Consider the following 114,255-nt stretch of genomic DNA (forward strand, 5'->3'; position numbering starts at 1 on the left):
ACGGCCGTCGCCAGCTGCCCCGGACGGAGGCAGCGGGCGACGGCGGTCTGCACGTCAGGCTACGAAGCGCACGTGAACTTCGCATCACCCCAAACACCATGAGCGCCGTTGATGGATCCGGAGGGGTCCACCACCAATTCCACGTATGCAGCACCCGTGAGGTCCACGGATACGGCCTCAGGGGCGAATCCTGGAGTGTACGTCCGCGACTGGTACTTGTTCACGCCGTCGGCATTGACCTTGAAGATGATGTTGCCGCCGAAGCCGCTCTCAAGGCCCACCTGGGAGGTGAATGAGGTGCACTTCCCTCCAAGGTAGTAGGTGATCTTGGATGCCGCGTGGACGCCCAGGCCTTTGCTGAACACAGGCTGCTGACCGGTTGCAGGATCGGTGTAGTTGATGGCCAGCGGCTTGTCCGGCGATGACGCCGAGTCCTTGTTGGCTACGTTCTTTCCGATCACGCCGTAGCCGTTCAATGCTTGGACCCACGGCGTTTCAGAGGCGTACACCGAACCAAGCGGTACGGCAGGCAGCGGCTGCGATGTCACCTTCCAGTCGAAGAACTTCACTCGAGTGTCGGTGGGCAAGGTGACGGAGGCCAGCTCTTTGGTGGGGTTGAGCCGGACCGTGTTGGAGAACGCCTGGTACTTGTACTGTGTGTACTCCGGCGACGGCCCGTTGGCGTTGTTCCTACCCTGTTCGGAAACGGCCACCACTGCCCCGTTGAGGACGGACGGCTGCAACCAGTTGGGGAAGAAGATGGATTGCTGCTCGGTGGTCCCGTCCGCGTACGTAAGCGTCAACACCGGGCTGGTTCCGTTGCCCACCGCGGCCGATCCGAGCACTGCCAAATGCGTGCCCTTGCCCTTGACTGCAATGGTTTGCGCCGACAGCGCCACCGAGTTGGGGACATCGGGTCCGACGGCCGGCCACGTGTAGTCAACCTGCGTGGGCTTTCCGGCGTCCACCGTCACCGTGCTGCCCGGTTGGACTCCACCGGCAGGAACCGTAGCGGCCGCCAGCTGTTCGGCAGCGAAGGTGGCCCCTCCGCCGTCGAAGTTTCCTAGTGCCTTGCCCGCCACGGTGGTGATCGAGACGGTGTTGTAGGCGGCTGCCAAGGAACCGTAGGCGACATAGATCTGGTTGCCGCCGGTTACAGACTGGTTGGATCCGGAAGAAGCGTACGACGCCGATACCCGCACGGTCTGTTGGCCCGCCTTCGCGCTGGTCCCCGGCTTGATAACGAACGTGGCGGTTGCAGTAGCACCGCCTTCCACCTTGGCGGCGGTTGCCCCGGAGGAAGAGACCACAGTCCAGCCCTCAGGGAGCACCGGAGTCAGCACCACGTTGCTCTTTGCCTTGGTTCCAGTGTTCACGAAAGCCGCGGTGACGGTGGTTTCCTGATCCTGGAAGACCTGCTGGCCGGTGGTCACACGAACCTCGGCTGCGGTGTCCTCCTGGCTCTTGCCGCCCAGCGGACCGGCCTGCTGGAGCTGGACTGTGGCGGACTGGTTGGAAGCGATGGACCCTGTCTTCACCCAGATGGTGCCGTTGTTGGCCTCGTCGAAGAACCAGCCGGTGGTTGCTGCAGCATAAGCGGCCTGGGTGGAGTGCTGGGCCAGCTTGGTGCCGCCGATCTTGACGTCCTTGGGTGCTGCTCCGGCGTGGACCTTCAGTTCGTATGGACGTGCCTCCGCCTTGCCGGTGTACTCGCCCTTCCGCTCACCGATGGTCACTTTGACACTGCTGTTGCCGGTACCCGGAGCGTCCACCGAGAAGAGCTGGCTGGAAGATTTGCCATCCTTGAATTCGCGGGTCACCTTGTCGTCCTCGTACAGAGTGAAGGTGTCCTGGCCCTTGGCGTAGACGTCCAGAGTGATCATGGAATCTTCAGGAACCAAAGACGCGTTACGGGCAACAATTCCTTGCGGGATCACAGCACCTGCACGAACGAAAACCGGAAGCTTGTCCAGCGGTGCGTTGTAGCCGTTGAGGATCTGGCCGCCCTGGTAGAGCTTGCCGGTCCAGTAATCCACCCATTGCTGGCCTGCCGGGAGGAAGATGCCGTTGCGCACGTCGGTCTGGGTGAAGACCGGGGCTACCAGGAAGTCGGAACCGAGCATGAACTGGTTGTTTGCCTCGGCGCCGTAAGACCATTCCTGGTCAGGGAACTCAAGAGCCATGGAGCGCATCATGGAAACGCCGCTTGTGGATGACTCCTGAGCCAGCGTGTAAATGAAGGGCATGAGCTGCTGGCGGAGCTGGAGGTACTGGCGGTTGATGGCTGTAGCCTCGTCGCCGTAGAGCCACGGACGCTTGTCAGTGGCTGCCCAGCCGGACATGGAGTACAGCGCCGGGGCGAAGGCCTTCCATTGGAGGTCGCGGACGTAGGACTCAGCGGAACCGCCGAAGATGCCGTCAACATCGCCCGTGGTGAATGCCAAACCCGAGTTGCCGGCGCCGGTGAGGGCCGAAACCTGCCAGCGGACGGCGTCGAGGTTTCCTGAATGGTCACCCGTCCACTGCATGCCGCAGCGCTGGGAGCCGGCCCAACCTTCCACCATCAGCGAGGTGCCGCGGGCATTTGAATACTGTTCGATGCCGCCGTGCGCCGCTTCGCAACCGGTGAGTGCCTGGCGGTAGCCCTGGCCTACCCACGCGACGTCCAGCTTGCGGAGCCGGACGCCGGCCTCGCCCACTTCGTACTCCTGGTTGGTCAGGGAACGCTGCGTCCAGAGGCCAACCTTGAGGTCGGTTTCTTCCTCGATGTTGCTCACGGTTTCCGGGAGTTGCTGGTACTCGCAGCCGTAGCCGTCGTTGACCAGCATCCAGCCGGCGGGCATGTCGTTCTCCACGAACTTCCGGGCCGTCTTGATGGCGTCGGGCGTGCGCTGCTTGGCGCCGTCGGGATCACCGTAGCCCGAGGAGGAGTACCCCGGGTTGGAGCGGTTGTAGCAGTCGGCGTCGCCGTATTCCAAGGCGTAGACCGGGGGCATCATGGGCTTGCCGGTCAGCGTGGTGTACGCGCCAAGGGACTGCTTGTAGTCGCCCACGAAATAGTAGGCATCGAAGCGCTTTTCCTCATGCGTGGTGGTGGGCTGGCCGCCGAAGTTGTAGGAGCCGCGGGCGAAGGTGTCGCGAAGGACGCCGTAGCCCTTGGAGGACATGTAGTACGGCACGGCGTTGGGGTAGCCGTCGTCGTCCCAGTCGAAGTTCTTGGCAATGTTGATGAGTGCGCCGGTGTGCACGGAGCGGCCGTTCTGCATGCCGCCGCCGATGAACTGCTCGCCGTCCTGCTGGGCGAGGTGCTGCGTAGCTGAGTTGGCGCCGAAGGTGATGGGGGCGGACTCCTCCAGAACCAACGAGCCGTCAGTCCTGAGAACCCGAAGCTGTGTGGTGGCTTTGTTGATCTCAACGCTGATCTTTGGGGTCTTCAGGACCAGCCAGTCGCCGTCGGTCACGGTTGGGGTGGCGCCGGGGAACTTATCCTTACCCACCACAATGTTGGCGGTCCGGGCGGGATCACCTTGGTCAGTGTTGGCGGGATCGGTGAATTTTCCGCTGGGGTCAGCTTCCAGGCGGAAATTGCCGTCGTCCAGGAACGTGACGCGGATGGCGCCCTTCTCCGCGGAAAGGTTGACGACGTTGCCGGACTGGGTAAACCCGGTCACCGCTCCGAGGGGTACTCCGGCGGCATCGACAGGTACCTCTGGGGTAACGGTTTTGATGGCCGCGGGATCACCTGGAGCGGCATTGGCGGCCGCGGCAAAGGTGAGTGCGGGGATGGTTCCTGCGAGGAGCAGCGAGGCTAGGCCGAGGGAGGCGGCCTTCCTGACTAGCTTTTTGGTGCGTCCGGAGCTGCCTGGGGCAGTGCCGGATAAGCCCAATGTGGGTGCGGACATGTGAGGCCAACTTTCGACGAGTGACTTTTTGTGATCTAACTCATAGCGAAACGTGCACTAATCGTCACCGCAAAAAGATCAAAGGTCAACCGTTTAACCAAAATTCGAACCCGACTGAGTCGCATTTGTGCGCGTTTTGGGCGCTCAAAACGCGCACAAATGCGACTCAGTGGGGAAGAGTCAGCGCGAGCGGATAATCCTGCGTTGCGTCGCCACGGCTATGGCAGCGGTCCGGTTGTCCACGCCGAGCTTCGAGTAAATGTGCACCAAGTGGGTCTTCACCGTGGCCTCGGAAATGAAGAGTTGCTTGGCCATGGCACGGTTGCTCATACCCGTTGCCAAGAGCTCCAAAAGTTGTACTTCCCGGGCGCTCAAAGCCGGGGAAGGATTCCGGATCCGGCCCATGAGCCGCGCCGCAACCTCCGGTGCCAACGCGGTTTGCCCGGCCGCCGCGGACAACACGGCCTGCCGGATCTGCTCCGGCGGGGCGTCCTTCAGCATGTAGCCACTCGCACCAGCCTCCACGGCGGCGAGGATGTCGGCGTCGGTATCGTACGTGGTCAGAATCAGCACCGGCGGCGGGGGAGTCCCGGCCTCGCCCGCCTTGATCTTCTCCGTGGCCGTCACGCCGTCCATGCCGCTGCCCATCTGCAGGTCCATGAGCACCAGGTCCACGGGCTCACCCAAAGTATTGAGCTTGCTGAGTTCCACCAGCGCGGCATCACCGTCAGCTGCCTCCGCAACCACGGTCACCCCCGGGAAGTCGGCGAGCATGGCCCGCAGTCCTGCCCGAACAACCGGGTGGTCATCCACCAACAACACCCGAATCTCACTCACGCGGCACCCCCATCCGCCGGCAACGGCACCCGGATCGCAACCACGGTCCCCTCACCGGGCGCCGACTCAATCTCCAGGCTGCCGTTCAATGCGGCCAGCCGCTCACGCAAACTCTGAAGCCCGACGCCGGTTCCGTCGCCACGCGCCGTACCGGCCGCCGTCGAGGGCTCGAATCCAATCCCGTCGTCGAAAACGTCCAAGGTCACCTCAGCGCCCAGGAAAGACAGGGTCACGACGGCGGTGCGCGCGTGGGCGTGCGCCCATACGTTGGCGAGGGAAGCCTGCGCGGCCCGGAGCAGGGTGGTCTGGTACGTATTCGGCAGTTCCATGGGCGTACCCACCAGCTCGAAGCGGCAGCGCAGCGTGGACCCCCGGGCAGCCGCCTCAGTCTCCGTTTTCTCACAGAGGCGGCTGAGGGTATCCACGAGTCCCGAGCGCTCAAGATCCGGCGAACGCAGGCCGCGCACAAAGCTCCGCGCCTCGGCAAGATTGGCAGACGCCGTGTCCTGAACCGTTCGTAGCCGCTCCCGTGCAGCACTGGCGTCGCCATCGTCCAACGCTTTCTCGGCGGACCTGCCCATCAGGACAATGCTTGAAAAGCCCTGCGCCAAGGTGTCGTGGATTTCCCGGGCAAGCCGTTCGCGTTCGGCCAGCATTCCGGCGTCGTGCTGTGTCTGTGCGAGTTCGGCGCGGGTTCTGCGAAGCTCGTCGGCAACAGCGCGCTGATTCTCGGCTTCGACGAACAAAGCGCGATAGGCCAAGCCCGTGACCACCGCGAATGCTGCCCCGAACACCGGTCCAAGGACCATCGCAAGCTGCAGGCCGCCGTCGGACGAACCCCGGCTATGGAACCACAGCGTGCCCACCAGAAGCGCAGTGCTCACAGCAATCGCGGGCAAAGCAAGCGCGCGGGGGAGCAGGTGCAGTTGCAGGAAGAACAAGGGGAAGGCAACCCATGCGAAGTCGCTGCTGACTAGGAGGAGCAGCAGCCATAGGAGCATCACCGCGCCAAGCCACCAGCGTGCGTAGGGTGTGGGATTGAACCGGGTGGGATGGCTTGCATGGCGTTTTTCCAAGAGAGTCCCGCTGAGGTACACCAATGCCAGCAGGGCCGAAAGACTTAGTCCGGCAATCACAGCAACAGCCGACGCCGGACCGTTGGTTCCCATTCCCGTCACCAAGCGGACAACGGCCACCAGCAGCAGAACCGCGAAACCCAGATGAAGGCTCACGCGCAGCACGCGGAGGATTGTGGCGGCGCCAGCGGGAGACTGCATGCTTCACAGCGTATCCCCGGCGCTCCCTCCATAAACCAAATTTCGCGCCCCAGGGCCTGAATCAACCATTCGGATGATCGCCGGTTCAACCCCACGATGCCAGCCGATCCATCCGGCTCCCGATGCCCCTGCGGCCTATCGCCGGAAGAGTTGAGATAGCCGGGATCAAGCCCGCATTGAATCGAAGGAATCCGATGTTTCTTGCCATCCGCGACATCCGCTTCGCCAAGGGTCGTTTTGCGCTCATGGGCAGCGTGGTCGCCCTGATCACGTTGCTGCTGGTCATGCTCTCCGGGCTGACTGCAGGCCTGGGCAACCAGTCGACGTCCGCGCTGGGGGCCCTGCCTGTGCAGCAGATTGTTTTTGGTGCACCCGCCGGAGGTGATCCAAAGGCCTCGTACACCGAATCCGAAGTTTCCCCTGTTCAGCTCGGAGCCTGGCGGGACCAGCCGGGTGTGACGTCCGCGGAGGCGCTGGGAATCAGCCAGACCCGTTTCCAGTCGTTGGGTGGCGGGGGGACCCCGACCGGAACCGCGAACGTCGCAGTCTTTGGCGGCGCGATTGCTCCATCGGCTGTGGAGGACGGGACGGTGGTGGTGGGTGAGTCGCTGGCCAAAGAGCTGACGCTGGAAGTTGGCAGCCGGGTTCGTGCGGGCGGGACAGACCTGACGGTTTCAGCCGTTGTGGAGGACCAGTGGTACTCGCACACCGGCGTGGTGTGGACAACGCTGGAGACCTGGCGGACCATCGCCCACGCAGCACCTGGCACCGCAACGGTCATCACCGCAACCTTCGACGCCGGAGCTTCCGTGGACCTCGACGCCGCCAACGCGTCGGCCGGCACGGTCAGTACGGACCCCGTGGGTTCGTTCCAGGCACTTGCCTCGTACAAGAGCGAGAACGGCTCACTCATGCTGATGCAGGCATTCCTCTACGGCATTTCGGCCTTGGTGATCGTCGCGTTCCTCACAGTGTGGACAGTGCAGCGCACACGCGACATCGCCGTCCTCAAGGCGTTGGGGGCTTCGTCCGGCTATGTGTTGCGGGACGCCCTCACCCAGGCGGCCATGGTGCTGCTGGCAGGAGCGGCTGTGGGCGGTCTTCTGGGCTTGACCGGCGGAACGTTCGCGGCCCAGGCCGCACCTTTTCTGATCACACCTATGACCACGCTGCTGCCTATTGCAGGAATCATCCTCCTGGGCCTGGCGGGCGCAGTCCTGGCGGTAAGAAGCGTCACCAAAGTGGATCCGCTGTTGGCACTCGGCGGCAACTAAAACATTCCTAGAAAGGCATGCATCGTGAGTACAGCATTGAACCTGGTCAACGTTTCCCTCGAATACCCGGACGGCACCTCAACCCTCAAGGCGCTGGACGCCGTCAACCTGAGCGTGCATAAAAGTGAGTTCCTCTCCCTTGTAGGACCCTCCGGTTCCGGCAAGTCCTCACTTCTCGCCGTCGCGGCGACCCTCGTGAAGCCCACAGCCGGGCTGGTGATCATCGACGAAGAGGACGTCACCGCCTTTTCGGACGCCGAACGCACGGCCCTTCGCCGGGACAAGGTGGGCATCATCTTCCAGCAACCCAACCTGCTACCGGCACTGACCGCCGTCGAGCAGTTGCTGATACGTGAGCACCTCCGGGGCAGGCGTGTGCGCGGAGAACGGGAGAAAGCAGCTGAGCTGCTGGAGGTCGTTGGCCTGTCCGACGCTGCGCATAAGCGCCCACACCAATTATCCGGCGGCCAGCGCCAGCGGGTGAATATTGCCAGGGCCCTCATGGGGAGCCCCACTGTTCTTCTGGTCGACGAGCCAACGGCCGCGCTTGATCACGAACGCAGCGAGTCGATCGTCCGGCTACTCCGGCGGGTCACTAACGAGTTCCGCACCGCCACCGTCATGGTCACTCACGACACCGAGTTCCTTCCCCTCACCGACGCCGTCGCGACTATGAGGGACGGACGCATCAGCCGCGCCTTGGTTCCGTCGGCGCAACCCAACTAACTAGCAGCAGAGCGCGTTTTGAGCCGTCAAAACGCGCACTGCTGCGACCTAGTTGGGTGAGGCGGCGTAGTCAGGGGTAGTTACAGTCCTACGCCTAGCCCAGGTACGCGCATTCTAAATATGTCCTTGAGGGCATATCTTGCCGCGTGATACCCGGCCATTCCCGTCACTCCGGGCCCCGGCGGAGTAGACGAGGAACACAGGTACACGCCGGAAATGGGGGTTCGCCACGGCACGTTGGAGACCACCGGCCGTTGCACCAGGCCCCGCAGGTCCAACAGACCTGCACTGAAGTCTCCCCCAACATAGTTCTCGTTATATGCGGACAGTTCCGCCGCCGTCGTGGTCTTCGATGCCACCACGACGTCGCGGAAGCCAGGCGCGTAACGCTCAATGCGAGCCATGACGGCTTCGGCCATATCCACGGTGGAGTTCGCAGGTACGTGGCAATAGGACCACAGAACGTGGCGGCCCTCCGGCGCCCGGGTGGAATCAACCACCGATGGCTGGGACACCAGAACGTACGGCTCCGTTGGGTGTTTGCCCATGTCCACCAGATTCTCCGACTCGGCCATCGCCAGCCTCGAACCACCAACGTGGACAGTCCCGGCCTTGGCCAATCCAGGGTCGCGCCACGGAACGGGTTCGGACAGGATGAAGTCCACTTTGCACGCTGCATTCCCGAATCGGAATGTTTCCAACGCCCGGCGGTAGCGGTCTGGAACTTCCGCACCACCCACGCGCGCCAGAGTTGGCGGGGCAACATCCAGCAGTATCGCCTTAGCGGGCCGGACCTGGTCCAAGGAGTCCACACGCTCACCCACGTGGATTGTGCCACCGTGGGCCCTGAGGTCGTCAGCCATTGCTGTGGCGATGGACATCGAACCGCCAACAGGTACCACCCAACCACCTGCGTGGGCCAGCACGCTGAGCAACAGTCCGGCACCCGTTGAACTGAGGGACGGTTGCGAGCCAAGGGCGTGGGACATCACACCCGTCAACAGGGCCGGTGCGGCATCCTCGCGGAAACGTCGCATCCAGAGCGGCGTCCCTTGATCCAGAGTGGCCAAACCGAACCTGACAGCCGCCATGGGATCCTTTGGAATGCGCAGGAGTTGGTTGGACGTAAACTCCACCACCCCGTCCACGCGCTCCAGCAGGGGCTGCAGCAGCCGACGGTACGCCTGCCCATCGACACCCAGCTCCTCAACCGTCCGGTCCAGGGATTGGTAGGCCAGGGCCGCCCCTCCACTGTCCAGCGGTGTGCCGTGCTGGACCTCCGGCAGCCGCAATTCCACGCGCTTCGACAACTCAAAATCGCGGAAGAAGGGGGACGCCACCGCCATGGGGTGCACCGCTGAGCAGATGTCGTACAGGTAGCCGGGTTCAATCAGCTCGCTGGTCCTCGATCCACCGCCGATCGCATCAGCTGCCTCGTAAAGGTGGACACTCAGGCCGGCGCGGGCCATCACCACTGCGGCGGCCAGGCCGTTAGGACCGGCACCGACGACGGCGACATCAACCATCGCTGTTTACCTCCGTACGCTGGGGTGCTTTGGGATCGGTAGTCTCCACCGTAGCCCGGGGACGCCACGGCAGGACTGACCGTGACGGGCGGAACACATCGAGCCGCAACCAGTCCCGGGCACCGTCGAATGGTCCCCCATGCGGATCATCCTCGCCATGGGCGCGGAGTGGGTCTTGGGCGGGATCCCAGATATCCATCACCACCCGCGCCATGAGATATGCGGTGGCAACCATGTGCAATCCCACGGCCAGCACGTAGTAGGACATGTCGATGTTGTGCTGGACGGAGCCGCCGCTGGTCGTTTGGCCCAAGTACATCCAGACGGCCGCCCAGTGCAGCCCCTCGGCCGCTTGCCAGATGAGGAAGTCGCGCCAGCGGGGCCGGGCCAGGGCAAGCAGCGGTATGAGCCATATGACGAACTGCGGGGAGTACACCTTGTTGGTCAGAATGAAGGCGGCAACCAGAAGGAACATCAGTTGGGCCAACCGGGGTCGCCGTGGGGAGCAGAGGGCCAAAGCACCAATAAGGACGCACGCGAGGACGAACAGGGACAGGGCCAGCGCGTTGACGGTTGCGCCGTCAATCTGAACCCAGCGAACCCGGTCAGCCACGAGGTTGTAAGCGAACCACGGTGAGCTGTACCCGGCAGGGCGGTTTTGGCTGAATTCGAAGAAGTATCCCCATCCCGATGGATTCAGTGCTGCTATGGGCAGATTCACTGCCAGCCAGGATGCCAAGGCTGTACCAGCAGTAATGAAGAATGCGCGCAGCTTGCCGGTGCGCAAAGCCAGCACCAGCACTGCACCAAGTAGGAGGACCGGATACATCTTGGTGGCCGCTCCTAAGCCGATGAACACACCGGCCAGGATCAGCTTGTCCCGCGAGAAGAAGTACATGGCCAGGGCCAGCAGTCCCACGGCCCACATGTCCCAGTTGATGAATCCGGCCAGAATGATCCCCGGGGCCACTGCCACCATGGCGGCGTCCCAGGGGCGGAGCCTGTTGATCCTTGCGGTCAGGAGCACCGTGACGATCCAAACGGCGACTATCAGTGTTGCGTTGATGTCGAAGTAGCCCAGCACGCGCTCGTTTCCAGCGCCTTGGCCGGGCACGAGCAGGGCCGTGATGCCGGCGATGACGCCCATCAGCACCGGGTATTCGAACAGGCTGCCTTGGGTGAAGAACGGAAAGGCACCGTCACCCAGGCCGCGGTTCCGGAAAAGCTCCGGAAAATCCGAATAGCACGTCGCATAAAACTGGCCGGGAGTCTCCCAGCCACGGACTCGGCAGTAGTCCTTGGCGAGCACAGCCAGCAGTGCAGCGAATACGGTGAGGATGATCAGGACGCGTTCCACAGTGAACGGACCGGACGCCACCTTCCCGGGGGAGGAGTGTTTCCCCAAGGGCCCGCCCACAAGTTCAGTGAAATTTCGAAGCAGGGAGTCACTGCGGCTTGGAACCACAAAGCGGGCACGTTTTTGCAGCCGGTGAGGCTTCGTATCCTGCATGGGATCGAGCTTACAGTCCTCCGGGGTTCCACAAGATGAGGAGTTCAGGGTTCCCCACGTTAAAAGGGGAGGAGCCCACGCGTAGCCGCGTGGGCTCCTTGAGGTTCAGCATGAATGTGTGGCATCTGAACTCCTTCGGGCTCAGCCGTTGGGCATCAGCGGATGAGTCCCATCTGGTGCAGGACAACGTAGACGTCTTCACGGCGCTGGTCAAGCAACTGGCCGTTGAACAGGGTGCGGTCCTTGGGAGCATTGGTGCTCTTGACGAACCGCATTTCTTCAGGGCGTTTTCGCATGGTTCACCTCCTTTCGGGAGATATGTAGTCGGAATTTAGACGCACCAATGAGAGCCATATGAATTCACAAGAAATCCAGGCTAAAAGGGCATAAATAACCGAGGCTAATAAAGGGGATTCGCGGACTGAACCCAAAAGGGATTCGTCGTGCAATAGCGCGTGCTTCCGGCAGCCGACCCAACAAGAAGCTGGTTCCGAACTATGGGGAAACTGCACCCGCGGCATGCTGCGTGGGTCCGCGCCTACAACTGACTACTCAGCCATCCAAAGATAGGAGGGCCTTAAGGAATACCGCCGGCAACAGGCCGGTCCGGTAATTCAGGAGTGGGTCAGAGAGCAAAAATGGCGCATGTCATCAGCAGAGGCCGGGGTAGCAGTGACGGTCAACTTCCGTCCGCTAGTCAAAGTAATCATTTTTCCCAACCTCCTTCCGGCCTTTACAGCCTGCTGTGGCATTGTCCCGGTTGACTGTACCGGTGAATGCGCGCCTTGTTCCCGGCGGGTCGCTCTGGGAACAAGATATAAGCTACCCCATGTAGATGGAGTTTGACCAGCGAAATTAGCTAATTCGCCTAAATTTTCTTTAAATACGAGTTTTATAGTCCCCAACGCACAATTGCAGGCGTCCGCTTATCCCAGCCGAGGGTGCACACTTTGGCCGTTCCCAGAATGAAGTGTCGGCCTTCGCTTGCATCCATTTCGAGCCAGCGGGCGGTAAGTATGCGGGAGAAATGACCGTGGGCCACTATCAGAACGTTGTCCATTCCTGATTCCAGGACTCGTCCAATGATCTTGTCGGCCCGGGCAGCAACCTCATCCAGGGTTTCCCCGTTGGGGACGCCATCTGTCCAGATGAGGTAGTCCGGGTTGTCCTTGCGGATCAGGTCCGAGCTGATGCCTTCATAGTCGCCGTAGTTCCATTCCACTGCCAGCGGCTCATGGACGGCCTCCGGGTAGCCTGCGAGTTCTGCCGTGCGGCGGGCGCGGCGCAGCGGCGAGGTCAGGACGAGGTCGAAGTCGATGCCTTCCAGGACCTTGCGCGCCTCAACAGCCTGCTGCTCGCCCTCAACAGTGAGGGGAAGGTCAGTCAGACCGGTGTACTGGCCGCTTTTGGACCATTCGGTCTCGCCGTGGCGAAGGATCCAGAGTTGCGGACGCGGTGAAGTCGCAGCGTTCATGAGGGCTCCTCAGTTTCGGTCAATGGCTCGACGACGGCGGACTCGGGTTGCGCTTCCCACCACGCCAGGAGTTTCTGCTCGGCTTCCTCGGGGGACAGTGGTCCGTGTTCCATCCGCTCTTCCAGAAGGAACTTATAGGCCCTCCCCACCACGGGGCCAGGCTTCAGTCCCAGAAGCGCCATGATCTGCGCTCCGTCCAAGTCAGGCCGGACAGCCGCCAGTGATTCCTGTTCCAGCAGCTTCGAGATGCGGTGCTCAAGGTCATCGTAGGCGAAGGACAAGCGGTCGGCCTTGCGTTGGTTACGCGTGGTGACGTCGGACCGTGTGAGGCGGTGGAGGCGTTCCAGCAAGGGACCGGCGTCGGTCACGTAGCGGCGGACTGCGGAGTCACTCCAGCCGGCATCGCCGTAGCCATAGAAGCGCATGTGGAGTTCCACCAGGCGAGACACAGCTTTGATCGACTCATTGTCGAAACGCAGTGCCTTCATTCTCTTCGCAGTCAGCTTGGACCCCACAACATCGTGGTGGCGGAAGCTGACCGCGCCGCCCGGTTCAAAGCGGCGCGTAGCCGGCTTGCCGACGTCGTGCATCAACGCGGCGAACCGCAACACAAAGTCGGGGCCGGGAACCGGGCCGTCAGGACCCGTTTCCAAGGCAGCAGCCTGCTCCAACACCTGCAGCGAGTGCTGGTACACGTCCTTGTGCCGGTGGTGCTCGTCGGCTTCGAGGCGCAGCGCGGAAACTTCGGGGAGCACGAACTCAGCCAGCCCGGTGTCCACCAGGAGATCAATGCCCACACGGGGGTGCGCTCCATTGATGAGCTTGACCAGTTCTTCCCGGACACGCTCGGCGGAGATGATCTTGATGCGGTCGGCCATTTGGGACATGGCCAGCCGGACGTCGTCGTGGACCGACACGCCGAGCTGGGAAGCGAAACGGGCCGCGCGCATCATGCGCAAGGGATCGTCGGAGAATGATGACTCCGGGGCACCCGGCGTGGCGAGCTCCGAGGCGTGGAGGTCGCGGACGCCGCCGAACGGATCCACGAGTTCAAGGCTGGGCAGCCGCAGCGCCATGGCGTTGATGGTGAAGTCGCGGCGCAGGAGGTCGTCCTTCAGGGAGTTGCCGAACGCCACCACGGGCTTCCGCGAATCGGGATCATAAGCTTCTGCACGGTACGTGGTGATTTCGATCTGGAAACCACTCTTCTTCATCCCGATCGTGCCGAAAGCACGGCCGATTTCCCAGAAGTTGTCCGCCCACTTCTTGATGACGCCAATGGTCTGGTCCGGCGTTGCGTCGGTGGTGAAATCGAGGTCCGGGGATGTCCTTCCCAGGAAGAGGTCGCGCACAGGTCCACCCACCAGCGACAGCTCGAAGCCGGCATCGACAAAGCGCTGCCCGAGGTCGAGCACCACCGGGTCGATGGTGAAGTTAACTGAAGAGCTGTCCAATACGTGCGCCATAGTCCCTTAAGCTTGGCAGATTTTTACTCGGCAGTGGGCCACTGTTCCATGCGAAATCAGGCATGTGTCCACAGACCATCGCCCGTAGTCCATCTTGTGGCCATGTCCCGGTCATCACTCCGGGGCAAGAGTCGTTAGAGTGGACCTCATGGCCAACCCGATCCCGAGCGCTCCTGGCAGGAGGACAAACGCACCGTTGCCGTCGGCAATCGGTGCACACGTCGCGCCTGCCCAGCAGCACCCGGTGCAGGCCTCGCTTCCCACTGTGGAGGAAGTGTCAGCCGGCGGTGTAGTAGTAGACACGTCCGACGGCGAACTCCGGGTTGCGATCATCGCCCGCCTTAACAGGGGCGGCCGGCTTGAGTGGTGCCTCCCGAAGGGCCACCCGGAAGGTCGCGAGAACAACGAGGAAGCCGCTGTACGCGAGATCGCCGAGGAAACCGGCATCGAAGGCAGCATCCTGGCGCCCCTGGGCAGCATCGACTACTGGTTCACCGTGAGCGGCCACCGCGTCCATAAGACCGTGCACCATTTTCTTCTGCGGGCAACGGGTGGAGAGCTGACTATCGAGAATGATCCGGACCAGGAAGCCGTTGACGCCGCCTGGGTTCCCATCCAGGAACTGGCCCGAAAATTGTCCTTCCCGAATGAACGCCGCATCGCCGATTTGGCACGGGAAGTGCTGCCCGAACATCTCTGACCCGGGTACATGGGACGATAAAGGCGATGTCTGAAGCCAAAACCACCCAGTCCGTTCAGTCCGGAGAAGCACGTTCCAGCGCCATCATGGCCGCAGGAACGCTCGTTTCCCGGTTCCTTGGCTTCGCCAAAACGTGGATGCTCGGCGCCGCCCTCGGCCTGGGTTCCACCATCAATGACACGTTCATTAACGCGAACAACCTGCCGAACCTGATCTTCCTGCTGGTTGCCGGCGGCGTGTTTAACGCCGTCCTGGTCCCACAGATCATTAAGGCCAGCAAAGCCCCGGACCGCGGCGCGGACTACATCAGCCGCCTGCTGACACTGGCAGTACTGGTGCTTTTGGCGTTGACGGCGCTGGTGACACTGGCGGCACCCTTAGTCATCGACCTCACCACCCAGGGCTACTCCGAACAACAAAAAGCCCTGGCAGTGACCTTCGCTTTCTGGTGCCTACCCCAGATCTTCTTCTACGGGCTCTACGCCCTTCTCACGCAGGTGCTGAACGCCCACGGAGCGTTCGGCCCAGCCATGTGGGCCCCCATTCTCAACAACCTTGTGGCAATCGCAGGCCTGGGCATGTTCATTTGGCTTCTGGGCGAGAACGTCTACAACCCCCACACCCTGGACAATTGGGGACCCACGCAGACGCTCCTGATTGCCGGCTTCTCCACTTTCGGTGTGGTCGCGCAGACTGCCATTCTCCTCATCCCCGTCTTCCGTCTGCGCCTCGGCCTGCGTCCGCGGTTCGGCTGGCGCGGCGTTGGACTCGGCCAGGCAGCAAAGCTGAGCGTCTGGACGCTGGCGACCGCCGCCGTCGGACAGTTGGCGTTCCTGTACGTCATGAGGATCGCCACCATTCCCGGTGCCGAGCGCCTCCGTCTGAGCAACGCGGGCAATACCGTGGCCGCGGCGGTTCTGCCCGGCAACGCCGTCCTGGAAGTCGCGAGCCAGCTCTACCTGTTGCCGCACTCGATCATCGCTTTGTCCTTGGCTACCGTTCTCTTCAACCGCATGACACGTGCATCGCAGGACGGCAACAAGGCCGAACTGCGGGATGCCCTGTCCCATGGCCTCCGCACTATGGCCGTTGCCACCGTTTTCGGTGCCTTGGCGCTGTTCGCGTTGGCCGGCCCGCTGGGAATGTTCTTCTCCGGTGGCGAGCCGCAGGACGGCGTCATGCTGGCGCAGACGCTCACCATCCTCGCGCTGAGCACACCGTTCCTGAGCGCCAACTTCATGATGTCGCGGGTGTTCTACGCCAACGAGGACGCCCGCACGCCCCTATACGTCCAGTTGTGGCTGGCTGTGATTTACGTGGTGGGCGCGTTCTTCATCCAGTTCCTTCCCGTGGGACAGATCATCTACGCGATCGCCATCCTCTACACACTGGGCAACATTCTCTCCGTGGTGATCAGCGTGGTGTTCCTGCGCCGCCTGCTCGGTCACCTCGACGGTCCCCGGATCGCCAATTCGTACATCCGCATGGGCTACGCAGGCTTGGGTTCCGCGCTTGCCGGCGCAGGGGCTCTGTGGCTTCTGGGAAGCTACCGTGCCGACGGCTTCGCATGGAGCAGCCGCCCGGCCGCCCTGGTGACCGTAGTCGTCGTCGGGCCAGTCATGCTGCTCGCATACCTGGTCCTCCTGCGCGTCTTCCACGTCACCGAACTGCGCGACCTCCTGCGTCCGCTCATGGGTCGTCTGGGTCGCGGTGTTCCCGCGCCCGTTGGCGCCCCCGCGGAACCCACGACGCCGGCACGCGCCACTGTCTCGGACGATACCGGTTTGATTCCGCGCATCTCCGGTGAGTTCGATGCCGCTTCCTTCAGGGCAGGGCCGGCGCTTGCACCCCAGCGCGCCGCCGAACCCACCGAAGACTCGCCCGAGGCGCCCAAGACGTATCTTCCTGAGGAGGACACGCCCAGCACAGCCCGTGGCGGCAGGTTCAAACCACAGGTCCCGCTGCCGGGTCGACGCACCTACCAGGGCGACGCCGGACAGAATCCTTACTTCCCCGCGCGTGGAAACCACAAGAAGTAAGCCGGTGCCGCCAACGTGGGCGGCGGACCTCAATCCGCTAGGCTAGAAACGAATATAGGTAGTTGCAGAAGTGGCACAACCGGTCAGCCGGGTGCGCCATGCGCAGGACCGCAGCTCCCGGACAGCCTAGGAGGAACACGTGTCCCACCCGATCGACGTCGGATCAGTACTTGGCGGCCGCTATAAGGTCACGGCCAATGTACTGACCTCGCATGACCAAGATCAGGTGCTCGACGGCGTGGACCAGGTCCTCAACCGTCCCGTGAGCATCCTTGTTGCCGGTCCTGGAAATGCTGAGCAGGTGGCCCAGAGCGCCCGCGAAGTGGCCACAGGGGAGCGGCCGGGCCACGTTCAAATCCTGGACCTGGGAATCAGCGAAAACACCACCTACCTGATCACCAACCACAGCACCGCCCCGGACCTCCTGGACCTGGTGGTTGCCACCAACCCGCCTTACATCGAGCCCTTCTTCACGGAGACGCTCGGTAGCGAAATCTTCGGGCAGCCGCGGACCTATGAGCCTGAGACGTACGACGGCCTGTACGAGGATGACGAGCACGAAGCCGAATACATCCAGTACGACGAAAACGGATACCCCATCCCGTCGGAGTATGACGAGCCGGAGTCTGAGCCTGCCGCGCCAACACGAGCAGCGCCGCACGTGCCGCCCATGCCTTCGTCCAGCCCGTCCTCGCCCAAGAGCGGCATCGCGGGCAAGCTCGCTGCGGCTGCAGCCGGAGCCGGGGCAGCGGGCGTTGCCGCAGCTGCGGCGCTGAAGCACGCGGGTTCCAAGAACAACGACGCCGGTGCTGCCGCGAACGGTTCTGCCGGTGCTTCCGGCGTTGGTCCTGCCAACGCTGGTTCTGCCGGAGCTGGGAACGGAGCGTCGCCTGCTACCGCGTCGCAGCCTCCCACCCAAGCCGTTTCCTCGCAAGCTGCCAGCCCTGAGCCTGCTACACGTGAGCCTGTCAGCCGCGATTCGCGTACGGAACCCAAGGTTTCGCTATGGTCCGAAGAGGACTACGGGTTTAGCGACCGAGGAGCTGCAGCTGGCTCTGCCGGTGCAGCTGCTGGTGGTTTCGGAAGCCGCGGCAACGACTCCGGCTACGATCGGACGGCAAACACTTTCCCAGCATCCTCCGCTGTAACCGATGACTACGCGGACGAGGAAGTTTACGAGGATGATGCTCCTGAGAAGGAGCCGCGTTCCCTTCGCTGGCTGGTAGGTGGCCTCCTTGCCGCCGTTTTGGTGGTGGGACTCGTCCTTGCTGTCACCAACCTTGGCAGCCTCCTGCCGAGCGGGGCACCGGCTGCAACGCAAAGCACACCCGCGCCTCAGACCTCCGCCCCGGAGACTGAGGAGCCTGAGCCAACCGAGGCCCCGGCGCCTGCGGCGCCGCCGGCCATCGAAGGGATCACCCGCCTGGGCGACTTCCCCTTCGCTGCCACCTATGACAAGGACCTTGCCAGGGCCTTTGACGGCAACGCCGCCAGCTACTGGTCAGATATGGAATTTGCGTCGGCCAACTGGGGCGGGCTCTTCGAAGATATGCCGCTGGTGGTCAAGCTCAAGGAACCCACAGAGGTGAAATCCGTTGTCCTCAACCAGTTGGGTGGCTCCGGCGGTAGCATCAGCGTCTACACCAACGATCGTCCTGCCATGGATGGTGCCAAGCTGGTGGGAACCAACAGCTTCACCTCACCTGAACTGACCATGCCGCTTGCGGCACCGACGCAGACCCAGTACGTCATTGTGGTCATCAGCGCCCTTCCCAAGCTAGCCGCCCCGAAGACGCGCTTCGGATTCGGTCTGCGCCTGGCAGAGGTCACCGTTCAGTAGCAGCACCCAACTAAGTAGCAGTTGAGGCCGTTTTGACTTATCAAAACGGCCTCTACTGCTACTCAGTTCAGTGTCACCGCTTAGATTCGCTACGCGTGCAGACGGTACCCTGAGTGATGGTGGCCTTCACGGTCCTCAACTCCAACGGAATATTTGGAACGCAACAGGGGTTGAGTCAGATGGCTGCCCCGAAAGCCGCAGCATCGACTAAGGAAGAGGTTCACGCCAAGTGAGCATTGCAGAAAACAGCGCATCGCAGGTGCGTGACGTCATCATCGTAGGTTCAGGCCCTGCCGGCTACACAGCCGCTGTTTACACCGCCCGTGCCAACATGAAGCCTCTGCTCATTGCCGGTTCGGTCACTGCTGGTGGCGAGCTGATGAACACCACAGACGTTGAGAACTACCCGGGTTTCCCCGAGGGCATCATGGGTCCGGACCTCATGGAGAACTTCGAGAAGCAGGCCGCTCGCTTCGGTACCGAGATCCTCTTCGAGGACGTCACCGAGCTGGACCTCGACGGCGACATCAAGACCGTGACCATCGGGACGGGGGAGACCTTCCAGGCGAAGGCCATCATCCTGTCCACGGGTTCGGCATACCGTGAGCTCGGTCTGGCCAATGAAAAACGCCTTTCCGGCCACGGCGTTAGCTGGTGTGCAACCTGCGACGGTTTCTTCTTCAAAGATCAGGACATTGCCGTGATCGGTGGCGGAGACTCTGCCATGGAGGAAGCACTGTTCCTTACCAAGTTCGCGAAGTCCGTTACGGTTGTCCACCGCCGCGATACCCTCAAGGCATCGAAGATCATGGGTGACCGTGCCCAGGCTCACGAGAAGATCAACTTCGTCTGGAACACGGCCGTTGAGGATGTGCTCGGCGAGGACAAGGTCACCGGCCTGAAGCTGAAGAACCTGCTCGATGGTACCGAGTCCGAGCTCGCAGTCACCGGCGTCTTCGTGGCCATCGGCAACGATCCCCGCACGGACCTAATCAAGGGCACGGTGGATCTGACTCCTGAGGGAACCATTGCTGTGGAGGGCCGTAGCTCCCGGACCAACATCAAGGGTGTCTTCGCCGCGGGCGATGTCATCGATCCCACCTACCGCCAGGCCATTACGGCTTCGGGCTCCGGTTGCGTGGCGGCCCTCGATGTTGAGCACTACCTCGCAGACCTGCACTCCTAAAGCTGCATCCAAGCAACCATACGAAGGGAAAAGTTATGAGCAACGCAAAAGACGTAACTGACGCAAGCTTCAGCACGGATGTCCTGGCTTCCGAGAAGCCGGTCATCGTGGACTTCTGGGCAGAGTGGTGTGGCCCCTGCCGCAAGCTCGGCCCGATCCTCGATGAGATCTCCGTTGAGTACAGCGACAAGGTTGACGTCGTGAAACTCAACGTCGACGACAACCCCGCCATCGCCGCAGAGTATGGCATCACCTCCATCCCTGCCGTGTACCTGTTCAGCGGGGGAGAAGTTAAGAGCACTGTCATCGGCGCCAAGCCGAAGCAGTTCTTTGAAAAGGAATTTGCGGACGTCCTGTCCTAACCATCGGACTAGCTGAGTCCGACGAGAACCGGCGGTTCCTGCTCCAGAAGGAGTGGGATCCGCCGGTTTTTTGCTGTTCTCAGAGGAATGAACCAAAATGGGTCGCTTTCGCAATGTTCTTTCGCTGAGAGGCTTCCAACGCTCAGGGGAATTCGCGAGAAACTTCTCCTGACCTGGGGTAGGGAGAACTTCCTTACCTTCCCAGCAGTGATAGCCTCCCAGCCACACCGCGCACCCACATGGCCACTCGGAAGTCCATTTTCTCGTCAAAGGCGGCTTGCCCCGGCCCTCTCGCGGACCCGATCCTCCCAAGCCCTATCCTCGAGTTCGAACGAAACCATGTGGTCCCTTGTTCATCTATTGGGGGTCCGCAGAGAGTGTTGGGTGGGGCTCTTCTGATAGAAGCTGAGCCCAATTTTTCTATTACTGTCGATTCGCCGGGAGAGGTGTGACCAGGGGAGGGCTGAGTAGCCCGCAGAAAGCCCAGCGCTGCCGTTGATCTCTAAGGAGCACAAGCAAAGTTGTGTTGGGGGGTCGCGCCATTGACCTGCTCGTGAGCACGGGTAGTTCCAGGAAGCCTGAAGACGGGGATCAATTCACGGAGCACCTGCCTACTCAAGCGGAACATATGTTTCACGTGAAACAGCGAGGTGTCCGATCAACAAGCTTCCGACAAACCCGGCGATATCTCCTGCGGTCGACTATGAAATCGCGCCCGTTTCACGTGAAACAATGTCACCTGGTTACGACGTCAGGGACCTCATAGCGAGTCTTAGCCAACAGGGTCCTTGGGCCAGGAGCCGTACGACGATATCCAGATAGTGGTGCGCCTTCCAGTCGTCAAAGCAACGTGCATTCTTCCCCTTTTCCAATCTCCGCTTGAAGATCAATTCGGCGCACTAGAGCATGAGCTACAGCAGATCTGGCAACGCAAAGCATGACTTCTCATCGATAAAAGCCCAAAATGCAGGCAACAACGACAGTGAGAAATCTAGTTGTCCACAGCAGTGTCGGGTACCTCGGCATCCTCAACCACCCACAATTACACAGCGCTTCGATTCCGGAGCGCTCCAGAGCTCTAGACGGGGATGCGGCCGGCTAGGGTGCTCTAACGCGCCTTGACGATGACCCTCTTCGCCGTCCACGCCGCCTTCTACAGCCTCGTTTAGGCTCAAGCACCCTGAATGCCTAGGACAGCTTGTAGAGCAAGGGAGGATCGTGCACAAGCGCCCTGTGGCTGCCATGCGGGGTGCAGGGGCCCTGGGCCACACGGCGCTGCAAGGGGCACTACAGCGCCTAGGGACCCTGCGTAACCATGGGGCACCCCAAGGGATGACAGAGCTGCTAAACGGATTGCCTCCGCCTATCCTTTCCTCACCCCGCCCAATTCCCGGCTTATCCCTGGCTTATCGTTGCGAAGGACAGGCTTATCACCTACCCAAGGCAGTGAGTACCAGAGGGCCTTACTGACTCTCTGTTGCTAGGGACGCATGGTCCGCACCGCTCCCGTGTCGCGCTTAACGTAGAGACCCCGCCCCAGCCCACCAGCTTTACACCGCCAGAACAACACCAGTTCGCTCCTAACGACTAAAGGAGAGGCAGTACCGTGGGGCGTGATGGGACCGCACGCATTCTTGTTTGGCAGAAGGCAGCTGTTGCCGCGTCATTCACAGAACCAGCACGAGAACTGCCTTGAATCGGGCAAACCTTCTGGATTCGGTCCTCTTGCCCATCCGAACGGGCGACTAGTGCATGCCTGGAAAGTGCCGATGCGGGACAGTGTTTCACGTGAAACACAACATGAATCCAACTCCGCACCCCCAAGCTAGCCCCGAAGCTGAACTATCAGAGGAGTTCAGCGATCAGCAGACTTAGACGACCAGTTAGTTGGTGTGACCTTCTCACCAATCTGGGCATCAACCGACCCACTCCACCCATGGCACCGAATTGCCAGGAGATGAACGCTAAGTTCACAGGATGCAGAGCACACTCTGCCCGATATCGCGATGGCGGTGGTATCCACATCTTGATTCAACCCCGCAGGCAATCCGATACCAGCGAAGCACTACGGATCTCTCCATCAGACTTCTATATGCCCTTTCTAACACCGATGTCAGAGATTCGCCCCAACCCTCCGTCAGGGACCCCGTCCTTCGACTTCAGCCTCACTCATGCAGAGTCATTCGTTGGCCGACCCGAACGGCTGTCGTTCCTTCTGGTCCTCCGCTACTGCTCCACAGGGAAGGCTGTCTGCAAGCAGAGAGGACGCGGTCAAAGGCAGAGTCCAGTAGCCTTCTTCCAGAATGCACGGCCATCGTAGATGAGATGACAGTGCCCCAAAGCATTCAAGCTTCCAGCCTAGCTACTCGTTTTGGCGAACTCAGAGCATGCCCCCAGCGCCGCCCGTTCGCCGAAAGTGGTCAGCGACGAGTCGAATGTTTCACGTGAAACGAAGCGCCCAAGTAGGTTACTGTTTCACGTGAAACGGGATGGGATGAATCGCAGGGTACGCCGACGTCATACGCGGGATTACTCCTAAACGCGGCTGTGGCGCAGGCCGTCGCTGGCCCCTTGGGGCGCGGCTGTAACGCTTGGCCGAAGCACGATGCCTTGCTGGCCGGCATGCGTCCCACGCGCCGGCAGGTGCCCAAGGGGGTCTCCAGGCTATGTATCAGTTGCGGAGTGGCATCGATGAGTCCTGGGCTCTGCAGGGCACGACGCTCCGATCACGTAGTGCAATGCCACCCCTACGCCAACATCATGAGCCCAAAATTTCATCGATACATCGGATGTATTTCACTATGCATTCGGAGGCTGGAGTATAGGACTAGACGAACGCATGGACCTGGGCGACTCTGCGTTCGACTCCTCATATCCAGCCGCAATTCAAGCGAGCACCAGAATTCTCAGAGGGGCAAGTGGACGGGCCTCGGTACAGCACGCGTAGCGTCACGGATACCCGCCAGCCAGCATGAACTCGCATCATGTAGTGCTCGTCAGCAGCAACATCCCACCTCATCTTTGAACAACTTATACACAGCGTTATCCACAGGCTTATCCACCGCGCATGACGCACCCCACATCGCCTCCCCTCGGAGCATGGTCACCTCGAAAGTGCGGCATGGTGCCGTCCCCCGTGGGGTGAATGCATTGCGCCCGGAAGCGCAGCGGGTAGGCCGCATTCGGGCCTGCAAATGCAATAGAAAGAGGGCTATTCCGGCAATATTGCGATCGAAAACACCATGGCCAATTCGGTTGCCAGTTGTTGGTCCTCAGTGTCGACCGTGACTCGATGATTCACATGAAGGCCTTGTTCGTCGTGGGGGATGGGCCCGACGAGAATGCACATCCTTCCACATAGATATCCCCATAGTTATCCACAACGATATCCACCGGGATATCCACCGTCGGCAGAGGGTCTGCGAGGCCTCCAAGACCACCCTGCAGAACCGTTCGCGAAGTGTTTCACGTGAAACACTTTTGACGTGCCCGCGCGAGCAGTCCTGATGGCCACGCGATGCCATGGCGGTTCTGTCAAAGCACGGGAATGACCAGCGCCTCCATCACCTCCATCACCTCCATAGGCAGTCGACGGCGTGACGCCACGTCACGTGAATCCACTGGGCAACGTCGGACCTATTGTGGGAACAATCACTACGTTGCCTTGTGCTCGCTCAAGCATTTGACCGAGGCCTGGCAGGCTCTCAGTACGCTACGTCCCCCCAAGTCGTCAGCCGTGACACTGGTGTGGCCCAGATATAGTCAACTGAGAGCTCTAAGAAAGACTCGGTATGCTTCTTGTAGTCACCCGACCATGATCTAGGGCCGTCGTCCACGTTGCCCTGAGGAGATCGACGGATACCTCGACGGCCCTCCAGACCGACATACCCGCATGGGCGCATGGCCGCATGGCCGCATGGCCCATGTGTAGCCCTCGCACATCGCTTCTCATAGCTATGCCAACCCACGCCTCGAAGTATGGGCTTGAACGCCCACATAAGCCCTGGCCCGGGGGAGCATTCCGTCCACCACGCTTCGTACGCCGGCGCTTGCGTTTTCTACCAGGCATAGGGCAGTTTGACAATGTGGCGCACCTGGCATCACGGCATCCGAGAGAAGCCATACTGATCCAACAGGCACCAGGGGGAACCGGTTCTCCGTCACTGTGAAATCTGAGGCAGCTTGGTCGAAGCCCACAATCGCGCCATCTCGGTTTCCGGGAGAGTGGTCGCGCCGGGCGGGGCATCTTCTGTCGCTCTTTCTCCACGAACTGGCCCCCTACGCGTCATGCCTTTGGTTCCTAGCCAGTCATAGGCACAGTAGTTGGCCGCAACACGAGACGAAGTCCATGGCAGCCTCCTCCAGTAAGGCCTCCTTACACGAATGGATGTCCACATCACGAGCTCGGACCCTCTCACTAGAGGTGTCAGAACCTCCGCGCCCGCATTAGGTCACGACGCTCCACCTTGACTGCTACCGATCAACTAGAGTTTAGGTAAAACCAGATGACCCCAGATTGTTTCACGTGAAACGGTGTGCTGATCTGCACCGGACGGGCTTCCGTTTAACTCGAAGCGCTGGCGCCTGCGGGGGATTCAGCCATCTTTGGCATCCACCGAATCAAGGAATGCGTACTACGAGCTCTCAGAGTCGGATTTCCTCAACGTACGTCGCCAGGACGGTCGCATCTCTGGGCCATTTGCCGACGCCCGCGTTTCACGTGAAACATCCCGGTGTAACTCATCTCCTAGATTCCTTCGCCCACTACCCAACGACGCGGCATAATGGGGCTAAGTCGAAACTCCGGATCGACCGCCTACACCTACTCCGGGGAGCCCGGGGCACGTGGACGGGGCACGCCACTGATGGACTCGTTATCAGCGTTGATACCCAAAACGCCACCATAAGTTCAGAGCCGATAGTTCTCGGCACCGGACATGGCGAAGTGTCCCAGTCGTCTCCTCCTGTGTTGGTACTGGGTAGCAACACAGAGAGACCTGCTCTCCGAGGGATTGTCACCTCTTTCCAAAGCTAGATTCGATTCCCTGAAACCCAATGAGGTCCGGAGAGCCATTCGAAGAATCCTCACTGATTTCGTCGAATAGTAGCCATCTCCTCCTAGGAACCGTTGTGATGTTTCACGTGAAACAGGAGAAGAGAGGGCTGACGCGCGGCCTCGCTCGCGTCCATCTGACCTTAGAACCTGCACCACACCCGAAATGTACCCACAAGCCCATCTAAACCCGACAGGAAGCGAGCATTCCGGCCTCAGCCACCCATCAATCCTTCGTACCAATGAAGGCAACTAGCGAACCGCGGGGCACTGTCCCATCGATGACATGGCCGAACAGAGCCGAACTCCTGTAGGTTCGGTGCCAGGCCGGACTACCACAAGACCCCTGATAGCTCGTTCAGTACACAGTCCCACCTCGGCGCGCATAGAGCCTGTACGGGGGCTAAGCCCTACTAGTGGCGCTCAGGTGTCCGCCTAGGGCGCCTGGGGCCTTCTGACATCCACTGGGCGCTGGTGCTGGTCCAGGAGAATGCGTGCAGCCAAATGACTCCCGCCTGCCTGCCTCGTTCCCCCTGGACCTCATGCACCAGCTTGAACTATTCTCGAAATGCGCCATACGCCAGCCACATTTCGCACATAATGCCTACGCTGGCGGCAATCCGTCCGCGTAGGCGTATTTACCAGCGGTCCATAACCGCAGGGGACACATAGTTTCACGTGAAACACTCAACCCATGAGTCGGGCGGAAAGTACCCGAGCAGAGCAATTATCGACGTTGCCCACTTAACAAGAACGGGGCCCACACCGTAGGTGAGCCCCATTCAGTTGAACTGCTAGGAATTAGTCCTCGGCTCCCGGCCCAAGAACGTCCATAATCCGGTTAAGATCTTCCACGCTGGCGAACTCAATACTGACCCGCCCTTTTCGCGCACCCAAAGTGATCTTCACGTTAGTATCCAAACGGTCTGACAGTGACGATGCCAGGTAGTCCAGACGCTCGTGCCGGGCATTAGGCTTGGGGATGCTGCTCTTGGCCGGCGCGGTGGGATCCTGGTAGAGAGCAACCGACTCTTCGGTAGCGCGGACGGACATGCCCTCGGCCACGATCTTCTGTGCCATTCTTTCCATGGCTGCAGCATCAGGGAGCGATAGCAAAGCGCGTGCATGCCCAGCAGACAGCACGCCGGCAGCCACGCGGCGCTGAACCAACGGCGGGAGCTTGAGCAGACGGAGTGTGTTGGACACCTGAGGACGGGAGCGGCCAATTCGGTCGGCCAACTGCTCGTGCGTGGTTCCGAAGTCCTCCAGAAGTTGCTGGTAAGCCGCAGCCTCTTCGAGTGGGTTCAGCTGGCTACGGTGGAGGTTCTCAAGGAGAGCATCGCGAAGGAGGTCATCATCCGTGGTGTCACGGACAATTGCAGGGATCGTGTCGAGTCCTGCAGCCTGGACGGCACGCCACCGACGCTCACCCATGACCAGCTCGTACGGTTCTCCACCCTTTTCGGTTGAAGTACGTACAACAATTGGCTGGAGGACGCCGATTTCGCGCACGGAGTGCACGAGCTCGGCCATGTCGTCTTCATCGAAGACTGAACGGGGCTGTTTGCGGTTCGGATGAATGTCACCCACGGGGATCTCGGCAAATCGAGCCCCGGGAACTTCCACCAGTTCTACCTGAGGAGCTGACTGTGCCGGGGCAGTGGAAGGTGCGGCTGACGCCGTCGAGCCTTCTGAGTCGGCGGCCGTCTTATTGGCGGCTGACCGTGAACCGGAAGCTTTGCCGGCAGTTTTGGAAGGTGAAGTAGTTTTGGCGCGGGAAGACTTTGTCGCCGCGGCTTTGGTGCGTGATGTTGCAGCTGCGCCCTCATCCGCTGCGGATGCGGCCGACGTCTTCTCAGCAGCCGGCTTGGAATCAACAGCACTCGAATCCTCGAGTAAGGTCTCTACGGTGGTCTCCGCAGTCTTTCTCGCCTCCGGGAAGAACAGATCCACCGGACGGGAGGGTGCGGCACCATTTCCCTGGGCCGAGGCCGAGCTAGGAATGAGAGCCCCAAGACCCCTGCCGAGGCCCCTTCGCTTTTCGCTCATTGATTCATCCCTCCGATGGAATAGCTGAGCACGGAACGGCCCAAGCTGTTGCAGTGTTTCAAGAATTCTAGCGTTCGGCTATTTCGGCTGCGGCTTCCATGTAGGAAAGCGCGCCGCTCGAAGAAGGATCGTACGTCATGACGGTCTGCTGGTAGCTGGGAGCCTCAGAGATACGTACCGACCTCGGAACGACAGCACCCAGGACTTGGTCCGGGAAGTGCTGGCGAACCTCGGAGGCTACCTGCGCAGCCAGGTTGGTGCGACCGTCGTACATGGTCAAGAGGATAGTAGAAACCACCAGGTCAGCATTAAGGTGCTTCTGAATCATCTCAATATTCTTGAGGAGCTGGCTCAGGCCTTCGAGTGCGTAGTACTCGCATTGAATGGGAATAAGGACTTCACTGGCGGCGCAGAATGCGTTGACCGTCAACAGCCCAAGACTGGGCGGGCAGTCAATGAAGATGTAGTCCAGGCGACCTTCGCCGTCGTTCTCCCGCTCCTTGGCGTAGACGTCAATGGCGCGCCGGAGCCTCTGTTCACGGGCAACAAGCGAAACCAGCTCAATCTCAGCTCCAGCCAAGTGAATAGTTGCGGGTGCGCAGATGAGGTTTGGAATGTCAGGGCATGGGGCCACAACATCCCTGAGTGGAAGATCATTTATCAGAACATCGTAAATACTGTCCACGTCAGCGTGGTGTTCGATGCCCAAAGCAGTAGATGCGTTGCCTTGGGGATCGATGTCGATTACCAACACGTTGAGGCCGGCAGATGCCAATGCGGCGGCAATGTTCACCGTAGTGGTGGTCTTGCCGACGCCGCCCTTTTGGTTGGAGACCGTGAAGATTCGGGTCCTACTCGGCTTGGGCAGCTCCCTGCCGATCAGCCGTTCGCGCCTACGGGTCTCGTTAGCCAGCTGACGTGCGATGGGGCTGGAATCATCGATGGAATCCATGACGTTACGCACTCCATCTGAGACCGTTTCACGTGAAACGGCAGCATTATCAACCGAATCTGTACGCACAATCGCAGACTGAAGAGATGCGGAGGGTGTAGCCATGGCCCGCGCGGACCCCAGAGACATAAACGGGGGGATTCGCTGCGTGGAGGTTTCACTACTGCCCACTGGTCACACTCTCACTCTCATTCGGCGCTTTGCTGCCGTTCTCTAGCCTAACCGCTCAGCCGCCGACACGCGGGAAACCGGGCGGGACCTACGCCGTCTTTCCGGGCTTGTTGACGATGATCCTCACCACGGTGGTGGGTTCCTCCAAAAGCTCCTGTCCGCAAACCACAACTGACGTGTCCACGCCACCGAGTTTGCGGATAACTTTCCTGGCCTTCTCGATCTCTTCACCGGCACTGCGTCCCTTGATGGCAACAACTTCGCCGTGGCCATTCAGAAGGGGGATAGTGAGACCGGCCAAGTTGGAAAGCGCAGAAACGGCCCGGGCGGTCACAACATCCGCGTCCACCATTCCAACTGCCAGCTCAGCCCGCGTCCTCATGATGGTGACGTTGTTCAAGCCGAGGTCATCCACCACTTCCTGGAGCCAAATGACACGCCGTTCCAGCGGTTCGATCAATGTCAGTTCAAGGTCCGGGCGGGCAATGGCAAGGCAAAGGCCTGGGAGGCCTGCACCGGATCCGACGTCGGCAACGTGGCTGTCCATGGCGATGGCGGACTCAATAACTGCACAGTTCAGGACATGGCGGCTCCATAGACGTGGAATCTCGCGCGGCCCTATGAGCCCACGCTCGGTACCCGATGTAGCCAAGTGTTCCACGTAACGCTTGGCAAGATCCAAGCGCTCCCCAAAAATCTTCTCTGCCGCTTCCAGTTCAGCTGCGGTGATTTCTACCATGAGCTGCTAGTCGGCCGAAACGACGATGTGGCGGCCAGCGCCTTCGCCTTCGGACTCGGAGACGTATCCGAGGTCAGCAACGACGTCGTGGACGATCTTGCGCTCGTAAGCACTCATCGGCTCCAGGGCCACAGTTCCGCCATCAGCCTTGACCTTGGCCACGGCATCCTCGGCAATCTTCTGGAGCACGCCAGCGCGTTCCTTACGGTAGCCGTTGATATCCAGGACGAGGCGGGAACGGCTCTCCGTAGCAGACAGAACCGAAAGGCGGGCCAGTTCCTGCAATGCTTCCAGGACTTCTCCGTCGCGTCCTACGAGGCTGTCCAAGGCAGCAGACTCTTCATCAGCACCGATGGAGATGTATGTGCGCCCGTTGCGGACCTCGATGTCGATGTCGCCGTCGATGTCGGCGATATCCAAGAGTTCCTCAAGGTAATCGGCGGCAATGTCGCCTTCCTCTTCCAAGCGGCTGGCCGTCTTGGACTGGGTCTCTTCCGTGGAGACTTCCTGCTCCTCAGTCACAGGGACAATAACTTCTTCAGTGCTCTCGGCAGACATTACTTCTTCTTCCTGTTCTTACGTTGTGGCTGGACGCGCTGAGCCCTGATTTCGGCGGCTGCCGCAGCAGCAGCTTCGGCTTCTGCGGCGGCGTCCGCGGTCTTCTTGCCACCCAGCAGGGGCGGGAGGCCCTTGGCGGCACGGCGCTCCTCCAGTGCCTTAGCGGCGGGGGAACCCGGGGTGGGCATACGGCGGATGACGAAGAACTGCTGGCCCATGGTCCACAAGTTGGTGGTGGTCCAGTAGATAAGGACACCGATGGGGAAGTTGATGCCACCGATACCGAACACGAGCGGCAGGATGTAAAGCATCATTTTCTGCTGGCGCATGAACGGGCTGGCCATGGCCTCTTCGGACATGTTCTTGGCCATGATCTGCTTCTGCGTGATGAACTGCGAGGCCGTCATGGCAACGATCATCACGATGGAGAGAATCCAGACTGCAACCTCGTTGCCACCGGCACCACCGTGAAGCAGGGAAGCAGACAGCGGGGCACCGAAGATGCTGGATTCGTCGAACTGGACAACCTGGTCGGCGCTCATTGCCCCGATGCCCTTGCCGCTGTTGCGGGCCGCGGTGATACCGGACAGCACCTGGAACAGCGCGAAGAAGAACGGCATCTGGATCAGCATCGGCAAACATGCCGAGAACGGGTTGGTCCCGTGCTTCTTGTAGAGAGCCATCTGCTCCTGCGCCATGGCCTGGCGGGAGAGCTGATCGGTCTTGCCCTTGTATTTGGTCTGAAGTTTCTTCAGGTCAGGCTGGAGCAGCTGCATACCGCGCTGGGCTTTGATCTGCTTGACGAAGACAGGAATCAGGGCGGCACGGATCACCAACACGAGGCCGATGATGGACAGAGTCCACGTCCAGCCGTTCGCGGCGGGCAGGCCAATGAAGCTCAGTCCCTCGTGGAAGCCAACCATGATGATTGACACCAGCCACTTGAACGGAAACATGATTGTTTCAAAGAAGTCCATACGATATCCCTATTCGTTAGGCCGCAGAGCGGCCTTCTTCATCAGCCTGAACAGCCAGGAACTGGTCCGGATTGTTCAGTACAACAATTGTGGGCGTCCGGCCTTCAGGCCAATGACGGTGGCCGGCGGGGACGTGGTCCACTCCACCGGCATTCCAAGGATGACATTTGGCGAGCCTTTTGGCTGCGAGCCAGCTGCCCTTCACGGCGCCATGCACCGTTACTGCTTCCAGTGCATATGCGGAGCAGGAGGGAAAGAAACGGCAAACCTGGCCGTACAGGGGCGAGATGACCTTGCGGTACGTCTTCAGTAAAAGAATGAGGATGTTGCGGGGCAGCTCCCAGAGGAACATACCTACCGCCGCCGGAAGGCTCCGATGCGGAACCTTGCCGGAGGGGTCGTTTGAGGAAGGAACGACGGCGGTGCTTATGTCATGCACGCGGTGTCCCTTCCGTAGTGGTGCCGTTGTGTTCAGTCGAAGCGTTGCGTGGACCTGAGCCACTCAATCGCTTCGTCGTCACTGCCAGTGCGGCGTTGTAGTCCGAGAGCAGCTGCTCCCAGCTGGCTGTTGCAGCTGCGGGCAGCGCCCGGACTACTACCGCCAGACCCGTTCCATGCGTGTGCAAGGACAGGGCGCCTGCTTCTCTCAGTCTCCTCTTAACGAGGTTCCTGGTCACGGCGTTCCCGACGGCTTTGGAGACAATGAAGCCGATTCGACTCGGCTCCCCGGCCCCTATAGAGGCCGTATATAACACTAAGTTCCGGCGTCCATTGCGGACGCCGGAACGTACAGTTGTTGAAAAGTCGGTAGACGTCCGCAGACGGTTAGGGGTGGCTAGCACCGTCGAACCCGCAAAAAGACCCTGACCGACAAGTCAGTTATTTACGCCGACAGTTCGACGCGGCCCTTGCCGCGACGGGCAGCCAGGATGGCGCGGCCGGCACGGGTGCGCATACGAAGGCGGAAGCCGTGCTTCTTGGCCCGACGGCGGTTATTCGGCTGAAAAGTCCGCTTGCTCACGTTAGTTACTCCAGTGGATCAAAGGTGCGCCCACCCGATCAAAAAAGGGGAAGAACTGGCCGACGCTAAGTTTTGTATGTGCCTGCCGCCGTTGCCTTCCGCACGGTGAACGTACGGAGTTACAACTGATCTCAAAAGCGGACACAAAGGACTTCACAACGTTAGGGCAAAAAGGCACCCACAGTCAAACCGGGAGCCTTCTGCGGGGCTATCCACAGCTGTGCCCAACCGTGGTTCCCAGCCTGTGGATGAAGTGGCTCACAGGCCGCTTTCCGGAACAACAACGGTGTAATTATCCACAGGCAACTTCCCAGCTATCTTCTAGCGATTTCATCCCCTAGAGTGGCTCAGTAGCCCAATGTCCACCCGCTGTGTATAACTCTGTGGATTATCGCCCAGAACAGCGCCGCCGGAGAGACTTCGGCTGCCAGCAACGCCGGCAAGCAAGTATTTAGGAACTGATTGATGACAGTAGACGAAGCCAACCACGCCAACACTGTCGGAAGTTCCTGGCGCAGGGTACTGAGCCTTATGGAACAGGACGACCGGGTCTCACCCCGTCAGCGCGGTTTCGTCATCCTCGCCCAAGCCCAGGGCCTCATCGGTTCAACCTTGCTGGTGGCCGTTCCCAACGAGCTCACCCGCGAAGTCCTCCAGACGCAGGTCAAGGACGCCCTGGACGATGCCCTCCGCAACGTCTTCTCCGACGACATTCGCTGCGCAATCGACGTGGACACCGATCTGGTGCCCGTCCACGCGGAGCCGGAACCCGTCGTCGAGCTTTCTGCTGTTTCTGACTTCGCCGAACCGAAGCCTCAGCCCACACCCCCGAGTACCTCACATGAGTTCGGGCGCCTGAACCCGAAGTACATCTTCGATACCTTCGTGATCGGTTCCTCGAACCGCTTTGCGCACGCTGCCGCCGTGGCTGTGGCGGAAGCGCCCGCGAAGGCCTACAACCCGTTGTTCATCTATGGCGATTCGGGTTTGGGTAAGACCCACCTGCTCCACGCGATCGGACACTACGCCCGCAGGCTCTACAGCGGCATTCGGGTCCGCTACGTGAACTCCGAAGAATTCACCAACGACTTCATCAACTCCATCCGCGATGACGAAGGCACCAGCTTCAAGACCACGTACCGCAACGTGGATGTGCTCCTGATCGATGACATCCAGTTCCTGGCGGGCAAGGACCGGACCCAGGAAGAGTTCTTCCACACGTTCAACGCCCTGCACAACGCCAACAAGCAGGTTGTCATCACCTCGGATCAGCCTCCCAAGATGCTGGCAGGCTTCGAGGACCGCATGACGTCGCGCTTCGAATGGGGCCTGTTGACGGATATCCAGCCGCCGGAACTTGAGACCCGGATTGCGATCCTTCGCAAGAAAGGCCTCAGCGAAGGCCTCTCTGCACCGGATGATGCTCTGGAGTACATCGCGTCGAAGATTTCCAGCAACATCCGCGAACTTGAGGGCGCACTGATCCGTGTGACGGCATTCGCGAGCCTCAACCGCCAACCGGTGGACGTGGCCTTGGCGGAAATGGTTCTGAAAGACCTGATCACCGACGACGGCGCCCAGGAAATCACGGCGAAGCAGATCCTGGACCAGACGGCCGACTACTTCAAGCTCAGCATGGAAGAGCTCTGCAGCAAGTCCCGTACACGCACCTTGGTGACAGCTCGACAGATCGCCATGTACTTGTGCCGCGAGCTGACGGACATGTCCCTGCCGAAGATCGGCCAGGAACTCGGAGGCCGTGATCACACCACAGTCATCCACGCGGACCGCAAGATTCGTGAGCTGATGGCGGAGCGCCGTGTGATTTACAACCAGGTCACTGAGCTCACCAACCGGATCAAACAACAGCAGCGCGACTCCTGAAATCCACATCGCACCCGCCACTACATACCTTATTAACAGGTGCATGTGGATAAGCCTGTGGATACTTAAGGGGACAAGCTCGGTTAATGGGCTTAAAACCCTTAAGCCACCTGTGGATCGTTAAAAACGGGCCTGGGAGTTGTCCCCATCCACACCCTGTTTAAAACCCAGTTAACACACAATCCGTGAACAGGGCTTAACCGCGGATCTACGGGGCTAGATCGAGTTATCCACAGTTTCCACAGCAGTTATTAACACTACGAATCCCAAAAAATTGAAATCCCTCAAATAACAATCTCGTTCCGGCGCCCATCCCCTCCTGCAGATCACGAGCACCCAGACCGGCCAAGGCCGGCCCGTGGCTATCCACATACGAGGGGGCTGGCCCGACGGGGATGGGTTAATCGCGGATCTTCCGGCTAAGCTGTCAGCAGCGCTCCCATCCTTGGGTCTGTTTGTAGTTCGCTCAGCGCGGACCATGCAGGTTCCGGTGCCGGACCGCGAAGATTTAGCGGCTTCCAAGCAGGAATCCGCAGCTACTACATGGCAGCAGCAATGAAAGGCGGCACCCTTCCGTGAAGTTCAGAGTCGACCGCGACGTCCTGGCAGAAGCCGTTACGTGGACCGCGCGGTCGTTGTCTCCGCGGCCGCCCGTCCCCGTGCTCTCCGGTCTCCTCCTCAAAGCCGAGGCAGGTACCGTCAGTCTCTCCAGCTTTGACTACGAGACCTCAGCGCGTTTGGAAATCCCGGCAGACATCGCTGTGGAAGGCACTATCCTGGTCTCCGGACGCCTGTTGGCAGACATTTGCCGCAGCTTGCCCTCGGCCCCTGTCGAAGTGGAAACCGATGGCAGCAAGGTCACCCTCACCTGCCGTCGAAGCAGCTTCCATCTGGCCACGATGCCCGAGTCCGAATACCCCGCACTTCCGGCGCTCCCGGCCATCAGCGGAACCTTGCCGGGCGACGCCTTCTCCCAGGCCGTGTCCCAGGTGATCATCGCGGCAAGCAAGGATGACACCTTGCCCATCCTGACTGGCGTCCGCATGGAGATCGAGGATGACCTCATCACGCTTCTTGCCACGGACCGCTACCGCCTCGCTATGCGCGAAGTCCCCTGGAAGCCCGTAACCCCGGGAATTTCCACCAGTGCACTGGTCAAGTCCAAAACCCTGAACGAAGTAGCCAAGACGCTCGGTGGCAGCGGCGACATCAACCTCGCCTTGGCTGACGATGACAGCCGGCTCATTGGCTTCGAAAGCGGCGGACGAACCACCACATCACTCCTGGTGGATGGCGACTACCCCAAGATCCGTTCGCTCTTCCCGGACTCCACTCCGATCCACGCAACAGTCCAGACTCAGGAACTCGTCGAGGCCGTCCGCCGTGTTTCGCTCGTGGCCGAGCGAAACACCCCGGTCCGCCTTGCCTTCACCCAGGGCCTGCTGAATCTCGACGCCGGCACAGGCGAGGATGCGCAGGCTTCCGAGGAGCTGGAAGCCCAGCTTTCCGGTGAGGACATCACCGTTGCCTTCAACCCGCATTACCTCGTTGAGGGCTTGAGCGTAATCGAAACCAAGTACGTTCGTTTCTCCTTCACCACTGCACCGAAGCCTGCCATGATCACGGCCCAGGCTGAGGCGGATGGCGAAGACCAGGACGATTACCGCTACCTCGTGATGCCGGTCCGCCTCCCCAACTAGCTGGAACGTAGCAGCCACCTTCGCAGAAAAGAGTTCACACCGTGCACATCGGATTGATCGGCCTCGGCAAAATGGGTTTCAACATGCGGGAACGCATGCGGAACGGTGGCATTGAGGTCACCGGTTTTGACCGCAATCCCGAGGTCACGGATGTCGCGTCGGTGGATGAACTCATCGCTGCACTGCCCACTCCGAGGTTGGTCTGGGTGATGGTTCCCTCCGGTGCCATCACTGATGCGGTGGTAACAGAGCTTGGCGAGAAGCTCAGCCCGGGTGACATGGTGATCGATGGCGGCAACTCGCGTTTCACGGAAGACCAAAAGCACGCTGCTGCACTGGCCGAGAAGAGCATCCGCTTCGCGGACTGTGGTGTGTCCGGCGGTGTCTGGGGCCTACAAAACGGTTACGGCCTGATGGCAGGCGGTGCCGACGAAGACATCGAACTCGCCATGCCCGTTTTCGACGCTCTCCGCCCCGAGGGTGAACGGGCCGACAGTTTCGTCCACGTGGGCGGAGTTGGTGCTGGCCACTACGCCAAAATGGTTCACAACGGCATCGAGTACGGCCTCATGCAGGCATATGCCGAGGGCTACGAATTGCTGGCGGCAAAAGACATCGTGAAGGACCTTCCGGGGACTTTCCGTGCATGGCAAAAGGGCACGGTTGTCCGTTCCTGGCTCTTGGACCTCATGGTCAAAGCGCTGGACGAAGATCCAGGGCTGGCATCGATTGATGACTACGTTGAGGACTCCGGCGAAGGACGTTGGACCGTGGAAGAGGCAATCGCCAATGCAGTGCCCGCGCCTGCGATCACGGCTGCCCTCTTTGCCCGCTTTGCCTCCCGCGAAGACAATTCCCCGGCCATGAAAATGGTGTCCGCCCTGCGCCACCAGTTCGGCGGACACGCCACCCGTCCGGCCAACTAGGCCGCAGGACTCCTGCAGACGGCGTGTACCTCGAACATCTTTCGCTGACGGATTTCCGAAGCTATGCACAGGTCGACCTGAAGCTCGGCCCTGGTGTTACGGTCTTGGTGGGTTCCAACGGAATCGGCAAGACCAACCTCATGGAAGCAATCGGATACCTGGCCACGCTGAGCTCCCACCGGGTCAGCACGGACGCTCCGCTGCTTCGATTCGGTACGGAGCGCGCTTTGATCCGGGCCAGGCTGGTCCGTGGAGAACAGTCAACGGTCATAGAGCTCGAGATCAATTCCGGCCGGGCAAACCGGGGACGCATCAACCGCAGCAACCCGGTCCGGGCCAGGGACATACTGGGAATTTGCCAAACGGTGTTGTTCGCACCCGAGGATTTGGCGCTGGTCAAGGGCGATCCTTCGAACCGCCGACGCTTCCTGGACGAATTGCTGGTGAGCCTTGTTCCGCGGCATGCTGCCACCCGCAGCGACTACGACCGCGTTCTGAAGCAACGCAACGCATTGCTCAAATCCGCCCGGGCAGGTAAGTTCACCGCCGGACATGAGGCAACCCTGGATGTCTGGGACCAGCACATGGCACGCGCCGGCGCGGAATTGCTTCATGCCCGCCTCGAGCTTGTGGAGCGGTTGCGTCCTCACCTGAACAGCGCTTATGCACAGCTCACTGACGGTTCCAAGGACGCCGGCGCTGTCTACCGCTCAACCATCCAGGGCGTACTTGACGACGACGGCGGTCCAGCCGACCACGGAACGGAACCTTCGCCGTCGGTGGACGACCTCCGGCTGCTGTCCGTTGACGAGCTCACGGAGCGCTATGTCCAGGCCTTCGCGGCATCGAGGAAAAAGGAGCTCGAACGGGGCATCTCCTTGGTAGGGCCGCACCGGGATGAACTGGAACTTGTTCTGGGGCAGGCACCCGCGAAGGGTTATGCGTCCCATGGTGAAACGTGGTCCATGTGCCTCTCGCTGCGGTTGGCTTCCTACTATGTGATGTTGGACGATGCTCGGACCGGGGGCACCGCTCCGATCCTCATCCTGGATGATGTTTTCGCTGAACTGGACGTCCAGCGCCGGCGTAAACTGGCTGCAATAGTCGCCGGCGCCGAGCAAGTGCTGGTGACCGCCGCCGTCGATGCCGATATCCCCGAGGAACTGGCCGGACGGCGCGTAACCGTTGTTCCGGGAGGCATCGATGGCGAAGGATAGCCGCGAGGGACTTCAACCTGGCCGTGAACCGGATGAGATTGATGCTGCACAGGCGGCGCTGAACCGTATGCGCGAGGCTGCGGCTGCCCGCGGAGAAGTGCGGCAGCGCGCGCCGAGGCCCGGGTCAGCTCCCAAACGTAAGGGGCTCCGGGATACCAGGGGTTTTGCCCAATTCCACGGCAGCGGCCGTGATCCCTTGGGTTTGGGAAAAGTGGTGGGACGCTTGGTGGCCGAACGTGGTTGGACATCGCCCGTGGCCGTTGGTTCCGTCATGGCGGAGTGGGAGACGCTGGTGGGACCGGATATCTCCGCCCACTGCACGCCGGAGAGCTTTACTGACACCACACTCCATGTTCGTTGCGATTCCACCGCGTGGGCGACGCAGCTGCGGTTGCTGAGCACCAGCCTTCTGGAGATGTTCCGCAACGAACTGGGCGAAGGGGTTGTGACCAGCATCCAGGTGTTGGGACCTTCGGCTCCAAGTTGGCGAAAAGGCGGACGCAGCGTTAACGGTCGAGGCCCGCGGGACACGTACGGCTAAACGGCGTGCAGGGCGTTTCAACGCCCCCGAGTCGTATAGGCCCCCGTCGGGACCACCGCAGGGCCATTGAAGATAGGGCCAGTGGTCTCCCATGGCCATATTCAGCTGTCGGCTGCCCCCGTATTTGCAAGGATTTGCGCCTTTCCACGATAGAATTGGCGTAGATCACTGAGCGCCGGTGAAACGTCGTCGGGTCCTGAATCCACTCCTGTGGCATCGGGGACCCCCGTCGTCGGACTAGACGGCGCAATCAGTCACGTGCCCGTTGGCGGCCGCGGTTAGCCGTGGGCAACTCCGGGAACGGCCGACATCGAGTACAGAGGAGTCGAAAGCGCCTGTGGCTAACGACAATGCAGAGACCTTGGCAGTAGAGCCCGAAGAGGAGACTGTTCCCAAGCCTGACACGCCCGTGGAGGAGCGCAGGGAGTACGGTGCCAGCGACATCACCGTGCTGGAGGGCCTCGAAGCCGTGCGTAAACGCCCCGGCATGTACATCGGCTCAACCGGTCCCCGCGGCCTGCACCACTTGGTTTATGAGGTGGTGGACAACTCTGTTGATGAGGCGTTGGCTGGTTACTGCAGCCACATTGAAGTCACGCTCCGCGCTGACGGTGGAGTGCGCGTGGTGGACGATGGCCGCGGTATTCCCGTGGATATCCACCCGACAGAGGGCAAGCCGACTGTTGAAGTAGTCATGACCATCCTGCACGCCGGCGGTAAGTTCGGCGGCGGCGGCTACGCAGTGTCCGGTGGCCTTCACGGTGTTGGTATCTCCGTAGTCAACGCCCTGTCGCGCCGGGTTGATACGGAAGTCCGCCGCCAGGGTCACGTTTGGCGCATGACCTTCGCCGACGGCGGCAAGCCTCAGGGCGAACTCGTCAAGGGCGAGGCTACCGATGTCACGGGGACGTCCCAGACGTTCTACCCGGACGGCACCATCTTCGAATCCACCGAGTTCGATTTCGAGACACTGCGTGCACGCTTCCAGCAGATGGCCTTCCTGAACAAGGGCCTGCGAATCACGCTGACGGATGAGCGTCCGGTTAACCGCGGCGGCGACGACGATGATCTCGATCTGGATGCCGTGGCAACCGAAGGCGAGGTAGCCGCCGAGCACCGCACCGTTGTGTACCAGTACCCGGACGGTCTGCTGGACTACGTCAAGCACCTGAACTCGAACAAGAAGGTGGAGATTGTCCACGAGGACGTCATCGCTTTCGAAACTGAAGACACCGAGCGGCACATCGCCGTCGAGGTCGCCATGCAGTGGACCACCGCTTACTCGGAAAGCGTCCACACGTATGCAAACACCATCAACACTCACGAGGGCGGAACGCACGAAGAAGGCTTCCGTGCCGCGATGACCTCGCTCATCAACCGCTATGCGCGCGAGAAGAGCATCATCAAGGAGAAGGAAGACAACCTTACCGGTGATGACATCCGTGAAGGTCTGACCGCCGTCATTTCGGTGAAGCTTTCCGAACCGCAGTTCGAAGGCCAGACGAAGACCAAACTGGGCAACTCCGAGGTTAAGGGCTTCGTCCAGCGTGTTGTCACGGATCAGTTGGGTGACTGGCTGGAACGTAACCCCGGCCCGGCCCGCGACGTGATCCGCAAAGCCATTTCGGCTGCCCAAGCACGTATGGCCGCTCGTAAAGCCCGCGACAATGCCCGGCGGAAGAGCCCGCTGGAGTCGTTTGGCATGCCCGGTAAGTTGTCCGACTGCTCGTCCAAGGATCCTTCGCGCTGCGAGGTCTACCTCGTGGAGGGTGACTCCGCCGGCGGCTCGGCCAAACGTGGCCGCAACCCGGAGACCCAGGCCATCCTTCCACTGCGTGGCAAGATCCTGAACGTGGAGCGCGCTCGTTTGGACAAGGCTTTGGGTAATGCCGAAGTCCAGTCAATGATCACCGCCTTCGGCACTGGCATCGGCGAGGACTTCGACATCAGCAAGCTTCGCTATCACAAGATCGTTCTGATGGCCGACGCTGATGTCGATGGCCAGCACATCACCACCTTGTTGATGACACTGTTGTTCCGTTACATGCGTCCGCTCATCGAGAACGGCTACGTGTACTTGGCCCAACCGCCGCTGTACAGGATCAAGTGGTCAAACGCCGCCCACGACTACGTGTACAGCGACCGCGAACGCGACGAAACCATCCGTAAGGGTGCGTCCATGAACAAGCGCCTGCCCAAGGACAACGGCATCCAGCGCTACAAGGGCCTGGGCGAGATGGACTACACCGAGTTGTGGGACACCACCATGGACCCGGATCGTCGCACCCTGTTGCAGGTCACCATGGATGACGCCCTGGCCGCAGATCAGACCTTCTCCGTCCTGATGGGCGAGGACGTCGAATCGCGTCGTAACTTCATTCAGCAGAACGCCAAGGACGTCAGGTTCCTCGATATCTAGGGGCCCACAGGGGCAACTGAATATTCCAGAACTGACATATACCTGAAACGGAAACCTTAGATTATGAGTGACGAAACTCCCGAAGTCCCGGAATCGAACGACGTCGAGGATGTTGTTCTCGAGGGTGATGTGCTGACTGACCGCGTGGAGCAGGTTGACCTGCAGACCGAGATGCAGCGGTCCTACTTGGACTACGCCATGGCCGTCATCGTCGGCCGTGCCCTCCCGGACGTCCGCGACGGCCTCAAGCCGGTCCACCGCCGTGTTCTGTACGCAATGTTCGACGGCGGGTACCGCCCTGACCGCTCCTTCAACAAGTGCGCACGCGTTGTTGGCGACGTCATGGGTACCTACCACCCGCACGGCGACATGGCGATCTACGACGCCTTGGTCCGCCTGATCCAGGACTGGACCATGCGTTACCCGCTGGCGCTGGGCCAGGGTAACTTCGGTTCGCCCGGTAACGACGGCGCTGCTGCACCGCGTTACACCGAAACCAAGATGGCTCAGCTGGCCATGGAAATGGTCCGCGACATCGACGAGGAAACCGTCGACTTCCAGGACAACTACGACGGCAAGAACCAGGAACCCACTATCCTGCCGGCGCGTTTCCCCAACCTGCTGGTCAACGGCTCCTCGGGTATCGCCGTCGGTATGGCCACCAACATTCCACCGCACAACCTGCGCGAAGTTGCCGACGGTGTGCAGTGGGCGCTTGAGAACCCGACGGCCACGCGGGAAGAACTTCTCGAGGCTCTGCTGCTGCGAATCAAGGGACCTGACTTCCCCACGGGCGCTACCATCCTCGGCCACAAGGGCATCGAAGACGCCTACCGCACCGGCCGTGGCTCCATCACCATGCGCGCAGTGGTCAATGTTGAGGAACTCCAGGGCCGTACCTGCCTGGTGGTGACCGAGCTGCCCTACCAGGCCAACCCGGACAACCTGGCCATCAAGATTGCCGAGCTGGTCAAGGACGGCAAGATTTCGGGTATCGCGGACCTCCGCGATGAAACCTCCGGCCGTACCGGTCAGCGCCTGGTGATCGTGCTCAAGCGCGATGCCGTTGCCAAGGTGGTCTTGAACAACCTGTACAAGCACACGCAGCTGCAGGACAACTTCTCGGCGAACATGCTGGCAATTGTCGACGGCGTTCCGCGCACCTTGAGCCTGGATGCTTTTATCCGGCACTGGGTGGCTCACCAGATGGACGTCATTGCACGCAGGACCCGGTACCGCCTGCGCAAGGCCGAGGAAGAAGCGCACATTCTGCGTGCACTCCTCAAGGCTTTGGACATGCTGGACGAGGTTATTGCCCTTATTCGCGCCTCCAACACCACCGAAGCTGCCCGCGAAGGGCTCATGGAGTTGCTGGAGATCGACGAACTCCAGGCCCGCGCCATTTTGGACATGCAGCTGCGCCGTTTGGCTGCCTTGGAACGCCAGAAGATCCAGGACCGCCACGCGGAACTCGAAGCGATGATCCTGGAGTACAACTCGATCCTGGCTTCGGAAGAGCGCCAGCGTCAGATCATCAGCGAAGAACTCGCCGAGATCGTTGCCAAGCATGGAGACGATCGCCGGACGCATGTCCTGATGGGCTTCGATGGCGATATGTCCATGGAAGACCTGATCCCTGAAGAGGAAATGGTTGTCACCATCACTCGCGGCGGATACGTCAAGCGCACTCGTAGTGATAACTACCGTTCGCAGCAGCGCGGCGGCAAGGGCATCAAGGGTGCACAGTTGCGCGGCGACGACGTGGTGGAGCACTTCTTTGTGACCACCACCCACCACTGGTTGCTGTTCTTCACCAACCTTGGACGCGTGTACCGGGCAAAGGCTTACGAATTGGCTGAAGCCGGACGCGACGCCAAGGGCCAGCACGTAGCCAACCTGCTGGCTTTCCAGCCGGATGAGCACATTGCCCAGGTCCTTGACCTGCGGGACTACCAGCAGGCCCCTTACCTGGTGCTTGCCACCAAGAATGGTTTGGTCAAGAAGACCCGGTTGGAGGATTACGACACCAACCGCACAGCCGGTGTCATTGCCATTAACCTGCGCGACGAGGACGAACTGGTATCCGCCCAGTTGGTCAGTGAAACCGATGACCTGCTCCTGGTGTCCCGCAAGGGCCAGTCCATCCGCTTTACGGCCACCGATGATGCTCTGCGTCCCATGGGTCGTGCCACCTCCGGTGTGACGGGTATGAAGTTCCGTGAAGACGACGAACTCCTGGCCGCAGACGTGGTCCAGGATGGTTCGTTCGTGTTCATCGTCACCGAGGGCGGATACGCCAAGCGGACTGCCGTTGATGAGTACCGACTCCAAGGCCGTGGTGGCCTGGGCATCAAGGTAGCCAAACTTGCCGAAGACCGTGGTGACCTTGTTGGCGCCTTGATCGTGCAGGAAGAAGACGAGGTTCTGGTGGTCATGGAGGGTGGCAAAGTGGTCCGCTCGGCAGTGACCGGCGTCCCCGCCAAGGGCCGCGACACCATGGGCGTCATCTTTGCGAAGCCGGATAAGAATGACCGCATCATCGAGGTTGCGCGCAACAGCGAACGCGGCTTGGAAAGCGAAGAGTCCGAGGACGGACTCGACGATGACGTAACGTTGGCTGCAAACGACGGCGCCTCTGAGGCGACCGTGACGGCCGATACGGAAAACGACGCAGACCCGGAAATCGAAACGGGCGCGGAGCTGAACGAAGACAACACCGGAGGTAACGAGTGAGTAATTCCGACTCATATCCCAAGCCGAGCACAGGTGTCCCCGGCGGACTCCGGCAGCCCTCAGGCAACACGCAGTCGGGAACGCCTGCACGTCCCCAGCAGCGCCCTGGAACCGGGTCCGCGGGATCCGGTGCCGGAGCGCGGCCCGCGAGCGGAGCTAATTCCGCTCCGCGTCCTTCCGGCGCTCCCGGACAACGCCCGGCACAGGCCGGTCAGCGTCCCGCTGGGGCCCCCGGACAGCGGCCTGCACAGCCCGGCCAGCGCCCGGCCGGCACCCCTGCCCAGCGTCCCTCGCAGGGTGGGCCCGGCTTGGTGAAGCCGGCTCCCAAGGCCAAGGTTCGCCGCGCGCGGCTTCTTGTCAGCAAGGTTGATCCGTGGTCGGTCCTAAAGATGGCATTCCTGTTGTCTGTTGCTTTGGGCATCGTCACCGTGGTTGCAGCAATCGTCTTGTGGACTGTGTTGGATCTCACGGGAATCTTTGACCAGGTGGACAGCCTCCTTGGCACCCTGGCAGGCTCCGAGGGCAGCGGGTTCGAACTCAAGAAGATTGCTTCACTCGGCCAAGTGGCATCCTTTGCCACCATCATTGCTGTAGTGAACGTGGTTCTGTTGACTGCGCTGTCCATGCTTTCGGCCGTGCTGTATAACATTTCCGCAACGTTGGTTGGTGGCGTCGGCGTCACCCTGACTGACGACTAGCAAAAACTCCCGGAAATCAGCCGAAATAGGCGGAATTACACCGGGGAAATGCCTCGATTTGAGATCGGGCCGGGATGTGCTGTACAGTCATATCTCGGCCCGATGAGGCATCGGGGCGTATAGCTCAGGCGGTTAGAGCGCTTCGCTGATAACGAAGAGGTCCCAGGTTCAAGTCCTGGTACGCCCACGGAACCACAAAGAGGTTCAGGTAAAACTGAACCGGAATGAGGTGCTTGTGAAGAAGTTGCTGGTAGTTGTAGCAGCTGCTATCGCAGGCGTCCTGGTCTATAAAAAGGCTCAGGAATCCGAAGCCCGGAAGGATGTCTGGAGCAAGTCAACCGATACGGTGGACTAGCCGAAGAGCCCGGTGCGGATTGGTAAATTCCAGTCCTGACATGGGGTATGATTGACGGGTTGCTTCTTATGGGGGCATGGCGCAATTGGTAGCGCACCTGCTTTGCAAGCAGGGGGTTCGGGGTTCGAGTCCCCGTGCCTCCACCATAAGGAAAGTCCCGGTCAGAAATGACCGGGACTTTTGCATTTAAGCCCTTCCTCCCAAGTCGTCGGAATTCTATGTATTCGAAATTTGCGGCGGATTAAAGCTGCGTGGGAGGAAGGGCCACCTTCAATCACACTAGGGTGGATCCGTGACCCTTCTCATTGCTGCGCTCGGCGTCCTGGGTGTTGCCTCCTCCGGCCCGCTCATTGCCGGCACGCTTGGTGCCACTTCGGTGACCGCACTGGCCATCGCATTCTGGCGTAACGCAATAGGTGCCGTGGTGATGGCGGGCCCCGTCATCATTCGGGAACCGAAAGCGTTCGGGAGGATCACGCGGCGTGAGTTTGGTTGGTCTGCCGTGGCTGCCGTGGCGCTGGCCTTCCATTTCGCTTGTTTCATCACGGCACTGCAGCTGACATCGGTGGCTGCGGCTACTGCCCTGGTATGCCTGCAATCGGGGTGGATCGCCGTGTTCCAGGTGTTCCGGGGCACCCGGCACCGTTGGCCGGTCCTGGCGGGGCTTGGCATTGCTTTTGGCGGCGTGGTGGCGATTACTGGATTCGATATGGGCTCGTCCCCGGAAGCGCTCCTCGGTGACCTCCTGGCACTTGCGGGCGGCGCCCTGGCCGGCCTGTACACGTTGGCCGGTGGCAAGGCGAGGCAGTCCATGGGGACTGGAACGTACACCACACTTTGCTACGGCATGTGTGCGGCGATTGTGGCCATGCTGGCTTTGTTCACTGCCCAGCCACTCTCAGGGTTCGACGCCGGCGGTTGGCTTGGCATTATCGCCATCACCGTGTGTGCGCAGCTGGTGGGGCACACGGCCTTTAACCATCTACTGGCTACGATGAGCCCGCTACTGGTGTCCATGATCATCCTGCTGGAGATTCCAGGTGCTGCCCTTTTGGCGGCCATCTTCCTGAATGAAACGTTGCCTGCCGGTACTTATGCGGGGTTGGCGCTGATCCTTGTAGGGCTGGCCGTGGTTGTAGCCGGTCAGCGGCGTGGCAGGCCGGAAGCAGACCGACGCGAAGCCGAACTGGGCGCAGACTAAGGTGCCGCCGTCGGGCGTTTAGACTCCGCCGCGGCGGGTGCCTTGCCCCGAGTTGGCCGTGTGGATGGCACGCAGCAGCTTCGCCGGAAAGTACACCGAGAAGAACACCACCATAGGTGCCTTCAAAGCCATCTTCTTGACGTTGTGAGCCTTGTAGGTCCGATCGAAGCGCTGGACGTAGTAGCGGTAGTCCCTGGGTGAGTCCTCAAGTCGGCGGGCAGACATCCCGGACACCATTTGGGGTAGGTACTGCACTTTGAGGTCGTGCTCGAATAGGTGCAGCGAAAGATCAATGTCCTCGTGCATCTCGTCGTTGGGGTCCAAACACGCTTCATCACGGATGGTTTCCCATGCCGAGCGTCGAAGGGCCATGTTTGATCCGAAGAGGAAATGGTACTGGTGCTTGGCCAGGCGGAGCATGAGCTGGCGCATCTTGTCATCCGCTTTGAGCCCGAACCGGCGCATTGGCATGTCGTAGTAGACCACTGGACCTGTGGCAGCGGCTACCGAGGGATCCGTGAAGGCCTTTTGGACCTGTTCCACCCAGTCCGGTTCAAGGACTGAGTCAGCGTCGATGCGGCCTACGACGTCCCCTGAGGCGTTGTTCAGCCCGTGGTTACGGGTGGGGATGAGACCTTGCGCGGCCTCCTGCCGCATGAGCAGGATGGGGCTTTCAGGGTATTCCTGTTGCATCTGGCGCACTATTCTGGCCGTGCGGTCTGTGGACAGGTTATCCACCACAATGATCTCTTGCGCGGGAACCGACTGGTAGATGGCCGCGATGAGGCACTGGCGAATGACGCTTTCCTCGTTATACGCCGGGATAACGATGGATACGCCGGGAGGTTCCGGAGCATCCTTAAGGGAACCCGCTAGGGGTCTATCGGCTGACATCACCATAAATCTAACACCCGTGCCCGGGCAGGTGATGGAGGCATTGATGACAAGGCGGCAAACACTGAAGGGATCCCGGCAATCGCCGGGATCCCTTCAGTGTTTGACGTTCTCTGCCCCACTTCGAGGCGGTGAGTCAGTGTTTAGTTCTGTGCACCCTTGGCATCTGACTCCTTGCCATCGGTGTCCTTGTGCAGGCTGGCCGCGATGTTCTTGACGGCGGTCTTTGCGTCCGTCGCCACTTTCTCCGTGGAGTCCTCGACGTTCTTGAAGGCATCCTTGGTTGCCTGCTCTGCCTCAGCTGCGGCTTCCTCCGGTGTGATGTCCGCAGCCTTGGGCTCGGCAACTGCCGGAGCCGCTGCAGGAACAGGAGCGGGCGTCGGTGTGACCGGAGCAGGCGTCTTCCACGGATCTTCAACCGGCTTGGAAGCCTTCCAGGCAGCAACACCGGCAGCAGCGGCGGCGGCAATGACCGTGACGATCAGCCATCCGCGCTTCTTGGGCTTGGGCTGTTCCTTCACCAATGCAGAGGAGACCGCCTTGCTGGCTTGGTCCGTCACAGCCTTGATCTGCTTGCCGGTGGCCTGGGCTTGCTCCTGAACGCTGTGGACAACGCCGGAATCAACCAGCTTCTGTGCCACAGCATCAACCTGCGCGGGGGCATTCTCAAGGACGTGGTGGACCGCTACCGAAGCCTGTCCCAACTGCTCGGACAGCTTGGGGAGGTATTCGTCCACCACCTTGTCCCGTGCATGGCCGAGCGCCGGGGTAGCCCTGTTGAGCGTCTCCTGGATCCTGGGTGTGGCGTCTTCCACCACGTCATGGATCTTCGGCGCGAGGTGCGCCAGCCCATCCTGAATCCGCGGTGTGACAACTGCAACGCCGTCAGCGAGGTTGTGCGCAGCGGACTTCAGACCCTCTTGAATCTTGGGCGAAGCGCTATCAATGCCGTGCTGGATACGCGGAACAGCCCAATTCACGGCTGCTTCCACACGCGGTGCAGCCCAGTCGCGGGCGTTATCCACACCGGCCGTGACTGATTGTTCGAGTTCGCGGGCAATACGGTCTGATTTCTTCACAACTACCTCCCGATACACATGCTCGTTTGTTGCTAGCCTACGTCGCTTGTGGAACACCGGCTATTCATCTGTCCGAGAACGTCCAGGATTTCACCCAGCGCGGAACCGGCTTTACGGCCGGACGGGCGTTGACCCTGCATGGAAGAATGGGGCCATGACCATCGCAACCGCAAAAGCAACGATCCACACGAGCCTCGGCGACATCAAGGTTGACCTCTTCGGCAACCACGCCCCCAAGACGGTCGCCAACTTTGTTGGCCTGGCCACGGGCGAAAAGTCCTGGAACCACCCGGAAACCGGCGAAGACAAGACCGGTACCCCCCTTTACAACGGCACTATTTTCCACCGGATCATCAAAGACTTCATGATCCAGGCCGGCGATCCCCTGGGTCGCGGCGTGGGTGGCCCCGGCTACCAGTTTGACGACGAAATCCACCCGGAACTGACCTTCAACGCTCCGTACAAGCTGGCTATGGCCAACGCCGGCATCCAGATGGGCAAGGGCACCAACGGGTCACAGTTCTTCATCACCACTGTGAACACCGACTGGCTGTTCGGCAAGCACAGCATCTTCGGCGAGGTCACGGATGAGGAATCCCGCAAGGTTGTGGATGCGATCGAGTCCGTCCGCACCGGCATGGGCGACCGCCCGGTTGAGGACGTCGTCATCAACAGCATCGACATCGAACAGCTCTAGTCACACACTGAACCAGAGCCCATGAGTTACGGAATTCCGTCGGCCGAGCCGTCCGCTGATATTCCGGTGTGCCCCAGGCACCCGGACAGGCCCTCCTATGTGCGGTGCCAGCGCTGCGGGCGCCCTGCGTGCCCCGAGTGCCAGCGGGCGGCCGCCGTCGGGTTCCAATGCGTTGACTGCGTCAACGAACAAAAACGTACGACGCCGACATACCGCTCCCCGTATGGCGGAGCCTTGGCAGTAGGCCGGCCTTTGGTGACGTACGTGATCATCGGCTTGTGCGCACTGGTTTATGTCCTTCAGTGGATTGTGCCCGGTGACGCGGTCTTCGAGAATTTTGCGTTCGCCAACATTTTTGCTGTCAGTGAGCCATGGCGCATGGTCACGGCAGCGTTTTTGCACTCGCAGGGTTTCCTGCTCCATATCGTCCTGAACATGTATACGCTGTGGATCTTCGGACAGGCCCTTGAGCCTTTGCTCGGGCGGATCCGATTCCTGGCTGTGTATCTTATTTCCGCAATTGGCGGTTCCGTGGGCTTCCTTGCCCTGACTCCCACATTCCCGCCGGTGGGAGTAGTGGGTGCTTCCGGTGCCATTTTCGGCCTCTTCGGCGCCATGCTTGTTGTGCAGCGCCATAGGGGTGGAGAAACCAAGCAGCTGTGGATTTTGATCGCCATCAATGGCGCCATTGGCTTCTTCGTGCCCAGCATTGCGTGGCAGGCCCACTTGGGTGGGTTGATCACTGGTGGCCTTGCTGCTGCAGCGATCGCCTATGCTCCCAAGGGCAAAAACCAAGCACTTCTCCAGGCTGGAGGACTCGTTTTGGTAGCGGGCCTGCTGGCCGTGGTCACCTGGTTCCGCGTCACTGCAGGTTAGCTGGCCTCTCCGGCCTTCATGACGGGCTGGCGCAGGATGGTCTTGAGCCTCTCCGGTGCGGTGCGCCGAGGATCGCTGAGATAAATTTCGTGGTGCTTGCCGGTCATCACCAACTGCTGTTCCGGAATGAATTTGTTGTGCATCTCCTCCAGCACTGGTCCTTCATCGTCATACGGACCTACGTGTAGTGTCTGCACGCTCAAACCCTCGTTGAACGGTTCCAGACGGAGAGCCTCCACAACGGGTCCTTCCCCCTTCGTGGCGACCGTCTCCCGCGCTATGTTCAAGTGTTCCCTGGTTATCCAGTCGGGGACCATATTCATCAGCGACCAGTCCCAGCGTGACTTGTCCCTGGTAAGGGTGAATGAATCCATGTCATCGGACCACCACAGCGCCTCCAGCGGCATCACTGTGTAATCCTGGCCGAGCTCGCGCTTGCTGAGGAACTTCAAAGCGTAGGCGACTGGATACAGCGTTGTTAGCGCATCCTTATAGGACTGGGCTGTGTTGGGGTCCCCGTGACCGTCGATCATCAGGTACTGCATAACGGGAACCGTGATGACCGAAAAGTGCCCGTGGCTGGCCCTGTAACTGGGTATCAGCTTCTTATGATCGCTCTTCATGCCACCACCGTACTCCGAGACCTTATCCACAGGTGTTATCCACAGTGTGTGTAACTTACACGCATGTAGTTATCCACCTTGGCCGTCCGAGGACTCGTCAAATTGCAAGATATCCCCCGAAAGGCATGGGTTTCTCCACACCTGTGGATAACTTTGTCCCCCGCGGCAACGGAAATGTGGACAAAAGGGCGACTTCACCAGCATCTGTGGACAAGCCTGTTAATGACGCCGTGGAGAGCCGAGTATCAACAGGCTTATCAACAGTGTTAATAACTTACATAGCTGTAGTTCAGAGGGAACAAGGGTCTCCTGTTCGCCTGCAAACCAGGGATCCCGGAGTCGAAACCCACAAGTTTTTCCCCAGCTGTGGATAACTTGTGTGCAGGGGGCTGTTGTTAAGTGGGTAACTTTCCCGCCGCTCATCAAGACGGCGGCATAGCGCGCAGGTGGTGGATGTAAGTCAAGAAGCACTCCAAAGAGCATTTGGCGAAGCCGACAATCCTAAAGTGCTGAATTCCTAGTGAAGCTTGGTGGACTATCCACAGCGCAATACACAGTGGGCATAAGTGGAGTTGGATGCCCTGTGCCCTCGGATCGCCGGACTGGCACCAATAATGGACCCTGGTACGTGGATGTCCACAGAAGTTATCCACGCCTGTGGATAAAGTTACACACTTCTGTGGACAGCTCTGTGGACTATCGGGGCCGCAGGCCCGCCGGGGTTCGGGTTAGACCCATACCCCGGAGGTCCCCCGCCGATGACTGTCCATCAAGTGGGTGTCAATGATTCCCACGGCTTCCATGAGGGCATGCATCGTGGTGGGTCCCACAAAAGCGAAACCCTTCTTCCTCAATGCCTTTGACAAGGCGATCGACTCCGGCGAGGTGGTAGGGATGTCCGCCATGGTGGTGGGTTTGGGAGTGGTGTGCGGCTGGAACGACCAGACGAAGTCCACAAGACCGCCCTCTTCGCGCAACGCGATGGTGGCCTTGGCGTTGGTGATGGCCGCTTTGATTTTCAATCGGTTGCGCACAATTCCGGCGTCGAGCATGAGCCGTTCCTCATCGGCCTCGGTGAAGGCCGCGACACTCTCCGGATGGAAGTCCAGGAACGCTGCCCTGAAGGCATCCCGTTTCCGAAGAATGGTTGCCCAGGATAAACCCGCTTGGAACGCTTCGAGGCTGATGCGCTCGTACATGCCCTGCTCATCGCGGACGGGCATTCCCCACTCGTGATCGTAGTAGGCCTGCATGAGGGGATCCGAGGACGCCCACAGCGGACGCGCCAAACCATCCTCACCCACGACTATGCCACTATCCGCGGTCATGCACGCTCCTTCGATGCCGGCCAACTCGAGGGCCAAGGCGGTAATTCAGCTTTCGGGAATATTCTCCCCGGAGCCTCGGACATTTTTGAGGTGGGACCCCGGCATCATGACAAGCCCGTGACTCGCATAGTGATATTGATCCGTCCCTGCGAGAGGCCGCAGCCATCCGGCGCCGTTTTTGGGAAAACTTTGGGGATCCCGTGATAAGCAAACCTGGACGGTCCTCCAAAGACGAAGAGGTCTCCCGACCGAAGCTCAACGTCTGTGTATGGCTTGGTCCGGGTTTGGGTATTGCCAAACCTAAACAGGCACGTATCACCAATGCTCAGGGAGACCACAGGGGCGTTGGAACGCTCGTCCTTGTCCTGATGCATTCCCATGGCGGCACCGTCGTCGTAAAAGTTCACCAGCGCGGCGTCGGGCGTGTACTTGTTCGCCAGTGCGCTCAGCGCTTCGTCACTTTCAACGCCCTCATAGCCTGAGGAGTAGGCCGCTTGCACTGCTTTCCGCCCCAGGCGCACCATCCAGTCCGGGAAATCGAGCACGGGACGGCCATTGACGTCAGTGGCTTCCCGTGTGTAACGGTAAGGCTGCCAATGCCAACCCAAGCACACAGTTCTCACCGACATTTGATGTCCGCCCGGAAGAGTGGCGGCACGGAGGGGAACCGGCCCTTGGGTCCATTCGCCAAAGCGGGCTACTATCCATCGTTGCTGCTCGAGGGTAAGCCAAGCAGGAACATGGACGGCCCCGGGCGCAATCAGGCGGGGACCGGCGTCGTGCCTTTCCGGCTGAACGAGCTCCCGCGGAAACAAAGCGTCGTCGCTCATGCCGCCGCCTCAAGGCGGAGCAGTGCGCGTTTGGCCTCGCTTCCACCAAGGTAGCCACCGAAATTGCCGTCAGACTTTACTACCCGGTGGCAGGGCACAATGAGGGGCAAGGGGTTGGTAGCACAAGCGGTTCCGACAGCCCGGACAGCATTGGGACTGCCGGCTGCCTGGGCCACTTGGGCATAGCTGGCTGTGCTGCCATAAGGGATCCGAGGCAGGTGACGCAGGACATTGAGACGGAAACCGCGGGATAGCCGGAAATCCAGCGTGAGATCGAACTCCGTCCTGGTGCCCTTGAAGTACTCGTCGAGTTCACGGGCGGCGTCATCCAAACGTGCCGGAGCCTGAAGAATGCGCGGACTGACAGTGCTTGCCAGAAACTGAAGGACGGAGTCGTGGTCTTCCAGCTCGAAAGCGACACGGACAATTCCCCGGTCCGTAGCAGCCAAAAGGAGCTTACCCAGCGGGGAGTCCACAATCCTGTAAGCAATGTCCAAAGTGTGGGTGAGCTGAGCGTCGCGCGCCAAGCGGGCATGAAGGCTGGCAATGGCCGGTTCGAGCCCGATGTCCAAGGGATGGAGGAGCGAAAGAACCTCGGCGTGATCGGGACTGAGTTCAAGGGTCATCAGATGTCACCTTTCGAGGATGTGCGGGCCAGCGACTGGTGGGAGGCGAGGGCAGAGCGGAGAGACTTCACGCCGTCAGCTCCGGCGCGACGGGCAGCCTCGGCGGTGCCGCCCCACAAAGCAGCAACATCCTTATAGGGAAGGCCCCCTAAATAGTGGTAGGCCACCGCCTGGCGCTGCTTCGTGGGAAGACCCGCAAGGGCCTCAAGCAGTTCATCGTGGCCGTCACCAGGAATCCCGAGACTGGACGCTTGCTCAGGTGGAAGGTCAACCGGCAGGGCACGGCGGGTACCGGCCCGTACATGGTCGATGCACTTCCGGTGGGCGATGGTGACCAGCCAGGCTTCAACATTCGCTTCGGGAGGCAGTGCCGGGTATGCCTGAAGGGCAGCCAGGAACGTATCTGACCATGCATCATCGGCGTCGTGCACGCCAAGAATGGCACGGCACACCCGAAGCACTGTGGTGCCATGTTCATGGACCACGGATTCGAACGGCTTCTTGTCGACCATCTGCCTGGGCTTCATCAGAACAGCTTGCCCTCCCGCACCTCTACCGGCTCTTCCAATTCCAGGAGGAACCGTTTATTCCGAAGCCCACCTGCGTACCCGGTGAGTTGACCATGACGCCCCACCACGCGGTGGCAAGGAATGACGATGCTGATGGGATTGCGTCCCACAGCAGAGCCCACCGCCTGAGCCAGATGGGGATCCCCCAGTTCTGCGGCCAGCTGCCCGTAGCTGACGGTTTCACCGAACGGAATATGTTGCAGTCGTTCCCAGACCTTCTCTTGAAACGGGTTTCCGACTGCCTCGAAAGGAACATCGAACATAGTCCGATGACCATTCAGGTACTCGGTGAGCTCGGTCCGAGTCCGTGCGAACACCGGATCGTCCATCCCGGTCTGATCCCCAAAGTAGTCCTCCGAAGGCATATGCCAGTGACCCTCATAGAAGATCCCCGTCAAAAATTCCCCGCGGGCAGTCAAAGTCAACTGCCCCAGCGGGGAATCCAAGGTTGCGTGCCGGCTTCTCATATCTTGTAGACGTTCACGGGCACGGAAATGTGAGGTGCGGAATTCCTAGGAGCGCCAGCGTGTGGTCATCAGGAATCCGACGATCGCTATGCCGAAGCCGGCCACGATATTCCACGAGGCCCACTCGCGGACGGGGAACTGGCCCTCGGTAATGTAGAAAGTAATGATCCAGACCAAGCCGAGGATCATCAGGCCGAACATGACAGCCTTGTACCAAACCGGGTTGGGCTTGTACTGCTGTGCTGCGGAAGTCTGCTGGGCCTGACGGGCAGGCCGCTTGCGGGGCTTGGACTCGGGCACGGATCCTCCTGGCTGTTCGGTTTAATACCCGTTTCCGCCAGCCTTGATATCCTGCAGGAAGGAAAATTCCAGCGGTTAACGGCCACACGGCGTTCCGGGTTGGTTCTAGCTGTCAAGTCTAGCCGCAACCGGGGGTCCGCCTGTGCCGCCCGCGCCCTATGCAAGGAGACCTTGTGGCGCATCAGCAGCAGACGGCGGCCTCCGCCATGCCGTCCGCCAGCCAAGGGCACGAACTGCGCCCACGCAAGCGACTCCGGGCCTCTGACGTTGTCCGTAAGATCAGTCAGATTCTGGGTGAACTGCTGATTACGGCAGGCATAGTGCTGCTCCTTTTTGTGGGCTGGGAACTATGGTGGACCAACGTGGAAGCTGACGCCAAGCAGACAGAAGCGGTCAAGAGCTTTGCTCAGGAATTCTCCGGCCCCATAACCCCTGCGGCGCCTGCCGCCCCCGTGGATTATGGACCTCCGGTGGTTACACCGGCGCCCGCCTACGCGGGAATGATCGGAATCATGTACATCCCCCGTTTCGGCCCGGATTACACACGCCCCATCATCGAAGGCACCGGCTCGGACGTTCTGGACACCTTGGGATTGGGCCACTACGGAAGCACCAGCATGCCTGGCGCGCCGGGCAACTTTGCGGTAGCTGGCCACCGTCAAACCCACGGTGCAGTCCTGGACAACATCCACACATTGGTTCCCGGAGACAAGATCTACATCCAGACGGCAGACGGCTACTACACCTACGTTTTCCGCAACAACCAGATCGTCCTCCCGGACCGTACGGACGTCCTGATGCCCGTTCCCACCGAAGCGGGAGTCCAGCCCACGGAAAGTATCCTGACCATGACCAGTTGCAACCCGAGGTTTGGTGCACAGGAACGCATCATCGCTTACTCGATGCTGGATAGTTGGCAACCTGCCTCAGCCGGTCCGCCGTCGGAAATCGCCGCCCAAGTAGCCCGGGCACACGGAAAGGGGTAACCAATGTACGCGTGGATCTTCCGCAATCTGCCGGGACCCTTGTGGGTGCGGATCCTGACATCCTTGGTACTGGTGGGCGTAGCCCTGGTACTGATGGTGGAGTTCCTCTTCCCGTGGTTCTCCCAATTCACCACTTTGACCGACTCAACGATTGGTTCAGTGCAGCAGCCATGAGCACAACAAAAATCCTTGTAGTGGATAACTACGACAGCTTCGTTTACACCTTGGTGGGGTACCTCCAGGAACTCGGTGCCGAAACAACGGTGGTCCGCAACGACGACGTGACGCTGGCAGAGGCCATAGAGCTGGCAGCAAGCCGCGACGGCGTCCTGGTCTCCCCCGGCCCGGGTACGCCAGCCGAAGCAGGAGTCTGCATAGAGCTCATCAAGTGGTGTGGCGAGGCCGCCAAGCCCATGTTCGGTGTCTGCCTGGGACATCAAGCCCTGGCCGAGGCCTACGGCGGAGTGGTGACACACGCACCGGAACTCATGCACGGCAAGACCTCACCCGTCCAGCACGAAGGCAAGAGTGTCTTTGCTGGTCTCCCGTCGCCCGTGACGGCAACCCGCTACCACTCCCTGGCGGCGGTTCGGGACTCCATCCCGGACGTTTTGGAAATCACCGCCGAGACAACCAACGGAGTGGTGATGGGTCTGCAGCACAAGACCGCTCCCCTCTGCGGCGTCCAGTTCCACCCGGAATCGGTGCTCACCGAAGGCGGGTATCAGATGCTGGGCAACTGGTTGGAGTCCCTGGGCATGACCGGTGCGGCCGAACGAGCCTCGAAACTGAGTCCACTCATCAAGCAGTAGGTGAGGTTCCTTACTTTTTGGTGGGCTTAGGCGTCGGGGTCGGCTTCTCAGTCTCCGTGGGAGTCGGCGTGGGAGTAGGTGTGGGTGGTGGAGCCGGGGCCTTCGCCACCGTGACAGTGACAACCTTGCCCTGAGGCACCTCGGTGTTGAAGGCATCGCTTTGAGCCGTGACTGTCCCAGCTGCAACCTGCGAGTTTTCCTGTTCCACAACTGCGATGTTGAGCCCGTTGGCCTTCAGCGCGGCTTCCGCTTCGGCCAACGGCAAGGCGATCAGCTGCGGCATGAGGACCTTGCCGGTGGATACCTGCAGCTCGACTTTGCTTTCCACGGCGATCGCGCCGCCCGGTGCGGGAGCCGTGCCGAGCACTACGCCCGCGGGGACAGTTGGGCTGTGGGTCAAGGCGGTCACTACTTCGCCTGTGATGCCGAGCCGCCGCAAAGCTTCGCGTGCGTCCGGTTCAGTGCGCCCCACGATGTCCGCCGGGATGATCACTGAGCTGGGGCCATTGGATATCTTCAGGATGACTTCAGCATCCTGTTCCAACAAGGCACCGGCTATCGGTGATGTCCCAATGGTCATGTCCTTGGCCACGGTGTCGCTGGGCTCGCGAACTGATTTGGGCTTCAGTTTGGCTGAGTACAGTTCCTGGATGGCCTGTGATTCAGACATATTGGTTACCACCGGCACGGCTATTTTCGCGGGGGGCGGCGGCTGCATGTTCATGAGGCTGTAGAGCCAGAAACCGCCGCCAGCCAGTACCAGGATTGTGAAGATCACCAACGTGGCAACCCAGGCACGACGCCGGGACTTCTGGGCCGCCGGCAGCTCACGTTCCGGAGGGAGACCCAAGGGAAGTGGTTCTTCCTGGGGCGGATCAAGAGGCTCATCTTTGAACTGGTTGGCATCGAGGAAGCCCACGGCCGTGGCACTCAAAAGCTCTGTTGCCGGGTCTTCAGGATCAACGAGGTCGTTGGGGTCCGTGGGAGCCTCGCTGGCTGCCACAGCGGGCACGGGGATGCCATTGCTTGCCGCACGCAGGGCGCGGCGGAAGGCTGCCGCGTCCTGGAACCGATCCGTGCGGCTCTTCTGCAGCGCCTTTACCAGGACGGAATCCAGTGCCTCGGAAACTTCGGGATTATGGGCGCTGGGCAGGTCCGGGATTTCACGGACGTGCTGGTAGGCCACCGATACTGGGCTATCGCCGATGAACGGAGGCCTGCTGGTCAGCAGTTCGAAGAGCAGGCAACCGGCAGAGTAGAGGTCACTGCGTGCATCCACCGTTTCACCACGGGCCTGCTCCGGCGAAAGGTACTGGGCGGTGCCCACCACGGCCTGCGTTTGGGTCATTGTGGCGGCAGAATCGGCCATGGCGCGCGCGATGCCAAAGTCCATGACTTTTACATCGCCGGTGTCGGCACAGACCATCACATTGGCAGGCTTGATGTCGCGATGGACGATGCCTGCGCGGTGGCTGTATTCGAGAGCGCCGAGGACACCCAGGGTAAAACCGACGGAATCCTCAACGCCAAGCTCGTTGGCCTTGATCATGTCGCGCAGCGTGCGTCCGGCCACGTACTCCATGACGATGTACGGGACACGCACGTCTTCCCCCGGGCCTCCAGGAACCGAGTATTCCCCGGTATCGAAGATGGCCACAATGGACGGGTGGTTCAACGCGGCGACAGCCTGGGCCTCGCGTTTGAAACGGGCCTGGAACTGGGGGTCCCGGGCAAGGTCGGCGCGTAGCACCTTGACGGCGATGGTGCGTCCCAGCAGTGTGTCTGTTCCCCGGTAAACGTCGGCCATGCCGCCACGACCGATCAACTCGCCAAGTTCATAGCGGGAATTGAGGATGCGCTGGGAAGACACGGGCGTGTTCTCCTCTCGGTGCGCAGGACCTGGACGTGGCGTTGACATGGCGGCTTACTTAGTTCCTGGGGCTGGCGGAGCCGCTGGGAGTGGAAGTGGGAGTTTCAGGCTCGGTGGGCACCAGAGCCTTGGACAGGTAGTAAGTGACCGTTGAGCCCGCTGCCACCTGGGTGCCGGCCGCAGGTGAGGAACGCACGAACGTTCCCGGCTGCTGGCCGATGGCACCGTTGACGGGTTCTCCCGCCACCCACTGCAGTCCGGCTCCTTCAATGGCTTGCCGGACCCGGGCTTCGTCAACTCCCGGCGCGATGGCAGGTACGGCCACCAATTCCGGGCCCTTGGAGTAGGTCACGGTGATGGTTTGTCCCGGGTCAACAGGACCGGTGGGGTTGAGGCTAATAACGATTCCAACGGGAGCGGTGTCGTCGAAGACTTCCTGACCGTTCACTCCAAGACCCAAAGCGCGAAGCTGACCGCTCACAGTCTCGAAAGGTTGGCCCTGGTACTGCTCAGGAATGACGTTGATTTTCTGGGGAACCGACTGCGTGGGCTGGGGTGCCTCAGTGGTCTCCGAGGGCCTCGGCGTCGGGGTGGCCGACGTAGAGGTAGGGCTGGCGCTCCGGCTGGTGCTGGTGGTGGTGGACTCGCTGGGCGCGGGGCTCGGCGAGAAGAATCCCGACTGGGAGATCAGGAAACCAACCAAAGCAAACAGGACCAGAAGGATCAGGGCCACCAGAGGCCACGTCCACGGGCTGCGCTTCTTGCGCTCCGGCTCAGCGTCATCGAAGTTCTCGTCGTCGGTGTAGACCACTTCTTCGTCGTCGGTGAGCTGACGCTCTGCCTCCAAGGCGTTCGCCCGCGTCAGAGGGTTGTCAGATGCGGCCGCGGCTCCCAGAGCAGCTCCTGCAGCGCCGGCGCCCAGCACCGGAAGTGCGGAGGTCGCCGTCGTCGACTGCTCCTTGCCGTAAGGCGAGGTGACGACGCCGGTGGGTGCCGTTGCGGTGTCCACCGGTGCCGTGATGGGCCCGGTAGTGGATTCGAACAACAGCATGCCGGGTACGGCGGCGTGCGCCGTGGCGATGTCACCATTGCGGATGGCTTCAGCGGCTTCGGCCAGCTTGATGGCGTTGGCCGGGCGGTTCTTGGGATCCTTGGCCAGCATGGACATCAGGAGGGCGCGCACCGGCGTGGGCAGCGTCTCCGGGAGGGGCGGCGGTGCGTCGTTTACCTGGGCGAGGGCAATGGCAATCTGCGATTCACCGGAGAACGGTCGGTGGCCTGTAAGGCACTCATAGCCGATGACACCGAGCGAATAGATGTCCGAGGATCCCGTTGCCGTCTGTCCGGTTGCCTGTTCCGGAGCCAAATACTGGGCGGTGCCCATGACCTGGCCGGTCTGCGTGAGCGGCACCTGATCTGCCAATCGGGCAATGCCGAAGTCGGTGACCTTGACCCGGTTGTCCGGCGTGATGAGCAGGTTGCCCGGCTTGATGTCACGGTGGACCAGACCCTGCGCGTGCGCAACTGCCAGGGCGCGTGCTGTCTGGGAAATGATGGAGAGCGTCATGTCCGGAGACAGGACCTGTTCGCGCTCAAGGATGCCACTCAGCGGGTGTCCGGGCACAAGCTCCATGACCAGGTAGGCCGAACCGGCTTCCTCGCCGTAGTCAAAGACATTGGCGATGCCCACGTGGTTGAGCAGCGCGGTGTGTCGTGCCTCGGCACGGAAGCGCTGGAGGAAGCCGGGGTCACCCGTGTATTCCTCCTTAAGCACCTTGATGGCAACGATCCGGCCCAGGATCTGGTCCTTGGCCTTCCAGACCTCGCCCATGCCGCCAATCGCAATACGACTGGTCAGCTGGAACCTGCCGCCGAGTGTGATTCCTGAAGTAGGCCTCACTTATTCAACACCGCCTCAAAAATCTTCTTTGCGTTCGGACTGGTTAGCTGGGCCCCGGTTAGCACGTCCACACTCTCCATGACAATGGTGACGGCTACTTGCGGGTCGTTTGCCGGGGCGAACCCGGTAAACCATGAGTTATTCAAACCTGAATCGCCGAGCTCGGCGGTACCTGTCTTGCCGGCCACCTTGACGCCCGGAACGGCTGCACCCTTGGCAATGCCATTGTCTACGGCACTGGTCATCCACTCAGTGATCTGGCTGGCGATTGGCTGCGTAGTGCTGGTCCGCAGTTTTTCAGGTTTGGGTTCGTTGATGACCCGAAGATCAGGCGCACGGATGGCCTCAACCAGGTTGGGCTTCATCTGCACCCCACCGTTGGCAATGGCCGCCGTCATCATGTTGATCTGCAGCGGCGTGGCCTTCACATCGCGCTGACCCACAGACGACTGTGCCAACTGGGCCTGGTCCAGGTCCTCCGGGAAGACGCTGATGGCTTGCTGCAGCTTGAGCTGGTCACCGAAATCCTGGCCGAAGCCGAACTTCTGCGCCTGTTCCCTGATGGCGTCCTGGCCAAGGTCAAGTGCAATGCTCGCAAACGGGGTGTTGCACGACTGCTCCAGGGCAAAGGCGAAGGACGCTGTCTCACGGACGTTGCAGTTGCCGCCGGCATAGTTGGGCAGGCTGGCACTGCTGCCGGGCAAGGGAAGGCTGCTGGGATTCGGGAGTTCGCTGTCCTTGTTGTACTTACCGGAATTCAGTGCCGCAGCAGTATCAATGAGCTTGAAGACCGAGCCGGGCGAAAGCAGGTTACCTGTAGGACCGCTGACGTTCTGGTTCAGGTTGATACCCGGAATCTGGTTCAGCTGTGCATAATTTGCTTCCGCTGTGGTCCGGTCATGGGTGGCAATCAGGTTGGGATCATAGGTCGGCTTGGAAGCCATGGCCAAAATGGCGCCGGTCTTGGGGTTGGTGACCACAATGGAGCCCCGCTGGCCTTCAGGAATCAGATCCATGGCCAACTGCTGCAGGGCAGGATCCAAGGTCAACTCCACAGATGCTCCTTTTGGCTCTTTACCGAGGAACATCTGGCTCATGCGATCCAGGAACAGCTGATCAGAGTTGCCCGCCAAGGTTTCCCCCATGGACTGTTCCAAGCCGGTGGAACCAAAGAATTTGGAGAAGTATCCGGTGATGCCGGCATACAGCTGTGGCTGGTTGTACTGGCGCTGGAAGGCGCAGGACTCCGTTCCGGGAACCGACTCAACCACCGGTTTTCCACCCACAATGATGGAGCCGCGCTCGTTGCAGAAGGATGCCAAAACAGCGCGCTGGTTCCAGGGGTTGGCGTTGAGGTCGTCAGCACCAATCACCTGGACGTAGCTAATGGCGCCGAAGATCAACGCGAACATGGCGACGGCAGCCATCCAGCTGCTGCGAATAGCCTGGTTCATTGTTGCTTCACCGCCTCTGTTGGTGCGCTGGGTGTCTGTCCTGTAGCCGGTTTGCGGGGGTCCGGCGTGCTGCTTGCGGGCGGTTTGTTAACCATGGGGGTGGTGTCCACCGGGCCGCGGGCCGTGTTGGAGATCATGAGCAGCAGGCCAACGATGATCCAGTTGGCCAGAAGCGAAGAGCCGCCGGCTGCGAGGAACGGAGTGGTGAGGCCGGTCAAGGGGATGAGCCGGGTGACGCCGCCAATCACTACGAAGCATTGCAGGGCAATGGCAAAGGACAAGCCGCAGGCGAGGAGCTTTCCAAAAGCGTCCCGGGTGCCCAAAGCTGCGCGGAAACCGCGGGTGAAGAGCAACATGTACAGCATCACCACGGCGAAGAGGCCTATCAAGCCGAGCTCTTCACCAATGAGGGCCACAATCATGTCGCTGTTGGCGAACGGGACCAGATCCGGCCGGCCCTGGCCAAGACCAGTGCCCACCAGGCCGCCGTCGGCCATGCCGAACAAGCCCTCCACGATCTGGCCGCTACCGCCGGGTGACCTGCCGAAGACCTCCGGTGTGAAGGCATTGATCCAGCTATCGATGCGGAAAGCGACGTGGGAGAAGATCTGGGAAGCAATGAAGCCTCCGCCCAGAATCAGCAGCAGGCCGATGACCACCCAGGAGATACGGCTGGTGGCCACGTAAATCATCACAATGAACAGGCCGAAGAAGAGGATGGAAGATCCGAGGTCGCGCTGGAAGACGAGGACGCCGATGCTCACCAGCCAGGCGGTGATCATGGGGCCAAGGTCCTTGAACCGGGGGAACTGCATAGGGCCGATCTTCCGGCCCGCCAGCAGAATGAGGTCCCGGTTGGAGGACAGATACCCTGCGAAGAATATGGCCAGGGTGATCTTGGCGATTTCACCGGGCTGGAACGTCATGGGCCCAACGCGGATCCAGACCCGAGCGCCAAGGATTTCACCCGCGGAGATGCCGGGGATCAAAGGAAGGACCAGGAGGAACGCACTGACCGCCAGGGAGATGTACGTGAACCGGCGCAGGATCCGGTGGTCTTTGAGGAACCAGATCACGGTTATGGAGACCGCCATGGCAATAAGGGTCCACCGGAGCTGGTTGTTGCCCGTATCGTCCCCGGGACCGTCCATCCGGTGGATCAACGCCAGGCCGAGGCCATTGAGCGCAACCACGATGGGAAGTATTACCGGGTCTGCATACTTCGCGCGCAGCCTGAGGACGACGTGGAATGCGAAAGCAGCCACGGCCAAAAGGCTGGACTGGAACCAGAAGTCGCTATCGAGTCCGACTTCCGAGTTGATACTCACCAAGGCACTGGCGCCGATGCCCACGGCAAGGGCCAGGACGATGAGCACCAGCTCAACGTTCCGGCGGGGTTTGGGGGCTATCTCAGTCTGCATCATTTGGCCGCCTCACAGGGAGTCGGGACGGGCGAAGGAGTGGGGCTGGCGACGGCGGCCGTGCTGGGAATGGGCACAGTGGCCGTAGGTGCTGGCGTAGGGGTTGCCGATCCCGACGCGGTGCCCGCGGCCGTGGGCGCGGGGCTGGGGCAGTTCGCAGAGGCGCTGCCGGTGTTCCGCAGGTTCTCCACGATGTCCTGCGCACCGTCGAGGTCGCCCGCCGGTACTGTCTGGCGTACGCTCTGTTGGCCGTATTCCGGCAATGAATCCACCCTGATATCGGTTACGGCTTCAAGCCGGGAAAGTTGAATGGGGCCGAGCCGCTGAGAGATTCCGTTGAAGATGGCGACCCGCTGATCGTATTCGCCCACGTAGTAGCGCGTTTGGGTCCAGGCATAGCCAAGCCAGAGGCCCACCACCACACCCAGGACAACCACCGCTGCAACCGCAGGCATCAACCAGCGCACGCGGCGTCGCGGCGGCTCTTCCACCTCAACGCGGTCCTGTTCAGCCTTGTGTGTCAGGACAGTAGCTGCCCTCCGTGCCACAGTGCGGCCGGCCACCGTGGGAATGGAGCCCGTTTCGGCGGCGGTTGCAGCTGCACCAACAAGCTCATGAGGCCTACTGGCCAATTCCTCGCGCAGCACTTCCGCCGACAAATGCTCGCCGAGGTGCGGGTCGGTGGTGGCAGGAGGTTCAGTGGACTCGCCGGTTGAAGTGTCGTCAGCCGCGTCTTGTTTGTTGTCAGGATTGCCCGCACTAAACGACGATCCAGCGCCTGCCTGCTGCTCGGCTTTGGGCTTCGACTCGGTTTTGCTGTCTTCTACAGCTTTGTCCGCAGCCACATCATCGGCGGACTTGGTGGCCGTCACCGCGTCAGGCTCGTCAACCGCGGCAAGCGCCGCTGCCGGAACGACGTCGACGGCGGCCGTGTTGACGTCGTCGTCGGTCTCCTCCGCAATCTCCAACATCACCACGGTGACGTTGTCCGGGGCGCCGGCTTCAAGGGTCAGGTCAACAAGGATCTCAGCACATTCGCGTAGGTCCTTGGTCTCACGGACCATGCGCTCCACCACGTGGCCGGCAACGTAATTGAGTCCGTCGGAGCAGAGCAGCCAGCGTTCGCCAGGTTCCACATCCAGGACATCCAGGTCCAGCTCGGGGCTGGCATCGACGTCGCCGAGGACTCGCATCAAGACGTTCTTGTGCGGATGCGTTTCGGCTTCCTCCGGGCGCAGCCGGCCCTCGTCAATGAGCCGCTGCACGAACGTGTGGTCAATGCTGACCTGTTCAAACTTCTTGTTGCGCAGCCTGTAGGCGCGGGAATCGCCAATGTGGGCGAAGTGGAGCTTGCGGCCCTCCAAAAGCAGGGCTGTCACGGTGGTGCCCATCCCCGAAAGCTTGGGATTTTGGTGCACGAGCTCGGAAAGAAGGGAATTGGCGGTCTGGATCTCGTCGGCCAGGACGGTGTCCGCACCCTCCGGATAGTCGTCATGATCAAGGTGGATCATGTCCAGAACCGTTGAAGCGGAAGCGACATCGCCGCCGGCGTGACCGCCCATGCCGTCGGCCACCACGGCAAGATGGCGACCCACATATGCGGAGTCGTCATTCTTGGAGCGGATCCGTCCGACGTCGGAACGAGCGGCGTAGCGCATGATGAGCGGGCGCTCCGCAGGCTTTTCCTGGCCTTTGGGGGTCTCGGGGGAGGCCATGGACTACGGCCTCAATTCAATGACCGTCTTGCCGATTCTCACGGGGACGCCAAGCTCAACAGGCAATGCGCGGGTGAGCTGCTGATCGGCCAGGTAGGTGCCGTTGGTGGATCCCAGGTCCTCGATGAACCAGCGGCTACCCTGCGGGAACAGGCGTGCATGCCGGCCGGAAGCGTAGTCGTCCTCCAGGACAAGCGTGGCTTCCTGCGCGCGGCCCAGCAGAATGGGGCTGGCCGCCAGGGGGACCGTGGTGCCCTTGAGGGGACCCTCAGTAACTACAAGTGTTCGCGCATGCTGGATTGCCGGCGGCGGCGAAGCCGCGAGTTCAGGATGCTTGCGGACTTCCCGTGCGGTGGGAACGCCCGTGACAGCCTTGCGGCCAATCTGGAAGTCGCGGCGCATGGTGGTGACGATGCTGAAAATCAGGACCCAGAGTAGGAGGAGGAATCCGAAGCGAAGCGCTGTGATGGTCAGTTCGCTGATGTCGTTCACGCGTGACCACCCGGGGTTTGGGGGAGGAGGCGGAAAATGATCTTGGTACGTCCCATCGTGATGGTTGAGCCGTCTGTAAGCTCCACGCTGCCGTTCACTTTATGTCCATTAACGTAGCTGCCGTTGGTGGAGCCGAGATCAACGGCCCACGTGGTGCCATTTTCCGTGCGGACCTCAAGGTGCTTCCGTGAAACACCTGTGTCATCCACCAGAATGTCGGCTTCGGAGGAGCGGCCAAGCACCACGGACAGGGCGTTGAGCGAATACCGCTGACCGCCGATGTCCAGTACAGGCTGCATGCGCGTGGGCTGCCGCACCGGAGCGGCGGGGACGTTGGCCCTGGGGGACGGCGCCGGTGCTGATCCGTCGTTTGACTGCTTCTCTGTTCGCGAAGCGATCTCGAAGTGACCGGCACGTTCCTCGTCGTTGCGTCGGAACGAAATGCGCACGGCGCCTTGGAGCGTGTAGCCCTGGCTACGGACGTGCTGGATGACGACGTCGCACAATTCCTCGGCCAATGGTGTTCCCCATTCCTGGGCCCGGGCAAAGTCCTCGTCACTCAACAGGACATCAAAGACATTTGGAGCCAGCGTCCGCCCGGCAGCGATGGTGATGGACTTATTGTCCAACTCGCGCCTCAGCTTGCTTGCAATCTCCACTGGCTCAACACGTGCCCGCGACCCCGTGGAGAAGACGTTGCGGACAGCCTTTTCAATGCCGCGCTCGACTTTATCCAGCAAACCCATGGTCCTTCTCCTTTCCTTGCCGCGGCACCCGTTGTGCCTGGTCCGATAGTCCGTCCATTGATCCGTCCGCACACACAGCGAAGTACGCGCCTGACGGCCCTTCCACTTCCCGATACTACTGGGACTGACTGGGAATGGCCTTAATCCACAACGCCTTGCGACCCGGAAAAGTTCGTTTCCGGCCCATGGTAGCGCGGGAGGGGAGGGCTGAAATTCTCACCTGGTTAAGTCATTGTTGGGGGACTCCTGGCCTCTTCGGGGACGCCTCCTACCTTTCGATTGGTGTTTTGCGGCGACTGTCCGTTATGCTTGATCTCGCTGCTTTTGAAGGAAACGAAGCCGGGAAACCTGCGGAAGTCCGGAAAAAGAAGTTGCGCGCGAGTGGCGGAACGGCAGACGCGCTGGCTTCAGGTGCCAGTATCCGAAAGGGTGTGGGGGTTCAAATCCCCCCTCGCGCACGCAATTGAAAGAGCCCCGGTCTTAGGACCGGGGCTCTTTTGTTTTCCCGCACCCAACTGAGTCGCAGCAGTGCGCGGTTTGAGCCCGCTAAACGCGCTTAAGTGCTACTTAGTTGGGTGTGCGGGAGGTTAGGCGCGCGCGGAAGCCGCGAACCGGCGTCGTGAGTTGCTCAGGTGCAAGCGCATGGCGGCTGCGGCAGCCACTTGGTCGCCCTCCGCGATGGCCGCATATATAGAGGAGTGCTCGTGGACGACCTGGGCGAAACGCTCGGGTGAGTCCTGGTGGTCGCTGGCGACGAGGCGCGGGCGTGGCATGGTGATCATGGTTTGGCCCAGGGCGGAGATGCAGTCCGTATAAAAGGGGTTGCCCGTGGCGGCGGCAATTGCCCGGTGGAACTCGAAATCGGCTTTCATGGAGTGTGCCGGGTGGCCGGAGCTGGCGATGAACTGTTCCAAAGCTCCGTGCATCGCCTTGAGCTGGCGCTCCGTGTGGTTCCGCGCGGCCAAAGCGGCAGCTTCTGTTTCCACGCCAACGCGGAAATCCAGCATCTGCAGCCGATCTTCCATGCTGGAAACAGCCCGTGATCCGGGCGCCGGAGACGGGCCGTCCGCCGGCGGGGTCAGCGCGAAGCTGCCCCGCCCGCGTTCGGTTTCCACCAGTCCCTCCGCCTGCAAGTGCGTCAGGGCAGAGCGAACCACGGTCCGACTCACCCCGAACTCACTAATGAGCGTGTTTTCGCTGGGGAGCTTCTCACCTGGCTGGATGACGCCGTCCACAATGCGGTTGCGAAGATCGGCGGCGAGATCCGCGGTCAGGTTTCGGCTCATGGGTTCAAGATTACGCGCCGAACTCTACTGATTCGGTGGTCCAGGCGCGGGCCTGCTCACTGAGGGTGACACCAAGCCCCGGCCGGTCCGGAACGATCATGCGGCCGTTCTTGGTTTCGAGGCGCTCCTCGAACAGCGGGTCCAACCAGTCGAAGTGCTCCACCCACGGCTCGCGGGGGTACGCGGCGGCCAGGTGAAGGTGGATTTCCATGGCGAAGTGGGGTGCCAGGCCCAGCCCGCGTTCATCCGCCAACGCTGCGAGCCTCAGGAATTGGGTGATGCCGCCGACGCGTGGTGCGTCGGGTTGAATGATGTCGCAGCTGTTCGCGTTGATGAGGCCCTTGTGTTCTGCGACGGACGCGAGCATTTCACCCGTGGCGATGGGGGTGTCCAGAACCCGGGCCAGGTGCGCGTGGCCTTCGAAGTCGTAGGCATCCAGCGGTTCTTCGATCCATATGAGGTTGAATTCCTCCAGCTGGCGGCCCATACGCAGCGCGGTGGCCCGGTCCCATTGCTGGTTGGCGTCCACCATGAGCGGGACGTCCCAGCCGATGTGTTCGCGGACTCCGGCAACTCGGCGCAGGTCCTCCTTGGAGTCGGGCAGGCCAACCTTGATCTTGATGCCGCCGATGCCATCGTTGATGGATTGCGTGGCGCGTTCCTTGACCTCGTCCAGCGTGGCGTTGAGGAACCCGCCGGAGGTGTTGTAGGTCTGCACGGAGTCGCGGTAGGAGCCTAGGAGCTTGGCGAGGGGGAGTCCGGCGCGCTTGGCTTTGAGGTCGTAGAGCGCGATGTCGATGGCCGCCAGGGCCTGCGTAGCCACACCCGAACGGCCCACGGAGGCGCCGGCCCAGAGGAGCTTGGTGTAGATCTTGCCGATGTCGTTAGGGTCCTCGCCGATGATCCCTTCTGCCACTTCCTTGGCGTGCGCATACTGCGCAGGGCCGCCGGCGCGTTTGGAGTAGCTGAATCCCAGGCCGCGGTGGCCTTGTTCCGTGGCGATCTCGGCAAACAGGAAGACCACTTCGGTCATGGGCTTTTGCCTGCCGGTGAAGACCTTGGCATCGCTGATGGGTACGGTGAGGGGTAAACGTGCCGTGGACAGCTTGATGTGGCGAATCAGATCTACGGTGCTCATGGTTCTCCTAGTAAATGCGGCGTCCTTGCCTGTCACTTAGGATACAAGTTTTGTACTTGTACTACAAGGGTTAGGTTTGCCCAAGCGACGTCACACGGGAACGCACGACGGCGGCACCCGGCTTGGGGGGACACCCTCCCCTGAGTTCCAAGAATTTATCGCGCGAATGCAACACACTGAGGTACGTGGCGAACAGGTACTGGGTATGAGCTACCTATCGAGAGCCCCCGACCAGGAAGAAGCCTTTCGGGCGCTGTATCAATCCGCCTATGCTGACCTGCTCAAGTTCGTTCAGCGCCGCACAGACGCGGCACATGCCGAGGACGTAGTGGCTGAGGCATTTCTCATCGTCTGGCGGCGCTTTTCTGAAACGCCTCAGCACGAGGACGATGCGCGGGCATGGATCTTTGGCATCACTCGAAACCTCATGCTCAACGCCCGCCGTGGAGAGCAGCGTCGACACGCGCTGGGCGTCCGCCTCGCCGACGCGACCTCTGTATCCAACGCCGATTCCCACGCTGATCTGGTCAGCAGCCGCGTTGATCTAGGCAGAGCCTGGGAGCTGCTCTCCGCGATCCATCAAGAGGCCCTCGGGCTGGCGATCTTCGAGAACCTGGCCGCACCCCAGGCAGCGCGGGTATTGGGCATTTCTCCCGTTGCGTTCCGGCTCCGCCTCACCCGCGCAAGGCGAGCCCTGCGGCTACTCCTTGATCACATCCCGCGCCAAGAGTCGCCGGCGCCAGCCACATCTTCCGAAAAGGCCACCACACCATGAAAAACAGCCGGAACATCGACACACTTCTGCGGTCCATGGACGCCGCCGAGCAGAACAAACCTACTGACCCGCGACGTTCGCAGAAAGATCTGGAACTGATTCTTCGGTCCCACCCAACTCCAGCCGCCAGGGGCGCCGAACCTGCAGAACACCAAACGTCGACGTCGATTCCAAGCCGTCGTCGTCGTCGCGCCCTTGCTTTGGGTGGAGTTGCTTTCGCAACCACAGTTGGATTCCTGATGGGGCCGGCTCTCTCGGGAGGCGACCCGGCCTTTGCAACGTGGACCGCCGCGCCGGGTGCGCTGATAGGTGCCGAGCGCGATAGTGCGGTTTCCGACTGCGCCCGGTCCAGCACAAGGATTGGTGATGGCATGTACGTCAATGACGTGGCAGTAGCTGACGTGGCAATTGCAGAAAAGCGGGGAGCCTGGACCACGGTTGTCCTCAGCAGCACTGACGGCTTCGAAGCTAACTGCACCACCGATTCCTCGGCCCCATGGTTCAAAAGGGGTTCCTTTGGCTCAGTAGGAAAGCCGGGAGATGGCAAGAAGCCCACCGGCAGGGATATCAGAACCAGCCAACTCGGTACCGGCGTCATCAGTGACAATCCGCTCTCGATGGCTTCAGGGCAAGTTGGCCCGGACGTGGCCTCCATGACCTACATCAGCACGGCAGGCGAGAAGATTACGGCCACAGTATCGAAGGGCCAGTTCGCCTTCTGGCTTCCGGGAGGGGAGCTGACAAACTCGTCAGAGGAAAAAGTACCTGTCGAGGTGACTTACAGCGACAACACCAGGGAAATCCGCTACCTCAGCCTCTGAAGCGCACCTTAGGAACGAGGGAACTTAAGCCCGTAGCGCCCCGAAACCCGCAATCAGGGCTTCAAGTCCCAGGACGAAAGCTGCGTCGGTTGGCCGCTCCTGGCCTGCCAGGGACAACCTGTCCACAGCGGCCGTGAAGTTGGGGACCTGCTGGGCGAGGCTGCCGGCGTCGAAGATGTCATCCGGGGCCGTGACGTCGTAAGCGGCGCCAAACACGAAGGCTTCCAGGGCCACGATTGCGGAAATAATGCGGTCCTCCGGGAACCCGGCATCGCGGAAACCGGCGGTCACTGACTCGTACATGGCGAGCGTTTTGGGGGCATTGGCCACGGGCAGTACGGCAATGATCGGAATCAGGGGGGTGTGCGCGGAGAAAACGTCCCTATAGGACCAGGCCCAGCGGCGTACGGCTTCATCCCACGGTTCGGTGCCGAATGCGGAAACGTCCACCATTGCGGCCAAATGGTCCATGAGCAGAATGAGCACGTCATCTTTGGAGGCCACATGGTTGTAAAGGGCGGAAGGCGCGACGCCCAGGGAGCGTGCCAGGGCGGCCATGGTGAGTCCGTCGTAACCCTTGCTGCTGATTAACACCAGTGCCGCCGTCGTGATCCCGTCCTGGTCCAAGACAGCCGCGGTCGGCCTGCCGGCGCGCCGGCGAGCAGGTCGGGCGGAAGAAGCGGGGGTGGGTTCGGGCATCGGGAGCCTTTCTGCTGCCTGTGTCCCCAGCATTATTCCACTGGGTCTTCACAGGGACGGACTCCAGCGCTATTATGGTTTTAAATGAATGCCATTCATTTATTGGTCAGCCACCACGGACGGCCACGGAGAGGACATCATGCAGAATCTTGAACGCGACGTTGTGATCGTCGGCGCCGGACCGTCAGGGTTGACGGCAGCACGCGAATTGAAGAAGGCCGGACTCAGCGTTGCGGTGCTCGAAGCACGCGACCGCGTGGGTGGCCGCACTTGGACGGATACCATCGACGGCGCCATGCTGGAGATCGGCGGCCAGTGGGTTTCCCCGGACCAGACAGCCCTCATGGAACTGCTGGACGAGCTCGGACTCAAAATGTACTCGCGCTACCGCGAAGGCGAGTCCGTCTATATCGGTGCAGACGGCAAGCGCACCCAGTACACCGGTGACACTTTCCCGGTAAACGAAACCACCAAGGCCGAGATGGACAAGCTGGTAGCCATCCTGGATGAGCTCGCTGCGGAGATCGGCCCCACCGAACCCTGGGCCCACCCCAAGGCACGCGAGCTGGACACCATCTCCTTCCACCACTGGCTCCGCCAGAACTCCAGCGACGAGGAAGCCTGCAGCAACATTGGCCTCTTCATCGCCGGTGGCATGCTCACCAAGCCCGCCCACGCCTTCTCCGCACTCCAGGCAGTCCTGATGGCGGCCTCGGCCGGTTCCTTTAGCCACCTGACCGACGAAGACTTCATCCTGGACAAGCGCGTCATCGGCGGTATGCAGCAGGTTTCGCTGCTGCAGGCAGCAGAACTGGGTGACGACGTCGTACTCAACAGCCCGGTCCGCACCATCAACTGGTCAGAGAACGCCGTGACCGTTGTTTCGGATGAGGCAACCGTCAACGCCCGCTTCGTGATCATGGCGGTGCCGCCCAACCTGTACTCCCGCGTTTCCTTCGAGCCGCCGCTGCCGCGTCGCCAGCACCAGATGCACCAGCACCAGTCGCTGGGCCTGGTGATTAAGGTCCACGCTGTTTACGAGACCCCGTTCTGGCGCGAAGAAGGACTTTCCGGCACGGGCTTCAGCGCAGGCGCACTGGTCCAGGAGGTTTACGACAACACCAACCACGGCGATTCCCGCGGCACTTTGGTGGGCTTCGTATCCGACGAAAAGGCCGACGCCGTGTTCGAGCTCAGCGCCGAAGACCGCAAGAAGGCCATCCTGGAATCGATCGCCGGCTTCCTGGGCGATAAGGCCCTCACGCCCGAGGTCTACTACGAATCCGACTGGGGCTCCGAAGAGTGGACCCGCGGTGCCTACGCGTCCAGCTACGACCTCGGCGGCCTGCACCGCTACGGCAAGGACCAGCACGCGAACGTCGGGCCGATCTACTGGTCCTCGTCCGACCTCGCAGCCGAGGGCTACCAGCACGTGGATGGTGCGGTCCGCATGGGCCAAGCAACTGCCGCACGCATTGTTGAAGCCAACAAGCTGGCAACGGTAGCCGTCTAGCGGCAGAAAAGAACTAAGCGGCAGGCCGGGGGAGCGTCATTCCCGGCCTGCCGGCACCACCTTTTAAGCGGTACTCCAGAAAGGACCACCATGCGCTACGTAGTGGGTTACACCGCCAATGCGAGGGGGCGCGATGCCGTTCACCTCGCCGTCGCGCTGGCCAGGAACCACGATGTGAGCCTGGATCTGGTCCTGGTGATCCCCGAGGATTCCCCTTTCAATGCCGTCTATCCGCCCGAGGCCGGCTACAACGACATCCTCACCGACCAAGCGCAGCGCTGGCTGGACGAGGGCCTGGCGTTGATCCCGGCGGATGTCACCGCACGCGCGCACATCCGCCGCGGCGATTCCGAGGCCCGCACGCTGATCGAGGCCGCAGTGGAATTCGACGCCGCGGCCTTGGTCATAGGCGCCAGCAACGGCGGGCTGCTCAAGCGGTTCACGATCGGTTCCGTGGCGAGTTCACTGCTCCACTCATCGCCGGTTCCGGTGGCTTTGGCGCCGCAAGGGTATCAGCGTACGGATCCGATAACGCGCTTGAGCTGCGGTTTCGGGACGCGCCCGGGCGCTGATGAACTTCTCGACGTCGCCGTTGAATCTGCGCGCGATCGCGGCCTTCCGCTGCGGCTCGTCTCCTTGTTGGCGCTCGACGGCGGTAACTCGCCTGGGTTGGCCGACGCCGCCTGGGTGCATGCCGCCGACCGGCTTGCCGCCGTCGGGGGTTCTGCGGACGCGGGCGGTTCTGCGGACGCCGCCGGTTCCCTTCAAGGTGAGCCGGAGATCGTGGTGGCGCAGGGCCGCACCATCGAAGAAGCCGTTGACCGACTCGACTGGGAAGACGGCGAAATCCTGCTGATCGGTTCCAGTCGCCTGGCCCAGCATCGGGCCACTTTCCTGGGCAGCACCGCAAACCGGATCCTGCGTGCCCTCCCCGTTCCCATGATTGTGGTCCCCCGCGACTACACGCGCCACAGCGCCTAGCAATCGCCTGAGAGGCAGAACCCATGTCAACTGCACCAAAGACGGTCCAGTCGAAGGAATCATCCCTGAGTGAAAAGGGACTGAAGGCCGGATCGGTGGGCTTGATCGGCGCCGTCGTGATCGGTGTTTCCTGCATCGCGCCCGCCTACACGCTCACCGCGGCCCTGGGCCCCACAGTGTCTGAGGTTGGCGTGCACCTGCCCGCCATCTTCCTGGTGGGCTTCATCCCCATGCTGCTGGTGGCGCTCGGCTACCGCGAACTGAACAACGCAATGCCCGACGCCGGTACCTCCTTCACGTGGGCGACGCGCGCCTTTGGTCCGTGGATCGGTTGGATGGGTGGCTGGGGGCTGATCGCGGCCACGATCATCGTGCTGTCCAATCTGGCTGCGGTGGCGGTGGACTTCTTCTACCTCATGCTCGGGCAGATCTTCAGTAATCCGGCATTGGGTGAGCTGAGCAAGATCCTGCCGTTGAACATCGCCACCACGCTCGTGTTTATCGCCTTGGCTTGCTGGATTTCCTACCGCGGCATGGAGACCACCAAGGGCGTGCAGTACGTGCTGGTGGCCTTCCAATTGCTGGTCCTGGGCTGGTTTGCGGTCTCGGCGTTCGCCCATGTGGCCAACGGCACGGCCTTTGACGCCACCGCCATTTCGCCGGACTGGTTCAACCCGTTCGCTGTGGACTCGTTCTCGCAATTCGCGGCGGGTGTGTCCCTCTCGATCTTCATTTACTGGGGCTGGGACGTCACCCTCACCATGAACGAGGAAACCAAGAACCCGGAGAAGACACCCGGCCGCGCAGCCACCATCACAGTGCTGGTGATCGTGGTCATCTACATGACCGTTGCACTGGCTACCCTGTCCTTTGCTGGCGTTGGCGAGACCGGTTTGGGGGCCGGTAACCCGGAGAACCAGTCCAGTATCTTCGCCGTCCTTGCCGGCCCGGTGATGGGTCCGTTCGCGATCCTCATGTCTTTGGCGATCCTGAGCAGCTCCGCCGCGTCCTTGCAGTCGACGTTCGTGTCGCCCGCACGGACCATGCTGGCCATGGGCCACTACCGTGCTATCTCACCTCGCTTTGGCAGCATTAGTCCCACTTTCAAGTCGCCCAGCTTCGCCACCATTGCAGCTGCCATCGCTGCCGCAGGCTTCTACGTCATCACAAGGACGGTGTCCGAGAACGCGCTGTGGGACACCATCACCGCACTGGGCATGATGATCTGCTTCTACTACGGCATTACCGCGCTGGCCTGTGTCTGGTTCTTCCGGGCATCGGCGTTCAGCAGCGTCCGGGCGTTCTTCTTCAAGTTCCTGGCACCCTTGCTGGGCGGCGTGATCCTGCTGGTCATGTTCGTCAAAACAGCCATGGATTCCATGGATCCGGAGTACGGCTCGGGCTCCTCGGTGGGCGGTGTCGGACTGGTGTTCGTCCTGGGAATGGGCGTCATCCTGCTCGGCGTGGTGATCATGCTGGTGATGTACAAGGTGCGGCCTGAGTTCTTCAAGGGCAAGGTGTTGACCCGGGCGTAGCCAGTGATGAGGCTGGCACGCCCGCAGCTCGCTCGGCTGCTTCAAGGGCCCCCGCAAGACGCTCGACGGCGGCCCGGTAATCCGTCCCAGCCGTCACCTTGCAGAACTCGGCCTCCCGCATGGCCCGCGTCAGCGCCGCCGTCTCCGCTGACCGCACATCGGTCATGGCGGGGAAATCGATGGTCCTGGCGGGATCAAGCTCGTAGCGGCTCCACTGTTCAAGGAGGTTCTCGTGGCGGGCGGCGTCATCGGCAAAACCGGTACGACGCCGGGGCTCGGCTGCGTGGAGGCGTTCGACTTTGCGGATGCTCGCCAGGGTGGCTGCCGCGGTGGCGATGCCGACGAACATCATGATCAGCCCGGCCGGTGGCCAATGCACAGCCGGGACAAGGATGGCGGGCGTAACGACCACGAGGCCGCCGAACACGTCCCAAAAGACGCCGTCCGGTTCCTGCCCACGCCCATAGCTGAGTTTCCTGTGCAGGACGTACGTGGTTGCTGCGGTTGCGAGAACCAGAGCTGCACCCCACAGGAGCATCATGGCGGGCATCGGACCACCTCCAGGCGAATTCGCTGCTTTGCATTCAGTATGCGCCAGTGGCTGGATCCGCGCGACACCCTCCATCGGACAATTCACCACCGCAAACGCAGGTGAATTGTCCGGATCAGGGTGATTCCTGCCCGGGACTGTGTCGCACCCGGGGCGTAGCCTAGGCAGCATGAGATTGAAAATGTGCAGCATCCACGTCAAGGACCCCGCAGCAGCTCACGCTTTCTACACGGAGACACTGGGCTTCGAGACCCTGATGGCGATGCCTGAATACAACTTGTTCATCATCAAGGATCCGGGAGCGGACAACAGCACGTCGCCGGGGCTGCTTCTGGAGCCGAGCGATAACCCCATCGCCGCGAACTACATGAACGCACTCCATGAGTCCGGCCTGGCTGCTATCACCTTTGGTGTGCCCGACGTCCAGGCCGAGTATGAGCGTTTGCTTGCCGCCGGCGTGAAGTTTCAAGGTGAACCGTCTGAGGATCCCTCCGGCGTCAGCGCAGTCTTCGATGACGGGTGCGGCAACTTCATTCAGCTCCACCAGGACTAGTGCCTTAAATAACTGTGGCCGGGACCCGCTGGTCCCGGCCACAGTTAGTGAAAGCTACGCGTGATCGCGCTTGGAGGTCTTCGGAGCATCACGCTTTGCAGCGGCGTTGTCCCTGGCTTCCTTGGTGGCGGCCTTCTTGGCGGCTTCGTCCTTGACGCGCTGCGCCTCGGAGCGAACAGCTGCGTGTGTGGCGCGTTCGGTGACCAGCCACTGCGGGGGAGACTGCAGCAGCTCGGCGATTTCCGCCGTCGTGAGTGCTTCTTCTACTCCGCCGCGGGCCAGGCCGCTGATGGAGATGTTGAGCTTGTGCGCGACTACCGGGCGCGGGTGCGGGCCGTTGCGGCGCAGCTCGGCGAGCCACTCCGGCGGGTTGGCCTGGAGCTCGGCGAATTCGTCGCGTGTGATGGACGAATCCTGGAACTCCTGGGGTGTTGCGGGCAGGTAGATACCGAGTTTCTTGGCAACTGTTGCCGGCTTCATGGACTGGGAGTTCGAGGACGTCATGCTTCAAGGGTATCTGGCCGGTACTGTGAGTGTGTGCCAGACGCTGAAGAATCCGCCGAAACAACCGAACCCCTAGCCGGTCTCCGCTTCGCCTATGTTGCGGGTGTGACTCCTGGGAAATGGATCCGGCGGTGGGAAGAACGGATGCCCAACTTCCCGTTGCATTCGTTCATGTCCGACGACGCCGCTCAAGTTTCGGTGTTGCGTGACGGTTTGGCTGACCTCAGCTTTGTTCGGTTGCCCGTGGACCGCGAAGGTTTGAACGTCATCCCCCTGTATGAGGAGCAGCCCGTGGTGGTCGCTCCCAAGGGGCACGAGATCTCAGTGTTTGAGGAGGTCGCGCTGGAAGACCTCGTCGAGGAGAACTTCCTGGATGTTGACGAGATGGGCGGGCCGGACATGGCCCTCCAAGTGGTGGCATCCGGTGCTGGACTGGCGATCCTGCCGATGTCCGTGGCGCGGCATCTCAATGTTAAGGACACGGTGATGCGCCGCCTGACCGGGGCTCCCATTACGCAGATCGGCTTGGCCTGGCTGGTTGGAACGGACAGTCCCGTGATCGAGGAGTTCATAGGGATCGTGCGCGGCCGGACGGCGCAGAGCTCACGCCAGCCCTCGGCGCAGCAGGAGAAGCCCAAGAAGGTGCCTAAGCCGGATCGACGCGGCGGTGGCCCCAAAAAGCCCGCAGTCGCACAGCGCTATGCGCCGAACCCGGACAAGGGCCGTGGCAAGGGGTCCCGCAAGAAGGGCAAGCGGTAAGCGGTGACGCTCCTGCCCAGTTAGTGGGTAGATTTGCCGGACTTTGCGGCCAGATCGCTGGTATCTTGCTCTTTCGAGTGAGGTAACCGGGGAGGAACGCGGCCTAGTCCGGGCTTACCCGCCGTGGATAGCGCTTTGCTGCTGCTCTGATCGGTTGAGGTAGGCAAGGAGAAGATCCCCGGCCTCTTCCAGATCCCCGGACTCCAACGCTGAACAGATCTGCTCATTCTCCTTCAGCCAGTCGCTGTAGAAGTGGGCGTTCATGGTGGCTTTGTGGAAGTAGAGCCGCATCTCGGCAAGGATCTGCGCCATGATCGTGTTCAGCCGGTTGCTCTCGGCCAGGGCCACGATTGCACCGTGGAAATGCTGGTTTGCGCTGCCCAGGCCTTCGTTGTCGTTGGCAGCTGCCGCCCGTTTCCCTTCCTCGACGGCGGCCCTGACGGCGGCGATCCGCTCCGGCGAACCACCCGCGCGGATTGAACTGACCTCTATGGCGCGGCGGACCGTGTAGACGTCGTGGATGTCGCCTGCTTCAAGGGTGGCCACAAAGACACCCTTATTGGGCTGGCGGAGGAGCAGCCGCTCACCGGCCAGCTCGGCGAACGCTTCGCGGACGGTGTTCCGGGATACTCCCAGGTCCTCGGCAATAGTGGCTTCGGTGAGTTTGGCGCCCGGCACCAGGAATCCCTCGGCGAGCTGATACCGGAGTTCTTCGGCGACTCTCTCAGCAACAGACGGAACTCTCATCCGGACGCGTGCCCGCGCACTATCAAGGCCAACGTGTTCGTTTTTTTCCTGATCTACACCGGCCATGACACCAAAATTACACGATTGCCGGAAACTGGGATCGCTGGATTGTTGAACAATCCAGCAGATTGGTGCATCCTAGATGTAACGCACATCACGAGGCAGGGATCACATCATGGCAATCATCGATCTGAACAGCGACGTCGGAGAGTCCTTCGGGCGCTGGACACTCGGTGATGATGCGGCCATGTTCGAGTCGGTCTCCAGCGCCAACGTTGCCTGCGGATTCCATGCTGGCGACCCCAGCGTCATCCGCAGCACCTGCGAGAAGGCGGCCAAGGCCGGCGTTGTTATTGGCGCCCATGTCGGCTACCGCGACCTCGCGGGATTCGGCCGCCGCTTCATGGATATCGATCCCATGGAACTGGCCGATGACGTGGTTTATCAGATTGGTGCGCTGCAAGCGTTGGCTGCCACCACCGGGGCCAGTGTCCAGTACGTGAAGCCCCACGGTGGTCTCTACAACGCAATCGTGAAGGACACCGCCCAGGCACGGGCCGTCGTCCAGGCTGTGAGATCGGTTGACCCCAACCTTCCGATCCTTGGCCTTCCTGGTTCCGAGGTCCTGCGCCTCGCAGAGGAAGCCGGCCTCCGGGCTGTTTCCGAAGCGTTCGCGGATCGCGCCTACAACCCGGACGGAACATTGGTTTCGCGATCCCAGCCGGGCGCGGTTCTGCATGATCCCGCCGAAGTGGCCGAACACGTCCTTCGGATGGCTACTGAACAATCCGTCAGGACAGTTGACGGCTCCATCCTGAAAATCCGCGCAGAAAGCATCTGTGTGCATGGTGACTCACCGGGAGCCGTTGCAATGGCTACCGCTGTGAAGTCCGCTCTGGCCGACGCCGGCGTCACGGTCGGCTCGTTCCTCTAGCCCGCCCCGGGCTCCCGCACCATCCCTCATCCCCCCGGAGGACATCATGACCAGCACAAACAACGCAGCCAAGGCAGTGACAAGGAAGCCACCGCCCGGCGCTATCAAGGCGTACGTCGCCAGTCTTACCGGAACGTCGCTTGAGTACTATGACTTCGCTATCTACTCGGTGGCCTCGGCCCTCGTATTCCCCAAGATCTTCTTCCCCGGCAACGACGAATTCGTGGCGTTGCTGCTCTCCTTCTCGGCATTTGCGGTTGGCTACCTGGCCCGCCCGATTGGTGGCGTCATCTTCGGCCGACTCGGGGACAAGATCGGCCGCAAATACGTGCTGGTCTTTACGCTGGTCCTGATCGGTGTAGCCACGGTCCTCATCGGTGCGCTGCCCGACTACTCAGTGATCGGCGTAGCGGCACCTACTATTCTTGTGCTGCTGCGTCTGGCGCAGGGCATTGGTGTTGGTGGCGAATGGGGTGGCGCAGTGCTGCTGTCCAGCGAATTCGGCGACCCCAACAAGCGCGGCTTCTGGTCTTCCGCGGCCCAGATCGGCCCGCCCGCCGGCAACCTCATGGCCAACGGTGTTCTGGCCATTCTCGCCGCTTCCCTCAGCGAAGAAGCATTCCTCTCCTGGGGCTGGCGCGTAGCCTTCCTGGCTTCCGCACTCTTGGTGGTCTTCGGCCTGATCATCCGGCTCAAGCTTGAAGAAACCCCCGTCTTCAAGGCTATCCAGGCCCACGGGGATCGCCCCAAGGCTCCCATCAAGGAAGTCTTCACCACACAACCCAAGGCTTTGGTGGCAGCAGCGCTTTCCCGTGTTTGCCCTGACATCCTTTACGCGCTGTTCACCGTGTTTGTGGCGGTTTATGCCACCAAGGAACTGGGCATGACCACCGGCAACGTCCTGTCCGCCATCCTCATTGGCTCCGCGTTCCAGCTCTTCCTGATTCCGCTGGCCGGGGCCCTGACGGACCGCTTCAACCGCCGCTGGGTCTACGGCATCGCAGCGGCGGCCACCGCAGCCTACATCCCGCTGTTCTTCCTGATGATCCAGGGCAAGTCCGTAGCCATGCTGACAGTCGGCACCGTGATCGGCCTGGCACTCCACGCCTTCATGTACGGCCCCCAAGCGGCCTTCATCACCGAGCAGTTCCCGGCCAGGCTCCGGTACGCCGGCAGCTCGCTGGCCTACACCCTGGCCGGCGTGATTGGTGGAGCCGTTGCCCCCATCATCTTCACCGCCCTCTACGGCGCAGCAGGTGGCGGCTGGTACTTGATCGCCGTCTACATCCTCGTCGCTGCAGTAGTCACCATCGTCGGCATGCTCCTGGGCCGCGACCCCAAGCCGGAAGAAGATGTCCGACTGATGCAGGGGACCCAAGCTCAGCCGGCGGCGTAGCGAAAATGGAAACCGTAATGCAAACCACCACTGCTAAGAGGGTCCGCTCCGTCAGGCCCGTCGGCACCCGGGCGGTTCTGGCCGAGCTGGACGGGCTGCAGGATGTCCTTGCACTGCAGGACATGCTCTACAAGTCCCCGCTTCCCGGACAGGTGGACGTTCTCGCCGCCGCGGAAACGGTCATGGTGGTAGGAGAGTCCGCAGCGGCGACCCGAGCAATCGGGTTGCGGCTCATGGAGCTCGAACTCACCGCTCCGGAGGTAACCGACTCCGGGTTGGTGGCCATCGATACCGTGTACGACGGCGACGACCTCGCCGACGTCGCGGAGCTCACCGGGCTGAGCGTGGACGGCGTCGTAGCTGCGCACACAGGCCAGATCTGGACCGTAGCCTTCGCTGGATTCGCTCCCGGTTTTGGCTACATGGTGGGCGAAAATGAGGTCCTCACGGTACCCCGACGCTCCTCCCCACGTACGGCGGTTCCAGCTGGATCCGTTGCTCTGGGTGGACAGTATTCCGCGGTCTACCCGCGCCGTTCGCCGGGCGGTTGGCAGCTGATCGGCCGGACCGGTGCACGAATGTGGGATCTGGACCGGGCCCAGCCAGCCCTTGTCAGGCCCGGCGATCGGGTGCAGTACCGGGCCGTCCGCGAGGTTGTGACTGCTGGAGCTTCGGAGGCCCGCGACCCTGAAACGGAGCACCACACTGAGTCCGGTCTTCGGATTCTCAATCCAGGTGCACAGAGCCTAATCCAGGACCTCGGCCGCCGGGGTTTCGGTCCGCTGGGTGTCTCTGCCGCCGGGGCCCTGGACAGGGCTTCCCTGCGACGGTCCAACCGGTTGGTGGGGAACGCTGCTTCAGCTGCGGCCATCGAATCCGTCAACGGTGGGCTCACCGTGGAAGCCGTGGGCGACCAAGTAGTTGCTGTCACAGGCGCGCCGACGACGCTGACCATCCAGTCGCCGTCGTGGGTTGAGTCCGAAGAGTCCGACGACGGCGATCGGCCGGGCGCGATGCGGACCGTTCCGATGGCCACACCTTTCGCGCTGCTCGACGGCGAAGTGCTCACCTTGGGTGCTCCCGAGTCAGGGTTCCGAAACTATGTGGGAATCCGCGGCGGAGTGGATGTGCCGGAGGTGCTGGGTAGTCGCTCAGCGGACACGATGTCAGGGATCGGACCGGGCCCTCTCATGGCTGGTCAGGAGCTTCCCGTCGGCGAGGACACAGTTTCCACCGCGGTGGGTGAGCCCGAATTGCAGCCCGAGTTTCCGGGCGCCGGCGTTACGGTACTGGATGTGGTCCCCGGGCCGCGGGCGGACTGGTTCGAGCCGGAAGCCCTGGATTCGCTCTGCGACCAGGAATGGCTTGTCACACCGCAGTCCAACCGTGTGGGCATGCGCCTGGACGGGACTCCGCTCAAGCGCACCCGTGAAGGTGAGCTTCCCAGCGAGGGCACCATGGCCGGAGCCCTTCAGATTCCGCCGGCCGGATTGCCCGTCCTGTTCCTGGCGGACCACCCCATCACCGGCGGATATCCCGTGATTGGTGTGGTGCGCGATGAACATCTTGATCTCGCCGCGCAAGTGCCCATCGGCGGAAAGATCCGCTTCCGGCTGGTGCCGGATTCCCCAAGCTTCACCACGACTTTTACGAAGACCCCAGAGAAGTGAGTATTTGATGCGCAAGGTCCTGATCGCGAACCGTGGCGAGATCGCCGTCCGCGTCGCCCGAGCCTGTGACGACGCCGGCATCCTGTCGGTAGCCGTCTACGCGGACATCGATGCCGATGCCATGCACGTAGGCGCCGCCGACGATGCCTACAGCCTGGGCGGAAACTCGCCGGCTGACACGTACCTGAACATCGGGAAGCTGCTGGCGGTCGCGGAGGAGTCCGGTGCTGACGCCATCCACCCCGGGTACGGTTTCCTTTCCGAGAACGCGGAGTTTGCACAAGCAGTGCTCGACGCCGGGCTTGAATGGATCGGACCCTCACCGGACTCCATTCGTCAGTTGGGCAACAAGATCACTGCCCGCGAAATCGCAGTCCGCGCGGGTGCTCCCTTGGTTGCCGGAAGCGACGGTCCCGTCTCCTCTGCAGCGGAAGCGCGGGCTTTTGCGGAGGAACACGGACTCCCGCTCGCGATCAAGGCGGCTTTCGGTGGTGGTGGCCGCGGTCTGAAAGTGGTCCGGGAGCTCGCCGAAGTTGAGGAAGCGTTCGATTCCGCGGTCCGTGAAGCTGTAGCGGCGTTCGGGCGTGGTGAGTGCTTCGTGGAGCAGTACCTTGACCGGCCGCGGCACGTGGAAGCACAGATCATCGCGGATAAACTCGGCAATGTAGTGGTGGTGGGCACCCGCGATTGCTCGCTCCAACGACGCCACCAGAAGCTTGTGGAAGAGGCTCCCGCTCCGTTCTTGAGCGATGAACAGCGTCAACGAATCTACGACGGCTCCAAAGCCATAGTGCGGGAGGCCGGGTACTACGGCGCCGGGACTGTGGAATTCCTGGTCTCAGCCGACGGCGCCGTGGCCTTCCTCGAGGTCAACACGCGCCTGCAGGTGGAACACCCCATCACCGAGGAAACTGCCGGGATTGACCTTGTGCAGGAGCAATTCCGGATTGCCGCCGGATTGCCGTTGAGCATCACGGAGGATCCTGTGGCGCAGGGACACTCCTTCGAGTTCCGTATTAATGCCGAGGACGTGGGCCGTGGATTCTTGCCGTCCCCCGGCACCGTGGCTTCCTTCGAAGCGCCCACCGGTCCTGGCATCCGCTTGGACACCGGTGTCCGATCCGGCTCCTTCGTGGCGCCGCAATTCGACTCCCTGTTGGCCAAGCTGATCGTCACCGGAGCTGACCGGCAGCAGGCACTGCGCCGTGCCCGGCGTGCCTTGGCCGAAATCAACATCACGGGCCTCGCCACCGTCCTGCCGTTCCACCGCGCGGTCCTGGAGTCCGAAGACTTCACGTCCGTTGCCGGAATGCGGGTTCACACCCGATGGATTGAGACCGACTTCGCAGACAAGATCCCGGTGGATCCCGAATACAGTGTTGTTCCTCCCGGAGGGGAGCGGCGAACCATCACCGTGGACGTGGATGGGAAGCGCCTCGCGGTTGGCCTTCCCGCGGATCTGCTGGATGGCTGGGCGCGTTCCGGGCAGGGCATTCCTGCCTTTACCGCGCCGACCGATACGCCGGGTTCGGTCACCCGTGGAGACTCTCCCGCGGAATCAGCCCTCGTCTCCAGCATGGCCGGAACAGTGGTCAAGTGGCTCGTTGAACCCGGTGCTGAAGTAGCCGCCGGGGATCCCTTGGTGGTCCTGGAGGCTATGAAAATGGAAACCCAGGTCCCTGCGCACCGTGCAGGTACGCTCTCCGAAGTCCTGTCAGCTCCCGGTGGCGTGGTCACGGCTGGTGCAGTGCTGGCGCACATCTCGTAAACCCGCTTTTCCGTTGCCAACCCGCTTTTCCGTTCCTGCCCAGCGACGGAAAAGCGGGTTGGCAACGTGATTGAGGGCTAGGACGTAACGGCAACACCCAGCACGCTGTCCAACAAGCTGTTACGGAATTTGCCCGAAGGATCGTTGGCCTGAACCAAAGACCGGAAGTCCTCGAACCGCGGGTAGAGCGCGGCGAAGTCGTACTGGCCGGGCGTGAAGAGCTTGCCCCAGTGCGGGCGGGCTCCGAACGGACGCAGGGCTTCCTCAAGCTCGGGCAGCACTGTTTCCACCTCGGTCTGGAGCGGCTTCCACGTGAAGTGCAGCGCGACACTCTGCTGCTGGTAGAACGGGCTGAGCCAGAACTCGTCAGCTGCCACGGTGCGGATCTCAGAAACGAATAGGAGCGGTGCGAGCTTGTGGGCGAGTTCCCGGACAGCCTGCAGCGCGGCCGGCGCCTGATCCAGGGGCAGGAGGAACTCACTTTGGAGTTCCTCGCCGTTGCTCGGCGTGAACTCGTGGCGGAAGTGGGGCAAGCGGTCCAGCCACTTCCCTGCGACGTCCAGCTGCTCGGTGCAATTCTCTGCAGACATGTCCGGCAGGGGATGCATGGCTGACGTCGCCGGGGTTGCTCCGAAAAGGTCAGGTAACGGGGCCTCGGTGTCCAGAGCCTTGAGCCAGACCTGGGGAATGGTGTCGCCGGTGTAGTTGGTGAAGAAGCTGACGCTGTAGGCACTGGATGCGATGGTTTGGAAGTTCGCCAACGCACCCTCCCAGGACAGGTTGGTGAGCACGCGCTGCCGGACCTCGTAGCTTGGTCGGATCGCGAGTTCCAGCCCTGTGACAATGCCAAGTGCTCCCATTCCCACCACGCTGGCGAGGAATTCGTCGTCGTCCGCTGTAAGGGTCACCAGCTCGCCGGAGGCGCGCACCAGGTCAACGCTGACGACGGCGGCAGCCAGCGACGGATTGTTGACTCCGCTGCCGTGCGTGCCGGTTTGGATAGCGCCGGCAACCGAGATGTGCGGGAGGGAGGCGAGGTTGTGGATCGCGTAGCCCTGTTCCTCAAGGGCGCGGCCCAAGGCCCCGTAGCTGATGCCACCGCTGACCTTGACTGTGCTTTTCGCGGTGTCCACTACTACCTCCTGGGGGAGGGCGTCGAGCAGGATGTGGGTTCCGTCGGTGTCTGCAACGGTGTTGAAGGAGTGCCGGGAACCAAGGGCCTTGATGCGGGTCGCGTGAGCTACGAGCTCGCGCAGCTGATCCACGGTGGTTGGCCGCTGGACGTCCGCTGACGAGTACTCAAGATTTCCTGCCCAGTTCTTCATCGAATGATCTCTCGCTTGTATTTTTAGACTCTGTAATTGTTAAGGTTCACAACTAATTGCGTCAAGAGGAGTCCAAGTCGGCACCGGATAGAGTTCAAGAAATCCGCTGTCTATCAGGAGTCGCAACGTGAGCAAGGGATCAAAGCCCACCATTCGGGATGTGGCCAGGGCGGCGGACGTCTCGCTGACCACAGTTTCCTATGTGCTTTCCGGTCGTCACGGTGGCACTACCCGGATCAGCCAGCCCACGCAGGACCGTGTCCTGGCTGCGGTGCAAGAGCTCGGGTATGTGCCCAATCAGGCCGCGCGAGGGATGCGCCGGGGCAAGACTGACGTAGTTGCCGTGGCCATCGGAAACCTCGAGTGGCCGTGGGACCGGGCACTCGCCACCGCCGCAGCCACGATCCTGCCCCAGCACGGCTACCAACCAGTGATCCTGCTGGGTGATGACTGGCGGAAGTTCATGATGTCCGGCGGTGCGGACGGCGTCATCATCGGCTATTTCCCGGAAGCAAAGTCCGAGGACGAAACAGTCACTGAATTGGCCCGCCGTGGCGTTGCCCAGGTGGTCATTTCAGGCACCATGAAGCAGGCCGGTTTCGATGTCCTTGCTCCCGAACCCGAGGCCGGGCTTGCAGAATGCATGGAATTCCTCACTGCGTCGCACCGCAGGATCGGCTGCATCCGGAGGGCGGACCCGGCCGGCCGGCCCAAGAGCCGCTTCGCCGCCTACGTAGCAGGACTGAAGAACGCGGGCATCCCACTTGATGAGTCCTTGGTCAGAACGTCGCAGCACCGTCCGGCCATCGCATATCAGTCCGCGCTTGAGCTGCTGCAGCTAGCGGACCGGCCTACCGCCATCTTTTGCACGGACGACATGGAGGCGCTGCAGGCCATTCGGGCCGCCTACCGCCTCGGCCTTCGTGTGCCCGAGGACGTTCAGGTTGTCGGCGTCGGGAACTCTACCGAGGGCCAGGAGTACGATCCAGCCCTGACAACAGTGGGTCCGGACCCGATCTTTGAGCAGGTTGTCCGCATGCTGCTCGATCGCCTGGCGGGAGTTACACCGGCGGAGGGCATTCGGGTGGCCTCGCCGTGGAAGTTGCATCGGCGAGGTACCACGGAGGGCTAGCTAGTCCTTCAGTGGGCGGCGAGCCAGCCAAGCAGCCACGATCGCACCCGAGATGTTGTGCCACAGCGAGAACACGGCCGACGGGAGTGCAGCCAAGGCACCGAAATGTGCCGTGGCCAGCGTCGCAGCCAAGCCGGAGTTCTGCATGCCAACTTCGAATGCGAGGGCACGGCGGGCCTTATCATCCAGGCGGCCGAGCTTACCGGCAAGGTATCCAAGCCCCAAGCCGAAACCGTTGTGGAGGACTACGGCCAGGAACACGATTCCTCCGGCGGCAACAATCTTGCTGGCGCTTCCCGCCACAACAATGGCCACGATCAACGAAATCACGACGGCGGATGCCCACGGAAGTGCCGGAAGCACCTTTGCGACGAGCTTCGACAGGAAAAGCCGGGCCAGAAGGCCCGCGATGACCGGCAGCAGGACGGTCTTCACAATGTCCATCACCATGGCACCGGCATCGATGTGCAGGAAGGATCCCGCCAGGAAGAGTGTCAGTGCGGGGGTCACCAAAGGTGCAATGAGTGTGGAAACGGAAGCGACGGCCACAGAAAGGGCCACGTCCCCCTTGGCCAGGAAAGCCATGACATTGGAGGCGGTGCCGGAAGGAGCGCAGCCAACGAGGATCAGGCCAACGGCCAGTTCCGGTGGAAGCTGCAGGAGGACCGCAATGAGCCACCCGGCTCCGGGCATGATCACGTAGTGCGCCGCGATTCCCAACGCCACAGCCCACGGACGCCGGGCCACCGAGGCGAAGTCTGGTGGGGTCAGCGTGAGGCCCATGCAGAACATGATGACGCCCAGCAGGTAGGGAACTGCGACGCCCATGGGCTTGAACAGATCGGGAATCAGGAAGCCGAGAACGCCGGCAACCACCACCAGTAGGGGGAAAACTGTGACGGCGATACGCGCAATCTTGGCTTCAGCGGCTAGTGCGGCGTTGACGGGCGCAGCGGTTTCTTCTGTTTTCGATGGGGATTTGGTTGCCTCAAGCATTCATCCATGCTCACACTCGGCGCCCAAGCCGAGCGAGTTCGTTACATCCACCCAGGGGTATATGTCAGGGGTTGAGCTTGCCGGCCAGCCGCTCGCGCATACGGACGCTGGCTTCGTTGAGCCCGATGAACTCCACGTCACGCCCATGATTCCGGTACTTCTCGGTGACTGAATCCAGCACGGCAACCGTAGAGGCATCCCAGATGTGCGAGCCGTGCAGATCGATGATCACACGATCTATGTCCTCTGAGGAATCTTTCGCATAGTCGAACTGCGTGTACAGATCATTGGAGGAAGCGAAGAACAGTTCGCCGTCCACCGTGTAGGTGGCAACAACTTCACCGTTGAGTTCCAGTTCCGTCCGCTCAACAGTTGCGAAGTGGGCCACCCGCCGCGCAAAGAGCACCATGGCGGTCAAAACGCCGACGCCGACACCCACCGCGAGGTTGTGCGTCGCCACCACGGCGGCAACGGTAATGAGCATGACGGCGGTCTCGGACTTGGGCAGGCGCTTGAGCGTAGCAGGCCGGATGGAATGCCAGTCGAAGGTGATCAATGAAACGAAGATCATCACGGCCACCAACGCCGCCATGGGGATCATGCCCACAACATCGCCCAGGACCACCACCAATACCAACAGGAAAACGCCGGCCAGGAACGTCGAGAGCCGGCTTCGAGCCCCTGAGCCCTTGACGTTGATCATGGTCTGACCGATCACCGCGCAGCCACCCAGGCCGCCAAGGAAACCGGTGACGATGTTGGCCGCACCCTGACCCCACGAGACCCTCGTCTTGTTGGAACGGGTGTCCGTGATGTCGTCCACCAGCTTGGCAGTCATCAACGATTCCAGAAGGCCCACCAATGCCATGGACAAGGCGAAGGGTGCAATGATCTGGAACGTCTCCAGGTTCAACGGAACGTTGGGCAGGAAGAACCCGGGCAGGCTGTCCGGGAGTTCGCCTTTATCGCTGACCGTGGGAACATCGATGCCACCCACCACTGTCACCAACGTAATGAGAACAATGGCCACCAGTGGCGCGGGGATAGCCGAGGTCAAGCGGGGCAGCCCGAACACAATCACCAAGCCCACAACCACAATGGGGTAGACCATCCACGGCACGTTGAAGAGCTCGGGCATCTGGGACATGAACACCAGGATCGCCAGCGCGTTCACGAAGCCGATCATCACGGACCGCGGGATGAAGCGCATCAGCTTGGTGACGCCCAGAACGGCAAGGATGATCTGGAAGACGCCCGCCAGGATGATGGTGGCAATGAGGTAGTCGAGCCCGTGTTCCTTCATGACCGGCGCGATCACCAGGGCCACAGCACCAGTGGCAGCAGAGATCATGGCAGGACGCCCGCCCACAATCGCGGTGACCACGCCCATGGTGAAGGAAGCGAACAGCCCGATCCGGGGATCAACGCCGGCAATCACCGAGAACGCGATTGCCTCGGGGATCAGCGCCAGGGCCACCACGAGCCCCGCGAGGGACTCCGTCAGCAGGCGACGGGGCGAACGGAAAGTCGCCCGCAGTGACATGAGTTGCTCGGGAGTCATGGGTCCTTAGAGTGCGGTCTTACATGGCAGTCTGGCGGTAACGCTCAATCTGCTTAAGACGCCGCAAGAGGCTGTCGCGCCGCGGGTGCGGGACGACGTCGGGCGCCTCAGCGGTGAGATCAATGTGTTCGGTTCCGTACTGCCACAGCAGGAGATCATCCAGGAGGCGGTCCGGGCCGGGGGAGTAGCGGTGGTCCAGGGCCTTCCGGACCTCGGTGATCCGGTTGGCGCTGAGCAGTCCGGCAAGCTCCACGGTCTTGGTGAGTCCGTGGGCGGCGAGCAGCTCGGCAGCCCATCCCCAGTCGTCATCAACTTTACGGTCAACGTGCGGCAAGAGGGTACGCCAGACGTCACGAACCCGGTTGGGTGTCAGTGGCGCGCCCCCCTCACCCTCAAGATCCCAGTAGCCGCGGACTTCCTCATAACGCTCGTGAAGATCGGCGAAGGCGCTTTCCACGGTTTCCAACATGGCCGCGGTGGCCGTGAACTGGCGGTCGAAATGTGGTGTCCAAGCGCGCGGATCTTCGGCTTTGAAACGAATGTCGTGCTCGATCTCGCTCCAAGCGTGCGCGAACACCGTGCGGATCTGGCATTCGAAGAAGTAGCTGCCGTTGGCGGGCATGTCCGGGTTGAAGACGTGCTGGTACTCCTTCACGGCCTCGTTCTGGATGGTCCGCAGGATGAGGTGCCGGCTGGAGTAGCCGTACGTTCCGGACTCGATGGAGCCGATGTCCTTCTCACGGTCGCCGCGGCAATCAAAGAGTTGGCGCTGCCGCTTGATGATATTGGCTACGGCGGCGTTCTCCGCCGGCAGTTTGGTGATGACGCGGATGCCCACCATGTCATTCAACGTGCGGAACGGGTCCGGGAACTTCAGCAAGCGCGGCCCGCCGGGCTCCAAAGGTTCATCCGTTCGGGAAATCTTTTCGCGGAACGACTCAACGGTTTTGGTCCGCCCCGTGACGAACAAAGGGGTGACCTCGGCGTCGTTCAGCATGTCCCTCAAAGTGAGCAGCACATCCCGTGTGACCCGCTTCAATGCAGGGCGAACACGCTCATAGAGCGCCACATTCGCATCCACTGCGTCGCGCTGGGCCTGATCCAGGCTGTCCCAATTGCTTGCCATGCCCCCAGCTTACGGGGCGGGTCCGACACTGAACCGAGCCACCCGCCGTCGGGGTGCCTCTAGCCAAACTACCGAATCGTCACGATAGGCTCAGTACAAAGGAGGGCGCAATGTTGCGGCACAAGTACAGCTACGGCGAACACCCCAGCCAATGGGGCGAACTCTTCATACCTGAACCGTCCAACGGAAACCATCGCGGCGCTTCCAGCGTGGCCGGTGGAATCGCCGTTGTGATCCATGGCGGCTACTGGCGCTCACAGTACGGCGCTGAGCTTGGTGAACCCCTTGCTCGCGACCTCGCAGCGCATGGCATCACCGCCTGGAACCTTGAGTACCGGCGGGCCGGGAATGGCGGTGGTTGGCCTCATACCTTCGAGGACATCCTCGCCGGAATCGACCATCTATCCCATATAGCCGGCGACCATGACCTGAAACTCGGCAAAGTAGTGGCGCTAGGCCACTCAGCTGGCGGCCACTTGGCCGTCTGGGCTGCCGGGCGGCAGAAGCTGTCCTCCATTGGAACGCCCGACGCCGACCGCCAACTTCAGCGCGGACCGGAGGACAACGCTGTGCACTTGACCGGCGTGGTGAGTCAGTCGGGCCTCCTGAACCTGGCGGCGGCGGAGAAGCTGAACCTCAGCAACGGCGCTGTCTGCAACCTCATGGGCGGCGATTCCCATAGATTCCCTAAACGGCATAAATACGCGGATCCCATGAGTTCCCTGCCCATCAACGTCCCCGTTTATGCCGTGCATGCCACGGATGACGAGGACGTTCCCGCGAGCCAATCCGAAGCGTATGTGGCTGCGGCAACGGCGGCCGGAAGTGCGGCCCAGCTGCTGCGCGTCCCTGGCGACCATTTTGACCTCATCGACCCCAAGGCCGTGGCCTATAAGAAATGCCGCGAACTGGTGCAGCGGTTGCTCTCGTAATTAGTGGGCCGTAGGGGGCCGCCTCTGGCAGAGTGGTCTCCATGCTGACAGTCATTGGTGAAGCTTTGGTGGACGTCGTTCAACGCTCCTCGGGAATCGAGGCCCATGTGGGTGGGAGCCCGCTGAACGTTGCGGTTGGTCTGGCGCGGCTGGATCACCCGGTGCAATTCATTGGGCGCTACGGCCGCGACGCGTACGGCGATTCCATTGCGGCGCACCTCCGTTCCAGCTCGGTGATGGTGCCGCTTCCGCCGGATGAGAAGCCAACCAGCGTTGCCACCGCGCAGATCGACGACGACGGCGCCGCCACCTACGTTTTCGACCTCGCCTGGGAACTCCCCGGACTCGCCGGGCGGTTGCCGCTGATGCTGCAAGGCTCCACCCTGCTGCACACCGGCTCCATTGCCACTTTCCTGGAGCCCGGCGCCGCGGAGGTGATTGCCGCCGTCGAGCACGCCCACCCGAGCAGCACCATCAGCTTCGATCCCAACTGCCGGCCCAGCATCATCACGGATGTTGAGTATGCACGAACCCAAGCCGAGCGCTTTGTGGTGCTGTCCGACGTCGTGAAGGCCTCGGACGAGGACCTCGAATGGCTGTATCCCGGCGTTGATCCTGTGGAATCCGCGCGCCGCTGGCTGTCCTTGGGCGGTGAAGAAGGACCGGCTTTGGTGGTGGTGACGCGGGGTTCACGTGGTCCGTGGGGCATCACCCGGGCAGGGGAAACCCAGATTTCCGCGCCCTCCGTGAATGTGGTGGACACCGTGGGCGCAGGCGATTCGTTCATGGCGGGGCTGTTGTCCGCCATTGTGGACCACGGTTTGGACGGCGCGCAGAACCGGTCCGATCTCCGGGCGATGCCGGTGGAAACACTGACCGCCATCATGGATCACGCCACCCGTGCGGCCGCCGTTACGGTGTCGCGGGCGGGCGCAAACCCGCCCACGCGAGCTGAGCTCAACCACGGAGTGGAGTAGGTCCTAGCCGGCACCGTGTCCGTCAGCCACTTCTTCGCCAGCCTTCACGGGTCCCGGAGGAGTGCCGTCGCCGAATGGGCGGCCGCCGAGGGATTCCCGTCCGTGATCGGTGAGCCAGCCGGATAGGTCAGGACCGGCAGGGACGATCTTGGTGGGGTTAATGTCCTCGTGGACCATGTAGTAGTGCTGTTTGATCTGCACGAAGTCGATGGTGTCCCCGAACCCGGGTGTCTGGAACAGGTCCCGGGCATATCCCCACAGGGCCGGCATTTCGCTCAGTTTGTTGCGGTTGCATTTGAAGTGCCCGTGATAGACCGCGTCGAACCGGGCCAGGGTGGTGAAGAGCCGGACGTCTGCCTCGGTGATCGAGTCACCCACGAGGTAACGCTGACCGCTGAGCCGCTCTTCCAGCCAGTCCAAGGCAGTCCACAGCCTGTCATAGGCGGCATCGTAGGCTTCCTGGGATCCGGCGAAGCCGCACCGGTAAACGCCGTTGTTGACCTCGGTGAAGACGCGCTTGTTGACCTGGTCAATTTCCTCGCGCAGGTGCTCCGGGTACAGATCCGGCGCACCCGGGCGGTGGAATTGCGTCCACTCGCTGGAAAAGTCCAGCGTGATTTGGGGGAAGTTGTTGGTGACCACTGCTCCGCTGGGGATATCCACCATGGCAGGGACGGTGATGCCGCGGGGGTAGTCCGGGAAGCGGCGGAAGAACGCTTCCTGGAGTCGCTCGATTCCCAGCACCGGGTCCTTGCCGTCGGGGTCCAGGTCGAAGGTCCAGGATCGTGCGTCGTGCGTGGGGCCAGGCTGGCCGAGGCTGATGACATCCTCCAAACCAAGAAGCCGGCGCACGATCACGGCACGGTTGGCCCACGGGCAAGCCCGCGCTGCAATCAGGCGGTAGCGGCCGGGCTCCACGGGCCAGCCAGGCTCACCGTTGGGTCCGGCCGCACCGTCACGGGTGATCCTGTCCTCGATGTAGTTTGTGTCCCGGGTGAACTCGCCGCCAGTGACGTAAGCTCCGCGGGTGCTGTGTTCTTCGACTTCGCTGGTCTTCTCACTCATGACTTCACACTATGCTGCGCTCCCTGAACCGCGCGACCTTGTGGGCCGGTGCGCCCACGTAGACTGGCATGATGCGGCTCGTAGCAAGCGATATTGACGGCACAATCCTCGGTCACGACGGCAAAATCAGTGACCGGACCATCAAGGCATTTCAGGCGTGCCGCGACGCAGGGGTGGAGCTCGTCTTTGTCACGGGTCGCCCGCCCCGCTGGTTGTACCCGCTTCAGGAGCAGCTGGGTCACAGTGGGATCGTGATTTGTTCCAACGGTGCGGTGGTGTGGGATCTCGAATCCGAGCAGGCTCTCTCTTCATGCGCCCTTGATGCCAACGCTGTTTTTGAAGCCCGCCGCATCATCAAGGACATCCGGCCTGACGCACTGTTCGCTGTTGAGACCCTCACGGGTTTCCAGCTGGAGCCGGGCTTCATTGAGAACGAAACCAGCGAGTTGCTCGCGGAGTTCACCCCCAAACCGCTGGCCGAGACGCTCACGGCGGAGGACGCCGTCGTGAAGTTCCTGGCGATCACCCGCAAGGGGACGCCGGATGAGTTCCTCGCCGAAGTGCAGCCGGCCGTAGCCCACCTTGTGTCCACCACGCACTCAGCGCCGCGGACCGCGATGCTGGAGATGTCTGTTCCCGGCATCAACAAGGCCGTCACACTCGCCCAGTACGCCGAGTCGCTGGGGATCGAAGCCGCTGATGTGGTGGCGTTCGGGGACATGCCCAACGACATTGAGATGCTTCGCTGGGCCGGTCACGGTTATGCGATGGCCAGCGGACACCCGGAAGCCATCCTCGCCGCCGGGCAGCAGGCGCCGCACTTCGACGACGACGGCGTAGCCCAGGTTCTCGAGGCAAAGCTCACAGAGCAGCGGGTCTAGTCAGGCTGCACCGGTGACCCTTAGGGCTGAGCGAGCCATGGGACATGCGAACCAGCGACGGCATGCCGCACGCCACTAAGACGTAGGGTTCCAGCGTGGCTACGCGAAGAATCGTTACTCTGCATGATGACCTGGACGGCACGTACGCGGAGGAGACAGTGTCCTTTTCCGTTGACGGCACTGCCTATGAAATTGACCTCAACGGTCCCCACGCCAAGGAACTCAGGGAGGTTCTGCGGCCTTTTGTTGCCGCTGCCCGGACAATAAAGCCGACCAGACGGGCGCGGCGTCGCTTGACCAGCTAACCTCACAAATTACGGGTGCCGCACACCCTCACCGGCGAGCAAAGCGCGGTAGCCCTCTTTGTAGGTGGGGAAGGTGAAGTCGAAGCCCGTCGCCCGCAGGCGGGCATTGGAACAGCGCTTGTCGCCGGGGCCGGCGTCGGACGCGTCGCCGGGTGCCGCCGTCGTGGGTTCCGGGCACCCCATCTCTGAGGCGAGGAAGCGCATGACGTCGCCCATTTCCGCCGCGTGATCATCAACGCCTACGTAGACGGAGTCCGGAGAGGCTTCCATGGTTGTGAGGTGGACGATCATGGCCGCGGCGTCGTCCCGGTGGACGCGGTTGGTGTGCCGGGGTTGGGCGGGGATGACAGCTTTGCCGTTGCGGACCTGGTCGATCAGCCGGGTGCGTCCAGGGCCGTAAATTCCACCCAGGCGTAGGGAGATGGGCTGGGTGGCCGTGCCGCGCGTCCGGGAAAACAACAGATCCTCAGCCTCCACCAGAACTTTCCCGCTGAACCGCGTGGGCTCCGTGGGAGTGGACTCGTCCACCACAGCGCCGCCGGAATCCTTGTACACAGCCGTGGAGGAGACGAACAGGATCCGCTGTGGCTGGATGGACTGCCGTTCCAGCGCGTCCAGCACGTTCTTCACGCCGTTCAGGTACGCCGCCCGGTAGGCCTCTTCGGTGGAAGTGTCGGCGGCGATGGCCACCACCACAATGTCCACGTCCTCGGGCAGTTCCGGCACGGCAACCGAGAGGTCCGCAAAGACACCGCGGATCTCTCCGGGCAGCTTTTGGGGGGAACGGCGCAAGCCCACTACTTCATGGCCTGCAGCCGCCATACACAGGCCAACTTCAGTTCCCAGGTCGCCGCAGCCGGCAATCAACACAGTCATGCCCCTAGTTTGTCAGTCCTGCAGTGTCACCTTGTTCCCAGCTTCCATACAACCTGCGTTCAACTTGCCTCCGTAGGCTTCCAGCCAAGACCCGTTCGCATCGTGTCTACCAGTCCTATTTTCAGGGTATTTGAAGGGGGAACCATGGCTAAGCGTCGGATCAACAATGTCAACACCGCGCCTTTGCGGCGCATCGAACCGGATCATCATTGGCGTTCGCTTCGTCAGGGCGACCGCGTCAATGTCACGCTGACTCCTGGTTTCGAGTCCGCAGGTGTTGTGGACGCCGTCACCGGCGATGCCACCGCGGTGTGGGTGGAGCTCGACGACGGTCGCGGCCGGACGCTGGTGCACGTCAGCGACGGCGTGGCGATCGTTCCGCAAACGACGGCGACCCTCCCGCAGGAGAGCTAAGCGCACCTTAGCGATGGGCTACGCTACGGGAGTGACGCTGCCCTATTTCCTCCGCAAGGACGGTTCAGTGGGCCCTTTGGCCTTCGCCCACCGGGGTTTCTCCTTGGATGGCCTGGAGAATTCCATGGCCGCTTTCCACGCTGCAATGAAACTCGGAACTGTTCATCTGGAAACGGATGTCCACACGACATCCGACGGCGTACTGCTGGTGTTCCATGACTCCTCTTTGGACCGCGTGACCGATTCCGGGGGCAAGGTTTCGGAGTTGACCGCTGCTGCGGTGGCTGCGGCGCGTATTGGCGGGGTGGAGCCGGTGCCAACTTTTGATGAGCTGGTCACGTCGTTGCCCCATGCCCGGCTGAACCTGGACGTCAAGGACTGGAACTCCGTGGGTCCTTTGGCCGCTGCGATCGAGAAGCATGGCGTCCATGACCGGGTTTTGGTCACCAGCTTCTCGGACAGGCGGCGCCGCGCAGTTCTTGCCAGGCTTTCACGGCGAGTTGCCTCTTCTGCGGGCAGCTCCCTCACCGCGATCTTCGTACTTCTTGGGCCGGTGCTTCCGGTTCCTTTGGCACGCAAGCTGCTCTCCGGCGTCGACGTTTTCCAGGTTCCTGTCCGCTACGGCCGGTTGCCCGTGGTGACGCCCGGATTTATCCGCCGCGCACACCGGTTGGGCAGGCAGGTGCATGTGTGGACCGTCAACGATCCGGCGGAGATGCAGCGCTTGTTGGACCTCGGCGTGGACGGTATTGTGTCCGACCGGCTGGATCTCCTGAAGGAAGTCCTGGTGCGCCGGGGCCAATGGGTCTAAAACTCGGCGCAGGGGGTTGAGTACCATCGGCCGCCGCGCAAGGATAAGGAGCGTGACCCGATTCCGTTTAGCCATCCTGGATGATTACCAGCAGGTCTCCGGCGATTACGCCCCGTGGGATTCACTGCTCGACGACGGCGTGAAAGTGAGCGTCTTCAGCGCTCCTTTCGTATCGCAAGAGCAAGCAGTGGCCGCTTTGGCGCCATTCGACATCATTGTGGCGATGCGCGAACGCACCCGTTTCCCACAGGACGTCCTTGAGGCGCTGCCGAACCTGAAGCTGCTGGTGACCACCGGCATGGCGAATGCAGCGATCGATCTTGAGGCCGCGGCCGAACGCGGGATCGTGGTGTGCGGAACGGCGGGCTCTCCGGCTGCGGCGCCGGAACTGACATGGGCCTTGTTGATGGCGTTTGCCCGGAATCTGACGGTGGAGGAGAACTCGCTGCGGGCCGGTACCTGGCAGACCGGCGTGGGGTTCGAACTCGAAGGCAAGACGCTGGGAATTGTTGGCCTGGGCAAGATCGGCAAACGCATGGCCGGCTACGCGAAAGCATTCGGTATGGACGTCCTCGCCTGGAGCCAAAACCTTACAGCCGAGGTCGCCGCTGATGCGGGCGCCCGGAAGGTCAGCAAGGAGGAGTTGTTCCGTGAGTCCGACGTCGTGACGCTGCACCTCCGGTTGTCTGAGCGGACGGAGGGGATTGTGGGTTCGAAAGAGTTGCGTCTACTGGGCCCCGAGGGCGTGCTGGTCAACACCGCACGTGGCCCCCTGGTGGACGAAGCGGCGCTCATCCAGGCCCTTGAAGAGGGGTGGATCCGCGGCGCTGCGCTGGATGTGTTCGACGAGGAACCTCTTCCCTCCGGGCACGCGCTGCTGCATTCCTCGAGGACAGCGCTTTCGCCGCATGTCGGCTACGTGACGCACGAGAGCTACCGGCAGTTCTATGGCGGGGCTTTCGAAGATGTTAAGGGGTGGCTTGATGGGGCTCCCGTGCGGGTGATCAACGGATAGTTCTGTGGGGCTGCGGCGTAGGCTCCGCACCCTTTCGCGCGGATCGCACCAGAGGTTACGGGGGCATTTGGCGGCAACGGGTGCGACGCCCGAAGCCCCGGCCGGATCCACCCCTACGTTCAGCCTTTGAGAGCCAACGTTACGCTGCGGGCAAGCGCTTTCCGGGGCAAGCTGGCAAGATAGGACCCATGCGTATCCTCATCGCCCCGGACAAGTTCAAGGGATCACTGACCGCCGCCGAAGCCGCGTCAGCCATGGCCGAAGGTGCCCTGCGCGTTTACCCGGATGCCGTGACCACTCAGTTTCCCGTTGCCGACGGCGGCGAAGGTACCCTCGACGCCGCGATCGCTGCGGGCTACGAGGAACGGAACAACGCGGTTGTGGGCCCTATCCTCAAGCCTGTCGGAGCCTCGTGGGCCATCCGCAAGGATGCTTTCGGTGGGGCAAGCGCAGTCATTGAGACAGCCATGGCGTCCGGGCTGGCCCACATGGAGCCGACACCTGAGAATTCGCTGCGCGCCCATAGCTACGGCTGCGGCCAACTCGTAGCGGCGGCCCTCGACGCCGGCGCTACCGAGATCGTGCTCGGCTTGGGCGGCTCAGCGATGTCCGACGCCGGTAGCGGCGCCTTGCGTGCCTTGGGACTCAAACCCCTTGATGCGGCCGGCAATGTAGTGCCCCTCGGCGGAGGTTCCCTTGCCGACGTCGTTGCCTTGGATGTCTCCGAGCTGGATCCCCGGCTGTCCGCCGTGAAGTTCAGGATCGCCGTCGACGTTCAAAACCCGCTGTACGGGCCGGAAGGTGCCGCGCACGTTTTCGGCCCCCAGAAGGGTGCGGATGAGGACGCCGTTGAAAGACTCGACGCCGGTCTCCGCAATTGGGCGTCGCTCCTTCGGGAGGCCACGGGCCGCGATGTCAACGTTCCGGGAGCTGGGGCAGCGGGCGGGTTCCCGGCGTCGTTCCTGGCTTTCAGTGACTCCGCGCTGGAAGGCGGGTTTGCGCTGGTGGCCGGGCTGACCGGCCTGGCAAAGCACTTGGGCGAGGCCGATCTGGTGATCACCGGTGAAGGTTCCATGGACGAGCAGTCGCTCACCGGCAAGGCACCCATCGCGCTGGCTGACGCCGCGAGCGTGCATGGCATCCCGGTGATCGCGGTGGCTGGACGCATCACAGTCACGCCGGAAGACCTGGCAAAACACGGCATTGTTGCCGCGGCCCAGTTGCTGGACGTTGCGCAGCGCAAGGATGGCGTCCCGGACGTCGCCGACGCCGTTGCTAACGCCGCCAAATACCTCGCGTGGGCCACCAGTCAGGTGCTTGAAGGAGCGTAGTTACTGCCGGTAGCCCTCAACTTCGCTGATGGGGCGCGGTTCAGCGCTGTCCGGGTTCTCCCCGGCATCCCGCTTCGCCCTGCGCTGGCGGAGCAAATCCCAGCACTGATCGAGCTGGGCTTCCAGGTGAGCCAGGCGCGCCGTGCTGTCGCCGCCGTCGTCGTCTGACCCGGCAGCGTCGCGGAGGCGGTGCTCTTCCTCCACAAGAGACTGAATTCGTTCCAAAAGGTCCTGCTCGTCCATGTTCTCTCTCCTTGGTTAACGTGGGGCGTACGTTGAACCTAGTCCTGCTGATGGGGTGCGTCCACCACTGACCGGCGGCATACTTGGGACATGAAATTCACAACCACCATTGTGGGCGAAGGCAACAAGGCGGGCATTGAAGTTCCCGAACAGATCGTTGAGGGGCTCGGCGCAGGCAAACGGCCGCCGGTGGTGGTGACCATCAACGGTCAGAGCTACCGCAGCAGCATCGCGGTGATGGGCGGGAAGTACATGGTGGGCGTTAGCTCGGCCAACCGGGAGCTGATCGGCGCCGCGGCAGGGGACACCGTCGAGGTGGGCCTGGAGGTGGACACCCAGCCGCGCGTTGTGGAGGTGCCGGATGATCTTACAGCTGCTCTGGACGCCGAGCCGGAGGCGAAGGCCTTCTACGGAACGCTCAACTACAGCGCGCAGCGGCGTTACGTGGAACCGATTGGGGATGCCAAGACCGCGGAGACCCGCGCACGACGGATTGCCAAGATGATCGCGGATCTTAAGGCCGGGAAGAAATAGCCCTTTTGGCTCGGCAAACAAAAAGCGCGCTGAACCATGTCATGTTCCGCCTAGTGGCTTCACTACTAAGTAGTGACAGGCTGCAGGGCGCATCTGGAATGCGGAACCGCAGCCACGGCTGACGAGAAGACGAGACCCTTTTGTCGGCCGGTCACGGCGCACGAGCAGGGCCCCATCTCTTGGCTGGCCGGCCGTGTGTACGTCCGCTCGCTCAAGCGGACAGTGTGGCCGGTTCTGACTTAGACCCCCCGGGCCGGCCACACGCCCCTACGCGAGCGGCCCCCGTCCGACGATCAATCAGGTGCGTTGCAAGAGCTCCCGCTGATATGCGCTGTGCTTCCTGCCCCACTTCCGCGCCATAAATCATCCCAGGACGCCACAGACTAAACGCCAGAGTTGTTGCGTTGGGGGATGATCCATGGAGCACGAGGAATGCCGGAACCACCACTGCCTGGAAGGGCGGATCTGGAAACAAATGGGTGAGTTCCCTGATGGGCCTTGCCCGGATTGCTCGGCCGTGGACGGAGCCTCCGTTCCGGACCCATGGCGTAGGCAGCCTAGAGCGTCGCGGCTGCGGAGCTTTCTGCAGCGGTTTCTCCTTGAATAGCTCCGGATCTTCCTGCCTGAGATAACTACAGTGCGGGTCTTAACTTCGGTTCGGAGCTGCGCTATCTTAATCCAACCTGCGTCGGGCTGGCTGGGGAGCGCACGCTACGTCAAACGAAGCGAGGTATAGCAATGCGCATCAAAATTCTTTCCGCCGCACTCTGTGTCGGTGCCCTGACCGCGTTGTCCGCCACTCCGGCATTCGCCGCCGGCCAAGTGGAAAAGGGCCCTGAGAACTCCAATTCAATCTGCTCATATTCCGGCCTGAACGATGATCCCGATGCTGCCTACCCTGAGGGTGGAAGGGTGCAGTCCTACGGTCAAGCGGTCAGGCAGGGGCTTAAAGCTGAGCTGGCCGCCCGTGGAGAATCTCCCAGTCTCCTCTGCAACGGCCACAGGCTTCCCTGGCAGGAGGTGACGGGTAGCCACTGACGGTTGGCCCAGGCAAATGGCTGTTTCTTCAGGGATCATTCCCTGCGGGAGACAGCCATCTGCGCCTGGCTGCTTAGGCAACTTCCGCCGTCGTTGATGCCTTCCGGGCTATCAGCCATGTTCCTGCCGCCGCCGCAAGGAAGACGGCACCCAGGATGGCCCAGCCCAGCGTGCCATGTTCGACGACGGTGGCGGTCACCACGAGCGGTGCGAGCATGGCGCCCAGCGCCGATCCCATACCGAACATCCCTTGGTAAGCGCCGGCTTGGAGTGGATTGGCGAGCTCGAAGCTGAGTCCCCAGGCTCCCGCTTGCGAGAGGATTTCCGCGAACGCATGCAGGAGGGCAGCGCCGCACAGCAGGGCGATGGCGGCGATGACCGGTGCCCCGCCCGCCGAGGCGTAGAGCACGCAGGCCAGAGCCATGAGCACCCCACCAGTCAGCACGATCTTTCCTGCACGGCGAGGGTGGTCGGTGCCCCGGGAGAGCGGCACTTGCAGCAGGACGACACACAGGGTGTTGATGACAAGGATGACCGATATCAGGACCTCTGGGGCGCTGGTGTCCTGTGAAATCCACAAAGGAACGCCCATCTCGGCGAGCCCGAACTGCATGCCGAAAATACCGGACAGCACGGTCAGCAGTACGTAGCGACGGTCCCTGAAGGGGGAGATTCCGCGCTTCGGTGCAGGGGTGGCGGGATCGCGGCGCGGTGCATCTACGTGCTGGGGGAGGCGGCGCAAGTACAGCGCACTCAGGATGTAGACCACGCCGGCGCACAGCATCATTCCCCGAAATGCGTCGGCGGTTCCGGCCAACAGTGCGAGTCCGGCAATCATGCCTCCAACAGCAATGCCGAGGTTGGTGATGGTGCGGAGGACTGCGCGCGCATTCACGCGGTTTGGGCCGTCGAACGCCCGGGCGATGATCGCGGAACGCGTGGCATTCGCGCCCCGGTTTACTCCCACTGCGATGCAGGCAATCACGACGGCGGTGCTGAAGTTCCCGGCGAATGTATAGCTTGCGATCGCGAGACCTTCGATGGCGACCATGCCCACCAGGAGTCGACGGGCTGAAAAGTGGTCGGCGAGTCGACCGCCGATATACGACGTGGCAACGCCGACCCCGCTGGACGCAGTGAGAATCACCGCGATTTCTACGGCGCTCAATCCCACGAAGCGGCTGAAGTACAGCACTGTCAACGTGAGGAAGATACCGCGGCCCACTGTGGCTACGAGGATGGCAGAAGCAAGGATCTTGAGGGTGGGATCTGAGAGTGCGACGCGGAGGCCGTGCTGTTGAGCCGATGCGGTGTCTGCGGGGGAATTAGTCACACCTGTAGTTCTGCCACCCCCTGGCAGTGGCTGGAATTGATGTAGCGTAATGCTTCATGTTGAAGTACGAGTTGTCAGACGCAGATCTGGGCGGCGTGCGCTTTGGCATCTCGCCTCTATGTGAGCTGGGACTTTCCCTGAGGGCTATCCGCGACCCGAGCCATTATCCACTTCAGCTGCCTTGGCTGCGCAGGACAGAAGAGGCCCGCTCACGCTTGGACTTGGATGGATTGCTGGCCTTGGTGGATGACCGATTGTGGACACCGGACTTCCTGAACCCGCGGCCCGAGTCCCCACTTACGCGGATCGACGACGAATTTGCGGCATTGGAGCAGATTTCGGCCACCCAATTTCATGGGGACCTGATCCGGGTGCACGGCGCAGTTCCGTCCATCTTTTCCGGCCCTGTTGCTCCAGCTATCCGGCGAATGGTCCGGATCCTCAGGGAGTTCTGGGACACCTGCTTCGCACCCCATTGGCTGCGCATGCGCACCATTTTGGAAGCGGACATCGTCTACCGCGGCCGGCAGATCGCGCAGGGTGGGTTGTTTACTATGCTGAACGACTTGTCCTACGCTGTGGAATTCGATGGTCGCGTGATTTCCGTGCGGTTGAAGAACCCGGCGTCGAGGACCGAGAAAACCGACGGCCTGGGGTTGACCTTGGTTCCCACCATGTTCACCCGCAGGGCTTCTGCTCCCGTGAACCATGGCGATCCACCGCTGCTGATGTACCCGGCTCGGGGCCAAGGTGCCATGTGGGAGGCGGAGCGGGTCACGAATCCGGCCGCGATAGTGGCCGTGTTGGGTGAGGTTCGGACCAGTCTGCTCACGGCCCTTGCTGCCCCGGCCTCGTCCACCGAGCTGGGCCTACGCTTTGGCGTCACAACGTCCGCCGTAAATCAGCATCTTAGGGTGCTCCGGGACGCCGGACTGGTGACCTCAACCCGTTACGGCCGCAGCGTGCTCTACTTCAGGAGCGAACTTGGCGCGTCGTTGCTGTTGGGGTGACCGCTGAGGCGGCCCGACGGCGGCAGGCGGGTGGCGCCGTCGTGCATTCAGTCTTTTCGCAAGCTGTACGTGCTGACCACGTTGCCCTTGCTGGTGGCGTACTGATTCTCGAGGACGAGCCGGTGCAGGGGATCGCCGTCTTCAAAAAGTCGTCGCCCGCTGCCGGCCACCACCGGGTGCGTCATCAGGGTGAGTTCGTCCAGGATGCCTGCAAATAGCAGCTGGCGGACCAGGGAAATGCTGCCGCAGACCGCGATTTCGCCGCCGTCCCGCGACTTCAGCTCGGTGACGAACTGCTCAACATCACCCTCGATCAGGTGCGAGTTCTCCCATTCAAGGGGTTCGGTGAGGGTTCGGGATGCAACGAACTTCTCGATCGGGTTGATGAAGGCTGCAAAGTCGTCGTCTTGCTGCGCGTTCGGCCAATATCCGGCCCATTCCTGGTAGCTGACACGGCCCAACACCACGGTGTCCACGGTATTGATCATCTTGGTGAGTCCCGTACCGAGTTCGTCGTCGAAGCTGTCGAACTGGAACTTGAAGGGGTCCTGAACTACGCCGTCCACTGAGTGGAAAAGGCCAGCGGTGACTTTGCGCATGTGGATCTCCTGTTGGGACGAAGGGTGCTTTGTTTTAGGCGGCGCGGCTGGCGGTCTGGAGGCCCCAGGAGGGAAGTGCAGTCACGTTGCTGAAGTCTGCCGCGAAGCGAAGCGGAACGGCATGGAGTGCTGCGTAGCCCTGCAGCTGATCCAGTGCGTCCGGGTCAATGGTCGCTTGGGAAAGGTCCATCTCAACGCCGAGTCCTCCACCCAAACCCTTGGTGCGCTGAACCACCGGGTAGAGCCCTTGGAGGCTGGAGGTGGTCACTCGACCGGTCGCTGCGATCTGGATCTGTTCGCCGTCAACGTCGACGCGAACAACTACGGAGAGCTTGTCGCTGGCCAATGTACTGCCTTTCATCTTTGCTGCCACGCTGCAGCGTCCCCCAGCGTATTCGCAGAGTGTGACCTGCGCAACATTACGACGGCGGGGCTGCCGCCAGCGCCGCGGTCACATAGCACGTATTTCTGCGAGGAAACTGTATTCTCTACCGAGAGGCCTCTATCAGGCCATCCATAGCCTGAATATTGGGGGATAAGTGCGCTCAAGTACCGCCGCTGGCGTGCCGGAAAAATCACGTCAACTTAGCCTTTTGTCGAAGCTGACGGCTGCGCTTGTGGCAGTGCTATTGATGATGGTCGCGCTCCCCGCCCTACCGGCCAATGCCGTCACAGTGGCGAGCGAAGCTCCCCAACTCACGGCCGTTGAATTGGTCTCCGCAGCCCAACTAGCGCCTGGGCAGACTGCGAAGGTGCGATTTACGCTTAGCCAGCCTGCGCAACGCGTGGAGTTCCGGTACCGTGATGCGTCCTTGTCCGAGCCTCGTAGCCTGATCTGGACGGGAGACCCTGGGCCCGGCCCATTCACAGCTGAGGCCACGGCAGCCATTGGCGCCAGCGACTTTTACGAAGGTCTGCAGCGGTTGACCGACGTTCGTATTGTCTTCCAAAAAAGCGGTCAATCCTACCCGGCCGAAACTGCGGCCCGAAGGAACAGCTCATCCGATTTTCTGTTCAGCGACAACGCTGGGGATCCGCTGCTTCAAAATGCTGACTTCGCCGTCAGTAACCCTTCGAGAGTTTTGCGGACCCCCCAAGCCTCGGTTTTGCCGAAATTCCAAGCGAAGCAAGATGTGTGGAGCAACTGGAACTATGGGGTAAACGGCACGGTATCTCCCGGTACATGGACCGCAGGCGTCACGAAGGTGCACGTGCAGTGGGTTTCGGGGGGAGTTGCGAAGCTCTTTCGCTACGAATCCGGAACGGAGCCATTCGAAGGGTCCGTCCGATCCGCTGATGCGGGGAAGGAAGTGTCCTTGCGCGTCACAACGGTAACCCCGGGGTTCACATCGGTATCCGCGGAATCGGAGCCCTATCTGTTCGTCACGAGCGGCCCGATCGCTGTCTCAGGGAAGCCCTGGATCAACTCCGCATTGAAGGCAAGTTTTGACGTCTCGTCCATCAAGGGCATCCCGGTCGGCACGACTCCCAAGGTGGAATTTTTTTGGCTTACTAAGTCCACGTCGTATTCCGCTGGCACGGGGCTTCCCCCTGGCGTGGACTATGTTGTCAAAGACGCAGACGGCGGAGGAACTGTGCGCGTCACAGCCGTTGTTTCGCTTGGAGGCAAAGTTGTAGGCCGTTTCGTCAGTGATTCCACTGAATATGTGACTAATCCGGCCCCGTCTCGGAACTATGTCAATCGGGAAGTCAGCGACTTTCTGATGGCCCGGACTAGTGACGGCAGGCTCTGGATGTGGGGCCGCAACTTCGGAGCGTTCCCCAAGGAGATTGGAACGGGTTGGAACGTCTTTGACAAGATTTTCTCTCCCGGGGACTTCAATGAGGACGGGCACGCCGATGTGCTGGCCCGGAAGCCCTCCGGAGAACTGTGGATGTACCCCGCTGACGGTCAATACTGGTGGAAACCGGCTTCGTTGGTGGGCGTTGGTTGGCAGGGCATGACTGAACTCATTGCTCCCGGCGATTTTGACTCGGACGGCCACGATGACGTCCTGGCCAGAAACCGGGACGGCAGGCTGCTCCTCTACCCGGGTAACGGCAAAGGTGGCTGGCTGGCTCCACGGCAAGTCGGTGCTGGCTGGAACATGTTCAACAGGGTCTTCTCAACAGGCGACTTTGACGGAGACTCGCACGCAGACATCCTCGCCACGAATGCGGGTGGCCAGTTGTTCCTCTATTCCTCCAATGGCAAGGGTGGTTGGCTTGGCTCGAAGGTGATCGGCTCGGGTTGGCAGTCCTTCAAGGGCGTGTTCAGCGCCGGCGACCGGGACTACGACGGCTGGACCGACATTTACGGAATCGACGGCGCGGGGTACATGTATCTCTACCCCTTCAAGTCGGGAAGCTGGAAACCCCGGACTTTGGTTGGCGCCGACTGGGACGTCTTCACCGCATTGTTCTAAAGCAGCGGGCAACTTTGCAGGGAAACGCCACGTGCCGCCGTCGTACTTCTTGTGAAAGTACGACGGCGGCACTAGCTGTAGGGGGTCGCTGGCCGCTAGGCTGTCTGGCCTGCGTGATTTACAGCCCATTGGGGAAGGTGCCAAGGACACCCCGACCTGTTGCGTCCTCAACGTTATAGATCATCGCTGATGAGACCTTGGGATCGTTGTACCAATCGTCTAGTTCAACCCGGGGTCGACCCAGGCCACACCAGAAACGACAGAAAAACCCGCGCAACTGTGGCAGGAACTCTACGTGGCGCTGCTCGAAGGAGTCTGCGAAAGGGCCCGCAGGTAACTTTCGGCCAGGTCAGTCCAATCCTCTGCGGATGCTTTGTCGTCGGCAACAAGCTTTAGGCAATCGGTTACCGTGTCATCCGCGTACCTCGGCATCAAATGCGGCACGGAGCGGCGTTCCCAGGCCGCAGTGAGGCCCTTACGGCTTTCTGACTTTCCCATTTCAATCCAGACGTCGTTTCCGACAGTCAAGTCATTAACGCTGTTGAATTCCGGTGCTTTGGGCCAAGAACTCCACGCACTGGTAAATGCGGACGCAACAGCCGTCCTATCGTTGGGCAGTCGCAGAATTCCGTAGTAGAGGCACCCCAATGCAAGTCCCTCGACCACCCGCTTCACTTGCTGACGCTGCGCTGTGGCACCGGTGCTATTGACAAGCTCAATCAACGGACGAGTCTCTGCAGACTCCGGCAAGGTCTCCTCTGACACCCGGGAAATACGCGGCATCGCGGTGACCCGCGGCGCTGGCGGAACATCCGAGGTAGTCACGCTATCGAGAACCCAATAGCGGCTGCCGGCCATCTTGCGCTGAATAGACCGCAAGATCACGATTGTTTCGTCGTCTTGGAAACCAGTGGTCATAGACCAGTCCAGCCCCGATCCCACGACACCGCTGGCGAACACGATTTCCGTGGCCAACAGGGCACGGCGCCAATCGGGTTTGCTGAGAGCTCCTCCCGCCCTGATCACCTCACCAATTCGGGAGCCCTCACCAAGCAGATCATTGATACTAAGAAAACCCATGGCCACAGCCATCGCATCAGATGGGCGGGCGGGGCCACCCCACTCCAACAAGCCCCGCCAGAGAAGCAAGCGCTCCTCATCACTGAGATCTAAAGCAACTGTATTCACCATACTGACCCACGCTCTCCGATGCTGTTTCTTAACTACTGCATAAACCAGAAGCCCCATGAATCCTTCGGACGGAACACACTTCCTCCGTCTTATGGAAAAGATCCCGCATGACAACAGTTCCGTCCTTGGGGTATGCGGTCCTGCCTGGTGCTCCATTCCCAGCCGGACGACTCAGCCCGTTTTCGCGGACATCTTAAATCAACTTCGCCAGCCCCTCCTTGATATACGAGAGAAAGTCACCCCGGCTTGTCAGGAGCGTCCGGCCGACCGTTTATATGTTTCGGCCCGACATACTCTTCCTGCTGCAGATCAGCCGGGTCGGAAACTATCTCCGCGGCCGATTTTGGCATCCGGCGGCGCGGTGAGAAGTCGACTTTCCAGCTATCGAGTTCGAAGACGTCGTTGTCCTTATCGAGATTGATCGCAACTAGGACGGGAAAGCCATCCTCATCGTTAAACCAACCCTCCGAAAGGGTAAGTCCATACCTTCTGGATGGCTTCGTGCTCTCAAATAGAAGGCTGCCCATTCCACCGTCGTTCATGTCGCTAACCCGCAGGGCGTCTAGATCGAGCGCGCTCCACTTTGGCTCGTCCACACGATCAAGCAGGGTTTTCATGATGAGGACTTCGCCAGGAAGAAGCGATCTGAATGCCATCTCAAGATCTTACGTTCGCTATGTATCCTCTCGATGCCGTGGAGAAGCGGTGGGGCAGGGGTGAAGACGGCGAGTTCGTCAAGGCCCTTGCCGACAAAGTGATTGACCACTTCAAGGTCTACTAACCGACTGTCGATCCCGAGGCCTTGAGTGGATGGGACTTGCTCCGCTTGCGGACCTCAATGAATTCATGGGCACTCCTGCCCCTTTCGGCCCCTAGTCTCCGCTGATAGTTTGGCCATACTCCTTCAGGCCAATGTGGGGAGAGACTATGAAGCGTCACAAGACCATTGCCACGTTTGCAGCAGCGATCGCACTTGCCGCCGGAGGCCTCGCGGTTGCGGCGCCGGCGCAGGCTGCGGGCTACACCTACCTGTACCCGACCGACTTCAGCTCACAGTCCTCGTGCAACACGAAGCGCTTCACCATGAACTCCTCCTGGACCCGCGCAAGCCAGTGCTTCACCATGACCGACACCGGGAAAGTCGTGTGGAAGTTCTCCGTCACCGTGCGTGGCTAGTCTCGCTACCAAGCCTTCAAGTCACGAAACGCCGAGTGCCGCCGTCGTACTTCTTGTAAAAGTACGACGGCGGCACTTGCCGTAGGTGGGTCAGTGACCGCTAAGCGGTCTGGCCTGCGTGCTGGCCCTCGGAGATTTCCTCCACGAGCTTGCTGTTGAAGGCCGGCAGGTCGTCCGGGTTGCGGCTGGTGACTAGGCCTTGGTCGCACACCACTTCCTCATCAGTCCAGTTGGCGCCTGCATTCTTCAGGTCCGACTGGAGCGTGTGGAACGAGGTGACGTTGCGGCCCTTGATGACGCCGGCGTCGATGAAAATCCACGGGCCGTGGCAGATCGATGCAACCGGCTTGTGCTGTTCGAAGAACGCGCGCGTGAAGTTTTGGGCGTCCTTGTCCACTCGGAGGTTATCCGCGTTGACGACGCCGCCCGGGAGAACCAGCGCGTCGAAATCGGAGGCGTTTGCGTCGGCCACGGCAAGATCGACGTCGAAGGTGTCACCCTTCTCCACGCCATTGAAGCCTTGGAGCTTTCCCTTGGATGGGGCCACGAGCGTTGGCTCGCCGCCCGCGTCCTTGACGGCCTGCCATGGGCTGGTGAGTTCCACCTGCTCCACGCCGTCCGTCAACAGGAATGCGACCTTCTTGCCTGCGATGTTGTGTTCTGACATTGTTCCTCCTCGTTGCGCAGCGGGGTGCTTTTTGGGCGTGGACCGCCGCTGTGAGAGTTGTTTGTCTGACCTGTTCCAGCCTAAGTAATGAAACTTTAGTAAGCAAGCTGACTATCCACAATACTCTCGAAGAGTTGCTTAAGTATCGAATATCGATAGAATCAGGTTGCTGGTCGATAAAGGAGACTCATGGGAAAGCTGACAATCCTCGCGTTGCGGGTAGTCATCGCGTTAGTGCTGGCGGGTTCATTGTTCGTGCAAGTACGGATGGTCCCGCTGCTCTCAACGGACCTTGTTGAGGCCGGCGCACCGGATGGTCCCCGCATTGCGCTGCTCGCCATCGTGGTCCTGGGTATTCTGTGCGTCCAGGTGGTGGCGGTCTGCGTGTGGCGTTTGCTGACCATGGTGCGCCGCGGGACGGTGTTCTCCCACAGGGCCTTCCGATTTGTGGACGTCATTTTTGGAGCCATCGCAATCGCGTCGGTACTGATGTTTGGCATCGCAGTGATCCTGGCGCCAGGTGAGATTGCCCCTGGCGTCGTGCTGCTGATCTGTGGGGCGGCGTTGTTGATCGGGGGAGTGGCCCTGGTTGTGCTGGTGATGCGAACCCTCCTCGCCCAAGCCGTAGCCCGGGACGCAGAAGCGGAGCATCTCCGGTCCGAGCTGGACGAGGTGATCTGATGCCGATCATCGTGGACATTGACGTCATGCTCGCCAAGCGCAAAATGCCCGTAGGAGTGCTCGCCGAGAAGGTAGGCATCACCCCGGCCAACTTGGCCGTGCTAAAGAACGGCCGTGCGAAGGCGGTGCGTTTTACTACGCTCGAAGCGCTGTGTGAGGTGCTGGAGTGCCAGCCAGGGGACCTGCTGCGGTGGGAGTCTGAAGATCGCTGGGATACCGGAGACCCATCTGTCGACGAGCCTCATCCAACAGTTCCATGGTCCCAACAGACTCCTCAGGAGTCATGAACGGGCTCTTGGTCAGCCCGGCCTGCAGGCAACGCGTCACCTCGCGCAGCTCGTAACTGAACCCGTGCCCCAGCACCTCAAATTCCTCCGTCCGCAGTGTGCCACTACGAGGCTGGATAACGAGCTCGGCCGGCTTGAAAAGGGGAGCCGAGGATCGCAGCCAACCTTCCGTTCCTCCCACCGTCACCACGCCGGGGCACTCAGCGCCGATCGAGGTGATGAACTGAGCGTGTGCCCCGCCCTGGTAATCCAATGTGACGGAGCTCTGCAGGTCCACTCCCTCAGGAGTCAAAACTCCGTTGGCCAGCAAACTGCGAGGCTCGCCGAAAACTCCCAGGGCCCACGTCAACGGATAGACGGCAAGGTCCAGCAACGCTCCGCCCCCGGCAGCCGGATCCCAGATCCGTGAAGCGGGATCGTAGGCAGGTACAAAGCCAAGATCGGCCTGAAGCCAGCGCGGCTCCCCAATTTCTTCCGAACGCAGGATTTCCATGGCGCGGCAGAAGCTCGGCAGGAACCGGGTCCACACTGCCTCCATGAGGAAAAGCCCCTTGTCCCGGGCGAGGTCAGCCAGCTCACGTGCCTGCACGGCATCCATGGCGAGGGGCTTTTCGCACAGTACGTGCTTGCCCGCATTGAGCGCGGCCAATGCGACAACGTGATGCTGCGCGTGCGGCGTGGCGACATACACGACGTCGACAGCGGGATCCGCCAGCAGCCGCTCGTAACCGGGCGTCTCCCCGACGTCGGAATACGCAGAGACGAAGCCAAACTTCTCAGCAAAGCTCCGCGCCGACGCCTCCGTGCGCGAACTGACAGCCTGAAGGACAGAGTCCTCCAGGAGCGCGAGGTCTTCCACCACCCGTTGTGCAATAGAGCCTGTGGCCACTACTCCCCATCGGATGGGATGGCCTGTCGCCCTGGAGGGCGCTACGGTGCTGACGGGAGCAGGAATCATGGAAAAGCCTTTCAAGGCATAGAGCTATACGGAATCGCGGATCACGATCGAGGTAGGCATTCTGTTCACGCGTTCTGCCGGTTTGCCCTCGATCAGGTTCACCAGGGTTTCGGCCATTTTCTTGCCGAGTTCAACAATCGGGTGATGCACGGTGGTGAGAGCTGGGGTTACGGAGGTAGCGAAGGAATCGTCGTCAAAACCCACTACGGCGATGTCCTCCGGGATGCGCAAACCCCGCCCTTGAATGGCGGTGTAGGCGCCGGCAGCCATCTGGTCGTTCGCTGCAAAAACGGCGTCAACAGGCACGCCGCGGTCCAAAAATCGATGCATGGCTTTGGCGCCCGAGGCCAAAGTGAAGTCGCCCTCCTCCACCAAGCCTTCCCCCAGGCCTGCCTCCCGTACGGCCGTCCTCCACCCAGCAAGGCGGTCCAGCCCGGGAGGCATGTCTTGGGGACCGGCAATGGTTGCAACGTTTTTTCGGCCGCTCTCGGTCAGTAGACGCGTGACCTCATAAGCCGCTTGCTCGTTGGCCACGTCAACGTAGTAGCTCTCCTTGCCACCTACCAAGGGCCGCCCCGCAAACACCATGGGCAAGGACCCCGAGAGGTGCGTCCAGGAGTTATCGCCACTGTGGTGCGACACCACCAGGACCCCGTCCACGTTGCCCCCAAGCAGGAAGCTGCGGGTCTTCTCCGGTTTCGACTCCGAGGAGATCACCATGTTCAGCGTGTACTCGGTATCGGTGAGATACAAGGCGATGCCCTGCACTACCGAGGCGAAGAATGGGTCTGCGAAGACCTTGGACGTCGACTCCGGAACGATCAGTGTGACCGCATTAGCCCGGCGCTTGGCGAGCGAACGAGCAGCACGGTTTGGCGTGTAGTCCAATGCGAGGATGGCTTTCCTTACCGACTGCGCCAACTCCGGGTCCACACTGGGGCTGTCGTTGACCACCCGGGACACGGTGGCCCGCGAGACCCCGGCCAAGGCAGCCACCATTTCAAGGGTGGGTACCGGCCGGGGGCCGCTGGTGTCCTGCGTCATGGTCATCTCCGGAACGTAAGAAAAAGTATGCCTTTGAAGGCTACTTTAGGCGTTCACAGTGGCGTCGGCCGATGCCTTGGCCGAGGCGATGACCCTCGAATATGCCAGTCCGCTGTCCTTGACCGTGCGCTCAAAGGTGTCGTAGTCCACGCGAACCACCCCGAAGCGCTTGCCATAGCCCCAGGACCACTCAAAGTTGTCCAGGAGGGACCACACAAAGTAGCCGCGCACATCGGCGCCCTGGTCCAGCGCCTCGCCCACGGCCGTGATGTGATCCAGCACGAACTGGGTCCGCTCGGCGTCATGGACCGCCCCGTCAGGACTGACCACATCGTGGTAAGCGGCACCGTTTTCGGTGATGTACAGCGGTGGCAGCGTGGGGTATTCCTCGCCAAGGCGCACCAGGAGCTTCCGCAGCCCGTCCGGATTGACCTCCCAGTTCATGGCCGTGCGCGGCAGGCCGCGGCTGGGGAATGCGATGTCCTCCGAACCAATCCAGCACGACGACGTCGGGCGGGTTGCGCCGCCCGAGTGGCCGTCGCCGTGTTCATCAGTGGGGTGACCACTGATGAGGTCATCGTGGTAGTGGTTGACGCCCAGGAAGTCGATGGGAGCACCGATGATCTCCAGGTCGCCAGGTTTGATGACGTCCCGGATGCCGAACTGCTCAAGGTCGTTGAGCGTGTCCTCCGGGTAAACACCACGGAGAATCGGATCGAGGAAGATCCGGTTCTGCAGCGAATCAAACCGGCGGGCGGCGTCAAGGTCCACAGGATCGGAAGGATCCCGTGGGATGGAGTTGCTCAGGTTGAGCGTGATCCCCAGCTGTTGGGCGCCGCGGCTCCGGAGCTCATTGACCACCAGGCCGTGGGCGAGGTGCTGGTGATGGATTGCCGCCACTGCAGCATCCGGCTCCTGACGGCCCGGAGCATGCACGCCGGCCGCATAGCCAAGGAGTGAGGAGCAGAAGGGTTCGTTGAAGGTGGTCCAGTGCTGAACCCTGTCTCCCAGTGCCGAATAGACGTCGTTGGCGTAGTCCACGAAGCGGTAGGCGGTGTCGCGGTTGGCCCAGCCGCCCTTCTCCTCCAGCGCCTGCGGCAGGTCCCAGTGGTAAAGGGTCAACCAAGGGAGGATGCCGGCGTCGAGCAATTCATCCACCAAACGTGAGTAGAAGTCCAGGCCTTCGGCGTTCGCGGCCCGGCCACCGGGACGGACGCGTGACCAGCTGGTGGAGAACCGGTAGGAATCCAGGCCCAGCTCCTTCATGATCCTGACGTCCTGCGGCATGCGGTGGTAGTGCCGCACCGCGTCCTTCAACGTTTCACCGTTGGCAATGGCGCCCGGAACGCGGGCGAAAGCGTCCCACACGGAATCTTCCTTGCCGCCCTCGTGGCTGGCACCTTCCACCTGGGCTGCGGCGGTGGCCGAGCCCCAAAGGAAGCCCTTGGGCCACACCCTGTTAAAGGGAGTGATCGCTGGGTGGGTTGTTGCTTCGAATGGCATTAGCCCTTCACTGCTCCTTGCATAATTCCGGATATGAGTTGTCGTCCCGCCACGACGAAGAGGGCCAGCAGCGGAAGTGTTGCCATGACGGCGCCGGCCAGGACTATGGAGTAATCCACATACCGGGCCGACTGCAGTTGGCTGAGCGCCGTCTGCAAGGTGGGATTGCCGGCGTCGAGCACCAGCAAAGGCCACAGGAAATCAGTCCACGCCGTCATGAACGTGAACAGGCCCAGGATGGCCATGGCCGGGCGCGCGGCCGGGAGTGCCACATGCCAGAACGTTGAGATCATGGACGCTCCATCCATGCGCGCCGACTCGATCAGCTCGTCCGGGATCACGTCCACCAGATACTGCCGCATGAAGAAGACACCGAACGCCGTGACCAGCGTAGGGATCACGACGGCGCCGATCTCACCGGTCCAGCCCAGCGTGCGCATCAGCATGAACAAGGGGATGATGCCGAGCTGCGTGGGGATGGCCATAGTGGCGATCACCGCTACCATCAGCCAGTTGCGGCCGCGGAAGCGCAGCTTGGCAAACGCATATCCGGCCAAGGTGGAGAATCCCACCACGGAAATGGTGATGATGCCTGAGATCAGCACGCTGTTGCCCAGCGCAAGCCAGAACGGGACGGTGTCGAACACCTCCCCGACGTTGGTCCAGAAATTTCCGCCCGGGAACAACGGCGGCCACGTCTCGCCGAGGGCCTCGTTGGAGCGGCTGCCGATGATCACGGACCACCAGAGCGGGTAGGCCGATGCCAGGAAAAAGGCGAGCAACAACCCGTAGGTGAGGAACCCGGGCCGGCGGCCGTTGCCAAAGAGTGCTTTCCTGGCGGTCAGGGACCGGGAGGTTCGCTGCGGAGCCGGCGCTTGTGGTCGGTTTTGCGTGAGGGTCATTGCCCGCTCCTCGGGGTTGATTCTGGTGCCGTTACCGGTTCTGCCGCTACCGCCTGGGCGGCGAGGCCGGCGTCGTGCGCTTTTGCTTTCGCCGCGGAAGAGCGCTTACGACGGCGGCGACTGGCTGCTCCGCGATCGTCGCCGTTGGTGGCGATGCGGCGTGAGATTAGCCAGTTCACGATGCCGAAGAGCAGGATGATCAGGAACAGGAGCCAGGCGATGGTGGAGGCTTTGCCGAAGTTCTGCCGCTGGAAGGCCATCTCCCACAGGTACAGCACGGTGGTCTGGAACTGTCGTGCCGTTCCGCCCGCCGCCACCGGATCGAACAGCCGGGGCTCCGTGAAGATCTGCAACCCGCCAATGGTCGCAGTGACAATGACGAACACCATGGTGGGCCGGATGCTCGGCAGCGTGATGCTGAAAAAGCGCCGGACCGAACCGGCGCCATCGATCGCTGCGGACTCATAGATATCCCGCGGCACCGACTGCATGGCAGCCAGGAGAATCAGGGCGTTATAGCCGGTCCAGCGCCAGTTCACCATGGTGGCAATGGCGATGTGGCTGGGAAGGGTGTCGTTCTTCCACATAACGGGGTCAATGCCGAAGCTGGCCAGGATGTTGTTGATCAGCCCGTACTGCTCGCCAAACATGTTGGTGAAGATCATGGCAACAGCCACGGGAGTCACGACGTAGGGGAGCAGGATGCTCATGCGCCAGAACGTCTTGGCGCGGAGGTTCTGGTCCAGCACCGCGGCAATGATGGTTGCCATGATCAGCTGGGGAATGGTGGAGATCAGGAAGATGCTGACGGTGTTGAACAGGGAGTTCCAAAAGAACCTGTCTTGAAGAACCTCTGCGAAGTTCTGGAATCCCACAAACTCTCCCTGGCCTTTGAGCAGGTGCCAGTCGAAGAGGGAAACGAAGAACGTGTAGCCCAGGGGAAAGAGCCCCACCAGGGCGAACAGGATGAAAAACGGTGCGATATAGAAGTACGGGGATGCCTTCATGTCGAAGACATTCAGGCGTTGGCGGAACGTCGGTTTCGGTTTGGTGGCGGCCGCTCTGCCGGCTGCCGGGCGATTCAGGGTGGTGGTCATGGTCGGGTCTCAGACTCTGTGAGGGGGCCTCCGGTTTCCCGGAGGCCCCACGGCCGGGTGCTGCTAGTTGTTGACCACGAGGTCGTTGAGAAGCTTGACGGCTTCATTCCAAGCCTCATCTGCGGTGCCCTTGCCCGAGTCGAGCATCTTGAGGGCCGGACCGAAGACGTTCTCCTGGATCACGGAGTCATC

General features: G+C 61.5%; 105 protein-coding genes, 3 tRNA genes and 2 pseudogenes (1 of these 110 only partly in view). 53 read left to right on the forward strand and 57 right to left on the reverse strand.

Annotated elements, in window-relative coordinates; genetic code table 11:
* Positions 1-59 precede the first annotated feature (59 nt).
* From MOD31_RS08770 to MOD31_RS08780, 3 genes are all read right to left on the reverse strand, one after another.
* A complete protein-coding gene (locus MOD31_RS08770) occupies positions 60-3,902 on the reverse strand; it encodes an NPCBM/NEW2 domain-containing protein (protein ID WP_250820374.1) in 3,843 nt (1,280 codons plus the stop codon).
* A gap of 180 nt (positions 3,903-4,082) precedes the next feature.
* Positions 4,083-4,739 carry a response regulator transcription factor gene (locus MOD31_RS08775; protein WP_308196358.1) on the reverse strand — a complete coding sequence of 219 codons (657 nt, stop codon included), beginning with the start codon at positions 4,737-4,739 and terminating at the stop codon, positions 4,083-4,085.
* Positions 4,736-6,016, reverse strand: a complete 1,281-nt coding sequence (locus MOD31_RS08780; RefSeq protein WP_250820375.1) for a sensor histidine kinase — start codon at positions 6,014-6,016, stop codon at positions 4,736-4,738. Before MOD31_RS08780 ends, MOD31_RS08775 begins: the two co-directional genes overlap by 4 nt.
* Before the next feature lie 194 nt (positions 6,017-6,210).
* Between MOD31_RS08780 and MOD31_RS08785 the strand changes: the two genes are divergently transcribed.
* Together MOD31_RS08785 and MOD31_RS08790 are read left to right on the forward strand one after the other, a co-directional pair.
* On the forward strand, positions 6,211-7,290 hold the full coding sequence (locus MOD31_RS08785) for an ABC transporter permease (RefSeq protein ID WP_250820376.1): 1,080 nt from the start codon (positions 6,211-6,213) through the stop codon (positions 7,288-7,290).
* 24 nt (positions 7,291-7,314) lie between these two features.
* On the forward strand, positions 7,315-8,016 hold the full coding sequence (locus MOD31_RS08790) for an ABC transporter ATP-binding protein (RefSeq protein WP_250820377.1): 702 nt from the start codon (positions 7,315-7,317) through the stop codon (positions 8,014-8,016).
* An 80-nt stretch (positions 8,017-8,096) separates the two neighbouring features.
* Here MOD31_RS08790 and MOD31_RS08795 read toward each other — a convergent pair whose 3' ends face one another.
* From MOD31_RS08795 to MOD31_RS08815, 5 genes are all read right to left on the reverse strand, one after another.
* Positions 8,097-9,542, reverse strand: coding sequence for an NAD(P)/FAD-dependent oxidoreductase (locus tag MOD31_RS08795; protein ID WP_250820378.1), 1,446 nt, complete (start codon positions 9,540-9,542; stop codon positions 8,097-8,099).
* Entirely contained in the window at positions 9,535-11,052 is a 1,518-nt protein-coding gene (locus MOD31_RS08800) for a glycosyltransferase family 87 protein (protein ID WP_250820379.1), read from the reverse strand. The genes MOD31_RS08795 and MOD31_RS08800 overlap by 8 nt, the downstream gene beginning before the upstream one ends.
* A gap of 155 nt (positions 11,053-11,207) precedes the next feature.
* Entirely contained in the window at positions 11,208-11,348 is a 141-nt protein-coding gene (locus MOD31_RS08805) for a hypothetical protein (RefSeq protein ID WP_166841991.1), read from the reverse strand.
* A gap of 596 nt (positions 11,349-11,944) precedes the next feature.
* Positions 11,945-12,526, reverse strand: coding sequence for a histidine phosphatase family protein (locus MOD31_RS08810; protein WP_142937308.1), 582 nt, complete (start codon positions 12,524-12,526; stop codon positions 11,945-11,947).
* The gene (locus MOD31_RS08815; protein WP_142937307.1) at positions 12,523-13,992 is read right to left on the reverse strand and encodes a CCA tRNA nucleotidyltransferase; all 1,470 of its coding nucleotides are present in this window, start codon (positions 13,990-13,992) and stop codon (positions 12,523-12,525) included. Before MOD31_RS08815 ends, MOD31_RS08810 begins: the two co-directional genes overlap by 4 nt.
* A gap of 196 nt (positions 13,993-14,188) precedes the next feature.
* On the opposite strand from MOD31_RS08815, the gene MOD31_RS08820 reads away from it, so the two are divergent.
* The 5 genes from MOD31_RS08820 (at position 14,189) to trxA (ending at position 20,119) form a co-directional block, all read left to right on the forward strand.
* Positions 14,189-14,692 (forward strand): NUDIX hydrolase, encoded by a 504-nt coding sequence (locus tag MOD31_RS08820; protein WP_026005276.1) that lies wholly within the window; start codon positions 14,189-14,191, stop codon positions 14,690-14,692.
* 26 nt (positions 14,693-14,718) lie between these two features.
* The gene (murJ, locus tag MOD31_RS08825) at positions 14,719-16,731 is read left to right on the forward strand and encodes a murein biosynthesis integral membrane protein MurJ (protein WP_250820380.1); all 2,013 of its coding nucleotides are present in this window, start codon (positions 14,719-14,721) and stop codon (positions 16,729-16,731) included.
* Between the two features lie 139 nt (positions 16,732-16,870).
* The gene (locus MOD31_RS08830; RefSeq protein WP_250820381.1) at positions 16,871-18,571 is read left to right on the forward strand and encodes an ABC transporter substrate-binding protein; all 1,701 of its coding nucleotides are present in this window, start codon (positions 16,871-16,873) and stop codon (positions 18,569-18,571) included.
* Positions 18,572-18,800: 229 nt separating this feature from the next.
* Complete coding sequence (gene trxB, locus MOD31_RS08835; RefSeq protein ID WP_142937304.1) at positions 18,801-19,757, forward strand: thioredoxin-disulfide reductase; 957 nt, start codon at positions 18,801-18,803, stop codon at positions 19,755-19,757.
* A 35-nt stretch (positions 19,758-19,792) separates the two neighbouring features.
* Entirely contained in the window at positions 19,793-20,119 is a 327-nt protein-coding gene (gene trxA, locus MOD31_RS08840) for a thioredoxin (protein WP_024818839.1), read from the forward strand.
* Positions 20,120-25,973: 5,854 nt separating this feature from the next.
* Here trxA and MOD31_RS08845 read toward each other — a convergent pair.
* The 8 genes from MOD31_RS08845 to rpmH form a co-directional block, all read right to left on the reverse strand.
* Positions 25,974-27,221: a ParB/RepB/Spo0J family partition protein gene (locus tag MOD31_RS08845; RefSeq protein WP_250820382.1), complete on the reverse strand. Its 1,248-nt coding sequence runs from the start codon at positions 27,219-27,221 to the stop codon at positions 25,974-25,976.
* A 67-nt stretch (positions 27,222-27,288) separates the two neighbouring features.
* Positions 27,289-28,344, reverse strand: a complete 1,056-nt coding sequence (locus tag MOD31_RS08850; RefSeq protein ID WP_223941332.1) for a ParA family protein — start codon at positions 28,342-28,344, stop codon at positions 27,289-27,291.
* Positions 28,345-28,432: 88 nt separating this feature from the next.
* On the reverse strand, positions 28,433-29,083 hold the full coding sequence (gene rsmG / locus MOD31_RS08855; RefSeq protein WP_166842619.1) for a 16S rRNA (guanine(527)-N(7))-methyltransferase RsmG: 651 nt from the start codon (positions 29,081-29,083) through the stop codon (positions 28,433-28,435).
* 6 nt (positions 29,084-29,089) lie between these two features.
* Complete coding sequence (locus MOD31_RS08860; RefSeq protein ID WP_142937301.1) at positions 29,090-29,641, reverse strand: R3H domain-containing nucleic acid-binding protein; 552 nt, start codon at positions 29,639-29,641, stop codon at positions 29,090-29,092.
* Complete coding sequence (gene yidC / locus MOD31_RS08865; RefSeq protein ID WP_062072211.1) at positions 29,641-30,618, reverse strand: membrane protein insertase YidC; 978 nt, start codon at positions 30,616-30,618, stop codon at positions 29,641-29,643. Before yidC ends, MOD31_RS08860 begins: the two co-directional genes overlap by 1 nt.
* Before the next feature lie 16 nt (positions 30,619-30,634).
* Positions 30,635-31,120, reverse strand: coding sequence for a membrane protein insertion efficiency factor YidD (gene yidD, locus MOD31_RS08870; RefSeq protein WP_142937299.1), 486 nt, complete (start codon positions 31,118-31,120; stop codon positions 30,635-30,637).
* On the reverse strand, positions 31,050-31,460 hold the full coding sequence (gene rnpA / locus MOD31_RS08875; RefSeq protein ID WP_142937298.1) for a ribonuclease P protein component: 411 nt from the start codon (positions 31,458-31,460) through the stop codon (positions 31,050-31,052). Before rnpA ends, yidD begins: the two co-directional genes overlap by 71 nt.
* Positions 31,461-31,501: 41 nt before the next feature.
* Entirely contained in the window at positions 31,502-31,639 is a 138-nt protein-coding gene (rpmH, locus tag MOD31_RS08880; protein ID WP_011776797.1) for a 50S ribosomal protein L34, read from the reverse strand.
* 465 nt (positions 31,640-32,104) lie between these two features.
* Between rpmH and dnaA the strand changes: the two genes are divergently transcribed.
* The 12 genes and pseudogenes from dnaA to MOD31_RS08940 all read left to right on the forward strand — a co-directional run bounded on the left by dnaA (position 32,105) and on the right by MOD31_RS08940 (position 45,313).
* The gene (gene dnaA / locus MOD31_RS08885) at positions 32,105-33,523 is read left to right on the forward strand and encodes a chromosomal replication initiator protein DnaA (protein ID WP_024818846.1); all 1,419 of its coding nucleotides are present in this window, start codon (positions 32,105-32,107) and stop codon (positions 33,521-33,523) included.
* Between the two features lie 575 nt (positions 33,524-34,098).
* Positions 34,099-35,223, forward strand: coding sequence for a DNA polymerase III subunit beta (gene dnaN / locus MOD31_RS08890; RefSeq protein WP_105691206.1), 1,125 nt, complete (start codon positions 34,099-34,101; stop codon positions 35,221-35,223).
* A gap of 14 nt (positions 35,224-35,237) precedes the next feature.
* Positions 35,238-36,149 (forward strand): annotated as a pseudogene (gnd, locus tag MOD31_RS08895) (phosphogluconate dehydrogenase (NAD(+)-dependent, decarboxylating)); the annotation flags it as partial.
* 23 nt (positions 36,150-36,172) lie between these two features.
* Positions 36,173-37,366 carry a DNA replication/repair protein RecF gene (recF, locus tag MOD31_RS08900; protein WP_166842622.1) on the forward strand — a complete coding sequence of 398 codons (1,194 nt, stop codon included), beginning with the start codon at positions 36,173-36,175 and terminating at the stop codon, positions 37,364-37,366.
* Positions 37,353-37,907 (forward strand): DUF721 domain-containing protein, encoded by a 555-nt coding sequence (locus tag MOD31_RS08905; RefSeq protein WP_062072222.1) that lies wholly within the window; start codon positions 37,353-37,355, stop codon positions 37,905-37,907. The genes recF and MOD31_RS08905 overlap by 14 nt, the downstream gene beginning before the upstream one ends.
* Before the next feature lie 337 nt (positions 37,908-38,244).
* A complete protein-coding gene (gyrB, locus tag MOD31_RS08910; protein WP_286198871.1) occupies positions 38,245-40,326 on the forward strand; it encodes a DNA topoisomerase (ATP-hydrolyzing) subunit B in 2,082 nt (693 codons plus the stop codon).
* 63 nt (positions 40,327-40,389) lie between these two features.
* Positions 40,390-43,059, forward strand: a complete 2,670-nt coding sequence (gene gyrA, locus MOD31_RS08915) for a DNA gyrase subunit A (RefSeq protein ID WP_250820383.1) — start codon at positions 40,390-40,392, stop codon at positions 43,057-43,059.
* Positions 43,056-43,757 carry a DUF3566 domain-containing protein gene (locus tag MOD31_RS08920; protein ID WP_142937292.1) on the forward strand — a complete coding sequence of 234 codons (702 nt, stop codon included), beginning with the start codon at positions 43,056-43,058 and terminating at the stop codon, positions 43,755-43,757. The genes gyrA and MOD31_RS08920 overlap by 4 nt, the downstream gene beginning before the upstream one ends.
* A gap of 113 nt (positions 43,758-43,870) precedes the next feature.
* Positions 43,871-43,944 (forward strand) — tRNA-Ile (locus tag MOD31_RS08925).
* A 48-nt stretch (positions 43,945-43,992) separates the two neighbouring features.
* Entirely contained in the window at positions 43,993-44,112 is a 120-nt protein-coding gene (locus tag MOD31_RS08930; RefSeq protein WP_217639245.1) for a DLW-39 family protein, read from the forward strand.
* Positions 44,113-44,182: 70 nt separating this feature from the next.
* A tRNA-Ala gene (locus MOD31_RS08935) sits at positions 44,183-44,258 on the forward strand.
* 146 nt (positions 44,259-44,404) lie between these two features.
* Positions 44,405-45,313 carry a DMT family transporter gene (locus MOD31_RS08940; RefSeq protein WP_142937291.1) on the forward strand — a complete coding sequence of 303 codons (909 nt, stop codon included), beginning with the start codon at positions 44,405-44,407 and terminating at the stop codon, positions 45,311-45,313.
* A gap of 18 nt (positions 45,314-45,331) precedes the next feature.
* Here MOD31_RS08940 and MOD31_RS08945 read toward each other — a convergent pair whose 3' ends face one another.
* Both MOD31_RS08945 and MOD31_RS08950 read right to left on the reverse strand, forming a co-directional pair.
* Positions 45,332-46,207: a glycosyltransferase family 2 protein gene (locus MOD31_RS08945; protein ID WP_142937290.1), complete on the reverse strand. Its 876-nt coding sequence runs from the start codon at positions 46,205-46,207 to the stop codon at positions 45,332-45,334.
* Positions 46,208-46,350: 143 nt separating this feature from the next.
* Positions 46,351-47,286, reverse strand: coding sequence for a hypothetical protein (locus tag MOD31_RS08950; RefSeq protein ID WP_142937289.1), 936 nt, complete (start codon positions 47,284-47,286; stop codon positions 46,351-46,353).
* A 154-nt stretch (positions 47,287-47,440) separates the two neighbouring features.
* Between MOD31_RS08950 and MOD31_RS08955 the strand changes: the two genes are divergently transcribed.
* Positions 47,441-47,983 carry a peptidylprolyl isomerase gene (locus MOD31_RS08955; protein WP_011772794.1) on the forward strand — a complete coding sequence of 181 codons (543 nt, stop codon included), beginning with the start codon at positions 47,441-47,443 and terminating at the stop codon, positions 47,981-47,983.
* Positions 47,984-48,004: 21 nt separating this feature from the next.
* Entirely contained in the window at positions 48,005-48,859 is an 855-nt protein-coding gene (locus tag MOD31_RS08960; RefSeq protein WP_166842624.1) for a rhomboid family intramembrane serine protease, read from the forward strand.
* Here the strand turns inward: MOD31_RS08960 and MOD31_RS08965 are convergent.
* The 7 genes from MOD31_RS08965 to MOD31_RS08995 all read right to left on the reverse strand — a co-directional run bounded on the left by MOD31_RS08965 (position 48,856) and on the right by MOD31_RS08995 (position 53,602).
* Positions 48,856-49,482, reverse strand: coding sequence for a GyrI-like domain-containing protein (locus tag MOD31_RS08965; protein ID WP_250820384.1), 627 nt, complete (start codon positions 49,480-49,482; stop codon positions 48,856-48,858). The two genes, MOD31_RS08960 and MOD31_RS08965, sit on opposite strands and share 4 nt — an antisense overlap.
* A gap of 728 nt (positions 49,483-50,210) precedes the next feature.
* Positions 50,211-50,810: a DNA-3-methyladenine glycosylase I gene (locus tag MOD31_RS08970; RefSeq protein ID WP_142937286.1), complete on the reverse strand. Its 600-nt coding sequence runs from the start codon at positions 50,808-50,810 to the stop codon at positions 50,211-50,213.
* A 104-nt stretch (positions 50,811-50,914) separates the two neighbouring features.
* Complete coding sequence (locus MOD31_RS08975; RefSeq protein ID WP_142937285.1) at positions 50,915-51,640, reverse strand: alpha-ketoglutarate-dependent dioxygenase AlkB; 726 nt, start codon at positions 51,638-51,640, stop codon at positions 50,915-50,917.
* Positions 51,637-52,266, reverse strand: coding sequence for a methylated-DNA--[protein]-cysteine S-methyltransferase (locus MOD31_RS08980; protein ID WP_250820385.1), 630 nt, complete (start codon positions 52,264-52,266; stop codon positions 51,637-51,639). The genes MOD31_RS08975 and MOD31_RS08980 overlap by 4 nt, the downstream gene beginning before the upstream one ends.
* Positions 52,266-52,793 (reverse strand): RNA polymerase sigma factor, encoded by a 528-nt coding sequence (locus tag MOD31_RS08985; protein WP_142937283.1) that lies wholly within the window; start codon positions 52,791-52,793, stop codon positions 52,266-52,268. Before MOD31_RS08985 ends, MOD31_RS08980 begins: the two co-directional genes overlap by 1 nt.
* Positions 52,793-53,302 carry a methylated-DNA--[protein]-cysteine S-methyltransferase gene (locus tag MOD31_RS08990; RefSeq protein WP_142937282.1) on the reverse strand — a complete coding sequence of 170 codons (510 nt, stop codon included), beginning with the start codon at positions 53,300-53,302 and terminating at the stop codon, positions 52,793-52,795. The genes MOD31_RS08985 and MOD31_RS08990 overlap by 1 nt, the downstream gene beginning before the upstream one ends.
* A gap of 45 nt (positions 53,303-53,347) precedes the next feature.
* Entirely contained in the window at positions 53,348-53,602 is a 255-nt protein-coding gene (locus MOD31_RS08995) for a cell division protein CrgA (RefSeq protein WP_142937281.1), read from the reverse strand.
* A 158-nt stretch (positions 53,603-53,760) separates the two neighbouring features.
* Between MOD31_RS08995 and MOD31_RS09000 the strand changes: the two genes are divergently transcribed.
* From MOD31_RS09000 to MOD31_RS09010, 3 genes are read left to right on the forward strand one after another with little or no spacing between them, the layout of a single operon-like run.
* A complete protein-coding gene (locus tag MOD31_RS09000; protein ID WP_166842626.1) occupies positions 53,761-54,588 on the forward strand; it encodes a class E sortase in 828 nt (275 codons plus the stop codon).
* Between the two features lie 3 nt (positions 54,589-54,591).
* Positions 54,592-54,762 carry a hypothetical protein gene (locus MOD31_RS09005; RefSeq protein WP_011772805.1) on the forward strand — a complete coding sequence of 57 codons (171 nt, stop codon included), beginning with the start codon at positions 54,592-54,594 and terminating at the stop codon, positions 54,760-54,762.
* Positions 54,759-55,400 carry an aminodeoxychorismate/anthranilate synthase component II gene (locus MOD31_RS09010; protein WP_105691191.1) on the forward strand — a complete coding sequence of 214 codons (642 nt, stop codon included), beginning with the start codon at positions 54,759-54,761 and terminating at the stop codon, positions 55,398-55,400. The genes MOD31_RS09005 and MOD31_RS09010 overlap by 4 nt, the downstream gene beginning before the upstream one ends.
* A 10-nt stretch (positions 55,401-55,410) precedes the next feature.
* On the opposite strand, the gene pknB is transcribed toward MOD31_RS09010, so the two are convergent.
* From pknB to MOD31_RS09045, 7 genes are read right to left on the reverse strand one after another with little or no spacing between them, the layout of a single operon-like run.
* Positions 55,411-57,318, reverse strand: a complete 1,908-nt coding sequence (pknB, locus tag MOD31_RS09015; protein WP_142937279.1) for a Stk1 family PASTA domain-containing Ser/Thr kinase — start codon at positions 57,316-57,318, stop codon at positions 55,411-55,413.
* A 10-nt stretch (positions 57,319-57,328) separates the two neighbouring features.
* Positions 57,329-59,170 carry a protein kinase gene (locus tag MOD31_RS09020; RefSeq protein WP_142937278.1) on the reverse strand — a complete coding sequence of 614 codons (1,842 nt, stop codon included), beginning with the start codon at positions 59,168-59,170 and terminating at the stop codon, positions 57,329-57,331.
* On the reverse strand, positions 59,167-60,624 hold the full coding sequence (locus MOD31_RS09025) for a penicillin-binding transpeptidase domain-containing protein (protein ID WP_142937277.1): 1,458 nt from the start codon (positions 60,622-60,624) through the stop codon (positions 59,167-59,169). The genes MOD31_RS09020 and MOD31_RS09025 overlap by 4 nt, the downstream gene beginning before the upstream one ends.
* Positions 60,621-62,048, reverse strand: a complete 1,428-nt coding sequence (locus MOD31_RS09030; RefSeq protein ID WP_250820386.1) for an FtsW/RodA/SpoVE family cell cycle protein — start codon at positions 62,046-62,048, stop codon at positions 60,621-60,623. Before MOD31_RS09030 ends, MOD31_RS09025 begins: the two co-directional genes overlap by 4 nt.
* Positions 62,045-63,760 (reverse strand): PP2C family serine/threonine-protein phosphatase, encoded by a 1,716-nt coding sequence (locus MOD31_RS09035; RefSeq protein ID WP_223941338.1) that lies wholly within the window; start codon positions 63,758-63,760, stop codon positions 62,045-62,047. The genes MOD31_RS09030 and MOD31_RS09035 overlap by 4 nt, the downstream gene beginning before the upstream one ends.
* 3 nt (positions 63,761-63,763) lie before the next feature.
* Complete coding sequence (locus tag MOD31_RS09040; RefSeq protein ID WP_024818875.1) at positions 63,764-64,243, reverse strand: FHA domain-containing protein; 480 nt, start codon at positions 64,241-64,243, stop codon at positions 63,764-63,766.
* A 5-nt stretch (positions 64,244-64,248) separates the two neighbouring features.
* Entirely contained in the window at positions 64,249-64,998 is a 750-nt protein-coding gene (locus MOD31_RS09045; RefSeq protein WP_142937274.1) for a DUF3662 and FHA domain-containing protein, read from the reverse strand.
* Between the two features lie 375 nt (positions 64,999-65,373).
* Here MOD31_RS09045 and MOD31_RS09050 point away from each other — a divergent pair.
* Positions 65,374-65,456: transfer RNA gene (locus MOD31_RS09050), tRNA-Leu, on the forward strand.
* A 129-nt stretch (positions 65,457-65,585) separates the two neighbouring features.
* Here MOD31_RS09050 and MOD31_RS09055 read toward each other — a convergent pair.
* Both MOD31_RS09055 and MOD31_RS09060 read right to left on the reverse strand, forming a co-directional pair.
* Complete coding sequence (locus tag MOD31_RS09055) at positions 65,586-66,284, reverse strand: FadR/GntR family transcriptional regulator (protein ID WP_250820387.1); 699 nt, start codon at positions 66,282-66,284, stop codon at positions 65,586-65,588.
* 10 nt (positions 66,285-66,294) lie between these two features.
* A complete protein-coding gene (locus tag MOD31_RS09060) occupies positions 66,295-67,422 on the reverse strand; it encodes a mandelate racemase/muconate lactonizing enzyme family protein (protein ID WP_250820388.1) in 1,128 nt (375 codons plus the stop codon).
* Positions 67,423-67,588: 166 nt separating this feature from the next.
* On the opposite strand from MOD31_RS09060, the gene MOD31_RS09065 reads away from it, so the two are divergent.
* Together MOD31_RS09065 and MOD31_RS09070 are read left to right on the forward strand one after the other, a co-directional pair.
* On the forward strand, positions 67,589-68,197 hold the full coding sequence (locus tag MOD31_RS09065) for an RNA polymerase sigma factor (protein ID WP_250820389.1): 609 nt from the start codon (positions 67,589-67,591) through the stop codon (positions 68,195-68,197).
* On the forward strand, positions 68,194-69,018 hold the full coding sequence (locus MOD31_RS09070; RefSeq protein WP_250820390.1) for a hypothetical protein: 825 nt from the start codon (positions 68,194-68,196) through the stop codon (positions 69,016-69,018). The genes MOD31_RS09065 and MOD31_RS09070 overlap by 4 nt, the downstream gene beginning before the upstream one ends.
* A gap of 24 nt (positions 69,019-69,042) precedes the next feature.
* Here MOD31_RS09070 and MOD31_RS09075 read toward each other — a convergent pair whose 3' ends face one another.
* Positions 69,043-69,750, reverse strand: coding sequence for a TetR/AcrR family transcriptional regulator (locus tag MOD31_RS09075; protein WP_142937270.1), 708 nt, complete (start codon positions 69,748-69,750; stop codon positions 69,043-69,045).
* A 55-nt stretch (positions 69,751-69,805) separates the two neighbouring features.
* Between MOD31_RS09075 and MOD31_RS09080 the strand changes: the two genes are divergently transcribed.
* The 3 genes from MOD31_RS09080 to MOD31_RS09090 all read left to right on the forward strand — a co-directional run bounded on the left by MOD31_RS09080 (position 69,806) and on the right by MOD31_RS09090 (position 73,746).
* A complete protein-coding gene (locus tag MOD31_RS09080) occupies positions 69,806-71,230 on the forward strand; it encodes an NAD(P)/FAD-dependent oxidoreductase (protein WP_284705337.1) in 1,425 nt (474 codons plus the stop codon).
* Between the two features lie 90 nt (positions 71,231-71,320).
* The gene (locus MOD31_RS09085; protein WP_250820391.1) at positions 71,321-72,211 is read left to right on the forward strand and encodes a universal stress protein; all 891 of its coding nucleotides are present in this window, start codon (positions 71,321-71,323) and stop codon (positions 72,209-72,211) included.
* A 23-nt stretch (positions 72,212-72,234) separates the two neighbouring features.
* Entirely contained in the window at positions 72,235-73,746 is a 1,512-nt protein-coding gene (locus tag MOD31_RS09090; protein ID WP_142937267.1) for an APC family permease, read from the forward strand.
* On the opposite strand, the gene MOD31_RS09095 is transcribed toward MOD31_RS09090, so the two are convergent.
* Complete coding sequence (locus MOD31_RS09095; protein ID WP_223941352.1) at positions 73,718-74,296, reverse strand: hypothetical protein; 579 nt, start codon at positions 74,294-74,296, stop codon at positions 73,718-73,720. The genes MOD31_RS09090 and MOD31_RS09095 overlap by 29 nt on opposite strands.
* Positions 74,297-74,465: 169 nt before the next feature.
* Between MOD31_RS09095 and MOD31_RS09100 the strand changes: the two genes are divergently transcribed.
* On the forward strand, positions 74,466-74,849 hold the full coding sequence (locus tag MOD31_RS09100; protein WP_142937265.1) for a VOC family protein: 384 nt from the start codon (positions 74,466-74,468) through the stop codon (positions 74,847-74,849).
* A 54-nt stretch (positions 74,850-74,903) separates the two neighbouring features.
* Here MOD31_RS09100 and MOD31_RS09105 read toward each other — a convergent pair whose 3' ends face one another.
* Entirely contained in the window at positions 74,904-75,353 is a 450-nt protein-coding gene (locus MOD31_RS09105) for a DUF5997 family protein (RefSeq protein WP_142937264.1), read from the reverse strand.
* A 33-nt stretch (positions 75,354-75,386) separates the two neighbouring features.
* On the opposite strand from MOD31_RS09105, the gene MOD31_RS09110 reads away from it, so the two are divergent.
* Positions 75,387-76,112: a LysR family transcriptional regulator substrate-binding protein gene (locus MOD31_RS09110; protein WP_250820392.1), complete on the forward strand. Its 726-nt coding sequence runs from the start codon at positions 75,387-75,389 to the stop codon at positions 76,110-76,112.
* Between the two features lie 114 nt (positions 76,113-76,226).
* Here MOD31_RS09110 and MOD31_RS09115 read toward each other — a convergent pair whose 3' ends face one another.
* A complete protein-coding gene (locus MOD31_RS09115) occupies positions 76,227-76,925 on the reverse strand; it encodes a GntR family transcriptional regulator (RefSeq protein WP_142937262.1) in 699 nt (232 codons plus the stop codon).
* A 109-nt stretch (positions 76,926-77,034) separates the two neighbouring features.
* On the opposite strand from MOD31_RS09115, the gene MOD31_RS09120 reads away from it, so the two are divergent.
* The 4 genes from MOD31_RS09120 to MOD31_RS09135 are packed head-to-tail and all read left to right on the forward strand — an operon-like array spanning position 77,035 to position 82,627.
* Positions 77,035-77,793, forward strand: coding sequence for a LamB/YcsF family protein (locus tag MOD31_RS09120; protein WP_250820393.1), 759 nt, complete (start codon positions 77,035-77,037; stop codon positions 77,791-77,793).
* Between the two features lie 46 nt (positions 77,794-77,839).
* Positions 77,840-79,189 (forward strand): MFS transporter, encoded by a 1,350-nt coding sequence (locus MOD31_RS09125; RefSeq protein WP_166842638.1) that lies wholly within the window; start codon positions 77,840-77,842, stop codon positions 79,187-79,189.
* A 5-nt stretch (positions 79,190-79,194) separates the two neighbouring features.
* On the forward strand, positions 79,195-80,859 hold the full coding sequence (locus MOD31_RS09130) for a 5-oxoprolinase/urea amidolyase family protein (protein ID WP_250820394.1): 1,665 nt from the start codon (positions 79,195-79,197) through the stop codon (positions 80,857-80,859).
* Between the two features lie 7 nt (positions 80,860-80,866).
* Complete coding sequence (locus MOD31_RS09135) at positions 80,867-82,627, forward strand: biotin carboxylase N-terminal domain-containing protein (protein ID WP_250820395.1); 1,761 nt, start codon at positions 80,867-80,869, stop codon at positions 82,625-82,627.
* Between the two features lie 77 nt (positions 82,628-82,704).
* Here MOD31_RS09135 and MOD31_RS09140 read toward each other — a convergent pair whose 3' ends face one another.
* Positions 82,705-83,952: a D-arabinono-1,4-lactone oxidase gene (locus tag MOD31_RS09140; protein WP_250820396.1), complete on the reverse strand. Its 1,248-nt coding sequence runs from the start codon at positions 83,950-83,952 to the stop codon at positions 82,705-82,707.
* Positions 83,953-84,079: 127 nt separating this feature from the next.
* Between MOD31_RS09140 and MOD31_RS09145 the strand changes: the two genes are divergently transcribed.
* Complete coding sequence (locus MOD31_RS09145; RefSeq protein WP_223941358.1) at positions 84,080-85,084, forward strand: LacI family DNA-binding transcriptional regulator; 1,005 nt, start codon at positions 84,080-84,082, stop codon at positions 85,082-85,084.
* On the opposite strand, the gene MOD31_RS09150 is transcribed toward MOD31_RS09145, so the two are convergent.
* The 3 genes from MOD31_RS09150 to MOD31_RS09160 form a co-directional block, all read right to left on the reverse strand.
* Positions 85,085-86,080 (reverse strand): bile acid:sodium symporter family protein, encoded by a 996-nt coding sequence (locus tag MOD31_RS09150; protein WP_250820397.1) that lies wholly within the window; start codon positions 86,078-86,080, stop codon positions 85,085-85,087.
* Positions 86,081-86,144: 64 nt separating this feature from the next.
* A complete protein-coding gene (locus MOD31_RS09155) occupies positions 86,145-87,641 on the reverse strand; it encodes a SulP family inorganic anion transporter (RefSeq protein WP_250820398.1) in 1,497 nt (498 codons plus the stop codon).
* Positions 87,642-87,660: 19 nt separating this feature from the next.
* Positions 87,661-88,767, reverse strand: a complete 1,107-nt coding sequence (locus MOD31_RS09160) for a GTP pyrophosphokinase family protein (protein WP_250820399.1) — start codon at positions 88,765-88,767, stop codon at positions 87,661-87,663.
* 110 nt (positions 88,768-88,877) lie between these two features.
* Between MOD31_RS09160 and MOD31_RS09165 the strand changes: the two genes are divergently transcribed.
* Positions 88,878-89,699 carry an alpha/beta hydrolase gene (locus tag MOD31_RS09165; protein WP_142937252.1) on the forward strand — a complete coding sequence of 274 codons (822 nt, stop codon included), beginning with the start codon at positions 88,878-88,880 and terminating at the stop codon, positions 89,697-89,699.
* A gap of 41 nt (positions 89,700-89,740) precedes the next feature.
* Complete coding sequence (locus tag MOD31_RS09170; protein WP_223941362.1) at positions 89,741-90,676, forward strand: carbohydrate kinase; 936 nt, start codon at positions 89,741-89,743, stop codon at positions 90,674-90,676.
* Positions 90,677-90,679: 3 nt separating this feature from the next.
* On the opposite strand, the gene MOD31_RS09175 is transcribed toward MOD31_RS09170, so the two are convergent.
* Positions 90,680-91,741, reverse strand: a complete 1,062-nt coding sequence (locus MOD31_RS09175) for a glutathione S-transferase family protein (RefSeq protein ID WP_223941363.1) — start codon at positions 91,739-91,741, stop codon at positions 90,680-90,682.
* A 71-nt stretch (positions 91,742-91,812) separates the two neighbouring features.
* Between MOD31_RS09175 and MOD31_RS09180 the strand changes: the two genes are divergently transcribed.
* Positions 91,813-92,622: an HAD family hydrolase gene (locus tag MOD31_RS09180; protein ID WP_208097081.1), complete on the forward strand. Its 810-nt coding sequence runs from the start codon at positions 91,813-91,815 to the stop codon at positions 92,620-92,622.
* A gap of 95 nt (positions 92,623-92,717) precedes the next feature.
* On the forward strand, positions 92,718-92,927 hold the full coding sequence (locus MOD31_RS09185; RefSeq protein ID WP_142937248.1) for an Lsr2 family protein: 210 nt from the start codon (positions 92,718-92,720) through the stop codon (positions 92,925-92,927).
* 9 nt (positions 92,928-92,936) lie between these two features.
* Here the strand turns inward: MOD31_RS09185 and MOD31_RS09190 are convergent, their stop codons facing one another.
* Entirely contained in the window at positions 92,937-93,803 is an 867-nt protein-coding gene (locus MOD31_RS09190) for an SDR family oxidoreductase (RefSeq protein WP_250820400.1), read from the reverse strand.
* A 144-nt stretch (positions 93,804-93,947) separates the two neighbouring features.
* On the opposite strand from MOD31_RS09190, the gene MOD31_RS09195 reads away from it, so the two are divergent.
* The 4 genes from MOD31_RS09195 to MOD31_RS09210 all read left to right on the forward strand — a co-directional run bounded on the left by MOD31_RS09195 (position 93,948) and on the right by MOD31_RS09210 (position 97,374).
* Positions 93,948-94,217, forward strand: coding sequence for a hypothetical protein (locus tag MOD31_RS09195; RefSeq protein ID WP_166842652.1), 270 nt, complete (start codon positions 93,948-93,950; stop codon positions 94,215-94,217).
* Between the two features lie 13 nt (positions 94,218-94,230).
* On the forward strand, positions 94,231-95,028 hold the full coding sequence (locus MOD31_RS09200) for a glycerophosphodiester phosphodiesterase (RefSeq protein ID WP_250820401.1): 798 nt from the start codon (positions 94,231-94,233) through the stop codon (positions 95,026-95,028).
* A 52-nt stretch (positions 95,029-95,080) separates the two neighbouring features.
* A complete protein-coding gene (locus MOD31_RS09205; RefSeq protein ID WP_166842654.1) occupies positions 95,081-96,043 on the forward strand; it encodes a D-2-hydroxyacid dehydrogenase family protein in 963 nt (320 codons plus the stop codon).
* Between the two features lie 188 nt (positions 96,044-96,231).
* Entirely contained in the window at positions 96,232-97,374 is a 1,143-nt protein-coding gene (locus MOD31_RS09210) for a glycerate kinase (protein WP_250820402.1), read from the forward strand.
* Here the strand turns inward: MOD31_RS09210 and MOD31_RS09215 are convergent, their stop codons facing one another.
* Positions 97,375-97,617 carry a DUF2630 family protein gene (locus MOD31_RS09215; protein WP_105691148.1) on the reverse strand — a complete coding sequence of 81 codons (243 nt, stop codon included), beginning with the start codon at positions 97,615-97,617 and terminating at the stop codon, positions 97,375-97,377.
* A gap of 90 nt (positions 97,618-97,707) precedes the next feature.
* Between MOD31_RS09215 and MOD31_RS09220 the strand changes: the two genes are divergently transcribed.
* Positions 97,708-98,151: a YdeI/OmpD-associated family protein gene (locus tag MOD31_RS09220; protein WP_142937243.1), complete on the forward strand. Its 444-nt coding sequence runs from the start codon at positions 97,708-97,710 to the stop codon at positions 98,149-98,151.
* 738 nt (positions 98,152-98,889) lie between these two features.
* Complete coding sequence (locus MOD31_RS09225; RefSeq protein ID WP_142937242.1) at positions 98,890-99,189, forward strand: hypothetical protein; 300 nt, start codon at positions 98,890-98,892, stop codon at positions 99,187-99,189.
* A 73-nt stretch (positions 99,190-99,262) separates the two neighbouring features.
* Here MOD31_RS09225 and MOD31_RS09230 read toward each other — a convergent pair whose 3' ends face one another.
* On the reverse strand, positions 99,263-100,522 hold the full coding sequence (locus MOD31_RS09230) for an MFS transporter (RefSeq protein WP_250820403.1): 1,260 nt from the start codon (positions 100,520-100,522) through the stop codon (positions 99,263-99,265).
* Positions 100,523-100,578: 56 nt separating this feature from the next.
* Here MOD31_RS09230 and MOD31_RS09235 point away from each other — a divergent pair, with 56 nt between their 5' ends.
* Positions 100,579-101,532, forward strand: a complete 954-nt coding sequence (locus tag MOD31_RS09235; RefSeq protein WP_223941372.1) for a DUF5937 family protein — start codon at positions 100,579-100,581, stop codon at positions 101,530-101,532.
* Between the two features lie 47 nt (positions 101,533-101,579).
* Here MOD31_RS09235 and MOD31_RS09240 read toward each other — a convergent pair whose 3' ends face one another.
* The gene (locus MOD31_RS09240; RefSeq protein ID WP_250820404.1) at positions 101,580-102,131 is read right to left on the reverse strand and encodes a dihydrofolate reductase family protein; all 552 of its coding nucleotides are present in this window, start codon (positions 102,129-102,131) and stop codon (positions 101,580-101,582) included.
* A gap of 34 nt (positions 102,132-102,165) precedes the next feature.
* Complete coding sequence (locus tag MOD31_RS09245) at positions 102,166-102,492, reverse strand: hypothetical protein (RefSeq protein WP_142937238.1); 327 nt, start codon at positions 102,490-102,492, stop codon at positions 102,166-102,168.
* A 955-nt stretch (positions 102,493-103,447) separates the two neighbouring features.
* On the opposite strand from MOD31_RS09245, the gene MOD31_RS09250 reads away from it, so the two are divergent.
* Positions 103,448-104,557 carry a VCBS repeat-containing protein gene (locus MOD31_RS09250; protein ID WP_243753371.1) on the forward strand — a complete coding sequence of 370 codons (1,110 nt, stop codon included), beginning with the start codon at positions 103,448-103,450 and terminating at the stop codon, positions 104,555-104,557.
* A 291-nt stretch (positions 104,558-104,848) separates the two neighbouring features.
* Here MOD31_RS09250 and MOD31_RS09255 read toward each other — a convergent pair whose 3' ends face one another.
* Both MOD31_RS09255 and MOD31_RS09260 read right to left on the reverse strand, forming a co-directional pair.
* The gene (locus tag MOD31_RS09255; protein ID WP_250820405.1) at positions 104,849-105,805 is read right to left on the reverse strand and encodes a hypothetical protein; all 957 of its coding nucleotides are present in this window, start codon (positions 105,803-105,805) and stop codon (positions 104,849-104,851) included.
* A gap of 179 nt (positions 105,806-105,984) precedes the next feature.
* Entirely contained in the window at positions 105,985-106,404 is a 420-nt protein-coding gene (locus MOD31_RS09260; RefSeq protein ID WP_208097087.1) for a hypothetical protein, read from the reverse strand.
* On the opposite strand from MOD31_RS09260, the gene MOD31_RS21925 reads away from it, so the two are divergent.
* Positions 106,398-106,529, forward strand: a complete 132-nt coding sequence (locus MOD31_RS21925) for a hypothetical protein (RefSeq protein WP_279539024.1) — start codon at positions 106,398-106,400, stop codon at positions 106,527-106,529. The genes MOD31_RS09260 and MOD31_RS21925 overlap by 7 nt on opposite strands.
* Before the next feature lie 146 nt (positions 106,530-106,675).
* On the forward strand, positions 106,676-106,924 hold the full coding sequence (locus MOD31_RS09265; protein WP_250820406.1) for a hypothetical protein: 249 nt from the start codon (positions 106,676-106,678) through the stop codon (positions 106,922-106,924).
* A 100-nt stretch (positions 106,925-107,024) separates the two neighbouring features.
* Here MOD31_RS09265 and MOD31_RS09270 read toward each other — a convergent pair whose 3' ends face one another.
* A complete protein-coding gene (locus MOD31_RS09270) occupies positions 107,025-107,591 on the reverse strand; it encodes a type 1 glutamine amidotransferase domain-containing protein (protein WP_024818924.1) in 567 nt (188 codons plus the stop codon).
* Between the two features lie 189 nt (positions 107,592-107,780).
* Between MOD31_RS09270 and MOD31_RS09275 the strand changes: the two genes are divergently transcribed.
* A complete protein-coding gene (locus MOD31_RS09275) occupies positions 107,781-108,272 on the forward strand; it encodes a DUF2975 domain-containing protein (protein WP_142937235.1) in 492 nt (163 codons plus the stop codon).
* The gene (locus MOD31_RS09280; protein WP_308196359.1) at positions 108,272-108,559 is read left to right on the forward strand and encodes a helix-turn-helix transcriptional regulator; all 288 of its coding nucleotides are present in this window, start codon (positions 108,272-108,274) and stop codon (positions 108,557-108,559) included. The genes MOD31_RS09275 and MOD31_RS09280 overlap by 1 nt, the downstream gene beginning before the upstream one ends.
* Positions 108,560-108,725: 166 nt before the next feature.
* Here MOD31_RS09280 and MOD31_RS22155 read toward each other — a convergent pair.
* The 6 genes and pseudogenes from MOD31_RS22155 to MOD31_RS09310 form a co-directional block, all read right to left on the reverse strand.
* Positions 108,726-109,517, reverse strand: a pseudogene (locus MOD31_RS22155) (Gfo/Idh/MocA family protein); the annotation flags it as partial.
* A 24-nt stretch (positions 109,518-109,541) separates the two neighbouring features.
* Positions 109,542-110,561, reverse strand: coding sequence for a LacI family DNA-binding transcriptional regulator (locus tag MOD31_RS09290; RefSeq protein WP_250820443.1), 1,020 nt, complete (start codon positions 110,559-110,561; stop codon positions 109,542-109,544).
* 45 nt (positions 110,562-110,606) lie between these two features.
* Positions 110,607-112,064, reverse strand: coding sequence for a GH1 family beta-glucosidase (locus MOD31_RS09295; RefSeq protein WP_250820408.1), 1,458 nt, complete (start codon positions 112,062-112,064; stop codon positions 110,607-110,609).
* On the reverse strand, positions 112,064-112,966 hold the full coding sequence (locus MOD31_RS09300) for a carbohydrate ABC transporter permease (RefSeq protein WP_142937232.1): 903 nt from the start codon (positions 112,964-112,966) through the stop codon (positions 112,064-112,066). The genes MOD31_RS09295 and MOD31_RS09300 overlap by 1 nt, the downstream gene beginning before the upstream one ends.
* Positions 112,963-114,063 carry a carbohydrate ABC transporter permease gene (locus MOD31_RS09305; protein WP_166842664.1) on the reverse strand — a complete coding sequence of 367 codons (1,101 nt, stop codon included), beginning with the start codon at positions 114,061-114,063 and terminating at the stop codon, positions 112,963-112,965. The genes MOD31_RS09300 and MOD31_RS09305 overlap by 4 nt, the downstream gene beginning before the upstream one ends.
* 63 nt (positions 114,064-114,126) lie before the next feature.
* Positions 114,127-114,255, reverse strand: the final stretch of a protein-coding gene (locus MOD31_RS09310) for an ABC transporter substrate-binding protein (protein WP_142937230.1). It continues 1,188 nt past the right edge of the window; the window shows 129 of its 1,317 coding nt (coding positions 1,189-1,317); its start codon lies beyond the right edge, outside the window — the gene reads right to left on this strand; it ends in the stop codon at positions 114,127-114,129.

The organism is Paenarthrobacter sp. TYUT067 (assembly GCF_023656375.1).
GTDB lineage: Bacteria > Actinomycetota > Actinomycetes > Actinomycetales > Micrococcaceae > Arthrobacter.

What these genes read in the sequence shown, in the direction of transcription:
- MOD31_RS08770 (WP_250820374.1), bottom strand. Translation starts at nt 3,902, where the DNA reads ATGTCCGCACCCACATTGGGCTTATCCGGCACTGCCCCAGGCAGCTCC.
- MOD31_RS08780 (WP_250820375.1), bottom strand. Translation starts at nt 6,016, where the DNA reads ATGCAGTCTCCCGCTGGCGCCGCCACAATCCTCCGCGTGCTGCGCGTG.
- MOD31_RS08785 (WP_250820376.1), top strand. Translation starts at nt 6,211, where the DNA reads ATGTTTCTTGCCATCCGCGACATCCGCTTCGCCAAGGGTCGTTTTGCG.
- MOD31_RS08795 (WP_250820378.1), bottom strand. Translation starts at nt 9,542, where the DNA reads ATGGTTGATGTCGCCGTCGTCGGTGCCGGTCCTAACGGCCTGGCCGCC.
- MOD31_RS08800 (WP_250820379.1), bottom strand. Translation starts at nt 11,052, where the DNA reads ATGCAGGATACGAAGCCTCACCGGCTGCAAAAACGTGCCCGCTTTGTG.
- MOD31_RS08805 (WP_166841991.1), bottom strand. Translation starts at nt 11,348, where the DNA reads ATGCGAAAACGCCCTGAAGAAATGCGGTTCGTCAAGAGCACCAATGCT.
- MOD31_RS08810 (WP_142937308.1), bottom strand. Translation starts at nt 12,526, where the DNA reads ATGAACGCTGCGACTTCACCGCGTCCGCAACTCTGGATCCTTCGCCAC.
- MOD31_RS08815 (WP_142937307.1), bottom strand. Translation starts at nt 13,992, where the DNA reads ATGGCGCACGTATTGGACAGCTCTTCAGTTAACTTCACCATCGACCCG.
- murJ (WP_250820380.1), top strand. Translation starts at nt 14,719, where the DNA reads ATGTCTGAAGCCAAAACCACCCAGTCCGTTCAGTCCGGAGAAGCACGT.
- trxA (WP_024818839.1), top strand. Translation starts at nt 19,793, where the DNA reads ATGAGCAACGCAAAAGACGTAACTGACGCAAGCTTCAGCACGGATGTC.
- MOD31_RS08845 (WP_250820382.1), bottom strand. Translation starts at nt 27,221, where the DNA reads ATGAGCGAAAAGCGAAGGGGCCTCGGCAGGGGTCTTGGGGCTCTCATT.
- rsmG (WP_166842619.1), bottom strand. Translation starts at nt 29,083, where the DNA reads ATGGTAGAAATCACCGCAGCTGAACTGGAAGCGGCAGAGAAGATTTTT.
- MOD31_RS08860 (WP_142937301.1), bottom strand. Translation starts at nt 29,641, where the DNA reads ATGTCTGCCGAGAGCACTGAAGAAGTTATTGTCCCTGTGACTGAGGAG.
- yidC (WP_062072211.1), bottom strand. Translation starts at nt 30,618, where the DNA reads ATGGACTTCTTTGAAACAATCATGTTTCCGTTCAAGTGGCTGGTGTCA.
- dnaA (WP_024818846.1), top strand. Translation starts at nt 32,105, where the DNA reads ATGACAGTAGACGAAGCCAACCACGCCAACACTGTCGGAAGTTCCTGG.
- MOD31_RS08905 (WP_062072222.1), top strand. Translation starts at nt 37,353, where the DNA reads ATGGCGAAGGATAGCCGCGAGGGACTTCAACCTGGCCGTGAACCGGAT.
- gyrA (WP_250820383.1), top strand. Translation starts at nt 40,390, where the DNA reads ATGAGTGACGAAACTCCCGAAGTCCCGGAATCGAACGACGTCGAGGAT.
- MOD31_RS08945 (WP_142937290.1), bottom strand. Translation starts at nt 46,207, where the DNA reads ATGTCAGCCGATAGACCCCTAGCGGGTTCCCTTAAGGATGCTCCGGAA.
- MOD31_RS08955 (WP_011772794.1), top strand. Translation starts at nt 47,441, where the DNA reads ATGACCATCGCAACCGCAAAAGCAACGATCCACACGAGCCTCGGCGAC.
- MOD31_RS08960 (WP_166842624.1), top strand. Translation starts at nt 48,005, where the DNA reads ATGAGTTACGGAATTCCGTCGGCCGAGCCGTCCGCTGATATTCCGGTG.
- MOD31_RS08965 (WP_250820384.1), bottom strand. Translation starts at nt 49,482, where the DNA reads ATGAAGAGCGATCATAAGAAGCTGATACCCAGTTACAGGGCCAGCCAC.
- MOD31_RS08970 (WP_142937286.1), bottom strand. Translation starts at nt 50,810, where the DNA reads ATGACCGCGGATAGTGGCATAGTCGTGGGTGAGGATGGTTTGGCGCGT.
- MOD31_RS08975 (WP_142937285.1), bottom strand. Translation starts at nt 51,640, where the DNA reads ATGAGCGACGACGCTTTGTTTCCGCGGGAGCTCGTTCAGCCGGAAAGG.
- MOD31_RS08980 (WP_250820385.1), bottom strand. Translation starts at nt 52,266, where the DNA reads ATGACCCTTGAACTCAGTCCCGATCACGCCGAGGTTCTTTCGCTCCTC.
- MOD31_RS08985 (WP_142937283.1), bottom strand. Translation starts at nt 52,793, where the DNA reads ATGAAGCCCAGGCAGATGGTCGACAAGAAGCCGTTCGAATCCGTGGTC.
- MOD31_RS08990 (WP_142937282.1), bottom strand. Translation starts at nt 53,302, where the DNA reads ATGAGAAGCCGGCACGCAACCTTGGATTCCCCGCTGGGGCAGTTGACT.
- MOD31_RS09000 (WP_166842626.1), top strand. Translation starts at nt 53,761, where the DNA reads ATGCAAGGAGACCTTGTGGCGCATCAGCAGCAGACGGCGGCCTCCGCC.
- MOD31_RS09005 (WP_011772805.1), top strand. Translation starts at nt 54,592, where the DNA reads ATGTACGCGTGGATCTTCCGCAATCTGCCGGGACCCTTGTGGGTGCGG.
- MOD31_RS09010 (WP_105691191.1), top strand. Translation starts at nt 54,759, where the DNA reads ATGAGCACAACAAAAATCCTTGTAGTGGATAACTACGACAGCTTCGTT.
- pknB (WP_142937279.1), bottom strand. Translation starts at nt 57,318, where the DNA reads ATGTCAACGCCACGTCCAGGTCCTGCGCACCGAGAGGAGAACACGCCC.
- MOD31_RS09025 (WP_142937277.1), bottom strand. Translation starts at nt 60,624, where the DNA reads ATGAACCAGGCTATTCGCAGCAGCTGGATGGCTGCCGTCGCCATGTTC.
- MOD31_RS09030 (WP_250820386.1), bottom strand. Translation starts at nt 62,048, where the DNA reads ATGATGCAGACTGAGATAGCCCCCAAACCCCGCCGGAACGTTGAGCTG.
- MOD31_RS09035 (WP_223941338.1), bottom strand. Translation starts at nt 63,760, where the DNA reads ATGGCCTCCCCCGAGACCCCCAAAGGCCAGGAAAAGCCTGCGGAGCGC.
- MOD31_RS09045 (WP_142937274.1), bottom strand. Translation starts at nt 64,998, where the DNA reads ATGGGTTTGCTGGATAAAGTCGAGCGCGGCATTGAAAAGGCTGTCCGC.
- MOD31_RS09055 (WP_250820387.1), bottom strand. Translation starts at nt 66,284, where the DNA reads ATGAGCCGAAACCTGACCGCGGATCTCGCCGCCGATCTTCGCAACCGC.
- MOD31_RS09060 (WP_250820388.1), bottom strand. Translation starts at nt 67,422, where the DNA reads ATGAGCACCGTAGATCTGATTCGCCACATCAAGCTGTCCACGGCACGT.
- MOD31_RS09065 (WP_250820389.1), top strand. Translation starts at nt 67,589, where the DNA reads ATGCAACACACTGAGGTACGTGGCGAACAGGTACTGGGTATGAGCTAC.
- MOD31_RS09070 (WP_250820390.1), top strand. Translation starts at nt 68,194, where the DNA reads ATGAAAAACAGCCGGAACATCGACACACTTCTGCGGTCCATGGACGCC.
- MOD31_RS09075 (WP_142937270.1), bottom strand. Translation starts at nt 69,750, where the DNA reads ATGCTGGGGACACAGGCAGCAGAAAGGCTCCCGATGCCCGAACCCACC.
- MOD31_RS09080 (WP_284705337.1), top strand. Translation starts at nt 69,806, where the DNA reads ATGCCATTCATTTATTGGTCAGCCACCACGGACGGCCACGGAGAGGAC.
- MOD31_RS09085 (WP_250820391.1), top strand. Translation starts at nt 71,321, where the DNA reads ATGCGCTACGTAGTGGGTTACACCGCCAATGCGAGGGGGCGCGATGCC.
- MOD31_RS09090 (WP_142937267.1), top strand. Translation starts at nt 72,235, where the DNA reads ATGTCAACTGCACCAAAGACGGTCCAGTCGAAGGAATCATCCCTGAGT.
- MOD31_RS09095 (WP_223941352.1), bottom strand. Translation starts at nt 74,296, where the DNA reads ATGCCCGCCATGATGCTCCTGTGGGGTGCAGCTCTGGTTCTCGCAACC.
- MOD31_RS09100 (WP_142937265.1), top strand. Translation starts at nt 74,466, where the DNA reads ATGAGATTGAAAATGTGCAGCATCCACGTCAAGGACCCCGCAGCAGCT.
- MOD31_RS09105 (WP_142937264.1), bottom strand. Translation starts at nt 75,353, where the DNA reads ATGACGTCCTCGAACTCCCAGTCCATGAAGCCGGCAACAGTTGCCAAG.
- MOD31_RS09115 (WP_142937262.1), bottom strand. Translation starts at nt 76,925, where the DNA reads ATGGCCGGTGTAGATCAGGAAAAAAACGAACACGTTGGCCTTGATAGT.
- MOD31_RS09120 (WP_250820393.1), top strand. Translation starts at nt 77,035, where the DNA reads ATGGCAATCATCGATCTGAACAGCGACGTCGGAGAGTCCTTCGGGCGC.
- MOD31_RS09125 (WP_166842638.1), top strand. Translation starts at nt 77,840, where the DNA reads ATGACCAGCACAAACAACGCAGCCAAGGCAGTGACAAGGAAGCCACCG.
- MOD31_RS09130 (WP_250820394.1), top strand. Translation starts at nt 79,195, where the DNA reads ATGGAAACCGTAATGCAAACCACCACTGCTAAGAGGGTCCGCTCCGTC.
- MOD31_RS09135 (WP_250820395.1), top strand. Translation starts at nt 80,867, where the DNA reads ATGCGCAAGGTCCTGATCGCGAACCGTGGCGAGATCGCCGTCCGCGTC.
- MOD31_RS09140 (WP_250820396.1), bottom strand. Translation starts at nt 83,952, where the DNA reads ATGAAGAACTGGGCAGGAAATCTTGAGTACTCGTCAGCGGACGTCCAG.
- MOD31_RS09150 (WP_250820397.1), bottom strand. Translation starts at nt 86,080, where the DNA reads ATGCTTGAGGCAACCAAATCCCCATCGAAAACAGAAGAAACCGCTGCG.
- MOD31_RS09155 (WP_250820398.1), bottom strand. Translation starts at nt 87,641, where the DNA reads ATGACTCCCGAGCAACTCATGTCACTGCGGGCGACTTTCCGTTCGCCC.
- MOD31_RS09160 (WP_250820399.1), bottom strand. Translation starts at nt 88,767, where the DNA reads ATGGCAAGCAATTGGGACAGCCTGGATCAGGCCCAGCGCGACGCAGTG.
- MOD31_RS09165 (WP_142937252.1), top strand. Translation starts at nt 88,878, where the DNA reads ATGTTGCGGCACAAGTACAGCTACGGCGAACACCCCAGCCAATGGGGC.
- MOD31_RS09170 (WP_223941362.1), top strand. Translation starts at nt 89,741, where the DNA reads ATGCTGACAGTCATTGGTGAAGCTTTGGTGGACGTCGTTCAACGCTCC.
- MOD31_RS09175 (WP_223941363.1), bottom strand. Translation starts at nt 91,741, where the DNA reads ATGAGTGAGAAGACCAGCGAAGTCGAAGAACACAGCACCCGCGGAGCT.
- MOD31_RS09180 (WP_208097081.1), top strand. Translation starts at nt 91,813, where the DNA reads ATGCGGCTCGTAGCAAGCGATATTGACGGCACAATCCTCGGTCACGAC.
- MOD31_RS09190 (WP_250820400.1), bottom strand. Translation starts at nt 93,803, where the DNA reads ATGACTGTGTTGATTGCCGGCTGCGGCGACCTGGGAACTGAAGTTGGC.
- MOD31_RS09195 (WP_166842652.1), top strand. Translation starts at nt 93,948, where the DNA reads ATGGCTAAGCGTCGGATCAACAATGTCAACACCGCGCCTTTGCGGCGC.
- MOD31_RS09200 (WP_250820401.1), top strand. Translation starts at nt 94,231, where the DNA reads ATGGGCTACGCTACGGGAGTGACGCTGCCCTATTTCCTCCGCAAGGAC.
- MOD31_RS09210 (WP_250820402.1), top strand. Translation starts at nt 96,232, where the DNA reads ATGCGTATCCTCATCGCCCCGGACAAGTTCAAGGGATCACTGACCGCC.
- MOD31_RS09215 (WP_105691148.1), bottom strand. Translation starts at nt 97,617, where the DNA reads ATGGACGAGCAGGACCTTTTGGAACGAATTCAGTCTCTTGTGGAGGAA.
- MOD31_RS09220 (WP_142937243.1), top strand. Translation starts at nt 97,708, where the DNA reads ATGAAATTCACAACCACCATTGTGGGCGAAGGCAACAAGGCGGGCATT.
- MOD31_RS09225 (WP_142937242.1), top strand. Translation starts at nt 98,890, where the DNA reads ATGCGCATCAAAATTCTTTCCGCCGCACTCTGTGTCGGTGCCCTGACC.
- MOD31_RS09235 (WP_223941372.1), top strand. Translation starts at nt 100,579, where the DNA reads ATGTTGAAGTACGAGTTGTCAGACGCAGATCTGGGCGGCGTGCGCTTT.
- MOD31_RS09240 (WP_250820404.1), bottom strand. Translation starts at nt 102,131, where the DNA reads ATGCGCAAAGTCACCGCTGGCCTTTTCCACTCAGTGGACGGCGTAGTT.
- MOD31_RS09245 (WP_142937238.1), bottom strand. Translation starts at nt 102,492, where the DNA reads ATGAAAGGCAGTACATTGGCCAGCGACAAGCTCTCCGTAGTTGTTCGC.
- MOD31_RS09255 (WP_250820405.1), bottom strand. Translation starts at nt 105,805, where the DNA reads ATGGGGCTTCTGGTTTATGCAGTAGTTAAGAAACAGCATCGGAGAGCG.
- MOD31_RS21925 (WP_279539024.1), top strand. Translation starts at nt 106,398, where the DNA reads ATGCCATCTCAAGATCTTACGTTCGCTATGTATCCTCTCGATGCCGTG.
- MOD31_RS09260 (WP_208097087.1), bottom strand. Translation starts at nt 106,404, where the DNA reads ATGGCATTCAGATCGCTTCTTCCTGGCGAAGTCCTCATCATGAAAACC.
- MOD31_RS09265 (WP_250820406.1), top strand. Translation starts at nt 106,676, where the DNA reads ATGAAGCGTCACAAGACCATTGCCACGTTTGCAGCAGCGATCGCACTT.
- MOD31_RS09270 (WP_024818924.1), bottom strand. Translation starts at nt 107,591, where the DNA reads ATGTCAGAACACAACATCGCAGGCAAGAAGGTCGCATTCCTGTTGACG.
- MOD31_RS09275 (WP_142937235.1), top strand. Translation starts at nt 107,781, where the DNA reads ATGGGAAAGCTGACAATCCTCGCGTTGCGGGTAGTCATCGCGTTAGTG.
- MOD31_RS09280 (WP_308196359.1), top strand. Translation starts at nt 108,272, where the DNA reads ATGCCGATCATCGTGGACATTGACGTCATGCTCGCCAAGCGCAAAATG.
- MOD31_RS09290 (WP_250820443.1), bottom strand. Translation starts at nt 110,561, where the DNA reads ATGACGCAGGACACCAGCGGCCCCCGGCCGGTACCCACCCTTGAAATG.
- MOD31_RS09295 (WP_250820408.1), bottom strand. Translation starts at nt 112,064, where the DNA reads ATGCCATTCGAAGCAACAACCCACCCAGCGATCACTCCCTTTAACAGG.
- MOD31_RS09300 (WP_142937232.1), bottom strand. Translation starts at nt 112,966, where the DNA reads ATGACCCTCACGCAAAACCGACCACAAGCGCCGGCTCCGCAGCGAACC.
- MOD31_RS09305 (WP_166842664.1), bottom strand. Translation starts at nt 114,063, where the DNA reads ATGACCACCACCCTGAATCGCCCGGCAGCCGGCAGAGCGGCCGCCACC.